We start from the raw sequence: 115,343 nt of genomic DNA on the forward strand, positions 1-115,343 counted from the left end.
AAAATGTAGCATAAAGAGTATATAAATTTTGTCTCAAAAATAGTTGCAAGTTCAGCTTTACTTGTCTACCTACAAATGAATAAATATTAAAACATTTGTTGAAAGATCTGAAGATCTATAAATAATTTTTGAATTAATTATCCTATCCTGCAAGCTCCACAGCTCTACTCAAATCATTTACTACAGGATATAGATAATACTAAATGACATTTAATTTATATTTCAATGTAAAAAATCGTTTATGCGGTAATTTCCGTGTAAACAAAAATATATAATAACATCTTTTAAATAGGTTGTTCGCAAATTTGGATAATGTTTTGGAGATTTAATAAACATTTAAACTATATTTTATCACGACGATATCTAAAAGAGAATGCTATGAACACGCAGTATTTTATCTTTACTTAGGTGATGGAAGACTAGATGGTTACTTGTAAGTACCTACTAATTACTGACGGGTCCATTTCTTTTCAATTCTCTCTCGATTTCGTTGACTTCCGGCAGCGGCAAGTTATAACTGGTATTCATCGAGTGGATGATCCGCTCATCATTGATATCATATACTTTGTTAACGAAGAGGCTGTTACTTTCCGTCAGGAATTTCAGAAATTGTTTACAATAATTGTCTTTGCCTATCAGCGGTGGATTAAAAGTCGCTCTTTTGTCATCGTTCACAATAATATCATTGAAATCGGTATTCATTAAAACCGTCTGGAAGAACGATTCCGCTGGAAGCAGGGTGTGGAGATAATAGTCTTCAAAGTCCATTACCTTCTCATTGTTGATCAAGAAGGAACAGGTATCACGGGTAAAGATAAACCATTTGCCACCTATATAAGGAATAACATTCCTCATAAAGTCTCTCTTGTATATCAGTGAGGATATCTTGTGAGTGAGTTCCGTAAAATGATTCTGGATCCTCCGCAATGTGTCAGGCCTGTAAAATTTCTGATCGTAATAGAAAATGTAGTTTCTTCCTACATTGGCCGTCAGGAACTGCCTGATGATATCCTGGGATCGTAAGGGAAGGTCCTCTCCGCTGAGGTTGATCAGGTAATCCCAATCCTGACTGGCATTAAGTAAAAATTCCATGGCGTTGAGTTCCGCCTGTATCATGCTGAAGCCTCCTGACACGATGTTTGTGCTCTCTAGGATGTAGACATTCGGATATTGGATGACATAATTTTGGATGGCTTCTGTTATTTCGGAACTCGCCTTACGGTCAATATGGACCAGGTAGAATTGATCTCGGGTATAAATTTTTTCAATCAAGGTTTTAAAAGCCTCAGATCGCTGATGTACCATTATGAAATAAGCGATACGAACCTGTGTTGATGAATGCTCTTCAATAGTTTGAGGCAAGGTCAGTGGTATGGTTGATGGGGTCTGCATGTTTACGGAATTTTTGATCATCCGCACTGTGCAAATAATTCTTCTGTGTGCGTAATGTACGAATAAAATAATGATAATCAATTATTTATGTTTTTTATTTTTGACGAATATTAATTTACATTTGCAAAGTATTCATAAAGAAAGGTTCCTGCCTTCGCTTCACCGGTCCAATGATACCGATCGGTCTTGCTTCTACAGTTCCCCCGTTTATAGATCCGATTTTTTAATGATATTGAGAATCACCATTCCTTTGATCCTAAAAAATGAACAATATTGCCGGTATAGATGTTTAAATATCTTACACTTAGTATCAAAAGCCACGCAAAGCATGATTAGTCGAAGCGAAAGTTTCCCCTCTTATCAACATTTATAACAAAAATGAAATCTGTAAAGTGTACAGATCCCATTATATTAATTTTTAATTTTATTACAATGCAAAAAGGCACCGTAAAATTTTTCAACGAAGCGAAAGGCTTCGGTTTCATCGCACCATCAGAAGGTGGCGCAGATATCTTTGTACATACTTCAGGACTTGAGTCAAGAGGCATCCGTGAGAACGACGAGGTTATTTTCAACGTACAGAAGGGAGATAGAGGTTTAAGCGCTATCAACGTTAAACTGGCATAATCTGATCGATATAGTAACTTATTATATTAATTATATTACCGGCCTCCCGCATATTGCGAGAGGCTTTTTATCTTTTTACGGAAATCATACTGCTGCCATTGAACTATTAAATCAGAAAATATATGCGTATCATCAATAATTACGAAGAATATAAGTCATTGGAAGGCGTCATGGTAGGCAGTTCGTCCTGGCATACGATTGACCAAAAGCAGATCGATCTGTTTGCAGATGCCACCCTGGATCACCAGTGGATCCATGTGGATAACGACAGGGCATCTATTGAAAGTCCTTACGGATCAACCATAGCTCACGGATATCTTACGCTTGCCTTGATTCCTTATTTGTGGAAGCAGATTGCGTTAGTACAGAATGTAAGCCTCGAGATCAATTACGGGATCGAAGACCTGAGATTCGGTATGCCTGTAAAGGTCAACTCCGAAGTCTCTTTGCAGGCAACTGTAAGATCGGTGAATGACCTCCGGGGAATGGTCAAGGTTATTGTCGGTGCAAGACTCGTAATTAAAGATGAATCGAAACCTGCCTACACCGGCAATGTGGTGTTTCTTTATCAATTCAGGTAGAAACTCTCAGGTCTTCGTATTAGAACTCTTTAGATAAAGGCTTTATCAGAGTATTGATCATTTATCTTATTAGTATGATAGCGAACTGTAGTACTATACACATAATTAAATTGCATTCTTCTTTATGAATCAACATAAATATTTACGGTATTGGACGATTGTCGTGCCGGTTTTATCTTGGCTCTTCTACTTTGGGAGCTTCATTTTTTCATCAGGCTATTATTCGATCCTGCTAACGGCATTGTTACTGGGAAGCGTACTCACGGCAGTCTATCACTCCGAAGTACTTGCACATCGGCTCGGTGAACCGTTTGGTACTCTTCTTCTTGCGTTTGCTATTACGGTCATTGAGGTGGGACTGATCATTTCCATTATGCTGGGAGCAGAAGGACTGGAAACCATTACCCTGGCACGGGACACTGTTTTTGCGGCAGTAATGCTGATTCTCAATGGAATTATCGGGATCTGTATTGTTATTGGATCAATAAGATACAGGGAGCAGACCTTTACTCTGAAAGGTGTAAGCACGGCTCTGATCACTCTTACAGCGGTGGTCGTGTTCGTTCTGATTTTGCCTAATTATACAGTAAGTCATGGAGGAGGCGAGTATACCTCTTTTCAGCTTTTATTTATAGTATTGCTATGTTTAGCATTGTATCTCGGATTTACGATGGTGCAGACAATCAGGCATCGGAGCTTTTTTATATCGCCCAGTGACAAAGCAAAGGAAAAAACTGTGGAATATAAGGCTAAAATCAAAGTTTCCGGAAAGACGATGTACATCAGCAGTTTTATGTTGATCGTCAGCTTGGGGGTGGTTGTTCTGATGGCTAAGCTTCTCTCGAAGGATGTTGAATATCTGGTGGTGGCCGTTGGTGCTCCAAAATCCGCAGTTGGGGTTATTATTGCGGGAGTGGTGTTGCTCCCGGAAGCTCTTGCAGCAATCAGGGCAGCCAGAAATGACCGGATACAGACCTCGCTGAACCTGGCATTCGGTTCTGCTTTGGCGAGTATCGGACTGAGCATTCCCGCCATTGCGGTCATATCGGTAATCAGCGGGATCCGGATGACATTGGGAATCGATATCAAATCAACCGTTTTGCTGGGATTATCGTTATTCATCATCACGATTTCGCTGGCCACCGGAAAGACCAATATCATGCAGGGATTTGTGCTACTTGGAATATTTTTGATCTACCTTTTTGTTACAATCGTCCCGTAATTCTATGGTAAAAGCCAGTCGCCAAAAAAGATTCTTATGCTGCAAATCATAAAATGAAGAGGGGATAATGTCTACATTTATCAACAGTAAATATAATATTATGATTGACGAGAACTGCCTGCGATCGCACGGCGCCGTGCTCAGAACATTTAACAGAAATACCTTTCTTTTTAATAAAGGAAGTGAGTTGAAGTATCATTTCCAGATTGTCAGTGGTCTGGCCAAGTTTGTCAGGGAGGACCAGAAAGGTCATAGAATCACCTTTCAGATCTTAGGTAATGGTGATGCCAATTACCTCATATTGGCTGGATTACCGCTTCCTTTTGATATGGTGGCCATTACAGACTGCACGGTCCTGATGATGCCGAAAGATGACTTCTGTCGATGATAATGTCTGAGGAAGGAATGCTAAGACATATCATGAAGTATATTTCCGAGCTGATGTATATTCAAATGGAAAGAAATCGCAGAGAGTTTAATAAAAGCCCCTCGGACAGAATCACAGAGCTCTTTCAGTTTCTTAAATATGAAGAGACAGATCAGGAAATTTTTTCCTTTGAAATCAATTTGAATGTTCATGAAATCGCTGAGATATCCGGAATCAGTTTGGAAATATGCATTGACACTCTGAAAAAGATGAAGGAACATGGATCTGTTAAAATACTGAATGCTCGAATATTCTTCTGAGTAGGATGTAAAATTAATCTAATCTGACGACTGATTGTATTTAAAGATTAAGCAGGTCCTATGAAACTATGAACCCAAGCCAAAAGATCATCCAGATCAAAAGGTTTGGAAATATATGCATCAGGTTGACATTTCTTCTCAATTTCGAACGTTTTTGCATGTGCACTCATCATAAGGACAGGAGCCTCAATAGGATTACTTTTTAGAGTATTACACACATCGATGCCGGAGCCGTCAGGAAGCCTGACATCCAAAATAAAAAGATCTACCCTATCGGTTGAATACAATCTGTTGAAATCACTTATAGTTGCAGCTTCTATGATCTTGTAACCCTCAATACTGAAAAAGACATTCAGTAGGTCGCGGATGCTATCCTCATCTTCTAATATAAATATTGTTTTCATAATTTTGGAACATTACGCAACGGACTATTTATATGAGCCAGATAAAAATGGCATGCTGCGGGATAAGTTATACAAATACTATGCGACAAATATTTATTTTAAATATAATTTTAGTAACGGTGAAAATGAAAGGAATTTTACGTAGCGTTTTTAACGTCTTTGTTTAAAGATAATATTATTTAAGAATGGTAATGCTTACGTTAAAGTTAACAGATCTGTTGTGATGGATTACTCTAATTAACATCTATTGCCATCAAAGCATGATTACTGTTCATTCTGGCTAATTTTCTAACCATGTTAATATACCTGAAGCTTGAAATATAATCTTTCAGCAGCAATTCAAGATCAGAAAGTACCTTAAGTTTTAGGTATTTTTTTTAACGACATCCACTAGGTGATCAATGTCAAAAGGTTTTTCAATATAGTCATCAGCTTTGCATTGTTCTGCTTTTTTAGATAATTCGGTCGAGGTGGAAGTTAGTATGGCTGATAAGTCTTCGGTGGCAGGATCGGACTTTAGGTCTTGAATTACCTCAGTTCCTCTTTTATCTCCTTTGATAAACTCATCAACAATAACAACATTAGGATTGATATCGTCAATCTCCTCAATGGGATCGGTATTTAATGATGGTGTTACATCATATCCTTCATTACTCAAGATGTGATCCATAATTTCCAATATATGTTCATCATCCTGGATAAGCACCACTTTTTTCTCCATAAGTCACTAATTTTTATGTAAATGTATGAAAAAAAATAATCGAAATCAGCGTCCTTAAATATGTCCGTCACACTATAGAAGTGAAATGCCAGTATTAATTTATTAGGTTTATTTAACTACTTAATTAATTCAGTAATTTAATATTTATGTTGTCTTCAGGTTAGTTACCATGTAATGTTAAAATAACTGTTCAATCTTGGAATTTATGCACTATACTTACTGATGTAACTTGGATGCGCAAATATTTGCGATAAAAATGAGCTATATTCGTTAAACTAATCTTAATCACATCGTTTATATGAAAGTTATATAAGTAAAACAGGAGTTGCTAACTTTAATATAATAAACTTCTTATCCTTTTTTACTTGTAAAATCAAAAAAAAATGAACTAAAAATATACAAATGGAGTATTTTTAAGTAGTAACTTTGATAGTATGAATTTGGGAATCAGAATTTAAAATTAATTAGAAAGAGAAAAATTGCACTACTTGTCTTAAATGGCGCCGTTTGGCTGTTTGTGACTTTGACGAGCATATCTTCAAACACTTTATAGATGATTTGGTTCTATTAAGTCACAATTAAACAAGAATTCCAAAGCTCATCTTTATCAAGTATTTTTTATAGTTGAAGTTTCTGTTAAAATAGATACCTCTAATTAATCAAAACAAAGTCTTGCCATCAAATAACTGATGGTGGATTCTGCGCCTTGGTTTAGGTTTACGTTTTTTTCTTCGAGTCCGTCGTAACAGCCACCTGTAACAGGATTGTAAATGATTTGACTCAAATGATTTTTTCCTAAAAACCAATTGAAGGAATTCTGCATCATTTGCAGATACTTTTCATCCTTAAAGGTTTTATAAAATGCGGATAAAGCCAGAACGGTATAGGCAACATCAATAGGTTGCTCTCCACCAATGGGTGGTGGTACATTTTCAGTATTTTCTTTTTGCAGCCAGCCTTTATTGGAAATCACTTTTATGCTGTCATCAATCATAATTTTAGATATTAAAAACTGGAAAGACTCCTCAGCTATTTGCTTGTAAAGTTCATCCTTAGTAGAAATCCACGCACATAGTAAAGCTTCCGGCAATAGACTATTTCCGTAAGTCAGATAACTCTCAAACCAATGCCAATCATTATTTGCTTCGTGTTGATACATTTTTACTAAACGATTGGCTAATACTTTTAATAATGGAAGGTTTTTTTCTGAATTTTGATAACACAATCCTTTAATAATAAAAGCCATTGCTCTGGTTGAATGAATTTTTTCTGCCCAGACGAGATTTTTTTGAATAATCTTTTCTGCAGTTTCAGAAAATTCCTGTGGCAAAATTTCTTTTAATGAAATTAAAAAGCCTAAAGCCCAGATTGCTCTTCCGTTTGAGTCATCTAAGTTTGTTTCGTAATTCTGCTGTGTAAAGTGTTTTTGTTCATCAACGTAATTCAATAAACTTCCATCTTTTTGCTGACAAAATTTAATATAATTTAAATAAATTGAAATTAATTGCAGGTCTGATTTGTCTTTACTGATTTCAAAATGTCTGCACATACCGATCATTGCCCTCGCATTATCATCAAGTGTATAACCTGAATTGATATCCGGTTTGCTGATCTTTGAAAACTGAATGATTCCGAAATCTGTTGTCATATTTTGAATATGCCCAAGATTGATCTCTGGTAGAGTATAGCTGAGTTCTGTTTTATTATTTCCAAATTCCTGAAATAACAAAGCGTGTAAAATAGATGAATTTTCCCAAGCTGTCGGAGCCATTTTTTCCAGTGATTTTAAACGTAACTTCTCCCGTTTGCTTTCATTTTCTAATAATGTGTTTACTGCAACAGCTAATTGTCCGGGAGCCTCAAAATCAATGATGATTCCGATATCTTCCTTCAAAACTTCTAATGCGTGTGGAATTGGAGTAGAAACAATGGCACATCCGCTGCTGATTGCATAGGAAAATGTACCGCTTACTGCCTGGTTTCTGTCTTTTGAAGTGAAAAGATAAACATCGGTAAGCTGAAGATACTCTAGTAATTCCTGAAGTGGAAGATAATCATTGATAAAGCGGATGTGGTTTTCTAAATGTAGTTTACAGGTAAGATCTTCCAAAAATTCACGATATATCTCTCCTTCGTTTCTTACTATTGCAGGATGTGTTTTACCAAGAATCAAAAAAATAATATCAGGATTTTTAGCGATGATTTCTGGTAAGGCTTTCAGCGTGGTTTCAATATTTTTTCCGGAACCTAATAAGCCAAATGTTGAAAGAACTTTTTTGTTTTTAAGATTATATTTTTCTTTCAGTGCTATTTTGTCAGTGAAAGGGAGAAGATGTGTTCCGTGAGGTATTATCCTAATTTTATCGGAACTAATTCCATATTCATTAGAAAGAATGTCAGCAGAAATACTAGTCATTACAACAAGAGATTTTGCAAAATCGGCGATTTTTTTCACCTTTTCCTTTAGCTCTTTATCCGGTTTTGGCAAAACAGTGTGAAAAGTGATGATAACATCTTTTTTTAAGTTCTCGAGAAAAAGAAACAACCCATTTCGGGGTTCATTAAAAAAACCGAATTCGTGCTCAAGCATCACCAAATCAACTTTATCGTTTTTATTGATCTTTGCAGCCAATTCCAAATAAGAAATAGCATCTGAGATATTTAATTTATACTCGGTATATTCTTGATATTCATAATTTTCCTCTTCTGTTTCCATCGGACAAATGATTGATTTGAAAGATTCTCCGAACTTTGCCTGAAGAGATTTTATGAGATCTTGGGTATAAGTGGCGATTCCGCACACCTTTGGAGGAAAAGTACTTACAAAGACAATCTCTTTTTTATCATAGGTTTTGTGTTTTATGCCATTATAAGATTGTCTAATTGCTTTATCCTCCACGTCTGAATTAATATTTTTATTCATTTTTAATTTCTTCTTTAACCATATTCTGCCTAATCATCTTTATACAGCGTACATCATTAACTCTTTCAATAGTTTTGAAATATTGAGTGATGCAACAGCTATTCTTTCGTCTGCAGCTCCATAATAGATATACAGTCTATCATTTTCTACAATGGTTCCTGTCGGGAAACATACATTGTTAACCTCACCCTTCAGTTCCCATTCTTCTTCGGGTTTGAAAAGCGGATAAGGAAGTCGGGAAATTTCTTTTTCTGGATTTTCAAGGTCCAATAAAGCTGCACAGGCGTTGTAAACATAACCATTAACGGTATCATAAACACCGTGATAAATCATTAACCAGCCGTATTCTGTTTCTATTGGCGGACATCCACCTCCGATATAACTTGATTCGTGATCATATTTCGGAGATAAAAGAATGTAGTCTTTAAAATGTGAAAAGTAATCCTGCCAGAAATCAGAATTCAGATCTTCTATATTTTTCATGCTGACAATCTGAATGTCAGGTCTTATTCTGTGAAGGAAATAAAATTTATCGTTTATTTTTCTTGGGAAGAAAATCAGATTTTTATCCCACAAAAAAACAGGGTCGCTGTCAGGATGATTGATTTGAAATTCGTTGTATCTTCTATATTTATCCGGGATTAAACCCTCTGATTCCGATAAAAGCTTAAACTCTTCATAAGAAATTTTAGGAACAATTATTCCTTCATTTTTCCAGGATTTGAGATCTTTTGAGATCTTTAAGGTTCCTAAAGCATTAATGCCGTCATAACTGGTGTAAGTAAGATAAAATAAATCATCTATTTTTACAATTCGAGGATCTTCTACACCGTGTTTTTCGTATTCAGATTCAGGAATAATGATGGGTGAATCTGACCGTTTTTCTACCGTAAGCGGATCTAATAATATACAATGACCGACAGTTGAAAAATTACCTTTAGCAACAGCGCGGTAAAATAAATGTATTTTGCCATTTTCCTTAATAACAGCAGGATTCAGAACTCCTTCGTTTTCAAAATTTAAGTCGGTTTTTCGGAGTATAATTCCTTCTTTTTTTATTTCTACCATTTAGGTTGTTGCGTTGCGACTTTCATTTTCTTTATCTTTCCTTTTGTTTTGTTTGTCTTCCCGCTTCTCTTTTAGTGATTTGGCAGCAGGTGTTTTATCTGTTTTTTTCTTTGTATCCTTTTCTTTTGCCATTTTAAAATATTTTTATTGTATGTAAAGGTCATCTATTAATAAAAGAAAGGTTTGTAATAGTCTTTCAATTTGTTACATAAATCATAGGTATTAAAATTTAAAGGACTAACTTTGAAAGGGTGGCTGTCAACATATGGATTGACAAACTCGAAATACGGTAAGGATTATGAAGTTATATATAAAATATATGGTAAGCCTGCGCTGCAAAATGGTGGTTCATCAGGAGCTTGAAAAACTGAATATCAGAAATGCCGTAGTAGATTTAGGACTTGTAGAAATATTGGATGATATTATGGATGAACATCGACAATTGTTAAAAGAAAATCTCCTCAAAACCGGACTTGAGTTATTGGATGATAAAAAAAGCATTCTGATCGAAAAAATAAAAAATGCAGTTACAGAAATGATCCATTATTCCGAATCTCTTCCTAAAGAAAATTTCTCAGATTACATCAGTGAAAAGCTTGGCTACGATTACACTTACCTTGCCAATACATTTTCTGAAGTGAAAGGAATGACTTTACAGCATTTTATCATTATCAATAAAGTGGAAAGGGTAAAAGAGCTCCTTTTGTATGATGAACTCAATCTTACTGAAATCTCTTATAAACTCAATTATAGCAGTGTTGCGCATCTTTCCAACCAGTTTAAAAAAATAACAGGACTTTCTCCTTCTTTCTACAAGCAACTGAAGCAAAAACGGTTGAAAAATTTAGAAGACTTATAAAAAAGTGTGATATATGTAAATTTATTATTGAAATGTGTAGCGAGATAAGATTAAAATAAATCACCTTTGGATTGTAATAATTCTGTTACACAAAAATTCGAATTATGAATACAAATCACAATAAAGCTCATGAGACATTTAAAATTACAGGAGATTGGAAAGAACAATCAAAACAGTTAAAAGAAAAGTTTTCACAACTTAAAGATTCAGATTTGGTGCTTGAAAAAGGAAAAGAAAATGAATTGTTAGGAAGATTACAAAATAAACTAAGCAAAAGCCGTGAAGAGGTTATTAAGATTCTTAGTAACATTCAACTTTCATAATGAGCTTATTATAATTCCGGTAAACAGCTTAATATGTTTAAAGGGGTTTTTAATACAAAGGGGACGGGTACTTTTAGTCCCTGTCCTTTTTTATTCTAATATTATTATGTTTCGTTTAAATAGAAAGATATGAAATCAACTGATAATTTGCAGAATCTTACCGGACAGATCTTCAATGTAACGGCTAAAATCCAGTCTTTATATCCCGAATTGTATTTTCTACTAAATGAGACTCCATTATTTATGTCACGAACGAGAAAAATATTACAATGAAAGACTTTAAGCAATATCTTTCCTCTATTAGAATGCAGCTCATTACTTTCGAAAAAGTAAAAAGTAAAAAGTAAAAAAATGAAAACAATTAGATTATATAAATTTAAAAACTCTGTCACGCAGAAAATGCCTCTTCTGAAAGAAAAAAGTCTGCTTAGTTCACTTAATGATTTGATGGCAATTGATCTTCTGGATACAGAAATATTAACGGAATATACAATTGATGTTCCAAACGATTTTAATTTTGAATATCATAGCAATGAAGAATTGTTGGAATTATGCAAGGCTTCTAAAAGTTTTATTGATTATCATTTTGTAACAACTTTGAACGACTATGATGTTATCTGACTTTACCAACCAAAGTTCAATTCCCATATTGGCTTGGGTAGCCTATTTGCTACATTATTCACTAATGGGGTATTTATATTCTTTAATCCTTACATTTTTGCTTATAGGAGCTGTTTTAGCGGCGATTTATCATTCGGAAACCATTGCTTATCGGGTAAGTGAAGTTTCTCTTGAAACAATCAGCCTTGCAAGAGATATGGTTTTCGCAGCTATAATGATTATTCTTACAGGGATTATAGGTGCTTGTAATGCCGTTGGATCAATCCGTTTTATAAACAACAGATTTTATTTAGCAGGATGTAAGTACCGCAATGATACACTGTTGTGATTGTTGCATTTATACTTATTCTTCCAATTTACACGACAAGTCACAGTGAAAGAGAATATACGTCTCCACCACTGAACTGCTCTGTAACACAAGTAGATTCCGCTAAGAATATCAGTTATTAACTTTTAGTTTCAGATTAATTTTTTTCTTGGCAACCCAATCTCATATTCCAAAGGATAAGGATCACGTGATGTTTGCTTACATCTTCACGAAGACCCTGTTCCGTCTCTTTAGATTTTCCTTGTCCATCGAATACCGGGGATCAGCAATAAGTGGCATTTTGGCCATTCTTGTAATGGTCACCGTTGGAAAATGATAATACACTTCAACGGTTCCTAATAAAAGATAAATACTACCTTCCTTAAAATGAAACTTTTTCAGACTGTCTGGAAAATGTGCGGTGTCAAAATACTGTCCCTCAGCATCAATCTATGTCCCAAAATACATATCGTCTCGATGTCCATATTTATTTTTAATAGGAACTTACTTTCTCGAGATCAGTAAGGCTAGCATTTCTTGCGGTGTTTCAAAAGCGTTAACTATAACATTTACTCTGTGTTTCGTTTTCAATAAATCAAAAATCGAATAAGACACAGGAAAGCCCAATATTTCAATTTCATCGAATGCATCTTCAAAAGGATTTCTCTCAATGACAGGTAACTCGTAATCTTTCTGAAGTTCGTCAAATAAAGAAATGATTTTCGTTTTGTATTGACAACAGGAATCTTGCTTCGATCAGTAATTCGTATTTCTGTTTGCCCGTAAACCTAAAAGCCCCGACAAAAATAAGTGTCTGTAAAGTTTAAATACCGATGTTGACTCTTTTGACAAAATCTTCTAATGACTTGTAATCACCGTGTTCTTTTCGTTCCTGAGAATAAACATTTTAACTGCGGCTTCCAGTTTCTCAATATGGATAAAGCCTAAATAAACATCTGTTCCATATACGGTTGTCTGGAATTCGCTGAGATTAACACAAGGATTATGAATTTTAGCACCAGCCATTTTGGCTTCATGGACATAGACCTCCGTTCTGTAAAAGCCACCGCCATTATTAATGGCCGAGACCATAAACCCAATAGGTAGTACGCTTTTAAATAAAGACTCTGATAGCTTTCCACTGCATAAGAAGGAGAATGGGCTTTACAAAAAAGAATAGCTGGCGAAAGATTCGATCTGTCGATAGACCTCCCGAGTGAGGTTCTATCCGTATGACATCATATGACTTCTGATGATATTAGATAGTGTTTTAAGTTTTTGATAATCAGAAATTTACATGTCATTGAAAAAATAATGGATTAATAATCAATTTAGTCTTTTATCATTCAAATATCATCGATGTGGGGAAATGGTGGGGAATTAAAAATTATGATATTTTTAAATTTCCATAAAAAAATTTGCTATGTAAAATATTTATTTTGTAACTTTGCAGAGCAAATCTAAAGCACAAATTGTGCTTTGGATTTTTTTGTTCTATAATTTAGAATCTATAGAGTTTTATTCTTTATGAATAAACGCCAACCTGTCAGACCATCTGATAAGGTGGCTCAATGATTCGGCTAACAAGCAAGGCTGTAAAAGGCTAAACAAAGGTGCAGATTTCATTTTCTGTAAAGTTTTCATAAGAAAATTTGAATTTACACCTGCTTTTTTATTGAACAAATAAAAAAAGAAGTATTAATTTAAATTTATTAAAAAAATGAAAACAAAGTTTTTTCTACAAAACCCTAAAGATGGGAGCAACACAATTTACTTAAGAGTAAGAATTGGTAGAGCTATTGATTTAACAATGGCTACAAAAGAAACTGTTAATCTTGAAGATTGGGACTCCATAAACGAATGTTTGTTGGAGCAGTATTATGAATACAAAAATGGTAAACAAATTACTAAAAGAGATGCGGAAACAAAACATCAAAGTAGTGAAAACAAGATTGTAAATTATCGGCTTTTAAATTTGAAGCGAGAAATAGAAGAATCTTATAAATCGACTCATCAGAAAATTGATAAAGAATGGTTAAAAAACATCATTTATCCACAAACAAAAGAAGATTCAAAAGATATTTCTTTCATTGATTATTGTAATAAGTTTTTGGAATCAAAAGGAACAACAATCAGTAATGATTATGTAACAAAGGTAAATTGCATAAAAAAAATTATTGAAAGATATATACATAATAGAAAACTTAAACATTTGCTATTGATTGACATTGATAATGATTTTAAAAATGACTTTGAGAGATTTTGTACTGATGTAGAAAAGTATTCAATAAACTATTTTGAAAGAAATTTCAAATTCATCAAGACCATCCTATATCATGCGCAAGGAAATGGTTATCCAATTTATTCAGGTTTAAACAGAATTAGATGCAAAACCGAAAAAACAATGTTTGTATTTCTAACTACTGAGGAATTGGATTTAATTGAAAAATCAAATTTTTCAGATGAACATTTGGAGACAGCAAAAGATTGGTTATTAATTTCTTGTTTTAGTGGACAAAGGATTTCTGATTTTATGAGATTTGACACCTCAATGATTACTGAAAAAGTCATAAGAGGTAGAAACAGATATTTTATTGAATTTACTCAAGAAAAAACGAACAAGCAAATTTCATTAGTCTTGGATGAAAGAATTATAAAAATTCTTAAAAAGAGAAATTGGAGTTTTCCTCGAAAAATGTCAGAACAAAGATACAATGAACATATAAAAAAGATATGCGAATATGTTGGCATTGATGAAATTGTAGAAGGGACATTAGCAGTTAAGGATGAATCAGATTCCATAAAGACAAGAAAGAAAAATAATCGTAGAAAGATTAAGGGTTACTATCCTAAGTGGCAGTTAGTCAGTTCTCACATTGGCAGAAGGTCATTTGCATCTAATAATTTTGGGAAAATACCAACTCCACTTTTAATGGTGGCAACTGGACATTCCACTCCAACTATGTTGATGAAATATATTGGTAAGATAGATGAACAGCAATCTTTAGCATTAGCTGAATATTTATAAATAACAACAAATAATTAAAATTTATTAAAATGAAAAAAATAATATCAGATGTATTATCTAACATAAAACAAGTTGTTAGAGAAGTGATTAGAGAAGAATCAACAAGATTTGCAAAATGGTTTAAGGACATGTTAGCAGATGAAGATAAATATCTTTCAAGAAATGAAACAGCAGAATATCTTGGAATGAGTTTAAGCACATTAGGTAGACATACTAAAAGCGGTTTAATTAAAGCTCATGGTATTGGAGACAGAGTTTTCTATAAATTATCTGACATTCATTCAGCTATGAAACCAATTAATTAAATATCAACCACAACTAAGAATCTTTAGAAGTGCCTATAATTTAGGTAACGGCAACCGACCTCATCGGAACGGTGCTACACGGAAGTAATTCCAGATTCGGGACATATTTGTTCAAATAATCACACTCAAAGTATTTGTACTTCTGAGGGTTCTTAGTTTTTAAAAATTATTAAAATGAATTTATTTAAAAATATAAAGAATCCAGAAGTCTTAAAAGAAATTGATGTTTATGATTTCCTTGATAGAGTTGCAAATCCTGATGAAGAAGTAAAGCAAAAAATATTAGAAGCGAGAAAAGTTTATTATAGAGATAAAAACAGATATGATATAATAAAAGGACAGCTCCCTTGCTTTACTTTGAACTTTAATTTTAATGAATCAAAAAGAAATTCAAATCTAAAATCATCAACAGGTTTTATATATATTGATATTGATGGAACAACCGAAATCAATTTAGAAAATAATTATATTTATGCTTCGTGGTTATCATTATCAGAAACAGGAAGAGGAGTTTTAATTAAAGTTCAAGGATTAACTTTAGAAAATTTTAAAGATACTTATACTAAAATTTCAGAACTATTAAATGTAAAATCAGATAGCGGAGCAAGTAAGGCTACGCAATATTGTATAAACAGTTATGATGAAAACATATATTTTAATGAAGACTCTGAAACTTTCGTTTGTGAAGAAATAATTTATAAAACTAAAAAATCCCCCAAAACAAAAATAACTTTAAAAAAAGAAGGAGATAATAATGAATTGGGGGAAAAATATTTAAGATTCAATAATATTGATGAATATGATTTTAATGGAGAAGAATATATTGTATTTTATGATGAAAAAGAATTTATTTCAGAAGTTGTTATACCTAGAGCCATATCACATGGTGCAAGAAATCATCATATTAATGCAATTGCTTACCAAATAAAGGCACTACAGCCAGATATTTCCTACAATAATCTCTTACATTTTATGCTTTTAATAAATAAGAGACGTTGTTACCCTCATTTGCAAGAGAACGAAATAATAAAAATTGTTAAAAGCATTGACAAATTAGAAAATGTATCTCCAATGTTAAATAAAGAAAGAAGAGTTTTATTTAACCCCATATTTAAATTAGACAGAAAACAAAAATCAAAAGTAACCAATGAAATCACGGGTAAGATTAGAAAAGAAAAAACAAAAATGAAAATGAAGAAATCAATAGATAGCTGGGAATTTCAAACATTAGGAAAAATAACACAAGTAAAATTAGCAAATCAAACAGGGTTAAATATTAAAACTATTGAGAAATACTATAAAGAGTTTAAACTTGAAATAAAGAAAAAAAATCAAGCAGAAATCCACCCATATCCCATCGAGGCTTGGACTAGTATATGATTGTAAACTTTGTCACTAACTGAAGAGAAATCTGTACGGTTATAAGATTCTGGTAAAAGGGAATCCAAAACCATTTCAATAGCACTTTTTACTTTGATTTGGCTTTGAGTATCTCTAAACCAATCCTGAATTAAAACTACAGGTTTTTCTTCTTTTAATCTCATCAAAAGATTTTTAGCAGCAAGTTTTACTTGTTGCTTTTCTTTTTTTGTTAGTGTGTCTTTTAATATTAAATCAAATATTTCTTGTTCAGCCTCTGTTAACCCTTCTCTTTTTGCTCTTAACCCTTCCTGATTTAATTCTCCAGCAATCTCCAAAAGCTCAGAATAATAATCTTCTGTTAATCTACCCCCTGAATTATATCTATCAACAATTGCCTGAAATTTTTCTAAAAATGAAATTCTTGTTGTATTTTCAGAAAGCATTTGCAAGAGTTTACTCTCCAAAAAAGCTTTAAGATCGCTTATTTCAATGTTTTTATACTTTTTTGTTGCAAACTCTTCTCTTAATTTATCAAAGTTTAAGGTTGCAAGATTTAATTCCTTTTTATATCCTTGAATAGATGACTTGTAATTAAAATTTTGAGATAAATTTTCTTTTGCTTCATCTGTAGCTAATACACTCTGGTCAAGTAGTTCTGTAATTCTATTTTCAGCATTAGCAATATTTGCTTCACCAATATGAGAATCACAAACCCCTCGTAAATAATGAATTACTTCAACAATTTTATATCTATCTTTGAATTGTAAAATATTAGGTCTGCAAGCTTCATATAAACCATATGCAGTATTGTCATATACATTAAATTCTTTTCTTAAATTATCATTTCCTAATAAAATATCTGCATAGGAATTGAACAATTCAAGTTTTGAGAAAGTCTCTTCACTCTGAACAATTTCATTTAGATTAATACCTAAATTATTACAAAAACTAATACAAGTTTCAATTGTTTCATTGAGCAAAACATATAGCTGTGCGAAATCTTGTACAGGGTCTTCATCTTCAGGATTTTGTTTAGTATCTGCTTCTTCTCCGTTTCCGTAATCGGCTAACGCTTTTTTGATGTTTCTAAAAACATTGTAGTAGTCAATTATTAGTCCGTTTTTCTTCTCAACTCCATTTATAGGTGAAGCAACCCTATTCGCTCTTGCTATAGTTTGCATTAGAGTATGATTTTGCATTGGTTTATCAAGATACAATGTTGAAACCGTTGGAGCATCAAATCCTGTTAACCACATCGCACAAACAAAAACCAATTGCAAAGGATGATTTTCATCTTTAAAATTATCTTCAATACTTTCTTGATTCTTATCCAAAGAATTAAGTTTTTTCCTGTGGTATTGGATATTTAAACCTCTAGCTTCAAATAATTCATTCTCATTAGCATCTTCACTAATTACAACAGCCATTTCCAGTTTATTGAGATAATGGATAATACTTTTTAGTTCTTCTTTTATTTTTGCAGAATCAACTTCTTTAAGTTCTTTTCTAAGTTGTTTTAATTGCTCTTTAACGTACTTGTTAACTTTGTCATACATGTTGACTGCTGTAAACTTATCAACACAAATAACCATTCCTTTTCCTAAATAACCTCTTCTTGGAAAATGATAAGCTATATCTTTAGCAATTGTTTCTAATCGGTCATCACGTTTAATAACCTCCAATTCTTTGGAAAATTTATTTTCAAGTTTTTGCTGTTGTTGCTCATCTAAATTTTCCTCTTCAAGAATAGTTGCTAATTCTTCATTTAAATCATCATTTGCAATCAGAACTTCTGGAAGGCGTTTGTCATAAAACAAAGGAACAGTTGCACCATCATCAATCGCTTGAGCAAAATTATATTCAGATATATAATCACCAAACCAAGCATTTGTTTTCTTTTCCTTACCTAAAAGAGGTGTACCAGTAAAGGCGATAAATTGTGCATTTGGCAAACCAACACGCATGTTTTCTGCTAAAGAAGCATATTGTGTTCGGTGAGCTTCATCTACAATTACAATGATGTCATCTCTTTCAGAAATAATAGGATATTGTTTTCCTTTGTCAAATCTGAATTTATGGATTACGGTGAAAATGTATTTTTTATTGGTTTTTAAGAGTTCTCGTAACTCTTCACTGTTATTCGGCAGTACAGTATCAGCTTCTTTACTCGCTCCCATATTTACAAAGTTTCTGTAAATTTGGGTATCTAAATCAGTTCGGTCTGTAATGACTAAGAAAGTGTAATCACCTTCAAATTTTCTAAAAACCTTTCTTGTAAAGAAAACCATAGAATATGATTTTCCACTACCTTGAGTGTGCCAGAAAACCCCTAATTTTCCGTGTTTTTCTTCTCGATGAGAGAATGACTCAATTGCTTTATTAACTCCAATAAACTGGTGGTTTTTAGCACATATTTTATAATCTGAATTATAAAACATAATGAAGTTTTCAATATAATCTAAAAGTTTATCCCTCTGAAATAAACCTTCAACAATATATTTTAAACTGATTCCCTTTTTAGCAATACTTTCTCTGTCAGGTCTTTCTTTCTCATCTTCTATTCTTAACCAACTTGCAAAGTGCTCCCAGGGAGCTGTGAACGAACCAATACGAGTTTCTTTAGCATTGGATAAAACTGCAATGGCGTTATACCAGAAAAGCTGAGGCAACTCGTTTTTATAATTAGTTAAATTGTCTAAATAAGCATTCTCAACTGATACATTGCTGTTTTTAAGTTCTATGAGAACTAGAGGCAATCCATTGATATAAAGTATAAGATCAGGTCTTCTAAATCCTAAATCTCCTTTTATCCAAAGCTGTGTAACTACCAAAAAGTCATTTTGGTCAGTATTGTTAAAGTCAATAACTTTTAGTTTTTCTCTAACTTCTTTTCCGTCACTATCATCATACCTTACTGATATTCCACTTTTAAGCATATTGTAAACCTCAATGTTGGCTTTTATCGAGCTCATTGCTCTTTTTCCAGTAGTAAGTTTATCAATAGCTTGGTGTATTGCTATTAAAGGGACATAAGAATTGAGTTGAATTAGCTTTTCCTTTAGAATATCTTTAAAAACTACTTCACTTTTATCTAAACGATTAGAGCCGTCTTGCAAATTAGTAGCATCAGCTGTATAACAGTTCAAAAATCTCCATTTATCACTTTGTTTTTGGAGTTCTCGAACAACTGCAATCTCTATGTCGTCTTCAGATAAAAAGTTTCTCATAGTTTAGTTGGTTAATAGTTTCTTATCCCAATTTTTGGAAAGTATGAACTGAATACATTCTTCAGTTTCCTCTTTCGTAAATTTATGCCATTTTGTTGGGAAATCAGCCTTCTCTGTTTTCCATTCTTTAAAAGCATTTCTGATAGCATCTAAGTCTAAACTTTGTATATCTGCAATAGCTTTGCAAGTCGTGTTTAGAAGTTCAATTTTTCTGCTTCTTTCTTTGGTTGGATAATGAGAGTAAATTTCCAAAAGCTCATCCATTGCCTTTTCTAAATTTTCAATATTAGGAGTATAGTATTTTTTATCTAAAATTTTTGCTTTATTTTCTCCCAATGCTAAAACTTCAAAACTGGTGTTTCCTATTTTTTCTTTTACAAAAAACTGGTCTTTACCTAAAAGCATTTTTCTGATAGCTCCATCATAAGTTCCGTAATGCCAATTTTGCCAATTAAATCCTGTGTTTACACCATATAATATTTCAGCTAAGTAGATGTTTTTAGCCAAAACCATTTCTCCAGAAGGCATTTTCTTTTCATGTTGCTTCTTAATGATATAAGCAATAATCTGCTTCTGTTTAAAAGGCGTAATACTTCCTTTAATTCGCTGTTCTTCTTTTGACTTTATTTGCAATTGACCACTTATTAAACGTGGCAATAATAGGTCTCTGGTTTTAGTTAAATTATTTATTTGGGTATACAAATTGTCAATTTCTGATATTAGAGGTGAAATTAATTTTTCAAATTCTTTTGCTAATTCAATATTTGGAAGTATTATGGTTTGATTCAAAACTACTGCTGGATTTAAATGTAATACATTTGCACCATTTGCAAATTGTTTAAAATAATGACCTATACCTGAATATCTAAACAAAGAATAAAAAAATAAGTAGGGATATTTTTTGGGTACAAGTCTAATCAAATCCATTGAGATAATGAATTTAGAGACATTTATGTTTGGAACTAATGCAACTCTTCCAACTAAATCACGACTTTGGGTCATATCAGTTACAGCCATTACTATATCACCTGAATAAGCTAAGTTTGTTTTTGAATATTTTCCTTCAAAAAATTTAAATCCATCTCTTCTAAATCCACCATCTCTACGAATGTTCTTTAAATTAATTAGTGGTAATTCACTCCAATCTTTGAGTTGACTACTGCTATATGATTTACCTCTATATACATCAATATACTTCTCCAATTTATTTGCTTCCCAACCCTCGGGAATTCCTTTTATAAACTTAGTATTTTGATAATTAGGAAAACGCATTCTTACAAACCATTCTTTATAGATTTGCTCAGCCATTTGCTCTAGTATGATAATACGTTTTTTGTTGTTTTCTATTAACTGGTCATAGTTAGAAAGTAAATTAGCAATTTCGTTTTGGATTCCTATTTCAGGTAAAGGAATATAATAATTTGAAATATCATTTTTTGTTAAAGCTTCCCTAGTAGCACCTGTTTCAGCAAGATTTAATAATCCTTGTTTATAAGATGAAGAATTTAAAATATACAGAACATATTCTGGATTAGCTTTTTTTTCATCTACTCTTATAATTGAAACGTGTTGATTAACTCTTGCAGGCAATACCTCTTTAGGAACAATACAACATCTTCCAACTGAAGCTCCTGTAATATTTAACAAAATGTCGTTTTTCTGAACAATAACGTTTTTAAGTTTTTGAGCTTGCTGTTCATCAATGAACGCAAGGTTTTCTTTTTTAAAATTAAAATCATGTACGTTGAGACTTCTTATCAACGAAATACCTGATTCTTTATAATTATCTTGTCCTCCTTTTGGGGTAGAACCGCTTCCAATTTTAGTTGAAATTTCTGCAAGCCTATAATATTTCACATTATTTTTCATGGTTTAAACAATGTTTCAATATTATTGTTAATTGAACTAGAAAGTAAGTTAGCTTCTTTCGACAATTCAACAAACACTTGGTTACTATTTTTTAGTGTAATTTCAAACTCATCTTCAGTCATTCCATCTTCTTCAATTACAACACCTACATAACGACCAGAATTAAGTGAAAAATCTTGTTCTTCAACTTCTGCATAGTTTGCTACTTTACACAAGCCAATTACATCTTCATATTTTCCTTCAGGAAAACGTTCTTGTAACCATTGTATCTGTTTTAGATAGTAAATTGAAGATTTACCCTCTGTTTCATCTGTATAAATAGCTTCTCTATTAATTTGAGGATTGGTAAATTCAATAAATGCATCTAAATGAGTTTTTACATTTTTGATATTTGGAAGGTCTTTCCAGAGTTTATCGGTTTTATCCTTAAGCTCTTTTTCAGCAAATTTGTAAGCTTTTTCTATGGTTCTAAAAGCTTTTTCAAATTCTTTTTTGGTATGTTTCTTTTCATCCTCAAAAGCTGTTAAATCTTCAGCAATATGCAATTGGCTTTCATTGGTTGCATCCGCTTGTTTCAAAAATGATTTGAGGCTAGTTTCAGCTTGTTTAAAACTTTCCTCATACTTAGCATTATCATCAAGTTCAGCATTCAGAAGTTCTTCAAAGTTTTCTGTTTTAATTTTCTCTTTTTGGACTTTAGTAAATTCAGATTTCTTAAACCAATTGGTAAATGCAATCTTAAATTCATTAAATGTTTTAAAAAAAGTCTGATAGCTTCTTAAACAATCAGGAAAACCATCAGAAATATTGTGCAAATATTTGTCAACAAGCTCTAAGTAGTCATTTTCTTTACCATTGTACAAATGGGTAATTATACCTAGATTCCATATTTGCTCCTGAGTGAATTCTCTATGGGCACGGTCTATTTGGTAATAGATATTTCTTGCATCAATGAAGAGGATTTTAATATTTTCTTTTTCGCTTTCAAATTCTTCTTCAGTAATTTCTTGGCTTTTATCAAAAAACCATAGTGAAGCAGGCAATGTTACTGTACTAAAAAGATTAGAGGTTAAAGTCACCATTTGAGAAATTAAACCTGCTTTTATCAATTTTTCTCTTATGTCCTTTTCTGAATTTCTAGCATCTGATGCTGAATTTGGCATTACTAATGCAGCTCTTCCATTTGGTTTTAGAGATGTTGCAAAAAGATTAATCCACATATAATTGGCATTAGGAACAAGCGTGACTTCTCCTTCTTTTTTAGATGTAGATTTTGTTTTATTTTGAGGGATTCCATAAGTCTTAAAACGGATATCTTCTTTCACCCTATCGTAGTTCACATCCTTAACATTAAAAGGAGGGTTCGCCATAACAAAATCAAATTTTCCAAATGAATTATGAGGGTCTTCATAGTAGGCATTTGCTTGTTTTATATCTCCTCTTAAGCCATTTACTACAATGTTCATTTTAGCTAAATTTACTGTAGCTAATGTTTTTTCTGAACCATAAACAAAAAGGTCTTTTTCATCATTGTTATTAAGCTCCTGTTTTCTTTGGTCTATGAAATTAGAACATTGTACAAACATACCACCAGAACCACATGCAGGGTCAAATACTGTTCCTTGAAATGGTTCAATTACCTCAACCATATATTTAACTACCGATGTGGGAGTATAGAATTCGCCACCTCCCTGTCCTTCAGATAAGGCAAATTTTCCAAGGAAAAATTCATATATCTTACCAAAAATATCTCCTGTAGCATTTTCAGGTATATCAGAGAAATTTTTCAGCAAGGTTTTTAAAAGAGAATTATCAATTCTTGCTAAAGCAAAATATTCATCTTTCGGAAGTACATCTTTAAGTTCAGGCTTATAGCTTTCAATTGCATCCATAGCATCTTTAATAGCTTTCGCAATATCTGCTTCTTCAGGAAGATTTAAAAGGTAGTTATATCTCGCTTTTTCAGGTAAATAAAACCCACATTTTTCAATAGCAATTTCATAAACATGTCTTTGTCTTCTACTATTTTTTTGAGCCTCTATTTCAAAGAGTATTTCACTTTCAACAACTTTATATTTATTATCTGCAAACTTTAGAAAAATTAACCCTAAAAGTGGCGTGTCTATTTCATTAAGCTTCAAATCTGAATCAGAACGCATTTTAGTTGCTGCACTCCAAAGGTCATTCTTTAGCTTATTTAATTCTTTATTAGTCATTTGTAAATTACTACCTACATTAAAAATTGAGAAGCAATTTATAGTTTTTTTGGGACATTTTTGATAATGTTAAAGTGGCAATATAAAAATATTTAAATAATTATATCTAAGGTAAGCCTATAAATAAATATGTGTTAAAATATAAATTGTATTAAATAATAAAAAATATATTTATTTAAAAACAATTTTTAAATTTGTGAAAATAAAATAGAGAAAATTATAGAAGTATAATTTTTTAAATAATAAAAAGCGTTAGCTTTTATTCTGTAAACAGAAATCTGACAGTTTCAATACAGCACAGAATAAACAGTTGATGCTCACGCTTGCGTGGGCTATTCTTGTTTGTGCTGTATGGTTTTGTCAGAACCTCTGTTTGCAAATTAAGTTTAGTCCCACGTTTTTTCTATTTAATAACCTTTCACTTTGGGGCTGAGTGATTAAAAAAATCAATAAATCATGAAAATTTTCAGGTTTTTAATCTTTGTTCCAGCCTTCTATCTAATTGTTATTCTTTCAAGAATACTTGAAAACTTTTTGCTTCGTATAGTTAATAATTTTTATTCTGTAGAAAACCCTATATGGCTACATTTTATGATTCTCTGTGTATTGTTGATGTTTGCTATTACTGTATCATTAACAATATTCCCAAATGAAGATAAAAAAATAGGTTTCATTATACTTTCAACAGTTGTTTTAGTATCAACAACCTACTTTTCATATCTTATTTTTAAAGAAAATTCTAATAAGAGTTTGAGAATATCTGCTTTAATAGATATTTCCGCGCATTTAATGGCTTTCGTTTCTTATTTTATTGCTTTTAGGAAAACAAGTTTTACAGATTAAACTGCTATTTCGAATACTTGAAGGAAGATTTAGAGAGGCGCTATCATTTTTCCCATTTTAACTCCATTATGGTACTTACCTGTCAAAATAAAAATATAATGCATAAAATCTTAACCCTGCATGGGTACGTGTACCAATATTTTTCAAGTATTCAACTATCATTATTTGAATCACATTAATAAATTCGTTAGAACTAAAAACCATACTTCTAACTTCGCATTTTATTTATCTATGAAATTGAAAATATTTTGATGACGGGATTTAATTTCGGATATTTAAGTTAGATAAAAAACCGAAAGTGTGGAGAATATATTAAAAGGAATTAACACCCTTATTTTTTGTGATGAAACAAAGTTTTATAAAAACAATGGGGATATAGAAGACGAGATTTATTATTTTGGTGTAGTTTGTAAAAAAGAACAAGTTCCTGAAATTAATAAACAATTAAATATACTGTACAAAAATCACAGATTACAAACTAAAGTTTTTCATGCCACGACAGTATTTCGGGAAAATAAACCACGAAAATTATTAATTCGGGATTTAACTGACTTAATCATAAATAATAAACTTTATTGCTTCTGTTATAAATATTTGCAGTCCAGTCTCTTTGAAGCAACAAAAATTCTTAGTAAATTCAATAATGATGTTTTGAACTTTGATAAGGTAGAGTTCCAAGCAGTTTTTTATTATATCACAACGTTAAACACATACTTAAGGGACTTTGCTCCAGAACTATTTGAAAAAGAAATAACTTTGTATTTTGACAGAAATGTTTACGGGAAAAATGACATTGAAACGTTAAGCTTTCCTAAATTAGATTATGTGCTCAAACAAATGACTTTTTGTGAGAAATCAAAAATAAGTTTATTAGCACTTCCTGATTTTTTTGGTTACATTTTTAGAAAATCAAAAATATCAAATAACAAAGTTCAAGGTGGAAATAAGCTATTAGAAAAGTCAACTTTAACAATTTCTTGTTATGAAAACCTAATTAAAATTTCAGAGGCTGGACTTTTTAAGTTTATTGATATAAAAGAAGAAACGATATTAGAAGCTTTAAATGTAATTGCAAGCAAAAACATCTTTAAAAACAATGTTTAAGTTTTATTCTATTCCAGATTTAAATGTACTTAATAGCGTTTTGGGGAAAACTCCTTCAATAAGATTTTCATCTGCATATAATTTAAATGACCCTTTTGAACTTAAATTCAATTTGATTATAAATCCTAATGAAAAAGGGCATAAAGACGAATTTTTTAAAACGCATCCAGACGGTACATTGCAAGAATTTAGTGAATGGTGTCAAAATGTCAAAACCAAAGAAGCTTTTGTTTGGTATATTGAACAAGAACAAAGAAATTCCTTAACTAAGGTCATAACTTTATCCTCTTTCACTGAAGATAATAAAAGTAATTTAATGTGGTCACATTATGCAAATAATCATAGTGGAATCTGCATTCAATATTCTAGTGTCCTTTTTTTCTACTTAGAAACTGTTAAAAAGTTCTTACTTGCATCAAAAGTTAAGTACTCGAAGTATCCTCCCAAAATTAATATGTTAGAGGACATCTATTCAAAGACATCTAAAATGTTATTCAATAAACAAATTGAGTGGAAATATGAAAAAGAATATCGTGTAGCGTTATTTAGTGATTATGAAACTGATTACATTGAAATAGGAAGTGAATTAATCAAGGCTGTTTATATAGGAGCTAGAGCTAGTAAAGAAGTTGTTGACAATGTTATAGAAATTACTAAGCATACTAATATTGAGGTTTATTTTGGAATTACAATGGGTAATAATTATGAAGTACAATTTAAAAAATATAAAGAAGGTACAATTTACATGAGAAGTTTTTGGTAATAAAATATTGTTTTACATCGTATTAAAGATGTGCAATTAAATCATAAATTAAAATCTATTAACTTTTTACTTTCAATTTTTTTTATTGTTTTTAAAATAATTATAAACTATCAAATAAGTAAACCATGTACGATCAATTTTAGCACTTTTCACTCTTTAGCCTATAAACCATTAAACAAAAAAGATATTGCCTAAAATCGTAATCCCGCATGGGTACGTCTATCGGTTTTTATTGGTTAATCTATCCTATTAATCTAACAATATCCAATAGAAGTAAAATAATTTACAAAAGGGTTGATTAATATTCACAAAATTTGAGAGAGAAGGGTCTATATAGAAATTACCCCTCCCTTACATGAAAAGAAAAACGTTTTTTTTGATGGCTGGGGTGGGTCTCATTAATTACAAAAATATTCTTTCTCTAATCGAGAGAAAATATTCCATATGTTATAACATTTCTAAAGTATAGCAAAATACTTATTATTTTACATTAACTTTACAATATAAACCTTATTGATAGGAGAAGAAGCCAGTTTAATTAAACTACATGCACTTGCATGGAATTTATCAAGAGGTTTATAACTGTTCAATAAAAATGCTAATCAAAACGAATGTGGGGAAACGGTGGGGAATTAAATTCTATAAAAAGAAAAAACCCACTGTAAATCAGTGAGTTTTGATTAGTGTTAGCGGAGAGTGAGGGATTCGAACCCCCGGACCTGTTACAGTCAACAGTTTTCAAGACTGCCGCAATCGACCACTCTGCCAACTCTCCATACTTGCTACGATTTCTCGTTTTCAGTGGTGCAAATATAAAAACCTTTTCTATTACGACCAAATTATATTTGCAAAAAAAATTTAATTCTCTAATTATCAAAGCCAAAAATTAACCTTTCATCATCTGAAAGCCTAGAAACACCATTATTAAACCTAAAATAAGACTTGATAAAGCATACAAAATCAACAATCCATAATTACCATTTTGCCAAAGCGAATAATTCTCGGCTGAAAAAGTGGAGAATGTGGTATAACCGCCACAAACGCCTGTTATCAAAAGATATTTCATTGCATTATCGACTTTCAGGAAATAAGCTGATAAAATCCCGATCAGGAAACATCCTGTCATATTAACAACAAATGTCCCCAAAGGAAACCCATCTATATTCCAAAGTTTCTGACTATAATTCGAGATCAGGAAACGTGCAACGCTACCCAAGCCTCCTCCCAAGAAGATATAAATCAAATTTCTCATCTTGCTAAATTATAAAAAACAAAGAAAAACAGACTTCAGCTAAGCCTTATTTTATTGATTATAAATTGTATTTTTGAAAAGATCAAAGATCTGGACGCAATTTGGGGCTAAATCAAATTCTCCGACAAAGTAATTTTATATTTTTGTAATTATTAGTTATGAAAAAAATCGTTCTGATAGAAGATGAATCCAGCGTTGTTTCTTTTATAAAAAAGGGATTACAGGAGTTGGGTTACGAGATTTCCGTAGCTCTGGATGGCTCTACAGGGATAAAACTTGTGGAAGAAAATAGCTTTGACATGATCATTCTCGACATCATGCTGCCCGACATCAATGGGCTGGAAGTCTGCAAAGAAATCAGAAAAAAGAACAAAACAGTCCCTATCCTATTCCTTACAGCTTTGGACTCCTCGGAAAATATAGTGCTGGGCCTGGAAAGCGGAGGCGACGATTACCTTGTAAAGCCCTTCAAGTTCATCGAGCTTGTTGCCCGCATCAAATCTCTATTGAGAAGAAGCGGACACCATAACGGGAAAGAAACACTCGAGATCGACAATGAGAACATCTATCAATTTTCTGATCTCATGGTCAACGATTACACAAAAAAAGTAACCCGTGCTGGGACAGAGGTCTCTTTGACCTCAACAGAGTACAAGCTCCTACTCTACTTTCTGAACAATCCCGAAAAAGTGATATCCAGATCTGAAATCCTGGAAGCTGTCTGGGGCGTGAACTACGAATTAGGGACAAACGTTGTTGACGTCTATGTCAATTACCTCAGAAAAAAACTGGACAATCAGGAAGATGACAAGATCATCCATACTGTTATAGGAATGGGTTATGTACTCAAAAAACCTTAAACAATGCTGAAGAAGATAGCTACCAATCAAACCAAGACCATGCTTCTGTTGATGTTGGTTTTTTCAGTCGTCATTCTGCTGTTCAGTGGTTTGGTATATTTTTCCATCGTCAATTTTTCCCATCAGCGTTTCTACGAACTGCTCAAGATCAGGGCAACCACTATCGTGCAGATCGAGAAAAGCAAAGAACACCTGGATATCCCGGAAAATCATATCCTCAACAGTATGAACGATGAGGAACTGCCAATGGAAAAAGACTATGTATTCGCAGTTCCCACAGATTCCAATTTCAGTCAAATATCAAAGGAGGTTCATATCCCGGATTCTTTTTTCAAGAATATCGTGAGAAAAGGCGAGGCCAATTATAACGACAAAGAGTTCTATTACATCGGGCAATCCTTCCGGTCAGAAAACAAAGAGTATATTGCCATAGCCTCTGCAAAGAACCATTATGTGGTCTATTACCTGGGTTACCTGAAAAGAACGCTGATCACGTGTATGATCCTATCCTTATTCTTTTCTATGATATTCTCGTTCTATCTTTCCAAAACGCTTTTCAGACCAATCTTGAAGATCACCGGTAAAGTCAAGGAAATAAGTTCAGAAAACCTGCATTTAAGATTGGAGCCGCATCCGGGGAACACGGAACTGAATGAACTTGTGGATACCTTCAACGATATGCTGAACAGGATCGAGACCTCCTTCGAGACTCAAAACCATTTGATAGGAAATGTTTCTCATGAGCTCAGGACACCCCTGACCTCGATCATGGGCGAGGCAGATGTAGCATTATCTATCAACCGATCAGAAGAGCATTATCGGGAAACCCTGCAAATCATCCTGAACGAGGCAGAAAAACTCGACAGGAAGATCAAAGCTCTATTGATGATCGCCCAGACCGGCTTCGACGGCAAGATCCAGAAAATGGACAAAGTAAGGATGGACCAGTTGCTCTGGGATGTGATCGATACGGCAAAAAGGATCAACTCCAAGAACAATGTCTATATGGACATCAGCATGCTACCGGACAACCCTAAAAAACTTAAGGTACAGGGAAATGAACAGCTCCTGCATCTTGCCATGGCAAATATCATCAACAATGGCTGCAAATATTCCAACTTTCAACAGGTGAAGGTGTCTCTCGGTGCAACAGACGACCATCTCTACATCATCATCAAAGACAGCGGGATCGGGATCCCGGATTCTGAGATGGACAAGATCTATGACCCTTTTTTCCGTGCATCGAACACCAAGAATTATGAAGGTTACGGTATCGGGCTGCCACTCGCCAGAAACATCATCAGGATGCACAACGGGGAACTACTTGTGAACTCCAAGATCAATGTAGGTACAACTGTCCAGATCCGTTTTCCAATCTTTGTTCCCATGGATATATAGAATTTCGAACATTGACCTGTTTGATAGAGGCCTTTATAAATTGGAAGGAAGTATGGTTTTTGATGAGTGCAGACACGGAAGCTGAGATATCAGCTCAATTCATAATTTGAAACCACCATGCTTAAAATGAAATGGACAAGGTTCTGCTCTGCTTTTTCCTGATTGATCAGTTTTTTTTTGTAATAAGGAGAAGAAAGAACATCCTTGAATTTTTGATATTCCGTAAAACCATCCCCTCTGATATAGGTATTCAGGTTGCCGTCCTTTTTCTTGAAAATCTTGTCATCCAGCGTTCTCACCTTGAACAAAACTTCACGTAGTTTCAGTCTTGCTGACCTGTCCTCAGAATATCTCTCAACGATATTAACTTTGAACGTGTTCAGCAGGATATTATTAAAAACCACATTAGACCCGGCATTACGGATATCCAGCTCAAGTGTATATTGCATAGATTTAACTTGTTGTAAATTTAAAAATGAAACAGAATTCTGTATGAGTACAATTTCCGTTATACGAATCCTCAAATTTAATACATTCTAATGTTAAAATCAAAAAAAGCAACCTGATCTAGATTGCTTTTTGATTTTACTGAGGATCACCTTGTCCATTATTAGGAGACAGATTATTCGAATTCTTCGCGGCTTTCACCAGCTCGTTGATATCTGCATAGAAAAGTTTCCAATCGGAGACATTTTTCATAGCGGTGATCAGGTTGAGGAACGATTTCAAAGACCTTTCCAGGTCTTTGCGGATTCCCGATGCACTCTTCTGATTTCGAAGGTCGGCATTAGCGGAAGCTTGTTCTGCAAAGAGTGTTTCAAAAGCTGCCTGCTTGTTTTTCATATCTGTGAAAGCGTCTTCCAGAGACAATGCTTTTAGCTTTTGGCTGTTCTCCGGTTTCTCCAGTTCCTCGATCAGTTTTTTCATTTGAGCGGTTTGGGAGGAATAGCTCATTCTGTCCAGATCCAATCCAAATTGTTTGAAAATACTATAGAGATCTTCTGCGGATTGGTAGTTTGGTAGGCTTACCATTTTCCGATAACTACTGAGAAAAGTTTTAAGATTTGTGAAAGCCAGATCTCTTTCCCGATCTGCATTGGCCACCTCATTTCCTTTTCCACTGAAAGCCATCTTAGTGTAGACAGCATCATAATCTGCATAGTTGGTTTTGAATTCTGCAAGAAGCGGATGGTTATTGATGACGGGATATTTACCAGATTCTGATGTGCTGATAACCCTCTGCGACAATGTGGCCAAGTCTTTCGTGCTTAGCTTCCTTAATGTGATTTTCATAAATCAAATGTGTTTTTATTAATAATATCTTTAACTAATTCTTTGTTTAAATATATTATTTTTTTGATTTACTGCAAAACAATTTGTTTAAACTAAAAATATTTTGTGTTTTGGTTTAAACAATCTGTTTAGAGAAAATCACAGTTGTATTTTAGTTCAAACGGACTCGCGGAACAAAAAAACATTTTGAGGTTTGTTCTAAACAAATTGTTTGGAGAAATATCAGTTGTGGTTTGGTTTAATCTGTTTGTTTGAAAGAATGTTTTTTTTACTTTTAAGTATAAATACTAATGAATTAGAAAGAAAAGAATTCTTAGATTTGATTGAACAAGAATATATGGATGAAATGGACCCTGAAGGTTGGTATGGATTTAAACGTGCAATGGAAAAAGATGACTGAAATTCACTTGAATATATTCAAATAAAAAAACCTGCTCAACAGCAGGTTTTCATATTTAAAGTAAAAACCTTAATGCCCGGATTTAGCGTCTGCATCTTGTTTTACGTGGCTCAAATATTTGGTACAATAAGTTCCAAAAATCAAAATCACAAGATAACAGAACACAGGAATCACAAAGGAATGCTGAACGCCAAACTGGTCTGCCAGATAACCTTGGAAAATCGGAACAATTGCGCCTCCCAAGATGGCCATTACGACCAAAGATGAACCTTGACTCGTGTATTTTCCTAAACCTGAAATTGCCAACGTATAAATATTAGAGAACATAATAGAGTTAAAAATCCCTATTCCTAAGATGCTGTACATTGCCAATGGACCTTGATTCAACATTGCGGAAATTAATAAAACGACATTCACTGCAGCAAAGATAGAGAGCGTTCTTGCAGGAGCAGATCTCCCGATAAAGAATGCCACGAAGTTCAAAGCAATAAATACCAGGAAGAAACTGATCTGTGCAAACGTCAAATCAACAATACTGAAGATCACCAGAAAAACAGCCGCAGCCGCTCCTAGCATATACAAAGCCTTCTTACTTTGGCTGATAGAATGGTTCAATGAAATTGCTCCAAGGAAACGTCCTATCATCGCACCACCCCAGTACAGAGAAAGGTAATTTTTACTTACAGATTCGGTAAGATTCATGACTTGTGGCTGCTCCAAAAAGCTGATGATGAAACTTCCTACAGCCACTTCCCCACCCACATAACAGAACATCGCCAAAACGCCGAACTTCAAATGATTGTGCTTCAAAGCACCAAAACCTTTTACCACTTCCTCACCTGCTACCTTGAAATCAGGAAGCTTAACTCTTGAGATAATCAAAGCCACTAATAAAAGAATCCCCGCAAAGATTAAATAAGGAATCTTGGTTGCTGCAGCAGAGAAAGAACCGTCTGCCTCAGAAAACAATTCGAAGATCAAATGCCCTCCCAAAACAGGCGCGATCGTTGTCCCGAATGCATTGAAAGCCTGAGTCATATTCAGTCGGCTGGACGCAGAATCTTCCGGTCCTAACAGAGAAACATAAGCATTTGCTGTAATCTGTAATGCCGTAAATCCAAGTCCCAAAATAAACAATGCACCTAAGAACAATGGATAAGAAGCCAGACTAGCTGCAGGAAAAAATAACACGCAACCCAATGCTGCCAGGAAAATCCCGAAAAGGATCCCTTTCTTGTAGCCGACTTTATCAATCGGGTCGCCTTTGGTTGTCGAAATAAGGAAATAAATTAATGAGCCGATAAAATAAGCTCCGAAAAAACAGAACTGTACCAGCATCGATTCGAAGAACGACAGTTTGAAAAGCTGTTTCAGGTAAGGAATGAGGATGTCATTCATACACGTGATGAATCCCCACATAAAGAATAAAAGTGTAATGGTAATCAAAGGAACAGTATAGCTCCTTTTGGCTCCAGCGTCATTACTTATCATATTTTTTCACATTTTAAAAGAGGCTAAAGATAGCCCCTTTTGTTGATAATTACTTATTTTGAGATATTATATTTATCATTAAAAGTCAAGTTTGACATTGATGATTTTATCGACTAAAAATGTCTCGCAGATTTTACAGATGATGCAGATATTTTTTAGATGAGAATCTGCAAAATTTGCTCAATCTGCGAGAATTATTTTTAAGGCTTCAAATCCTCAAACTTCTCATCTTCAGGCAAAATATGCTGTACTTTCTCTACAACCAATTCTTTCGGGACAGAGAATTCCGCTGTTTGTCTGATATCTAAAGAAGATGCTCCGACAGAAACTTTGTAATTTCCAGCTTCTGCAATCCACGCTGATTTTGCCGTTTCATAAGATGCCAAATCTTTTGGATTCAACGTCAAAGTGATGGTTTGAGATTCTCCAGGTTTCAAATCTTTGGTTTTGGCGTAGGCTTTCAACTCAGATTTTGGTTTGTCGATGGATTGATTCGGAGCAGAAAGGTATAATTCTACTACTTCTTTTCCGGCAACCTTACCTGTATTTTTTACATCAACTGTAACTTCTAATTTATTATTAAAAGTCTTGGAACTGGTTTCAATATCAGAATAAGCAAAATCCGTATAAGACTTTCCATAACCGAATTCATAAGAAGGTTTCACGCCAAACGTATTGAAATAACGGTAACCCACATAAACACCTTCCTGATACGTCACATCTTTCGGATTATCTGCAGGAATTCCCGGGAAATTCTTTGCCGAAGCGTGGTCTGTGTAATTCACTGGGAAAGTCATCGTCAGTTTTCCGGATGGATTTACCTTTCCTGAAACCACATCCGCAACGGAATGTCCGCCTTCCTGACCCGGTTGCCAAGCCAGTAAAATTGCATCTACTTTATCTTTCCACGAAGCCGTTTCGATAACTCCACCGATATTAAGAATCACAACCACTTTCTTTCCTTTTGCGTGGAACGCTTTCGAGATTTTATCCAGCATTTCGATTTCTTCTGTTGCCAGGTTGAAATCGTTATCGACTACTCTATCACCGCCTTCACCTGAATTCCTTCCTAAAGTCACGAAAGCAATTTCAGAAGTTTCTGCCTTTTTAGCATAGAATGCACCGTCTAATTTCATTTCGGCCAGTCTTTCCGGCAATGCTAAAATTCCTCTTTTCTTTCTGTTTTCTTTTTCGGCTGCTGCTTCTTTTTCAGCGTGAGGTTTGTATAAATCAACCAATTCTTTGTCGAGTTTGTAACCAGCTGCAGTTAAGCCTTCCAACAGAGAAACAGTATGTTTATTGTTCACACTTCCGCTTCCTGTTCCGCCTGTAATCCACGCGTAAGAAGTCACTCCGAATAACGAAACTTCTTTTTGTTTGTTAGCAAAAGGCAAAGCGTTTTGTTCGTTTTTAAGCAAAACCATTCCTTCTGTTGCTGCGTTTCTGGTTACTTCTGCGTGTTCTGCAAGATTAGGTTTGTCGGTGTATTTGTATTGTGCAAAAGTTGGCGTTTTGAAAATATATTCCAAGATTCTTTTCACATTCACATTGGCAACTTCCTGAGACAATTTTCCTGAGTTTAAAGCTTCCAATAAAACTTTTTTCTGAGCCGGAATTCCGGGCATCAAAAGGTCGTTTCCTGCGTTCATCTGTTTTACGACGTCAGAAATCCCACCGCTTCTTATCGATTCGAAACCTGGGAAACCTCCGAACCAATCGGTCATAACAATTCCTTTGAAACCCCATTCGTTTCTCAAAACCTGAGTCAGCAAATCTTTTGAATCTGAGGTGTAAACGCCATTCACTTTGTTGTAAGAAGACATTACCGTCCAAGGCTGAGAATCTTTAACAGCGATTTCAAAATTTCTCAAATACAATTCTCTCATCGCTCTTTCTGAAACGTGTGCATTGATGGTCAAACGATTCGTTTCTTCATTGTTCGCAGCAAAATGTTTGATGGAAGTTCCCACACCTTGAGACTGAATTCCGTTCACAATCGCAGCCGCAGTTTTCCCTGAAATCAAAGGGTCTTCAGAATAGTATTCGAAGTTTCTTCCATTCAGTGGATTTCTCTGAATATTTAAAGCTGGAGCTAAAAGGACGTCTACGCCATATTCTTTTACTTCATTTCCCATTGCTTTTCCAACCTGTTCCAAAAGCGTTTTGTTCCACGTTGAAGCCAATGCAGTTCCTACAGGAAATGCTGTTGCATAATAGGTTTTAGAATCATTATCTCTGGTTGGAGCGATTCTCAAACCTGCAGGACCATCAGCAACAACCGTCGCAGGAATTCCGAATCTGTCGAAACTCGCTGTTCCTCCAGCTGCACCGGGAACCAATCCTTGCTTTGAATCTCCAACAGGGCCAGTCAGAACTTCAATTCCGGGCATTCCTGTTCCGATGAGCAAATCCACTTTTTCAGCATTGGTCATTTGCTTGATAATCGCTTCTATTCTTTTGTCAACGGACAATCTCGTGTCTTCCCAAACAGCTAGCTTTCCGTTTTTGTTAAGGTCTTTGAAAGTCTTTCCGCCAACGGTTACGTTGGGTTGTGTTTGAGCTTTTGCCAAAGGTGATGCTACCAACAAAGCAATAAACATTCCGGCATATTTTGTTTTTTGAGAAAGCTTTATCAGCGTTGATATATTCTTTTTCATATGTAGATATTTTATTTTTTAGTATTGAATAATTTTAATTTTGTATAGAAATCTTCGAACATCAATCTGGTGTCGAGTTGTGTATACACTCTAATATTCCTTCCTTTCGGATTATATTCGTAAAGTCCGTTATCATTGATTTTCGGAGCGTTTTTGATAACATACGAACTGGATGAGGAATCTGCTTCAAAAGAGGATTGTAAAGCTGTTACCAAAACCAAAGGCGAATCTCCCATAATATACGTTTCCCCGATTAACAGATTGAATTTCTGAGTTCTTTCCATTAAATCCTCGATTTTTTTGGTCAGATAAGCTCCGGTTTTTCCTTCCGGTTTTACTTTGGTGACCAATTCACCATACGACATCAAAGTCTGCCGGTAAGCATTTCTCGGGATTTGCCAGATGTTTAAATTCGATTCATTGAAAACAACCTGCGCTGCTTTGATATCGATTCCGAGATTATATTCCAGAGGCGTGTAACCGGGAGGCGGCGTTGCCAAATCGGGATATTCAGGACCGCCAATCCAAACAACTACGATTTTGTCGGCGATTTTTGGCTCCATCAGAAAAGCACTTGCCACTTCCGTCAAACCTGCGCCACAAACCACGAACAAAGGATTTTTCTCATCGGCTTTCATCGCTTCTGCAACAATAGCTTTTGCACCTTCGGAAATGTTGGGTGTTTTAGTATTTTTCAATTGGTCATTCGAACCTTGAAAAACGTTGAATCTGTTTTTTAAATTCATTATTTCTAAAGTTTCATTGACTTTCTTCACAGCATTTTCAGCTGTAATTTTTGAAGAATCAAAAGGGTCACTCGGTTTTAAATGAGAACCGATAATTCCCTTGATTTCCGCAGAAGGCGAAAGAATCTGATGAACGAGTTGAAATAATCCATCAGGGTCGCCGCCGAAATCGTTATCGACAATAATTCTGTATCTCGGTTTTACAAATTTGTCCATTTCCAAAATCACGGCAGTGGACTGTGCGGAAACAGCCATTGCCGCAAAAAAAGAAACTATATTAAAAATTGATTTCATTGTTTTAGGTTTAGGCACAAAAGGATTTGTTGATTTTTGTTAAATATTTCTCGCAGATTTTTTAGATTAAGCAGATTTTGAATTGAATCATCTGCAAAATTTGCTCAAACTGCGAGAGATTTGAAAACACATTTAGTACAACCTAATTTTTGGTTGAGTCAAGGTTTACAAAAACTTATGAAACTTCAGCCAATCCAGGTAAACATTCGACCAGTTATCAACCGGATTGTCCTGTTTTGCCATTCCGAAACCGTGACCGCCTTTTTCATAGATATGAAGTTCAACAGGCTGGTTGGCATCGTGCCATTTGGTGTACAATAAAACAGATTTCGGAGCCAGTTTTAGTTGGTCATCGTCTGCTGCACAAATGAATAAAGGCAACTTTTGCTCAGGAATTTTGTAGCCCAAAACCGCATCGCTCGGACCACCGTAGATGGAAGCGGCGAAATTGGGGATTGTAGTAGCATCATCGCTGTGAAGTACGCTTTCCAAAATCACACTTGCTCCTGCAGAAAACCCGATAACGCCCAGTTTTTCCGGATTGACGTTCAATTTAGCGGCATTTTTTCTGATGTAAGAAATGGCAGTTTTGATATCATTTCCAGCCATCACTTTTATCGGTGCTGTTTTGGCATCAAAAGCGGGTCTGTCTTTGATGTTTTCCATCATTTCGCGAGCCGGGTCGCCGGTTTTGGTTTCTAATAAACGGTATTTTAAAACGACTGCCGTAATTCCTTTTTCCTGAAGAATTTTGGCTAAATCTCTCCCTTCTTTATTAATAGAAAGACTTTGAAATCCACCGCCTGGAGCGATGACGATAACCGTTTCATTTGCTTTTGCCTTCGGTGCTTCGTAGATTTCTATTGCTGGAGCGGCAACGTTGTATACCAAATGGGTTTTGAATAAATCTGAATCCATTTCTTTTTCAGAATACGTCCAGGTTTCTGAGCCTGGTGCTTTTCCCTGATATAATGGAATTGATTTCTGAGCATTGATGCTTGCAAGACCTGTAAGGAATAAACTTGCTATGATTAATTTTTTCATTTTGATTCTAATTTTTTAAAGTTTACGGGTAGTTTGTCATTCCGTAGGAATCTCGAGTTAGATTCCACGCTACACTTCGTTTCGCTCTGAATGACAAAAATGCCGCTGATTTTATTCTCAATATTGACAGCGAATCTCACGCAGCCCGACTTGAGCGGAAATCCTTTTTTGCTTGTACAAATGTTCTATTTAATATGAAAATTTCCTGCAAAAAAGATTGGGAGCCCTTCGACTTCGCTCAGGATAAACTACAGGCGGATAAAGCTGCCCTAATAATTAATATTCTACTTGAATAACTGCGGTACAAACTCGTTCAGATAAGTTCTCCAATTGCTCCACGTGTGACCACCTTCAGATTCTACGTATTGGTATTTGAAATTCATTTTGTCGAGTTTCTGACGGTATTCTGCTACATTTTTGTACAGGAAATCGGTCTTTCCGATGGCAATCCAATAGAGTTTGTAAGAATTGGTCTGCTGCGTTTTCAGTTTTTGGTCTAAATTCTGGTAAACCGGGCTTTTCTTTTCGTCCGGCGGAAGAATCGCTGGCGAAAAAAGACCGACATAATCAAATGTTTTCGGCTGATTGGCAGAGATGTACAGCGAGTGGAAACCGCCCATTGAAAGTCCGGCAATCGCACGGTTTTTGGCATCGGCTTTTATACGGTAATTTGATTCTGTGAAATCCATAATTTCCTTGAAATACGTTTCCATATCGCCCGAAAAAATATCCGGCGTTCTCATATCGATTTTGTAAAATCCTTTGGAAGATTCGCCCGGCGCCGCGGCATTGCTGGTGTGACCGTTCGGCATCACGACAATCATCGGCTTGGCTTTTCCCTGAGCAATTAAATTGTCCAAAATCTGCGACGCTCTTCCTAAAGTCATCCACGCTTCCTCGTCGCCACCCATTCCGTGCAACAGGTATAAAACAGGTAATTTTTCTTTGGAATTTTCGTAACCCGGCGGCGTGTAAACCGTTAATCTGCGGTCTTCTTTCAGTCCGTTTGATTTGTACCATCTTTTGGAAACCGTTCCGTGCGGGACATTCTGAACTTTATAATTTTCGGATTGTTTTCCGTCCACTAAAAACATACTCATTACCGATGAAACATCGCGAACCTGATAAGAATTGTTCGGGTCGTTGGCTTTTACGCCATCCACAACGAATGAATAGGTGTATAAATCGGGTGTGAAATCGTTTTTACTAAACGACCAAACACCGTCTTTGTCTTTCTGCAAATCGACAGAACCCGGTTCCATTCCTTTTGACGGAAACCAGTTTCCCTGCAATTTTACGCTGTTTGCATTTGGAGCAAGCAAACGAAACGTGATATTTTTTCCGTTGATTTCTGGAGAAATTAAATTTTTCTTTCCGCTGAAATCAAGGCTTTCCTGAGCAAACATTAATGAACTGAACATTAATGAATAGATGGTGTATCTTATTTTCATCTTAATTTTATTTAAATATTGTAATGATTAAAAAATGAGACCGAACAAAATGTCCGGCCTCAAGACATCAATTATTTTTACGCTTTATGATGAATCTTAATTGTGATATTTCTGAGTTCTGGCATCTTTAATCACCCCAGACCAGTTCATTCCATATCCAAAATCGTAGTTGTGACCTTCGGAATCTTTGTGCGTTTCCATATCGTAAGGCACGTCTTCTTTTTGCTTTTCAACGGTTGCCATATTTGCAGGCATCTGAAGCGGAAGCAATCCTGAAGGTTCGTATTTTCCGGTAATAATATCCACAACTGCCTGATTGGACACATTGAAATTCATTAAAATTGCATCAGCGTGATTCTCAAATTCGTTGAAAACCATTGGCTTTGAAGCGGTGATAGAAACAATAACAGGTTTTCCGTTCATTGCTTTGTACGCATTTTCTATCGCCAATAAATCTGTGAAATTGGTTGCTGTAGAAGTTTTATTTTTGAAAGTTCTGTCGTGAACATTTGGTGCCACAACAGGGTCGCCCGCTGCGATACTTTTTTCACGCGCTTCGGTTGCTGTGTACGTTTTGTATTGGAGGGAAATCGGAACATAGCCGTTTCCTCCTTCCTTAGCATCTATGTCGCTGTAACCGCCTTCTTCACTGTGAGGACTTTTCACAAATACCAAGGCAAAATCCGCTTTTGCAGGGTCTTCAGTTACGTCGAAATGTTTTTTGATTTTCTCTATATCCACAGGATATTCTAAAGACGGAGCCGTATAAATCCCCCACCAGTTGAAGGTTGCAGGAGAATATCTCTTCGGAATGTAAACCGTTTTTCTTTCTTTGATGGGAAGAATATTGGCTTTGTTTTTCAACATCACGATAGATTTTACCTGAGCTTCGTAACCGGCTTTCATAAATTCAGGATTACCAACTATTTTTTTGGTTTCTTCGACATTAACGTAAGGATTTTCGAACAATCCCGTTCTGAAGAAATTTCTCAGCAAACGAACGGCTGACTGCTCGAATTTTGCACGATAAGCTTTTTCGCCGTGTTCTTTTACGCCCATTTGGTAGGCTTCTAAAACCGGACCTTTGTCATTATTTCCTCCGAATTGGTCAACACCTGCTTCCAACACTTTGTAATGACGTTCTGCAATAGAAAGTTTTTCTGCACCCCAAGGTTTTCCGGCAAATCCACCCGGAGATTTTGGTTCGTCTGCCGTGATTAGCCAGTCGGTACAGACGACGCCGTCGTATTTATATTTTCCACGAAGTAAATCGGTGATAAGATATTTACTGTAGCCATTTCCAACGTTTTCACCGTTTTTGGTATCCTGATTGAAGCTAATCGTGTAATAAGGCATCACTGCAGAAGCTTCTTTCGTTCCGCCGTTCAACTTAAACGCTCCTTCCGTAAAAGGTTTTACGTGGTTCTGAAAATTATTCCCAGGATAAACTGCAAATTTCCCCATCGCCCAGTGACCGTCGCGACCACCTTCTTCAGGTCCACCTCCCGGCCAGTGTTTTACCATTGCATTCACACTTTTATTTCCCCAACCGTTTTTGCTGCCAATGGTTGTCTGAAAACCATCGATGTAACCTCTTCCTAAATCTGCCGTCAATTCCGGGCTTTCAGAAAAAACGTAAGCGATTCTGTACCAGCGAGGTTCTGTTCCTAAATCGATTTGTGGTGATAAGGCGGTGGAAATTCCTAAAGCTCTGTATTCTTGGGCAGCAATATTTCCGAATTTCTTCACCAATTCAGGGTCAAAAGTTGCGCCCATTGCCAAACCGTCTGGCCATAGTGAAATCTGTCCGCCTGCGCCTTCATTAAATTCTGCCGTTACCGTTGCAGAATGTCGCGGGTCTGTACTGTTGTTGGCAGGAATTCCCAATCCTAAACCTTCGATATACGCTTGAATATTGTTGCTCCATTGTGCGGCAATTTCAGGGGATTCAACGGTTGTTACGAGAACGTGACGAAGATTATCTTCTTTTAAAAATTTCTTCTGCTGGTCTGTTAAATCAGAAGCTTTTGCGCCGCTTTCCTTGTAAAATAATCCGTTGTATTTTCCAGCTCTGAAACCGTCTGTTGGAGCCGGAACCGATTGGTGACCGCTGTACAACATCAGTCCTGCAATCTGTTCGATAGACATTTTTGAGGCTAAATCTTTTGCTCTTTCGTTCACCGGAAGCCTCCAGTCTTCATATTTGTCGAGCTTTCCGTTTCGGTTTAAATCTTTGAATTTATTCCCACCGATGGTCAGAATTTTCACCCCCGAATCTGCAGAATATCCTAAAACCGGACCTTTGGAATTGGTTACGGTCTGAATATTTTGTGCAAATGCTGTTATACCTAAAAATAATGCAGCAATATTTAAAACTGATTTTTTCATTTTTAAATTTTAGAAATTAAAGCTTACTGAGAATTGACCTGTTAATGGCATAATGTACGTTCCTGTCAACAATTTTCCATAGTATGGACTTGCATCGGTAATTAATTCGGCACCGTTTATGGTTCCACTTGCTCCTCTTTGGTTTAGGAAATTGATAACCGTTGCACCGACATTGATATTTTTGTTCACCGTATAATTTACACCTCCAAAGGTTTCCCATCTTGGAGCGAAATATAAAGCGTTTGTAAGGTTAGCATATTGTTTTGAGAAATATCTGAAACTTGCCCAGAATCTGAATTTTCCGGTGGAGTAACTCGGGTCGATTTCCATTAAAGTTTTAGCAACGCCCAGTACGTTATTGTCACTATAATTGTATGAAGTTCCGAAAGCATCAAAATTAAATTTCTTATACACCGGATTTTGGAACGTCACCAAATAATGTAAATTGAATCCTTTGAAAGGTTTTAAAACAAAATCCGTCGTCCAACCTAAAGTCTGAATATCGTAATAAACCGTTGCAACCTGAGCCTGAGAGCTATTAGCAGGATTTACAAGGTTGTATCTGTTAAGGTTATTATTTTTTTTAAGATAAGTTGCCTGAGAAATCAACTGAATCCAATTGGTATTCCAGAAAACCCCAAATGCGCCCAACGGACTTTTGATTTTATTGGTATTCGGTTCAAAAGCCTGGGAATAACTTTCAAGCCTTCTGTTTTCTTCAGTGTACAAGAAGTTGGCAAGAACTCCGAAATTTTTAGTGATATTGTATGTTGCATTCAAACTTCCTGCAATCTGGAAGAAACTTTGATTGATCTGGTCAAACTGACTCGGGTCTGTAAAGCTGAAGCCAACGGTCCTCGGCGTCAAAGAATATTCTCCGTCCAGAATGTGATTTTTCAAATGCAAACCATAGCTCAAGTTGAAATTATCCGAAACTTTCCATTCATCCGTTCCGTACACTGAAAGTTTGTTTTCTGTTCCGCTGTGGTATTCTGCACCAGCGTTGTAGTTGTAGAATCCGTATGAATCGGTATTGGGGCCAATTAATCTTTGCGGCTGCGGTTCAACGCTCTGGAAAAAGAACGTACGGTCGGATGTGAATTTGTCAACGTGGTAAAACTGTTCCAACACACCGAAGGTTACATTATGATTTCCAAGCTGCTTATTTAATGAAAAACGTCCGGCAACACTGGTAATAGGAGTTTCCGGTGTGTACATCCCCAAGATAGTTCCCACCGGACCTGAGTAAGCTTGTCCATTGGAAGCCAAGGTATATCCTGCAGCAGAATCTGCATTGAATATACTTAGAGGAATCATATTGGACATTTTCACTTTAGAAAAATGCGCTCTTGTAGTGAATTTAAAATTCCAGCCGTTGTTCAGAAGATAATTACCGAAAATGTCGATGTTGTGTGATTTTGATCTGTTATCATTTCCGCTCATTGAGCGCCACGAATATTCTCCTGTCAGAATATCTTTGACTCTCATCTGTCCATCTCTCGCCACGTAAGAATCACGTCCGATTTTAAAATTGTCGAGTTCGGTCACCTTACCTTCCGGTCCGTACTGGAAAACAGCGTAGTTAGTGATGCTATAAGAATCTGCGTATTTATATAAAATTGAGATTTTACCTTTATCGTTATCAAAATATTTGGTTACACCTGCTCTGAAAATCTTGGTTTCATCAGCGTTTCTTGCAAAACCTAATTTGTATGTACTAGGGTCGAAGTTGGTAAAAGCACCAACAGTGTATGTCCAGCCGTTTTTGGAAATCGGTCCCGAAACATTCACATCACCCTGTAACCAGCCAAAAGTACTTGTAGTGAATTTTCCTTTGATTTTTAAATCTTTAGTTCCAATTTGAGAATAAGAATTCACTGCAAAACCAAGGTCACCCATTGTATTTGCCAATTGATCCATTTTCAATAAGCCGGTTTTTTCAAGGCCTACACTTTGTCTCCACGTTTTGTTGGGAAGTTCCGGCCAAAAAAAGTAAACTACAGGAAGGTCATTTTCAAGAATGGTAATTCCGCCAACTGTTGATGGCAAACCGATATTCACATCCCTTGGACTTGTATTGTTGGCCGCGTTCAACATTACATTTCTGTTGTTATCTTCTTTTGAGGTCACGGTTTTTACACCTTCTTGAGTTTTGACCGCTTCAAGTGTGTTTTTTACAGCTAATGTATCTGTCTTTTCCTGACCAAAAGCTGCGGCAAAGGAAAATATCAAGCCTAATGCTGAAATTTTCGAAGTTGATTTTCTCATTTTTCTATTATATATTTTAACTTTCTTAAAAAACAACAAGAAATAGCAACATCAAAACATGAAGTTGTAAATAACACAATGATATTTAGGGAGTTTACTTCTGAATTATGTCAGCTTGAAATTGAATTTTGATGCTAAAAAATTTCTTTATTATATTCTATTATTCTCTTTATTTTTTAATGCTTCACTAAGAAGCATTACAATTGTACATCAATTTTTTTTAATTGGCAAATAAATATTAATAAAATTTAACATTTGATTTAACCATTTGAAAATCAAATATTTAATTACCATAAAACATATAGCTATTCATTGATTCAATACGAATCAATAAAAAATTAAAATAAAATATTAACCATTTTTACAGGTTGGAAAGCATTATTCCTATATTAACTAAAATTAATGCTAAATTTGCCTGTCTAGACTTTAATGAAAAACATGGATTCTAAACAGCAGATCGTGCTTCGATCAAATGAAGCAAAAGAAATTTACTTATCACATATCTCCGCAGACCCTGTTATTTTTGGTTTTGATAATAATGGACTAAAAGTTCTGATGCTACAATTGAACTATCGCCAAAAGTGGTTGCTACCAGGTGGTTATGTAAAAAAAGATGAAGACCTGGACGACGCAGTTGTAAGGATTTTAAAAGAAAGAGCCGGCATTTCTGATGCTTACATGGAAGAATTCGGTGTCTTTGGAAAGAAAGACAGAAGTGAGTTCTTTTTTGAGGAATTTGATGAAACTCTGTTCCATAAGCAACGTTTTATTTCGATAGGTTATTTAGCATTATATAATCCTTCTAATACAGCTCTTGTGAAAGACGACATAAGTAATGCCTGTGATTGGATCTCTCTTGACCAACTGGACAATATCGATATTTCAATGGACCATCGTGAGATTATAGAGAAAGCTTTACTTACATTGAGAGAAAGAATCTCCATCAAACCTATCGGCTACAATCTGCTTCCTGAAAAGTTTACATTATCAGAATTGCAAAAGTTGTATGAGACGATATTAGGAAAGGAACTTAATCGTGGAAATTTTTATCGCAAGATCAAAAACCTTGGGATTCTTAAAAAATTAGATGAACAAAGACGCGGAGGTGCACACAAAGCTCCAGACCTCTATTCCTTTGATGAAGAAAACTACAACAAAGCTTTGGAAAATGGACTAAACAATTGGTAGAGATTTTTTTTAAAAACAATCTTTTAGCATTATATTCGTACAATAAATGATATTATGAAAAAAATTATTATTTCTGCCTGTGCTATTGCTATTTTACAGTCCTGCATCGTTTCTACTGCGGCAAAAGCAGTGAAAGGCGTAGCAACGGTCGGTTATAAAGCTGTAAAAGGAACCGTGAAAGGAGTGAGCTGGGCGGTAAGCAAAGCTAAGGGAAAAATAGACAAAGACCGAATAGATGGAACCTGGAAAGTAGTTGGCGTTTATAAAGGTTCTTTTGAAGATTTTAGCAATGATCAAGTCCCTGACAGTTCTTTCAATAGTGAATGTGTAGAAGGTTTTGACCAGATCATCTTCAATTCGAAAAAATCTAAATTCAAACCTGTGCATTGCAATACAGAGAAAGAAGACTGGCAGAAATATGATTTTGAATTTGGGAAAAACCCTTTGACCAAAGAAAAAGAAAACTACATCGAGTACAATTCCAGTAATTACATCTCAGTAATCGACATCAATAGCAAAACAATGGTATTAGAAGGAAATCTAATGCCGAAACTGGCTTTTTCCGGAGCTAAGTTGTATCTTCTGGAAAAGGTGAAATAAAAAAACGACTAAATAATTTTTAGTCGTTTTTAAAGTAATTTCTACTTGCAGAGAGGAAGGGATTCGAACCCTCGATACAGTTACCCGTATACTACCTTTCCAGGGTAGCTCCTTCAACCACTCGGACACCTCTCTAATTAAGGTTGCAAATATAATGAAATATCTGATTCCTCCAAGGATTTTTAAAAATCTTCTGTCACTTCCCCACAAATATTTTCACTGAATAATTCAGCGAACGATTTATCATATTTCGGATTATTGAGAATATGCATCACTTTGGTAATTGCTGCTTCTGCCGTCATATCTTTCCCACTGATGGCACCGATTTTTGTAAAAATATTGCTGTTGCTATATTTTCCAAAACTAATCCCTCCTGATACACACTGACTTATCACAACGATTTCGATTCCTCGGTTTCTCAATTCCTGTAGAACTTTCTGGGTTTTCTCATTATTAAAAATCGTTCCCGAACCAAAAACTTGCAAAACAATCGCTTCCGGCGTTTTGAATTCCAATAGAGATTCGAAGTTCATTCCGGGAAAAATCCTGTAAAAAATCACTTTTTCATTAAGATAAATATCGAGTTCAAATTCACCTTTTGGTTTCCAAAGCAAATCTTTTTCGATATTAAGATGAACTCCGGATTGTCCAAGAATCGAATAATTTGGACTTTGATACGCGTCAAAAAACTCGGCTGAATATTTCAAACTCCGGTTTCCTCGAAGAAGTTTATATTCGAAATAGACTGCAACTTCTTTGATAACCGCTTCATCGTTTTCGTATAGACTGGCGTAATATAAACTAGTCAGTAGATTTTCTTTGGCATCGGTTCTCAAATCTCCTATTGGTAACTGAGAACCAGTCAAAATCACTGGTTTCCCAAGATTCTTCAACATAAAACTAAGCGCCGAAGCGGTGTAAGACATTGTATCGGTTCCGTGGAGAATCAGAAAGCCGTCAAAAGCATCATAATTTTTATGAATCCACTCTGCTATCATTCGCCACTCTTGCGGTCCCATATCAGAGGAATCTACAGGATTTTCGAATGGATGAACAGAGACTTCACATTCGAGAAGATTCATTTCCGGGATTCTTTTGAAAATAGTGGAGAAATCGAATGGAACAAGACTTCCTGTAGTATAATCTTTTTCCATCCCGATGGTTCCGCCGGTGTAAATCAATAGGACTTTTCTTTTCATAGACTAATGTTGATTCGAGGGTTTAAACTGCAGCCTTCTTCGACTTCGCTCAGTATAAACTTTTTGAACGGAGCTCTTTTCTTTTCTACCAAAAAAGAAAAAAGCGGGAGCGAAAGACGGACTAAGCTGTCATAAAAACCTCAACAAAAGTAAAATTTTAATCTGAATCGAGGAAATAAAAAATGCCCGTTAAAAAACGAGCATTATATTGATGTTTTAGTTAAATTATTTAACCAAAAGAATACTTGCAATCTGATTAGCCAATTCAGTTCCGATTCTGTCCTGAGCTTCTTCTGTAGCCGCACCTGTGTGTGGAGTCAAAGAGATTTTTGGATGTGTCAATATTTTTTCAGAAGGTGTTGGCTCATTCTCGAAAACATCAAGACCCGCAAATGCCAATTTTCCACTGTCAAGTGCTTCTATCAAAGCCTCTTCGTCAATTACACCACCTCTTGCACAGTTTACGATAGCTGCGCCTGTTTTCATTTTTGCCAACTCTGCTTTTCCAATGATTGGACCATTCTGAGCAGGAACGTGAAGCGTGATAAAATCTGAGTGCTGAATCAATTGTTCCAACGGCTCTGTTTCTATCTCCACATTGATATATTGCTGATTGTAGAAATCTACACGCACACTTGCTTTTCCGATTCTAGTGTCAGAAGCAATCACTTTCATTCCTAATCCAAGCGCGATTCTTGCAACTTCCTGTCCGATTCTTCCGATTCCTACTATTCCAATAGTTTTGCCTCTCAGTTCAATTCCAGCTTCGTATTTTTTCTTCAATTTTGCAAACTCAGTATTACCTTTCACAGGCATTTGTCTGTTCGAGTCCTGTAAAAATCTGCTTCCTGAAAATAAGTGTGCGAAAACCAATTCCGCAACAGATTCCGAAGAAGCCGCAGGCGTATTGATTACGTGTTTTCCTTTTTCTCTTGCGTAAGCCACCTCAATATTGTCCATTCCAACTCCACCTCTACCGATGATTTCCAGACTCGGGCAATTGTCCACCATTTCCTTGGTCACTTTCGTCGCACTTCTTACAAGCAAAACTGTAACTTGATTTTCATTGATATAAGTAATCAGATTTTCCTGAGCTACTTTATCCGTAATTACTTCGAATCCATTTTCTTTTAGCGCATCTATTCCAGATTGTGTCAATCCGTCATTAGCAAGTACTTTCATTATATTTATATTTTTTTGAAGAACAAAATCTGTTCATTAGTTAATTGGTTAGGAGCATGATCCCGCTTTCCGCTATATCTTTTTCTTTTTTAGCAAAAAAAGAAAAAGGATGTCGCTGCAAAACGCAGTTTCGACAATTCCTTAATTTAATAAAATCATAGAGTCAATCGGGGCTATGGGTTTTGTCAACAAATCAAAAATTCCCGAAAGTTTGAGGCTCGGGAATTTTTGGTTTAAAATATTTTTAGTCACGGAAAACCTCTATGGTTACTTGTTTTTCAACCAAATCCGTGAATTTTCCTTTGTATCTTGTTGCTCTCACAAGGTGATTGTCTATCCAGTGGTAGTTTCCTCCTCTTGGTTTGCCTAGCAAAACACTGTGATATTTGAAACCGTGTTTATTCAGCCAAGTTTCTGTGATTTCTCTCAAATCTTCTGTTCTGGAAGTGAAAAAACAAATCTGATGACCTTCGTCATACCACTTATTAATGGTTGCCAAAGCATCCGGAAAAGGCTCGCAAGTTACCATTCTTTCTGGCTCTTCATTAGGAACATCATCTGTAATCGTTCCATCGATATCGATCAGATAATTCTTGATATCGCCTTTCAGCATTGGGCTCAGATGTTCTACGTATTCTAATTCCATATTTGTTAAAATTGAAGTGGCAAAATTACACTTTTATGGTGAACGTGGCAAATCATTATTAAAAATTTAATAAATTCTTCATTTTATAGAATATTTTCAAGAAAATTATTCATTTATATTTATTCAAAATATCTTTTGAAAGGATTATTTTCATAATATTGAATTAAAACGATTTTTGCGATATTAAAGCTGAAGGATTAAATTTTAGCTTAAAAAACAAAAGACCGCCAAAATTTGACAGTCTTTTTAGAATATCTTGTTATAACCTATAACTTTAAGATGATTAATTTTGTAGTGCCATTGGTTGAAACAGGAGCTGTATTTATACTATTTTGGTTATTAACATATATAGAGATAATATCGCCGGCTGTAAAATAATTTGTGTAAGTCAACACCGAGGAGCTACCTGTCGAAGTTGGCCAGTTAGCACTTGCAGAATTAATGACTCCATAAACAGCTGGTGTACTATTTACATATATGATTGGGCGTAAACTCACAGAAGTGCTCGCTGCTGTCGATAAGATATGTACATTAATTGTATAAATCCCCGCCGTTGCTACAGTATATTTACTACCATCGAATGTCCCAGAACCCGGCGTACCATAAGAATTAAATGAAAATGGAACGTCCGGTGTACTGCTACTGCCCGTAGCTATAGATACATTAGCAGTATTTGTAGCACTTAAAGCAATACTAGCGCCACTTCCTCCACTACCTGGCGTAGACCAGGTTCCATCACCTCTAAGATATGTGGAAGAACTTGCCGTTCCAGATGTCGTAGAAATTTTAGCTACAGTAACCGCACCATCTTTGATTTTATTCGTGGTAATTGCATTTGTACCAATAGTAGTTACAGCAGATGAATTTATGGTAATATCACCCGTTACCGTTTGAGGAGCTCCAGGAGAATATGGCGCTACAGAACTGGTCAGAACAATCTGAGAACCTGTAGTTCCATTGGAAATACCAACACCAGCCGTACCAGTTGGTCCTGTAGGACCAGTCGCTCCTGTATCCCCCTGAGCACCTACTGGACCTATTGCTCCAATCGGTCCCTGAGGGCCAGTTGCACCCGTCGCTCCTTGCACGCCGGCAGTACCCGTTGCGCCTGTAACTCCCTGAACACCTTGAGGGCCAGTTGCACCTATTGCACCTGTTACACCTTGTGCGCCTGCAGGACCAGTATTACCTGCAACACCCTGAATACCTTGGATTCCTTGAGGACCTGTTGCGCCAGTCGCTCCTACTGCACCTGTTACACCTTGTGCGCCTGCGGGGCCTGTATTACCTATAACACCCTGAATGCCTTGGATTCCCTGAGGGCCAGTTGCACCAGTAGAACCTGTTATACCTTGTGCTCCTGCAGGACCAGTATTACCTGTAACGCCCTGGATTCCCTGAGGGCCTGTTGCACCAGTCGTTCCTACAGCACCTGTTACACCTTGTGCGCCTGCGGGGCCAGTATTACCCGTAACGCCCTGAATGCCCTGAGGGCCAGTTGCACCTATTACGCCCGCAGGACCTGTTGCGCCTGTAGCTCCTGTAGGGCCAGGAAGCGAACTTCCAGAATTTTTTGCATACAATGCATAAGGCACGCTCAATAGTTGAGATGTTCCCGTTATAGTATAATTCGTTGAACCATTAGGATCTGTTTCTGTTTTAATGAAATAAGTATCAGCACCCCAGTCAATTGTTGAATACGAACCACTTACAATTGTTCCAGCACCTATCTTAGCCGTAATCAAACCATTAGTATTAGTTTGTTGGCTTTGTGTTTCAGAATACACGACCGCTCCTGTTGGAGACCCCTTCAATATAGAGAATTTCATCCCTACATTCTGATTCTTGACCAGTTCATTGCTTGAGTTTCTTATAATAGCCTGATAACTCATAGCATCCTGAGATTGGGAGAATGCTAAAACAGAAGCCAAAGAGGCTGCTAGAAAAGAAAGCTTTTTCATAGTTAAATTAATTATTTATTAGTTATTTTATTTATCAGTTTTCAGAACTTTAAAAATCTTCACAACTTTACCTTCCTTTGCTATTTTAAGATAATAAACAGCCGCAGGATAAGATGACATTGAAATAGAAGTTTGAGCCTCATTGACAGACCTACCGGTTAAAACCTTTCCACTTCCATCAAAAAGTTCATAGCGATATTTTCTACAATCATTAAATCCAACCTTTAGATATAATATATCCGGGGTTGGATTCGGGTAGATTTTAAGACTTAGGTTTATTTCCGCTATTTCAGAACCTAATGTCTCTGTTATTTCGTAAGATTGTTGAGCACCTGCAGAAACACTTCCTGACGAAGAAGCTGATGTCTCATAGAACGTTTGACCAATAGAAGATGTCACCTTGCCGTTAGAGCCTGATAAATTTACACCTGCGGCATTAATAGATTCTTGTGCCGAAATAGATATAGAAAAACCAAACAGCAAAAAACAACCCGTGGTTAATATAGTTTTCATATCGTATATATTATATATTTATTAGTTTTTCATTGATATACAAATATATACATATATATGATACAAATATTAATTTATTATAAATGATATAAAAAAAATCACAAATCACCTTTATGAAAAATAATACAGCAATATCTTTTCATGGAATATGAGCAACGAGATAACATTTATAATTTATAGGCTTTTCAAATTAGTGCCCTAACATTGTTTTCAGGTATTCTCTATTTTGTTTCACAGAAGAACAATCGGGTCTTGATAAAGAAGCTCTTTCATTATATTCATGAGCTTTTTGGTAATCCCCCAAAAAACATAGGCAAACACAAGCTTCAACATTCGGTATATAGCCCGTATAATCATCGTGAATAAACCCTACGGAAGTGGGTTTGGCTAGCCTTGTTGCTAAATCAAACCATCGAAATGCCAGATCATAATTGCCTTCGTCCTTATTGTAATAGCCCAATTCGCAACAAATCGATGCTCTTGGAATGTCATATTCAAAACTTTTTAGCAAAGTCGGAAGAATTTTATTTCTCTGACCAATATTTTTATAACAAACAGCCAGATCATACGAAGCACTAATTATATCCTCAAACCAACCTAATTCCGTTGCCAAAAATTTCTCATAATAGACAATAGCTTCCTGTAATCTTCCATGATCCCTCAGTTCTCTAGCATAATAATATAGTTGTCTTGGGGAAAACTCTTTCCCAATATTTTCCAAATTTCTGTAAATGTCAATATTTCTGGTAGAAAGCGCTTCGATTTTGGTTTTTTTATGCCAAATCTCAATATCAGTATATTGCAGTTGCCCTATTAATGGAATACATTCGTGAACCGGATCGATCCATTCATAATCCTTACTTCTTTTAAACAACCTTTCCCGGGTAGAATAGAACGCAGGTTTGTTATTTTGGTCAAATGACAAGACATATTTCATCGTGACTATCTCAACATCATCATTTAAAGTTTTCTTCAACTCATTGATTTGCTTAACCGATTTTTCAGGAACTACATCGTCAGCATCCAGCCACATCTGATAATCCATAGTTGCTTTGGAAAATGCAAAATTCCGAGCGGCAGAAAAATCATCGATCCATTCAAAATCATAAACTTTATCCGTGAATTGTTTTGCAATCTCTTTAGTGTTATCGGTAGAACCTGTATCGACGACAATGATTTCATCCGCAAAATCCCTGGTGCTTTCCAGACATCTTGCTAAAACCTCCTCTTCATTTTTAACAATGAGACACAAACTGATTTTCATAGACCAAAAGTTTTTCCATGGTTTAAATATACAGGTTTTAATGTCCTGATTATTATTATATTTGATTATTAATAAAAACTATGGAGAAAAAACTCAAACTTTGGGACGCTGTGATGATCGTAATGGGCTCAATGATAGGAAGCGGGATTTTTATCGTGAGCGCAGACATCATGCGGAATCTCGGTTCAGGATACTGGATGATTGTGGTTTGGCTGATTACAGCGGTGATGACCATTGCTGCAGCAATAAGCTATGGCGAACTTTCTGCGATGTTCCCGAAAGCAGGCGGACAATACACATACATCACAGAGATTTTTGGAAAACTGATGGGTTTTCTCTACGGTTGGGGAATGTTCACCGTTATCCAGACCGGAACAATCGCTGCGGTTGCTGTGGCGTTTGGAAAATTCACGGCTTATTTGATTCCTAGCCTTAATGATGCAGCTCCGATTTTTCAAAATGGTGACTTTAAAATCACATGGATTCAGATTTTAGCGATTGTTGTGATTCTGTTTTTGACTTTTGTGAATACGAAAGGCGTTCAGTTTGGTAAAATATTGCAGAATGTTTTTACTTCTTCCAAAATTATTGCGCTTCTCGGTTTGATTATTTTAGGTTTTATCTTAATTAATCAATCCAACTGGAGTTCCAATATGAGGTTTGGCTGGGACGCTTTCCAGAACATGAAACAAACCGAATGGAAAAGTATTTCCGGAGCAACTATTCTGGGCGGAATTGCAGCTGCAATGGTTGGTTCTGTTTTCAGTTCTGTGGCTTGGGAAAATGTGACTTTCATCTCCGGCGAAATCGAGAATCCAAAAAAGAACGTTGTAAAAGCAATGATTCTCGGAACTTCTGCTGTGATGATTCTTTATCTTTTGGTGAATTTTGTTTATATCAACGCACTTGACAGAGATTCTATCGCATTTGCTGCGAATGACAGAGTTGCTATTGCTGCCGCCGAAAAAATGTTCGGAAATGCAGGAACTATAATCATTGCAGTTCTTGTGATGATTTCGACTTTTGGCTGTGTCAACGGCATTGTTCTCGCAGGCGCAAGAGTTTTCCAGACAATGGCAAAAGATGGTTTGTTCCTAAAATCTGCAGTTGAAAACAATAAAAACGGCGTTCCTGCAAAATCACTTTGGATGCAGGGAATCTGGGCAAGTCTGCTTTGTCTTAGCGGACAATACGGCGATTTGCTGGATATGATTTCGTTTGTGATTGTTTTATTTTATATGATTACAGTTTTTGGTGTCATCTATCTTAGAATCAAAAAACCGGAACTGGAAAGAGGTTACAAAACATTACTATATCCTTTCACACCTGTTCTCTATCTTTTGATCGGAACCGGATTCTGTATTCTGTTATTCATCTATAAACCACAATATACCTGGCCGGGATTGGGATTAATTTTGTTGGGGTTGCCGGTTTATTTTTTTATTAATAAGAAAAGTGTAAATACTAGTGAAGATTAATTTTTTACTATTTTCAATTTTTGTTTTTTCACAAAATTCACAAACTGAAATAACTGTGAAAAATATAGATAGTGTTGCTAACTCTATTGATAAAAATAAAGAATTAATAGAAGGAATTTCGGAGGGAGAAATGTTAAACAAAAAGAGAGACATAAAAGGTGGCTTCTCAACTTATGATTTGAAAAACAAATCACAAACCGAACTTTTTAGAATTAGAGACAATTCTTCAACCGATTTTTATTATAAAAAGACTTATTATTTTCACAATAAAAAAGTCATTAAAGCAATAATAGAAATTGAAGATTGGAATTCAAAATCTGAAATGCAACAAATTTACAAAGCCATTTACTATTACGACAATGACAAAATTTTGAAAGTTGAAAACGAAAATATAAAATTCTCCAACGCGAAATCAGTATTAAACTTAGGAAATCATTACAATAAAGAATTTTATGCAAATCGCGCTAAGTAATTTATCCCTCCAACAAAAACTCCTTATAATTCCCCAAAAACTTAACATCCGCACCAATTGCTCTAAGCTCATCAATCGAATTAATATAAAGAACATCGTTCCAATCGCCGACCACAGTCACGAAAAAGAAATAATTTCCCAATTTGGTTTTCAAAGTTCGGGATTCGATTTTGCTAAGGTTCATATTGCGCCACGCAAAAACCGATAAAACCTGATGTAAACCTCCGGCGTGGTCTTGCGGTAAAGTGATGAGCATCGCTGTTTTTTTTCCGATACTCTGCATTTCATTTTCATACGAATTCTCGGTCTTGGAAATTACAATAAACCGGGTATGATTCTCCTCCACATCGTGGATATTGTCGTCAATGACTTTCAAACCGTATAGATTCGCAGCAAATTTGTTTGCAACCGCTGCAATCTTTCTTTCAGGATTCTCCGAAACACGTTTTGCTGCCGCTGCAGTCGAAGCAAAATCTTGCTTAGGGACGTAAGGATACTTTTGATTCAGGAAATGAAAACTTTGTGCAAGCGCCTGCGGATGAGAATAGATTTTCTCAATTTGAGCATCATTTTCCTGACTCGGATGAATCATCAGATGATGCGCAATTGGCATAACCGCTTCCGCTTCAATCTTGATTTCCGGTGTCTGATAAAGATAATCCAAAGTCATAGAAACCGTTCCTTCTATCGAGTTTTCCAACGGAACAACCGCTTTATCAACTTCATTATTTTGAACCGCTAAAAAGCAATCCAAAATATTAGCTTTCGGAATCAACTCTTCGTTTGGGAATAATTGAGTTGCGGTCAACTGTGTAAAAGACGCTTCGGGTCCTAGGAATGCTATTTTCATTTTGCGAAATTAAATAATTTTTGAACCGCAAAGGCACAAAAGATAAATGAACATCAAACTAAATCCTTCGACTTAGCTTATATTGAGCGAAGTCGAGATACTCAGGATAACAATTCTAATAGCAACTTTAATTATTACAATGTCAGGCTGAGCGGAGTCGAAGCCCTTTTTAGCAATTAAACTTTTGTGCCTTTTGTGGTTATAACTAATCAACCTTTTTCTTAGAAAAATCGAAATTAAAATTAGCACTCACGATAAAACCATTATTATATTGAAAAACATTTTCACCTTCCACTTCCCTTCCTAACTGCACAATCTGATTCAGATAACCGCCTTCTACTCTAACCAAATCATTGAATTTGTAACCTAACAAAACTCCGATTCGGTTTTGGTCAAAAATATTTTCGCCAACATTTTTCCCAAATCCAATCATTACCTCATCGTAAACCGCTGCGTAAGGCGTTTTCGCTACAATCGAATTTCCTATTAAAGGCATTTGTAAACGAATCATATAACGCGCCCGGTTCATAAACGGATATTGGTCTTCGGAAGTCAGATTGGCATTGGAATATCGCCCGACCCAGCGTTGTTCCAGCATAAAACGATGCGACAAATCGATTTTTGCAATCTTGTTTGTCACAGTTGCCATTTCGTAAATCCTGTGTTCTGTGAAATCTTTTCCCATTCCGTTCAATGGGATTTCGCCGTAAGGAAAAGTCTCTGCCCAAGCGTAACCAAGACGCAATTGTAAGTTCGGGTTTGCCTGATAATTGATTCCCAAACGCAAAAGACTCTGTTGCCAGGTCGTGATATAATCATTTCTTCTCCAATGATATTCGGTGTGGATGGAGAATTTGGAATCTAATCTGAATGTTCCGTTATAAGCGTACCAGCCGATATTGTTGCGATTGCTGATTCTGTTTTGTCCGGAAAAAGAATTTGAAATTAAAACTAAGAATAATGCGCTAAAGAATAATTTTGCTTTAGTGAAAACCATATTGAATTGTTATCGATTTCAACAAAAATAGTGATTCAGAAAGGCAAAAGCAAAAGTATATTTAGTTTTAACGCAAAGGCACAAAATAATTTAAAATGAAACTTATATTTGAGGCACAAAGATTTTAACTTCATTAAAATTCAATAAGTTTCTATGCTGATTGCAGGAACTTTATAATTATTGAATTTCTTATCAGGCTGTAGAATTCTGGCTCTTTTCAAAAGGTCTTCCGCAATTAGAATCGATTCATTGTGAACTTCGATATCATTCAGAAAAAATCTGGATTCTGTTGTGAGATTCAATCTTTTCTTGGCTTCGAAAATAGTTACTTTTTCGAGATTCAAGGGCTTTTTCATATTGATATTAATCAAACCATTTTTCACGAGGTCGTCATATTGTTCAATTTGCGAAGACGGCGATTTGTAAACCTGAATACTTTCGATGTCTTCCGGGTTGAAACTGTGAAGCAAAACATTAGAAACAATCACATTATCAACAATATAAATTGGATTTGCTTCTGATTTTTGAGCAAAAGAAAATTGAACACAAAAGAAAACTGCGAAAGCAAGAATCAGTTTTTTCATAAAATTTGATTTAATATTAAAGTTAAGAAAAATCTTTAAAAAATTATATCTTGCGGATTTAGCAAATTTAGCTGATTCATTTATTGAAAAAAAATCAGCAAATTTGCTAAATCTGCGTGACTAATATTTTGAATCAATTTAATTAGCGTCACCTTTTTCGATGCCTTCTTCTATTTTTTCAAAAACTTCTTCTTGTTCTTCGTTTGAAATTTCGAATTGGTCTTCCTTATCTTCATTTCTCACAACAAGCGAAATCCAAATCGGAAAATGGTCAGAATCAACAGATTTCATCACTTTCATATCGACCAATCGGAAATGTGGACTCACGAAAAAATGGTCAAGTGGCCAACGCAGAAACCAATATTTTGCATGAAACGTATTAAACATTCCCCGTCCACGTCGTGGGTCGAGCATTCCGCTGGATTTTAGAAATAACTTGGTCGTTCTGGACCAGGCGACATCATTCAAATCTCCAAAGACGATTGCTGGTTTCCCAAATTCCTCTGCTTTTTCACCAACCAGAAGAATCTCGGCATCACGTTCCGTACTTTCAGGGTTTTCCTGCGGAACCGGCGGAGTCGGATGAATTCCGAATAATCTAACCGTTTGATTGTTATATTCCAAATCCGCCACAATCGACGGAATATCATCATCAATCAAATAATTGATTTCATAATTTTTAACAGGAAAATGACTGTAAAACAAAAGTCCGTAAGTATTGGCCAAAGGAACTTCGATTTTATATTTGTAGTCCTGTGTGACAGTTTTCAATGCATCTTGCCATTCTTCATCGGTTTCCAAAAAGAATAATACGGACGGATTTTCTTCCTTAACCAAATCAATTAATTTCTGATAATTCCGGTTATGCTGATAAACATTACAAACGAGAATATCTAAAACTTTTTCGTCAGAATTTGGTTGCGCTTTATCAATCATCGTTTTCCCATAATCTGTGTAAGGAAGAATGATGTAAAACAAATAACCTGCGCAAATCACCTCAACAGCAAGAATTATATATTCGGAAATATTCGGATTTTCAAAAGTGAAAAACCAAGCAAAAATAAGAACTAGAAGAATGATAAATTTCTGAAAGCGAGGATAATCGAAAATTCTGAAAGTCCAGTAAGTATTTCTGATAGCCGGAATCAGCACAGACAGAATCGCTAAAACGGAAATAACCCAATACAAACAGTGTGTGATACTTTCCATTTAAGTTAATTCTTAATATTTTTTCCGAGAATAATCAAACTTCTTTTTTCGCCGTCAAGTTCAGCGATATTTTTGAGATTCGCCCACAATTCAAAACCAAATTTCTCAAACAAAGTCAAACTCGGAAGATTATGAGCAAAGATAAATGCGAGAAGATTTTCGATTCCGAGATTTGGCGCTTCTTCGATGCAAGATTCCAGAATCTGCTTTCCGTAGCCTTTTCCACGGGATTTATCAGAGAGATAAATACTGATTTCAGCGGTTTTCTGATAAGCCGGTCTCCCGTAAAAATCCTGAAAGCTAACCCAGCCAATTGTATTTCTATGAAAATCTTCAATTATCCAAAGCGGACGAAATTCTGAATTATGCTGATGAAACCAATCGATTTTACTTTCCACAGAAACAGGTTCCAAATCAGCAGTAACCAAGCGTGATGCGACGGTAGAATTGTAAATTTCCACAATCTTCGGAAGGTCATCTAAAGTCGCATCACGAAAAGTCATATTTTTTTATTATAATTGATGAATGATGATTGATAAATGATTCAAAATATTCAATCAATAATCATTTATCGTTAATCATTTATTGAATTAAACGCTTGTTCCAAATCAGCAATCAAATCTTCTGCATCTTCGATTCCGACGCTTAGTCTAACCAAATCGTCTGTGATTCCAAGAACTGCTCTTTTATTTTCTGGAATCGATGCGTGCGTCATCATCGCAGGAAGATTCGCCAACGATTCTACTCCACCCAAAGATTCTGCCAAAGTGAAAACTTTTACATTTTCTAAGAATTTAATTGCGTCTTCTTTCTTCCCAGATTTGAACGTGAAAGAAACCATTCCGCCAAATTCCGTCATTTGTCTTGTCGCCAAATCGTATTGTGGATGAGATGATAATCCCGGATAATAAATCTTTTCTACCAAAGGATGATTCTCAAGATATTTAGCAATCTCGAAACCATTATCGGAATGTCTTTGCATTCTGAGCGCCAAAGTTTTGATTCCTCTCAAGACTAAATAAGAATCGTGAGGTCCCAAAATTCCACCACTTGCAAACTGGATGAAATGTAATTTCTCTCCTAATTCCGCATCTTTTGCAATCAAAGCACCGGCAATCACATCAGAATGTCCGCCCAAATATTTCGTTGCAGAATGCATTACAATATCAGCACCCAAATCCAATGGTTTCTGAATATAAGGTGTTGCAAATGTATTATCAACAGCAACCAAAATATCTTTACCTTTTACAGCATCAGCAACCATTTTGATATCCACCAATTTCATCAACGGATTGGTCGGAGTTTCAAGCCAAATCAATTTGGTTTTATCTGTAATCACGTTCTCCAATTCTTCAACATTATCAAAACCGATAAAAGTGAATTTCAGCTGATACTTCTCAAATAATCTTGTGAACATTCTGTAAGAACCGCCGTAAAGGTCGTCCACAGCAATCACTTCGTCACCAGGACTCAGCAATTTCAAAACACAATCAATCGCGGCCAAACCGGAACCGAAAGCCAAACCTCTCACTCCGTTTTCGATGCTCGCTAAAGAATCTTCCAAAGCTTGTCTTGTTGGGTTTGCTCCTCTGGAATATTCGTAACCGGAAAGCAATTGTCCCGGACTTTTTTGTGCGAATGTTGATGTTAAAAATACAGGAACATTGACTGCTCCAGTAGCAGGCTCGTGGTGTTGCCCACCGTGTATTACTTTTGTATTGAATTTCATAATATTTAATTTACCAATCTAAAAATCTAACAATGTAACAATTGAATTTATTGGTAAACTGTTACATTGGTATATGATTACATTAATTTTACATTTTAATAGCCGACTTCACAGCGAATTCTTCAGCAATTTCACTAAGCCATTGTGCTACATCTTCTTCACTAGTTGCTCTTTCGTAAGTATGTCCGATAGAAACTAAAATCTGGTGAAAAAACCGCTTCATTTCGTCAACAGGCATATCTTTTGTCCAAAGGTCGATTCTAAGCGCTTCCATAGCTTTGCTGTCCCAAACGGAAATCATCGCAGCTTTGGTTTCCTGTCTTTTGATGCCGCCATCTTCGGCTTTCCAGAACATTTTTTCCGGCACGTGGTTATCGTCCAGCTCTACATCTATAATTATTTTTGTCTTTTTCATTGATTTTATTTTAATATGCTTTTGAACACAAAGTCCAAAGATTTTTTTTTAAATTAATAATTGTTTCTAAGTTCACAAAGTTACTTCGACAAGCTCAGCATAAACTACAAACTTAACTAAGATTTATAATTCTCAAACTCACAAACTCTCTCATTCTCCAACTCTATTTCGGTCTATAATCTGATGCGTTGAAAATCTCAGTTGCATTCTTTTTCAAAAATACTTGTAGCTTTTCTTCCGGATGTGCTTTCAGATAATGTTTACAAATTTGCCAACCTGTCCAGATAGCAATTTGCGGAGAACTTTCTCTATCCACTTCTGTATAGAATTTTGAAAATGGTCCAGGCGTAATGAATCGCTCAGAAAGATTGGCATCTGCACTGAAGAGTAAATCATTCTCGACAAAATAATTCCAAATATTGGCCTCATTAGCAACTGCCCAATCGTATTGCGCTTTTGTATAATTCATTTTCAGATTATCCAGTACATTCGGTAAAAATGCATCTTGAAGAATCTGAACTTTTCCTTGGTAAACCATCTGATCCAAAAATTTTTGCTGATCAATTGGCGCCGGAACTAATCTTGCTGCAAAAAAAGCAGAGATTTTCGGAACCAGATTTTCCGGATTCATAGATTTTTGAAAATATAGATCGAGACCATTATAGTTTTTGTTTCCATCTCCCATAAAACCAGTAATATCAACAAATAACATATTCTCATCTTCTCTCAGAAAAATCGGGTCTGTAACATTTTGAGGGTCAATCACCGATGAATATAAATAAATATGAGGCGGAACGAATTTCGGAAAATAGTTTTTGATATGAGAAAACAAATCGACAAGTTCTTTATTTAGCTTAGTCTTATCAATCTTAGAAATCGCTTCTTTATAAATGCGAACTTCCATCGTATCTTTTCGGCGATCTCCATAATCGGCGTCCGGAACAGAACCTTGAAACCAAGGATATTTCTTTTTGAAATCTTCTAAACTTACCGAAGAATTATAGAATTCACCAGACAAATCTGTGACCTGTACTTTTTTAACAGGATTTTTGATTTCGATATTCCATTGGTTTTCATTTTCTTTTTTGCAGGAACTCAATCCAAAAACTAAAACCGCAGAAATCGTGATATATCGGAAAAACTTCATTATTTTTACATTAAGATTTTCGAAAAGCAAAAATACAATTTTAATAGATGAAGCTCCCAATATTTACAGAAAGATTGATGTTAAGAAAATTAACGGATGAAGATGTTGATAACATTTTCTTACTTGACAGTAATCCTGAAGTTATGAAATACGTTGGTGTTCCCCCTTTAACTCACAAAGAAGAATCCGTAAAAATGCTTGAGAATATCATCAATCAATATCAAAATAACGGAACCGGAAGATTGGCTGTTATTGAAAAGGAAAGTAATCAATTTATCGGGTGGTGTGGAATCAAATTTTTGACGGATGAAGTCAATGGATTCAAAAATATTTATGAGTTGGGCTATCGTTTTCTCCCTGAATTTTGGGGAAAAGGTTATGCTACGGAATCTGCTTTGGCTTCATTAGACCTTGGTTTCAATCAACTAAATGCTGATAAAATCTATGCTTATGCTGATGTAGGTAATGAATCTTCTAATCATATTCTTACAAAATTAGGTTTTGAAAACAAAGGAACTTTTCTTGATAAAGGCGATATTTGCAATTGGTTCGAATTAGAAAAAAATAATAGAAAATAAAAATAATGCAGACACAAAAAGTAATCGATCATATTGTCAACTGGTTAAAGGATTATGCAACCAAAGCAAACTCAAAAGGTTTTGTAGTAGGAGTTTCCGGAGGGATAGATTCCGCAGTTGTTTCAACCTTAGCAGCAAAAACAGGACTGCAGACTTTGGTTTTGGAAATGCCGATTCGTCAAAAAGCTGACCAAGTAGATAGAGCTCAAGACCATATTGATTTTCTTAAATCTAATTTTTCCAATGTTGAAGGTTTCCGTGTTGATCTCACGCCAACTTTCGAAAGTTTTGAAAAAACAACAGAAGGTTACAAAGACGATTCGCCCAATAAAAACCTTGCAGAAGCTAATACAAGATCCAGATTGAGGATGGTAACACTTTATTATTATGGGCAAATCAATGGACTTTTGGTAACCGGAACTGGAAACAAAGTAGAAGATTTCGGAGTTGGATTTTTTACAAAATATGGTGACGGAGGCGTAGACATCTCTCCTATCGCTGACCTTTACAAAACTCAGGTTTATGAGATCGCCAAAGAATTAGGAATCCTTGAAAGTATCCAAGTTGCTAAACCAACGGACGGACTTTGGGAAGTGGAAAGAACGGACGAAGACCAGATCGGTGCTACTTATCCCGAATTGGAATGGGCAATGGAACAGCAGGAAGCCGGAAAAACTGAAGCAGATTTCGAAGGCAGACAAAAAGAAGTGATGACTATCTATTTGAGATTTAACCGAGCAACTCAGCATAAGATGAATCCAATCCCGGTATGTGAGATTCCTTTGGAATTAAAATAAATGAAAAAACAAGACTTAAGATTCAACACATCAAATAAAACTTATTTATGAAAAATAAAATTCTACTTTCTGTTTTAAGCTTTTTTGTTTTCACATCCAGTTTTCATTCTCAGGAAACAAAAACCGAAGAAACAACGATTGGTACTCCAGTAACGGTTATTGATCGACTGAATATTCCTGGTCCGATAAACTTCATGGGTAATGAATTTTTACTGGCATTGAGCAAACAAAACTCTGCAACTTGGGCTCAGCAGCAGTACATTATGCGGGATGATGAACTCAGCAATTATAAGGAATTGATCAACATTTCTTACTTTGACAAAGAGATTGATATGGAAACAGCCATCAAACAAAAAGTAGATTTTGTGGAGAAGCGCAGAGATAAAACTCAGGACAAATATTCTTTTGTGAGTGTAACAGAGAGTCCAGACGGCAAAGAAATCATCGTAGATTATCTCACCACAACCACACCAAACGAAGGCGAACCTTTTGCGGAATACAACCTTGACAGATTCAAGAGTTTTGATACGGGTGAAAAAAAATCATTCGTTATTTTTTCTTATTCCAAAAGAATTGCTGGTGATCTAAAATACGCAGCAAGGTCCTTATCAAAAGAAAGAGGGAGAATAATGGAAGCTGCCATCAAAACCGCAATTCCACCCGTGACATACAAACCGACAGAAGTAGACAAGAAGAAATAATTATTTCCGATTTTAGATGTTAGAAGTTAGAAGTTAAATAATGAAGAACGACGAATTCTACATAAAACGCTGTATCGAATTAGCCGAAAAAGCTTTGGGACAAACTTATCCCAATCCTTTGGTTGGCTCGGTTATCGTCCATAATGACAAGATCATTGGTGAAGGTTTTCACAAAAAAGCGGGCGAACCACATGCGGAAATTAACGCAATCAATTCTGTAAAAGATAAGGACAAACATCTAATTCCAGAATCCACGATTTATGTTTCTTTAGAACCTTGTGCACATTTTGGAAGAACACCACCTTGTTCTTTGAAAATTGTAGAATTAGGCTTTAAAAAAGTGGTGATTGGCGCAATGGATAGCCACGATAAAGTGAACGGAAAAGGCAAAAAAATCATTACCGACGCAGGAATAGAAGTCGTTTCCGAAGTTTTTGAAGACGAATGCAGAGAACTCAACAAACGTTTTTTCACTTATCACGAGAAAAAGCGACCTTATATTGTCCTGAAATGGGCACAATCTGCAGATGGTTTCATGGACAAAAATTTCAAACCCATTCAAATCAGCAATTCTTTATCGAAGCAGTTCGTCCATCAAATGAGAAGTGAAGAGCATGCTATTTTGATTGGAAAAAACACAGCCTTTCATGACAATCCGAGCTTAACCGTGAGAGAAATCGAAGGTAAAAATCCAATAAGGATTTTAATTGATTTTAATCTGGAAGTTCCTATTGATTTTAAAATATACAATAATGAAGCTAAAACTATTATATTCAATTCAATCAAAGATTCAAAGGAAAACCATCTGAAATTTATTAAAATAGAAAAGGAAAATTCCATTGATCAAATCTTAGAAAAGTTGTATGAATTACAGATCCAGTCTGTGATTATAGAAGGCGGTAGATTTACATTACAGCAATTCATTGATGAAAACATTTGGGACGAAACTATTATTTTCAAAAACCCCAATCTCTATCTTGAAAACGGAACAGAAGCACCAAATTTTGATCTAATTCCTCAAAAAACAGAAAAATTGAGAGATACCGAGGTTTTGTTTTTCAAGAATCAAAGCCTTGATTAATATCAGAATCATAAAAATTAGTGACTGAGAAAAAATGCGTAAATTCGCACCTTTAATATGATTTTGATTACATGAAAAACCTGAGTCCGTCTATAAAAGGTTTATTATTCTCTCTGCTGGCAATGGGATTTGCTTTTGCTATTTACTTTTTGTTTTTGGCAAAACCAAACTACTATTTGGTGGATAACCCGACGCCTGAAACTTATTATTTCAAAATCAACAATGGAAATGAAAATATACTTTCTGCCGGACAATATCTGAAAGTTGACCTTAACAAAGGGAAGAACAGTATCCAAGTATTTGATCAGAACAAAAAAATGATCTATGATTCAGCTTTCACTGTAGAAAAGGTTAGAGGACTGATCAACATTACCCATAAGGACTATTACATCAACAACCAATATTATGGTTACGGACTCAACAAAGATTCTTTGATCGCATCGCAACCAGGCATCGAGATCGATAAAAAGCAATACTTGGGTGATGTAAAAAAAATGAACAAACTTTATTCTGAAGATTTCTATTATAATTTGGACGAAGAATATGATCGCATCATCAAAAATGTAGCGAAAACCGAAAGTCGATCCAAGATCTTCAGAAAACAAGATTTTATCAATTATTACAAAAATTATTATAAACTATAATTAATCAATTATCGTTTATCCTTTATCAACTATAAAATGGAACATAACAACGTAACACCATATAACTCAGAGTACAGCAAGAAAAGTCAGGTAGAAGACATGTTTGACAACATTGCACCAAAATATGACCTTCTGAACCATGTCCTGTCTATGAAAATAGATGTTCTTTGGAGAAACAAATTGGTGGATATGCTGAAAAAAGACAAACCAGAGCTGGTTTTAGATGTTGCTACAGGAACCGGTGATTTGGCGATAACGGTACAGAAAGGAACCAATGCAGATGTTGTGGGACTAGACCTTTCCCAGCAGATGTTGAACGTAGGCATTGAAAAAATAAGAAAGCAAAAGCTGGATGGAAAAATATCTATGCAAAAAGGAGATGCAGAACAACTTCCGTTCGAGGACAATAAATTTGATGGAGTAACCGTTGCATTTGGAGTAAGAAATTTTGAAAATCTGGAAAAAGGTTTATCAGAATTGAGAAGAGTTGTAAAAGAGAACAAAAGTATTTATATCTTAGAATTCTCAAAAGTAGAAGGATTTTTAGGCCCATTCTACATGTTCTATTTCAAGAACATTTTGCCTGCTATTGGGCGTTTGGTGTCCAAGGACAATAGAGCTTACACCTATCTTCCAGATTCTGTGAATGCTTTTCCTTTTGGCGAAAAAATGAAAACGATACTTCTGGATACAGGTTTCAGAAAAGTAGAATATACAAAATTAAGTCTGGGAATAGCTACCATTTATAAAGCTACCAAATAAGAATGAAGCAACGTTTATTGAATATCTTATCTTTTATCATCCTTTCTGGAAGCACTATCCATGCTCAGAATTACAACAATCTTTTCAGGACCAGAGACAGAACTCACAACAGAGAGGCCATGGATCTGGAAAAATTCAGTTATGGGTTTTATTTGGCAGGAAATAATTTTGATTATAAAATGAATCTGAATCCTGTATTGGGAATGGATGGCAATAAAAACCTTGTTGAATCCAAATCTACTTACAGCTTTGGGGCGGGATTGATCGGAAAGATGAGATTAAATGAATTTTTTGATCTAAGAATAGAGCCGGGGTTACATTTCGTACAAAGAGATCTGACTTTCAATACATTTGATAACAGCAATCAATATACAGGAGGAAGCAATTACAATCCACCTTTCACGCCTTTGGCAGAATTTACAGACACTGATTCTAAAAAGATCGTAAAATCCACATACTTGGATGTTCCTATCTTGTTGGAAATCCATGGAGACCGTTGGTATAATTCTCGCCCTTATGCAGCAGCGGGGATCAATTACCTAATGAACTTGCAGTCCAATGAGACATCAGAAAGTGATAATCAGCAAAATGTCTTCCGTACAACAACACATAATTTTGGATGGTCGGCAGAGATCGGGATTCAATTCTATTTTGAAAGGTTCAAACTGACACCAGCAATCCGAGGAACCTTCTTCACCAATAACGAGTTGGTAGCAGATAAAGCAACTACTCCACCTTACTGGTCACCTGCCATCTCCACATTACAATCGCGGGCGTTCATGTTCGTTTTGAAATTTGAATAAAATAAACAAAGCTTTCTTATGAAAGCTTTTTTTGCTTAAATATGATGATAAACAGAAGCAAAAACAATCAATTATAATCATTCCGAATCGCGCATCAAAAACTAACTCATTATAAATCAAATACAAAAAACATCAATTTCACAAAAGAAAAATATCGTGTTAATTCATCATTAATTTTTCCTATTTTTGTAAAAGTTAGAATTTGATTCTGGTGATGTTAAGCGAATTAGAAAACAACTTTTCTGTTTTAGAGAAAAAGATTCTCAATCTTTATAAAAAGTATAAGAATCTTTCGGAAAAATATGCAGAAATGTCTGACGAGCTACAAAAAGTGAAGGAAGAATATGCCGAGGAAAAACGCAGAAACCAGAAATTAGTAGAAGAAAACAAAGAATTAAAGCTCTATTCAGCAATATCGGGAAACGCAGAGCATAACAAGCTGATGAAAAATCACATCAATCGGTTGGTAAAAGAAATAGATATGTGCGTTTCTGAATTACAAAACAGTGGTTTATAAAAAATGGATTTCAGAAGAATAACAATCAATATTGCGGGAAGAAATTATCCATTGAATGTACCAGCTGCAGAAGAAGAGACCTTGCGTAAAGTAGGGAAACAGATAGAAAGTATGATCAAGGATTTCGAGGCAAGTTTCGATGTAAGGGACAAACAGGATGCTCTTGCAATGTGCGCTTTGAAACTGGGTACCAATGCGGAGGTGTATTCTTTAAACAATGAAAAAAATATTATAAATACAAATGAACGTGTTGCAAAAATCAACACGCTCTTGGAGCAATTGGAAAAATAATTCTATTACAAGCTGCCTACAATAGTTCTAACACAAAGAAGTAAACTCAACAATTAAAAATTACCGGACGAAAGTTCATTCGATGGCGTGCTGCCTTGCGCAGATTACAGAGAGTGAAAATCAGTTCAAATCGTGTTTTTATGGAGTTTACTCTATAACTGAACTGTTGTAGGTTTTTTTATTTTTCGTCAGAAGCTGGATGACGGAAGTTTATTAAAATTTGGAAAAGAAAGTCTTTGTAAGAAATGAAATCATCTTACCTCAGAGACATCTGACTTTCAGCAATTAAAGAGATAATTAAACTCAATATATATTAAATTTATGGACACAATCACTATTATCATCGGTGTCGTGGCAATTCTCATAGGAGCGGTCGGTGGGCTTTTATTCGGTAAAAGTTCCCTCAATTCAAAAGCTCAATTCATTATAGAAGATGCCAAAAAAAGTGCCGAGAACATTATAGAAAAAGCGACAGTTCAGGCGGAGGCTATAAAAAAGGAAAAACATCTGCAGGCCAAGGAAAAATTTCTGGAATTGAAATCGGAACACGATTCCAATATCAATCAGAGAGAAAAAAAAATGCAGGAAGCCGAAAAAAGGATAAAAGATAAAGAAAACAAGCTGAATGATGAGCTTAGTAAAGCAGGAAAGCTTGAAAAGGACCTTGAAAGACAGGTAAACGACTACAATAAAAAGTTGGAGGTCATTCAGAAAAAACAACATGACCTAGATGTTGCAACAGCTCAAAAAGTAGAGATGTTGGAAAAAATCTCCAATTATTCTGCTGAAGAAGCTAAGAACGAACTGGTAGAATCTTTGAAAGCTGAAGCTAAAACCAAAGCATCTGCACACGTTCAAAGCATCATGGAAGAGGCACAACTGAATGCTAAAAGTGAGGCAAGAAAAATCGTAATCCAAACCATCCAAAGAATTGGAACGGAGCAGGCGGTTGAGAATTCGGTTTCAGTATTTAATATTGAATCTGATGAGATCAAAGGTAGGATCATCGGTAGAGAAGGTAGAAACATTCGTGCTTTGGAGGCAGCAACCGGCGTAGAGATCATTGTGGATGATACTCCGGAAGCCATTCTTCTTTCTTGTTTCGATCCAGTGAGAAGAGAGATTGCAAGATTGTCTCTACACAGATTGGTGACGGATGGTAGAATTCACCCGGCGAGAATCGAGGAAGTGGTTGAAAAAACCAGAAAACATATCGAGGAAGAGATCATCGAGGTTGGTAAAAGAACCATTATCGATCTTGGAATCCACGGTCTTCACCCTGAGTTGGTAAAGGTTGTTGGTAGAATGAAATTCCGTTCTTCTTATGGACAAAATTTACTTCAGCACTCAAGAGAAGTTGCGAATATTGCAGCGACAATGGCAGCTGAGTTAGGATTGAATGTAAAGCTTGCAAAAAGAGCTGGTCTATTACACGATATCGGGAAAGTCCCTGAGCAGGAATCAGAATTGCCGCACGCACTTCTAGGTATGCAATGGGCTGAGAAATATGGTGAAAATGCAGAAGTAATCAATGCAATTGGAGCCCACCATGATGAAATAGAAATGACATCTCTTCTATCTCCGATCATCCAGGTTGCAGATGCTATCTCTGGTGCTAGACCAGGTGCAAGAAGACAAGTCTTAGAATCTTACATACAAAGATTGAAAGACCTGGAAGCTGCTGCTTTGAGTTTCGAAGGTGTTTCCAGCGCTTATGCGATTCAGGCAGGTAGAGAATTGAGAGTTATGGTAGAAAGCGGAAAAGTGAATGACGAAAATGCTTACCAATTGTCTTACGATATATCAGAAAAGATCCAGAATGAATTGACTTATCCTGGACAAGTAAGAGTAACTGTAATTAGAGAAACAAGAGCTGTTAATATTGCTAGATAACAGACTTTGAAATAAAAAAAGAAAGGCTTTCAGATTTGGAAGCCTTTCTTTTTTGAATTACCATTTTTCTTCTTCTATCTCCTCTTTTATTCTTTCATTAATATCAATTTTAGCATCAACAAAAGAAAAAATTGTCGTTCCATATTCCCTGGCAAATCTATTGGTAATAGAATCCGACATTTGTGATTTTTGGAAATAAAGAGCCGTTTCTTTCAATTCCTTATTTCTCTCAGAAGCATTCTTCACTCTGATCACGTGGTCATATTTGATATTCAAATCAAACCAGTTGATGTAATCAGCATTAAAAGAAACTGCCCTAATCCCTTGTTTTGAATAATAATTAATAGCTCCAGCCTGTCCATAATTATCACATAAGACCAAAGTATTTTTTTGACTTGGCATTTTTATATAAATACTATCTACTTTTTTTGCCAACTCTTTCCAGCCCAGCATATCAGCAAAATCCTGTGGTAATTGATGTTGTTTTCCATCTTCCCAGGTCAGCATTCCAAGCTTTCTGTATTTGTCAAAATGATTTTCAATATACTGAGGACTTTTGTTTGGAAAAGTAATATTGTACACAGGAATAAATGCGACAATGGTCCAAACAACCAATATAGGTTTAATAAACCCACCAACCTTGTTATCCAATAATTTTGAAATATAAACTGCTCCAAAAGCAAAATATATAGGATAAATGCCAATCGCATAATAATCTTTCGCTTTAAAAAACAAGAAAATCCCTATTGTAAAAAAGAAAGACCAAAACAATAATCGATACTTTTTAAATTCTTGATATCTTAATAAAGAAAACAATCCTAGAATTAAAAAAGGAAACGTTGCCGGGAAAAATAAAAATTGTGACCTTATAAAATCCCAACGATTGACATTCACCAATTGAGTGTCCGACAATTCTTCAAGATGATGAAAAACAGGAAAATCATTATTGTATTGCCAAATTAAGTTGGGAGTAATTAATATCAATGCTAATGCAAATCCAATATACAAATGATTATTGAGAAGCACTTTTCTCTCAGATGTCAAAAAAATTGCAGGAATCATTCCTAAAATCAGGAAAACAACATTGTACTTGTTCAAGAATCCAATTGCGAAAGTAATTGCAATGCAATAAATCCATTTAGACTTTTCGGTATTCAGATATTTTACAATAAAATAATACAGCGTTGTCCAACAAAGAACATCCAAAGAATTAGGTTGATATAAAATATTCAGTCTGAATAAAATTGAGAACGTAACACAACTTGCCCCAATTATCAGTGCAAAAAGATTTCCTCCAAGCTCTTCGATAGTTTTCCAAACGACATAAATTGTTAATGCCCCAAAAAGTGCCGGAAAAAACTTGATCCAAAAAACCGAATTCCCTAGTAGTTTTATAACGTACGAGATCCAGGAAGTAACCGGAGGGATAGACAAATATCCCCAAGCTAAATGATCTCCCTGATCCAGATGTAGGAATTCATCCCTTTGTAATTCATATTCTGGTCCAATTAAAAAATAATGCATGACGAATTTAACAATTATAAAACATAGTAAGATATAAGTTCTTTTCATTTAGTTTTCTTTCTTAAAAAGACAATACTGATGAACAATTTGTTACATTATCTGCATAGATTTTAAAATTTAAACTACTCTACAGCCACAGAATCATCTCCTCTCCCATCCGCAACAGCGTGGATATTTTGATTTTCATCAACAAGAATAATTTCCGTTTTTCCAATCTGTTTGATCTTTTCGAATTTATAATTCTTTTTCTCAAGAACTTTGATAGTCGTTTTCGGGAAGTCATATTCTACTTTCACAACTTCCGGTAACCATTGGTGATGAAACTTCGGTGTATTGATTGAGAAATTGGCGTTTTGCTTAAAATCGATCACGCCAACAATCGCCTGAAAAACCGAAGTAGGAATCGTTGTTCCTCCAGGAGTTCCAACCACAATTTTTACTTTCCCATCTTTTAGAACTATTGTCGGCGTCATAGACGATAGCATTCTCTTTCCGGGTTCTATTTTGTTAGCTTCTCCTCCAACAGCTCCAAACATATTCGGAACGCCTGGTTTTATTGAGAAATCGTCCATTTCGTTGTTCAGGAAAAATCCTGCTCCTGAGACAACGGTTTTGCTTCCGTAATAACCATTAAGTGTTGTCGTAATAGAAACTGCATTCCCAAACTTATCCAATATCGAGATATGTGTAGTTTCTGCACTTTCTTTCGGCTGATTGACTATTTTACCAACATCTTTACTTGGTGTCGCTAAATTTGAATTGTAAGATTTCCAACGGTTTTTTAAGTAATCATCAGAAATCAACATCTGGGTTTTATCTTCGGTAAAATCCGGGTCGCCCATATATTCTGCTCTGTCTGCATAAGCCCTTCTCTCAGCTTCTACCATGATCTGAACCGCTTCAACAGAATTTTGCTGATACTTTGACAGATCTTGATAAGAGGCCATTTTCAGCATCTGCGCAAGTAAAGTTCCACCACTGGAAGGCATTGGCATTGACACAATCTCGTTTCCTTTGTAATCAAAAGACAAGGCTTTTCTTTCTTTCGTTTTATAATTTTTAAGGTCTTTTGCCTGGATGATTCCATTTCCGAGTTTCATTTCGGCAAGAATTAATTCAGCCGTTTTTCCTTCATAAAATTCTTTTTCTCCAGACTTTTGGATTCGTTTTAATGTTTCCGCCAACTCCGGCTGGATCAACAAATCACCTGCTTTCCAGCCTTTTTCATTAATAAAAACAATTTTGTTCTTGTTATGTTTCCTAAAATCATCTTGATGACGATTCAGCAAATCAGCTTCTTGTTCTGTGATTGCAAAACCTTTTTGAGCTAAATCTATCGCAGGTTCTATCAATTTTGAAAAGGGCAATTTCGCATATTTCATTGTTTCAAACATTCCGGAGATACTTCCCGGAACGCCGACTGACAATCTCCCATATTGTGACAGATCTGTATTGGCATTTCCTTTTTCATCCCAATACATATCGAAACTTGCTTTAGACGGCGCCGTTTCACGATAGTCTAATGCTATTTTTTTTCCGTCAGAAGTTACCGCAACCAGAAATCCACCTCCTCCGATATTACCTGCCTGAGGATAAACAACCGCTAAAGCCAATTGTGTCGCAATAGACGCATCAAAGGCATTTCCGCCTTCTTTCATAATCCTGGCACCCGCTTCACTTGCCAAAGGATGTGCAGAAACCACAACACCTTTGTTCTTAACTTTGACTTCTTTGATAAGATCAAAGTCTGTATATTGTGCAGAAACCGTGATTGATAAAAGGAAACTTGCGTATAGTATTTTTTTCATATTCTTGATTTATTTTATTCTATAATTATATTAAGTCCGTCTAACAATCCGCTGAGATTGTCTTTGGAGAATTTGGTTTTTTTAAGTTGATTTTGATTGGGATCAATGGAAAAATTAATTGCATTCCGAAGATCCGAATAATCTAAGACCGTTCTGTCAAAAACAGCATTGCTCAAATTGGAATACGTAAAAACCGAATTCGAAAGATTAGTTTCCGTAAAATCGGCTTCATTCAAACTACAATTTTTAAAAATCGTTTTTCGAATGTCCAATTGGTAAAATGATGAATGATTCATCAGACAATCCTCAAATCTGAACGAAATATTGAATTGATGTGCATCATCAAAATTAATCCCAATCAGTTTGCAATTCTTGAAAACTACATCCCGGAAAGCGGTTTGGTTGATTTTGACATTACTGAGATCACAGTCTTTGAAATCACAATCGGAAAATCTGTAATCCGACAGATCTTGACCGGCAAAGTTACAATCTGTAAAAACACAATTTTCGTAATCTGCTTTGGGGACTCTAGCTGTATCGAGTTTTGTAAATTTTTGTTCAGAAAAATAGTCCATTAGTCAATAAAATAATTGTTTGAGGTTTCAAATCCTGGTTGCCGGATCTCTGCCTGTTCAAAAATAGAAAACTGAATCGTTTTGCAAAGGCTGTTTAGCGCAAGATCATTCTCTTCCTCATCAAACGGGTCCTGAATCTCCTGAATAACCGCATCCAAAGCAATAAATGTATAGCTGATAAACAAAACAATAATTGGCGTCATCCAGCCAATCGCATCAATCAAACCAAATGGTAACCAAAAACAATACAGATAAACCGTCCTGTGAAGCAAAACGCTGTAAGCAAAAGGCAATGGTGTATTTGCAATTCTTTCGCAACCGCCGACAATTTGCGACATTATATTCAGTTGGTTATCGATTGCTGATAGAACGATTGTGTCAATTTTCTGATTTTGATTCTGAGTGTTAATCCACTCTCCCATTATATTCAGTAAAATAACAGGTTTGAATTTTTTGTCTTTTATTTTCTTAAAATTCTCTTCAGAAAGTAGTTCTCTCAATTTTTCATCATCTTCTTTATCTCTCAATTGGAAATTAAGCGCCCAGCAAAATGCCGAAATCATTTTCACGAATTCCTGCTTTCTCGATTTTGAATCTGGCGAATTGTCATTGATCAAAGTCAGAACCTGACGTGTGAGCGACCTTGTTTCGATAACCAAAGCTCCCCAAAGTTTTCGCCCTTCCCAAAATCTATCATAGCTTGCCGAATTACAAAATCCCATAAAAATTGCCAAAGACAAACCCAGCAATGTGAAAATCGCAGGATTGAGATGTACTTTGAAATCGTAAATAAACCCTTTGAAATAAAGTACAATTACCGAAAACAAAGTAATAACTAACAATTGCGGAATAATCTTTCGCAGAACAGAACCTTTCCAAATGAAAAGCATCAAAAACCAATTGGTTCTTTGTCTAACAATCATAATAAAATCAAGTTGTGAAATGTTTTTTTGAACTTTCAAAAAACAGATAAATTTACTGAATGTTATGATCAAGCGAAAATCCTGAAGTTAAAAATTTAAAAAATGATTTCAGTACAATAAAAAAGCCCCGGTTTTTGACCGGGGCTTTTATTAATTTCAATTATCTGTGTCCTTTATGACCCATGTTATGAGGTTTATCGTGACCTATTTTACCGAATTTTTGATGTCTCGAATGATGGTATTCCTTCGAAACCACCTTCCTGTTAACATGACGTGGTTTCGCATCAAAATGATGAACCTTCACAATAGCTCGTCGTGGTTTGTAGTTGTGCTTGTTTACAACCAAATGATTTCCGTGGACACCTCTATATTTCGCATATTGCTTATAGTGGATATGGTGTCTTTTAAAAGGATATCTGTCAACCAGTACAACCTTGCGGGTTTGGTACAAATTGATATTACGATATCCAACAGGTAATACAGTTGAATACAACCATCTATTTCCAGAGTAATAGTAATATCTGCGATTTGGGACATTATAATAAATATCGTATTCTGGCAAATAATAAGATTCTACGTAATTATAACCTCTAGGACCCCAATCTGGCTGACTGTTGATGTTAATATTCACATTGACCTGAGATTTCACAAAACCAACACTAAAACCTGTAAAGATCAGTATCAGTAACATTAATCTTTTCATATTCAAATATTTTTAAATAGTATTTATTTACAAACACAATACCATAGATATTAAGCAATTATAAATCAATTATCATAGCAACTATATATTTTAAAAAATCGTTTTGAAATCGCTTTAAAAACAAATAAATTTACCGAACAGTTCTGAGTATTCAGAAAGTTTGAAAATGGAGAAATCGAAAAAAGTTCTAATTGTTACCTATTATTGGCCGCCAGCTGGTGGGCCTGGTGTTCAGCGTTGGTTGAAATTTGCAAAATACCTCCCCCAATTTGGCTGGGAACCAATTATTTATACACCGGAAAACCCCAGTTATCCATTGGTGGATGAAACTTTGACAAAAGAAGTTCCCAAGAATTTGAAAATTGTTAAAACTGATATTTGGGAACCTTATCAGATTGCTGAAAAATTCAGTAAGAGCAATAAAAAATTCAAAGGCGGACAGTTTGATGTTGGGAAAAACCAGTCTTTTGTTTCTAAGCTTTCAATTTTTATTAGAGGAAATTTCTTCATTCCAGACGCAAGAAAATTTTGGGTAAAACCATCTATTAGATTTCTGAAAAAATATCTGCAGGAAAATCATATTGAAACAATTGTTACAACTGGTCCACCTCATAGTTTACATTTGATTGGACTTGGGTTAAAAAAAGAATTACCTGACCTGAAATGGATTGCTGATTTCCGTGATCCCTGGACTGAAATTTCTTATTATAAACATTTGAAACTCACTTCAGGTTCTGATAAAAAACATAGACAATTAGAAAAATCGGTTTTTGAAAACGCTGATTTGACTTTAGCAACAAGTTATACGGATGCTGAGAATTTTAGAAAAAATGGAGCTAATGCTTTTTGTATTACAAACGGTTTTGATAAAGAAAACACTTCGACTCCGCTCAGCGTGACAGATAGAAAAATAAAATTCACTTTGAGTTATGTAGGCATTTTGGAACAACTTAGAAATCCTGAAAACCTTTGGAAGGCATTGGAAAATCTATGCAAAACCAATTCTGATTTTGTCAATGATCTTGAATTGAAATTTGTTGGAATGATTGATGATAAAATTCTGAATGAGATCGAGAATTCTGTTCTGAAAAACAACATTAAAAACCTGGGTTATCTATCTCATACTGATTCTGTCGAAGAAATGGAAAATTCGGAAATACTCTTGATCACCAATTTCCCGAATGAAACTTCCAAAGGTATTATTCCTGGAAAATTGTTTGAGTACTTGGCAACAGGCAAACAAATCATTTCGTTTGGACCAAAAGATGCGGACGTTGAAACTATTCTTAACAAAACGAAAGCAGGGAAGCATTTTGATTATTCTGAAAATTTGGAGATTCAGAAGTTTATATTTTCGCTTTATCAGGATTGGAAAGCCGGAAAATCGATTAACAATTCTGCTGATATTAATGAATTTAGCAGAAAAGAATTGACAAAAAAACTCGCAAAACTGCTGGATGAAATTTGAATTGTTTAATGTAAAAAAATTATGTTTTCTTAAAATGAACTTAAAAATCATAGTTTAATTTGTTGTTGGCATAAAATTTTCTAATAATTTTAAGAATTAATTATTAATCATAAAAAAATATATCATGGGAAATAAAACAAATGGTCTATTGGCATTGTTAGGATTAGGAGCTCTTGCTTGGTGGAAATACAAAAAAGCGTCTCCAGAAGATCAGCAAAAAGTAAAAGATACCATCAATACAGCAAAGGATAATCTGACGAAATTTGGAAACGACTTGAAAGATAAAGCTACCCAAACAGTAGATCAGGTAAAAGCAAAAGCTGAAGAGCTAAAAAATGATGCCCAACAAGCGGCAGAATAAATAAAAACGTCTCAATTAATTGAGACGTTTTTTTTATGCTATTTTTTTAATGATAAGCTTTAACTTCTGATGTATCATTCTTGGAAGGCAAATTCATCAGAACAATAGCGAATAATATCAACGCAATTCCCAGCCATTGGATAAGAATCACTTCTTCTCTTAGCAGCATAAACGCCATTGTCACTGAAACTGGAAGTTCCAAAGATGAAATAATACTTCCCAATCCCAAACCTGCCTTCGGAAATCCTATATTAAATAAGATCGGAGGAATAATGGTTCCAAATAATGCCAGAACAAATCCATAAGTCCAAAATATCGAAAAATCGAATGGACGAATATGTTCTGTATTATCTGTAAAGTTGAGATAAAAAGTTTTCAATCCGTCAAAATACATTGGCCCTATCTGTGCAAAAAATAAGAATAAAAGGACTACGACAGTTCCACCAGTAAGCATTGTCATACTTTTTCTAAGAACCGGCAAGTGTGTTGCAAGCGTATTGGATGTAAACATTGTCATCGTAAAAGATGCAGCTGCTAAAACTCCCCAAAAGATTCCGTGCCAGTCGATTTCAACTTCCATATTGATCAAATTGGTTGCTAAAACAGTTCCCGTCAAAACGATTATTACAGCAATGATTTTCCTAGCATTTGGAAATTTTTTCGCAATAAAACTTTCTACAACAACACTAAACCAAACTGATTGCATCAACAAAACAATTGCGATAGAAACATTGATATACTGAACAGCGATATAATAAAACAAACTCGTGAATCCCATAGAAGTTCCTGCCAACATCAGCATTTTGATTTCTTTGGAAGTTGGTTTTGATAATTGTTTTTTCGAGGTTTTTGTTTGGATCAAGTTTAATATCAATAATCCTACAAATCCTAAAACAAATTGAGCAGTTGTAACTTCTGATGTTGTAAAGCCATCATTATAAGACATTTTCACAAATGTAGCCAACATCCCATAAATACTAGCTCCAATCCCAACGAATAAAACGCCTTTTAAAATATTTTTCTTTTCCATAATTTTTTAGAGCCGGCGAATTTACAACTTAAAAAATTATTGAAGAATTCAAGAATAAATAAAGTATTAACCAAAAGAATAACTAAACCAAAAGAAAACCGCCTCGATATTACGAAACGGTTCCCAATATTACTGTTTTATTACTTTACTACTATTTCTACCACCGTCTTTATAATCGATGGTAAGAATGTAATTTCCTTTATCAAGTTCAGAAAGTTTGATTTCTCTTGAAGTTATTTTCATTGTTTTAAGTCTTCTACCAGAAACATCAGAGATTGAAACCGATCTTATCAGCTCCGGATTATCCAGATAAATTACATCTTTAAATGGATTTGGATAGATCTTTGATTCTTTTCTACTAAAATCTACAGTCGCAAGGACAGCATCCTGAGAAATCTTGAAATCATCAATTAATAACCAATAATCTCCAGACACCCATTGACCTGAAACACGGAATTTAAAATCTGCGTTTATTGGAATATCGCCTTGTGGAATAGAACCTGACCAAGTTGTACAAGATTGGACAGCATTCAGATTAATTGTTTGTAAAGCCTGATAGTTTTGTCCTCCATCTACAGAATATTCTATCTTCATAGTTCCATTCACAGAACCTCCGGAATAGATATGTGTTTTGTATTGAAAAGAGATATTTAGCTTTCCTCCATTAGAGGCACTGGAACCGAAAGTTGTAGACCCTGTTGTCCCTCCACTCCAGAATTCTCTATTAATAGTATAAGAACCCACACATGCAGAGATCACACTACTGCGAAAGAATGACATATTGGTGAATCCAGGATATGTAGTATTTTCAAATCCTTCATTAACATTGATTTGAGCCGAGGTAAAAAATGAAGCAATTAAGCTTGCAAATAGTAATTTTTTTTTCATTTTGATAAACTTGTTAAAAATAAAAGCCACCCGAAAATATTCGGGTGGCTAATTTATTAAAAAAGAATCAAGGATTATTTACCTTCTTCCATTTTTCTTTTCAATTCTGCTAATGCATCGATATCACCAAGGGTTGATCTTTCTTCGTTGTTAGAAGAAGATGATACATTATTAGATCTGTTGTTAGAAGCTTCTCTAGCATTCTTTTTCTCCTCATCTCTGAAGATACCTGTGTGAGAAACAACAACTCTCTTGAATTCTTTGTTGAACTCGATAACTTTGAATTCAGCAGTTTCCCCTTTCTTGATCTTAGATCCATCTTCTTTCTCTAATAATCTTGAAGGGCAGAAAGCTTCAACCTCAGCATCTTCGAATTGTACAGAAGCTCCTTTATCGTGAACCTCTACTGCAGTTCCTGTGTGTACAGTTCCTTCAGCATATTTAGTTTCGAATTTATCCCAAGGATTCTCAGTCAATTGTTTGTGACCTAGAGATAATCTTCTTGCTTGAGTATCCAATTCCAATACTACAACATCTAATTTATCTCCAACTGCACAGAACTCAGATGGGTGCTTGATCTTCTTGGTCCAAGAAAGGTCTGAGATATAGATCAATCCATCGATTCCTTCTTCCAATTCTACGAATACTCCGAAGTTTGTGAAGTTTCTTACAGTTCCAACATGTTGAGAACCTACTGGATACTTAGCTTCGATGTTTTCCCATGGATCTTTGTTCAATTGCTTGATACCTAGAGAGATTTTTCTGTCTTCTCTATCAAGAGTAAGAACTTCTGCTTCTACCTCATCACCTACTTTTACGAAATCTCCTGCAGATCTCAAGTGAGTTGACCAAGACATTTCAGAAACGTGGATCAATCCTTCTACACCTGGAGCGATTTCTACGAATGCACCATAGTCAGCAAGAACTACTACTTTTCCTTTTACTTTATCTCCAACTTTCAAGTCAGCAGAAAGAGCATCCCAAGGATGAGCTTCTAATTGCTTCATACCCAATTGGATTCTTGTTTTCTCATCATCGAAATCAAGGATAACCACTTTTACAGTTTGTCCGTCCTCTAGGATCTCAGATGGGTGGTTCACTCTAGACCAAGAAAGGTCTGTGATGTGGATCAATCCATCAACACCTCCAAGATCTACGAATACACCGTAAGAAGTAATATTCTTAACAGTACCTTCAAGAACTTGTCCTTTCTCCAATTGAGCGATGATCTCTTTTTTCTGACCTTCGATATCCGCTTCGATAAGCGCTTTGTGAGATACAACCACGTTTTTGAACTCTGGATTGATCTTCACAACTTTGAACTCCATAGTTTTACCTACGAACTGATCGTAATCTTTGATTGGCTTCACGTCGATCTGAGAACCTGGCAAGAATGCTTCGATTCCGTGTACGTCAACGATCATACCACCCTTAGTTCTAGATTTTACAAAACCGTTTACGATTTCCCCAGTTTCGTGAAGCTCGTTTACTCTATCCCAAGCTTTAAGCGTTCTCGCTTTTCTGTGAGATAATTGTAATTGTCCGGTTTTGTCTTCTCTTCTGTCAACCATTACTTCAACTTCATCGCCTACTTTAAGACCTTGGTTGTAACGGAATTCGTTAAGAGAAATAACACCTTCAGATTTGAAGTTGATATCTACGATAGCTTCTTTATCCGTCAATCTTACAACTTTACCAACAATGACGTCGTTATCTGTAAGATCGTTAAGAGAACCATTATAGATTTCTTCCAATTCTTTCTTCTCGCTTCTATCTTCTGCGTTAAGACCTGATTCGAAAGAATCCCAATCAAATTGTTCTGGTGCTACGTTTTGGTTCAAAAGAACCTCTGCTGAATTTGTCTCTTTTGACATTTTCCAATAAAATTTGTATTCCTATTTACTCAGACTTTGGCTTTGCTGTGAATCCTGAAAAATACGGAAGATGTTAATTCTTAATGTTTTACTTCGCCCAAAGTGCGTTCACAAAAGTGGTGCAAAAGTAAGCAAATTATTTGAAATGAACAATAATTTTTATTAAAATCAACACCAGAATAACTTCCTGAAAATCAACCCAAAATCACACTATTACTTAGGAGCTTGATCCCGCTGTCCACTATATCTTTTTTGTCTCAGGCGTTCTGCTATCCAAACAAAATTTCATCAAAGACAAAAAAGGATGCCGTTTCCATCGGGGCTATGGGATTGGTTTTCAAATCTAAGTTTTCCAATAATTCCCACGTTGTCAAATCGAAGATTCGGCATAGCCAAAGTTTAAAACAACATTCGAAACCACCCTTTTCACAAACATTCCGCTCCTACGGAGCTAGAAGCAGGTGAACAAAAATTCAAGCTACAAACATTTCGCTCCTACGGAGCTCTAGGAATTGAAAGAAGTTGAATCTCAAATTTAAGCCCTTGAACCTCGAACCAAAAAGAATTATCTTTGCAAAATGGAATTACAACCAATCTTCGAAAAACTGCAGATTCAGGATATGAATCAGATGCAGAAATCTACATACACAGCTTCTGAAAACGAAACCGACGTTGTTTTGCTTTCGCCAACAGGTTCTGGGAAAACATTGGCGTTCTTATTTCCCGTTCTTAGAAATTTGAAATCCGAAGTCAAAGGAATTCAAACCTTGATTCTTGTTCCTGCAAGAGAATTGGCTTTGCAAATCGAACAGGTTTTCAAATCAATGGGAACAGAATTCAAAGTTTCTATTGCTTACGGTGGGCACGATAAAAAGATAGAAATCAATAATCTGATAGAAGCTCCGGCAGTTTTGATCGGAACACCTGGAAGAATTGCTTATCATCTTAAAAATGAAAATTTCAGTCCGGAAACCATTAAGACTTTGGTTTTAGATGAGTTTGACAAAGCTCTGGAACTTGGTTTTCAGGAAGATATGGAATATATTATTGGTTCGCTTTACGGACTTTCGCAACGTATTTTGACTTCTGCAACGGTGATGGACAACATTCCGAAGTTTGTAGAACTTAATAACGAAAAGAAAATCAATTTCCTCAAAGAAAACGAGTCAAAACCGGACATTCAGCTGAAAAAGGTAATGACAACTCCAGAGGAAAAACTGAACACACTTTTCCAGCTCATCTGTAAAATAGGAAACAAACGAACTTTGATTTTTTGCAATCACAGAGATGCTGTGGATAGAATTTCTGAACTTCTGAGAGAAAAAGGAATTCAACGCGAAACTTTCCACGGCGGAATGGAACAGGATGAAAGAGAACGCGCACTTCTGAAATTCAGAAATGATTCTGCGAGAATTTTGATTACTACAGATTTGGCTTCGCGAGGCTTGGATATTCCTGAGGTTGAATCGATTGTGCACTATCAATTGCCTCCGAAAGAAGACGCTTTCATTCACAGAAACGGACGAACGGCGAGAATGAACGCGAAAGGTTTTGCTTATCTTATAATGACCGAAGACGAAAATTTCCCTTTCATCAAAAACAATACGCCGGAGGAAAACGTTTCAGAAAGCAACCGCGTTCCGGAAAGAACACCGAACCAGACGATTTACATCAGCGCCGGAAAAAAAGACAAGGTCAACAAAGTAGATATTGTCGGTTACTTAATTAAAAAAGGTGGTCTAGGGAAAGACGATATTGGATTAATTGAAGTGAAAGACACAACTTCTTACGTCGCCGTCAACCGAAAAAAAACCATCGAATTACTCAAACAATTAGCCAACGAAAAGTTGAAAGGCAAAAAGATAAAAATAGAAATCGCTTATTAGTAAGCGATTTTTTTTATTTGATTCCGGAAACATTCATCGGCAAAACATACACCGAATGCGACGCTGTGATAAACAAAGTCGAATTATTTTTCCCACCAAAAGTCACGTTGGAAGTCCAGTCTTCATCAATCGGAATATTGGTTAATTTTTCGCCTTTATCGTTGAAAATCGTTACGCCTTTTCCTGTGAGATATAGATTACCTTGGCTGTCCAGAGTCATTCCGTCCGAACCCGTTTCGCAAAACAATTTCTTTTCAGATAATTTTCCTTCGCCCAAAATTTGGTAAACATAAGTTTTTCCCGCATCGATATCGGAAACATAAAGCTTCTTCAATTTTTCGGAACCGATAATTCCGTTTGGTTGAACAAAGGTTTCCAGCTTTGTAATTGTGCTTTTCTGATTTCGATAATACAGATTTTTCTCAGGAATCTCTTGTCTGAAATTTTTCCAGTAATCTCTCTTATAAAGAGGGTCTGTGAAATACATTCCACCAAATTTATCAATCCAAATATCATTAGGACCATTCAATCTTTTACCTTCGAAACCTTTGGATAAAACTTCTATATTTTTGTCTTTTGAGATTTTCCAGATTTCGCCGTTATCATCGGAGCAGGTAATCAGATTATCATTTTTATCGAAATAAGTTCCGTTGGCTCGTCCGGTTTTGTCCAGAAATAATTCGATTTTATTTGTTTTCCAGTTCCAGAAATAGATTTTGTCATTCGGCTGGTCTGTGAAATAGACATTTCCTTCTTTATCAGAAGCTGGACCTTCCGTAAAAGAAAATTGACTGGAAAGTAATGTTGGTGGTACTTCAAACAAGATCCCATTTTTTTTCTGAACTTTACAATTCATCAGAATCAGCAAAAATGCCAGATAACCAAACTTCCAAAAACTTTTCATAAGTATATATATTGTTTTTTATTTGCCTTATGCAATCGCTGTATCTTTATTGGTATTTCTGTTTCTCAATAATGGCGATTTCATAAGTAGATATTTCTAAAGTCGCAATTTACAATTTGTATAAACGAATTAAAAATAATTATCTTTGAGAATTCGATTTTTATCAATGAAACTCAATCTTCCGGACAAACTTTATTATTCCATTGGCGAAGTTGCTAAGGCTTTTGATGTCAACACTTCCCTGATTCGCTATTGGGAACAGGAATTTCCTATCATCAAACCTAAGAAAAACAAGAAAGGGAACCGCTATTTTACGCCTTCTGATATTGAAAATTTGAAGATTATTTATCATTTGGTCAAGGAAAAAGGTTACACATTGGACGGTGCGAGAGTTGCACTGACAACCAACACAAAAATTTCTGAAACCATCACGATAATCGACAGATTAGAATTCATCAAAGCTGAACTTTTGAAGCTTAAAAATTCTTTGAACGATTAATTAAAATTATTTTTACCAAAATTTGATTTTCGATTTATTTTTTATTTAACTTTGGTTAAAACACAAAAGATGAATCCAAAATTACCTTTCCAAATCCGGAAAAGGCAACTTCTCAGTCTTGCTATTTTCGGAATTCTCATTATTTTTTCGCAGATATCTTTTTCGTTTTACAAGAAAAATCAACATTATGAAAAACCTCAAATCACTTTCATTATACCGAAAGTTGAAGAGATCATTTTGACTGAATTTAATCCAAATGAACTTGATGAAAAACAATGGAAAAATCTTGGTTTCAGTGAAAAACAAATCAAAACGATTCTGAAATACAAAGAAATTGTTGGCGGAAATTTCAAATCCAAGGAGCAATTCAAAAAATGTTATGCGCTGACACCAGAGAAATATGAACAGCTGAAAAATTATATCCTGCTTCCTGAAAACAATTCCAATGTTAAAAGAAATTACTCTTCTTACAAACCTTACGAAAAGAAAAAACCAAATATCAAAGGGAGATTTAATCCGGATTTATATTCTCAAAAAGATTGGGAAAATCTTGGTTTTTCTGAGAAACAATCGGCTGCAATTCTGAAATATAAAAATTATCTCGGCGGAAGTTTCATAAGCAAAGAAAAGCTGAAAGAATGCTTTATGATTAATGATGAGCAGTTTGCACAGATGTCGCCCTATCTGATTTTACAAGATAAGACCCCAGAAAACTTAGCTCAAAAATTTGAGAAAAAGAAAGAAAAAGAAGTCGTGAAAATCAATCATTATTTTGATCCGAATGAGCTGAATCAGGAACAATGGCAACAGTTGGGATTCTCTGAAAAACAAGCTATTTCCATTTTGAAATATCGGGACAAGATCCTGAAAGGTTCTTTCAAATCGTTGGAAGATCTTCAAAAATGTTTTATGATTTCGGCAGAAAAATTTGAGGAAATGAAGCCATGGATTCGATTATCAATTCCGGAAAAGATCAAACAAACTGGGGAAAAACCAATCATTACAGAGAAAACCGATCTTTCCAAAATCAACCTTAATGAAATTACTTTCAAACAATTAAAAGAATTTGGATTTACTGAAAAAGATGCCGCAGGAATTTTAGCTTTCAGAAAAAAACTCGGTGGCTTTATCAATAAAGATCAGTTGCTGAAAACTTATGAAATTGATAGAGTTTTAGGTGAAAGGCTAATTTATATTACCAAACTGGACAATTCCAATGTTGCAAAGTACAACCTAAAAGATGCTCCTGAAGACTGGCTGAAAATACATCCGTATTTCCGATATTCCGCAGATAGAATCATTTATTACAGGAATACATATCCTGACGACAAAAAGATCTGGAAATGGTTGAAATTAAAACCTGAATATGAGGAAAAAATGAGACTTTATATAAAATAAGATTAATTAATCGTTTTCTTGGACTCCGAAAGAAGACCGTTCAACTGCTTCAATTCAGTCTCGGTCAGATTACGCCATTTCCCAACAGGAAGATCCAGTTTGATATTCATTATACGGATCCTCTTGAGCTTTTTCACTTCATAACCAAGATATTCACACATTCTGCGAATCTGGCGATTAAGGCCTTGTGTGAGTACAATGCGAAAATTCATTGTATCGATCTTTTCGACTTCACATTTCTTTGTGGTCGTGTCGAGAATAGGAACACCGTTTCTCATTTTTTCGAGAAACTTTTCAGTGATCGGTTTATCGACCCTTACATAATATTCTTTTTCGTGATTATTTCTCGCCCTTAGGATCTTGTTGACAATATCGCCATCGGAGGTCAGAAGAATCAATCCTTCACTCGGTTTATCGAGTCTTCCTATTGGAAAAATACGTTTTGGGTAGTTGATATAATCCACGATATTATTTTTTTCCCGTTTCGTATCTGTTGTACAGACGATTCCCACGGGCTTGTTGAAAGCGATGTAAACAAACTCTTCTTCTACTTTCTTTATTGATTTTCCATCTACAAGAATCTCGTCCTCATCAGAAACTTTAGTTCCCAATTCCGGAGTTTTTCCATTGATGGTAATTCTACCCTCTTCCAAAAGCTTATCTGCTGCTCTTCTGGAACAGAAGCCTACTTCCGAAAGATACTTGTTAATCCTTATTTTTTCCATTAATCCTTTCCGTAAATGGTGTAATTTTTATTGCTGAATATAGTTGCACTTATATAGAATCCAACAAAGGTAGCATTAGAAAAAGTAAAATCATTAGCCTGGAGAAACAATCCAAATTCCTGATTAAGTCTTTTCGAGAATGAGTCCTGAAAGCCGATTTTCAAGCCATAATATTTAGAGTTGTCTACATTAGCTTTGTTGATCTGAGCCCCATATTCAAGCTCGATAATCCCTTTCCATTCATTGTCTTTTCCCACGAAGAATTTTGGCTGGACGGTCCAATTCAAAAGATGTAGACTATCAGCAATGTAATTATATTTGATTCCTGTCCCTAAAGCGAAAAATGACAAAAACTGATAACCTACGACAACTCCAACTCCATAAGTAAAATCGTTGGGAAGATTTGGTCTTACATATTGCTGATAATATGGAGAATCTTGATTTTGGTTATCTTTAATTGAGTTTCCCAGATTGTATCCGACCTGGATATTTGGACTTACATAAAATCCCATCGTCTTACTTTCCGATTCTGATTGTGCAAAGCTCCATACGGACAGTATAAAAGTGCAAAAAAATAATATTCTTCTCATTATGTTTTATTCTGAAAAACGAAAGTCATTTTCAAGGTAATCGGACGTTGCATCATTCAGAGAATAATCTCCGATTTTAGTTCTTCTAAGTTGTGTCAGATATGCACCGACTTCCAATTCCTGTCCAATATCGTGAGCCAGACTTCTGATATAAGTTCCTTTGCTACAACCAACTGTAAATGAAACAAATGGTAAATCTATTTTAATATCATTGATGTAATGAATAGTAGTCTTTCTTAATTTCATTTCAACTTCTTCGCCTTTTCTAGCTAAATCGTAAGCTCTGTTCCCATCGATTTTGATGGCTGAAAAAACTGGTGGTTTCTGATCGATTTCTCCTATGAATTTTTCTAAAGCCTTAAGAATCTGTTCTTCGGTAATATGGTAAAAATCAGTTTGTAGAATCTCCGGCTTCTCGGTATCATAAGACTCGGTTTGGACACCAATTTTAATTTCCGTCCAATATTCTTTCGGCGCATCCTGAATCTCCGGAATCTTCTTTGTGAATTTTCCCGTGCAAACAATCAATAATCCTGTCGCTCGCGGATCCAAAGTTCCGGCATGACCGATCTTGAATTTTTTAGGCAATTCTTTGAACTCTCTCTTGAGTTTATACTTGAGCTTATTGACAGCCTGGAAACTGGTCCAATCCAAAGGTTTGTCCAATAGAAATATTTTTCCGGATTGTAATTCTTCTGCTGTCATTTATTTGAAGAAATAAAAATAGATCAACAAAGCAATTCCGACAAAAATACGATACCAACCCCAAGGTTTGAAACCGTATTTATTTAATAATGCTATAAATGATTTAATGGCAATCCAAGCTACCACAAATGCAACAATATTTCCAATAACAAAAATCAAAATATGGTCTTGTGAAGCTAAGATCATCTCATAACCTTTCTGTGGATTTCCGGTTTCTTTTCCCCAGGTTTTCACAAAAACCGAATATACCGTAACCGCCAACATCGTAGGAACTGCAAGGAAAAATGAAAATTCGGCAGCAGCTTTTCTGGATAATCCCTGAGACATTCCTCCAATGATAGAAGCAGCACTTCTACTAGTTCCGGGCATCATTGCAAGACATTGCCAAAAGCCAATGGTTATTGCTTTTTTAATAGTAATTTCTTTCTCATCATGAACAATCGGATTTTTAAACCAATTGTCTGCGAATAACAGAATAACACCACCTAAAACCAAAACAGATGAAATTGCGATTTGATTTCCAAGAACCGATTCTATCAGATCATCTAGAAAAAAACCAATACCCAAAGCCGGCAAAACCGCAAAAGCCAATTTGTAATAAAACTGAAGATTACTGAAATCGAAGAACTTTCGCCAATAAGCAACAACTACAGAAAGTATAGCACCAAACTGGATTGAGACCTGAAACATCTTGAGAAATTCAGTTTCTTCTAATCCCATCAAGCTTGCCGCAAATCCCATATGAGCCGTTGAAGAAATCGGGAGATATTCTGTAAGCCCTTCTATAATTGCAATAATTATCGCTTTGATCAAATCCATAGTTTGTATATTTTTATTAATAAAAAACTTTGCCCTGAGTTATCAAGACAAAGTTGTTATTTTATTTAAAATTAAAATTAATCTTTGTTTCTTTTCAGAATTGCAACCACTTGAACTACAAAACCTGCAATTACCAAAATTGGAGCAAGCCTGATTCTTCTGAACGAGAAAATATCCTCATTCCAATAATTCGGGTCAAATTTCCCTTCCGGAGTAGTGTTTGCATCTGCTCCCATCATCAGCAGGAAACCTAACAGAATCAATCCTAATCCAATTAACATCAATTTGAAATTCTTATTTCCAAAATAGAATGTTTTATTCTCAACAGTTTCAGTTGTTCCAAACTGCTCTGCAGAATATTTATTTTTTGCTTTTTTTGCCATTTTTAAGAGTAATATAAATCATCTACGTTGCTACGTAAGAATCTCCAGGTTGCAAAGATAGTACTTGCAATGGTAATAAAAATACCCACGAAAAGAATTATCAAAACAAGATAAATATATTGGGTCGTATCCTGCACAAATGGAGTTCCGATCTGATTGGTAAAGTAATACCAGATTCCTCCTAATGCCAAAATCCCAATAAATGCACCAATCAATCCAAGAACCAAAGCTTCTCTTATAAAAGGCATCAATATAAATCTCCTTTTTGCACCTACCAACTGCATGGTTTTGATAATGAATCTTTTAGAGAAAATCTTCAGTCTGATAGAATTATTGATCAATACAATCGCCACGATCAGGAATAAAATCGAGAATGCTAATATCCAAGTCAAAATCCTGTTCAGGTTATTATAAACATCAATTGTAAGTTTATTATCATTCGCCACATCTTTTACACCTTCAATAGATTTCAGTTGGGCAACAACTCCATCTATTTTGGCAGGGTCCACAAACTCGGGCTTAAGCGTAACCTCGACAGAAGCTGGAAAAATATCTTCCTCGAAAAGTGCATCGGAATCGATTCCCAGTTGTCTTTTTGCAATTACAGAAGCCTCCTGTTTAGAGATATATTTTGCTTGTTTCACATAATTCTGCTGCTTGATCTTTGTAAAAGTTTCTTCCTGGAACTTGAGTGTTTTCGCAGAATCTCTTGGATCAAGATACTCATCAAAGTAAGCTTCAACCACAAGTTGCTCTTTGATATAATCCGAATATTTTTGAGCATTGATCAATATCAATCCAAATAATCCCACAAGGAATAAAACCAGTGAAATACTGATGACCACAGTAATATTACTGGATCTGAGTCTGCTTTTATTAAAATCGTCTACGGTCTTTGGCATCAAAAAAATTTTTGCTAAAATAGAAATTTTCGTTTAATAATCGGCTTTGGTCTCTGTTAATAAAATCATAAAACAAGCCAAAAGAGTCCAATCTACTGAGTATTCTTAAAATATCAGAATCGGCATTTTTCTTGTTTAGGAGAAACATATCAAATCAAGAATTATGAAACTCTTACGTCAAACTTCGGGAAAGAATTTTTTCTACATTAACCAGAACAATGAAAAATTGAAAGACAAAGAAAAAATAGAATATATAAAATCCCTTGTGATTCCACCAGCCTGGACAGATGTAGAAATCACAACCAATAAAAGAGCGAAGATATTAGCGGTCGGTCGTGACCAGAAAGGCAGAAAACAATATATCTACAACCCAAAATTCCGAGCTAAAAAAGATGCCGACAAATTTGACAGGATTCTACATTTTGCTGAAAATCTGGAACATATGAGACGGGTTACGGGGCAACATCTGAGAAAGAAAAAGATGACTAGGGAAAAGGTTTTGGCGGTAATGGTAAGGTTGTTAGATTCCGCTTATTTCAGACCAGGAAGTCCGAAATACACGCAACAAAATAAAAGTTACGGCTTAACAACCATTCGAAAAAAACATCTGAATATCGAAGGTGATGAAATGGTATTTTCTTATAAAGGAAAATCAGGAAAGTTCCAGGAAAAGCATATTATTAATTCGAAATTAGCAAAAACCATTTCTGAATTGGAAGATTTGCCTGGTTACAGGCTTTTCAAATACTATGATAAAGACAATAATCTTATAACGGTAGAAAGTCAAGACCTCAATCAATATATTAAGGAAATAATGGGGGAAGAATTCTCGGCGAAAGATTTCCGAACATGGGCAGGAACTATGATTGCTGCTGGAATTTTGGACGAATTAGGAATTTGCGAGAAGCAACAACAAAAAGAACTAAAGAAAAGAATTAGAAATGCAATTGTAGGTGTTTCGGAAAAATTAGGAAATACACCATCAGTTGCGAGAGATTCTTACATTGACCCAAGAATTTTCGAGCATTACAAAAATGGACACACAGTTCATTATTTTCAAAAAGAAATCAAAAAACTCCTGAAAAAGAATGAAAATCTTTCAGAAACAGAAGTTGGAGTTTTGTATATGTTGAAATCGAAAATGAAATAAACATCGAGAATCTCGGTCTGACAAAATATTACCTTGACAAATATTTGAAAATTTGTCCGATTTCATCGATAAGATCCGTTGGCAACATTGATTCTTTCGAAAATTTTTCAGCAGCAAAATCGCCTGCTTTTCCGTGAAGCCAAACACCGAAAACGCAAGCTTTTTCAATGTCATCTTTTTGAGAGATCAATGATGTTAAAATCCCTGTCAAAACATCACCGCTTCCACCTTTTGCCATTCCGGAATTGCCTGTGATGTTGTAAAACACTTTTCTATTCGGCATAACGACTGCCGTATGATGATCTTTTAGAATAATGAAAATCTGTAACTCTTCTGCTTTTTGTTTTGCTAATTCTAATCTTTCAAAAGAATTTTCGGTTTTTCCAAAAAGCCTTTCAAACTCCAAAGGATGCGGTGTAATGACCGAGTTTTTTGGAATTAGATTTAATTCCCGATTTTCAGCTAAAATATTAAGAGCGTCCGCATCCAAAACAACAGGATTGGTATGATTTTCAAGAAATTCCAATAAAGCTTTTTGCGTCTCTTTTTCTTTTCCCAAACCTGGTCCAATCCCATAAACCGCTTTTTCCTGAATTTCGATATTATTGATATGATTTTCGCCAGAATTGATGAACATAGCCTCGGGAACCTGAGATTGTAAAATGACATTCCCAATTTCCGGTGCAATTATAAATGTCAATCCGCTTCCCGTCCTCAAAGCGGATAAAGTAGACATTAGAATCGCTCCAATTTTACCGTAACTTCCGCCAACCAAAATACTTTTACCATAAGTTCCTTTATGACTGAATTCTTCCCGAGGTTTATAAATTTCTTTGATTAATTTTTCATCAATTACAAAATAGTCCGTTTCGACTTCATCAATAAAATCCTTATCCAAATCAATATTTAAAACTATAATTTTTCCACAGAATTTTCCAGTTTCGGAATGAAGAAAACTTCTTTTGTAAAACTGAAAAGTCAATGTAAAATCTGCTTTGAAAACCATAGAATTTACATCAATTATTTTGTCTGCAAAAAGTCCGGTTGGAATATCGATAGAGATTTTCGGAGCTTGAATTTGATTTAATTTTTCAATTAAGTTTTTAAAATCATCAGATAGATCTCGATTCAATCCATAACCGAATAGCGCATCAATTATTACTGATCCTCTATTATCCTCAAATTCAGAAAAATATTTGATACCGATTCCATTGATCTGCTTTGCTCTATCAAAATTGATTTTGGAATCATCAGAAAACTTAGAATTGTTTTCATCAATAAAAATTTCCACATCAAATCCTTTCTCATAAAGCATTCTTGCTATTGCAAATCCATCACCTCCATTATTCCCGTTTCCGCAGAAAATAGAGAACTCTTTATTTGTTTTAAAATTGGTTTCTATCCAATCTGTACAAGCTTTTGCTGCTCTCTCCATGAGATCAATGGAAGAAGTTCCTTTTTCAATGGTTACAAAATCACATTGTTTGATTTGGGCTGATGAGAGAATTTTCATTTGGATGGATTACATTATCATCAAATTTAGTCAATAAATTTATCTTGAAATATGAATGAATAAACTATTATAAATAAAAAAAAAGCTATTTTTGTTTATAACAATTATAAAAAATACAACTATGGGATTTGTAAAAGAATTTAAAGAATTTGCTTTCAAAGGCAATGTAGTAGACCTTGCAGTCGGTGTTATCATTGGTGGAGCGTTTGGTGCAATTGTAAAATCGTTGGTAGATGATGTGATCACACCGCTTTTATTAACTCCTGCTTTGAAAGCTGCAGGTGCAGAAAACATCAAGGAATTGTCTTGGAACGGCGTTACTTATGGAAATTTCCTTTCCTCTGTCATCAGTTTCCTTGTAATTGCATTTGTTTTATTTTGGCTGATAAAACTTGCCAACAAGGTCAACAAGAAAGAAGAGGCAGCTCCGGCTGGACCTTCATCCACTGATCAATTGTTGATGGAAATCCGTGATGAGTTGAAGAAGAAGTGATAATTTCAATAAAACAAAATGCCACTTAAAAGTGGCATTTTTTATTTCAATAGATCAAGTTCCAGAATGTTATTATTCTTTTTCATCCGCTCCATCATCATCTTTTCCTGAGACTTCAGATAATCTGCATTATTCAGTTTGTTTCCTGCATCGTCTGTTACATAAAACTGACCGTCCTGAGCTTTCTTTTTCAAATTTGCCATCGGGTCTTTTCTGTATTTTTTATAAACCGCCTGATATTTTTTGTAATCCAGCGCAATAGGTTTTTCAAATTCAAAAGCAAGAATATCTCTTTCCAAAACATTTTTACTGATTCCCTTTAACTCCATTTTATGAAGGCCAGATTTATCCTCGATTTTTACAATAAGACCTGGTAAACCATAGAATTTATAAGGTCCATCCTGAATCGGAATATCGGTTGAGAACCAGGCAATCCATTTTCTGCCAGCAAAATCCGCTTCTGCTTTTTGAACATTCCAATTGCCTATCTTTTCTTTATCATGTAGAATCTTCCAATCGATTTTAACTTGCTGACTGGCATTATAAAGCGTCATATCCAAAGTCACAATATGATTCAATTTAAAATCCGGATAAGATTTTAAAATTTTATAGCCTACAACGCCTTGCTTTCCAGACATAGGTACAGGACTATCATCATGTGCTGCCATATTTTTTTTGAAATGTGAATCCATGATAGAATCATTTTGAAAAACAAATTCACTGTAATATTTAGAGCCTTTTTTATCAATATCCAAAACCATTAACTCTGACATTTTGGTTTCCAAATCCGTTGAATCTGTCTGGAATTGATAATTGTAATAAAACCGCTGACTTTGAGAAAAAATCGAAATCGAAATTAAAAAAGAAAGGATTAAGAAAAATGGTTTCATAGTTTAGTTTTTAGTTTTATTTAATTCACAATATCAAGTTCAATCTTATTATTATCTTTTTTGATTTGATTTTTCAATCTTTCTTCCTGTTCCTTTGCAACTTTAGAAGAATTACCGTCTTTTCCCGTCATCACAATTGTTGCGCCGCCCATTTGCATTTGTTTGATTCCTTTAGTTGGGTCATTTTCATATTCTTTGATGACTTTTTGGAATTGTTTAGAATTGATTGCGATTTCTTTAGCCTCAAAAACATTGATATTCAAATCTCCTTTGATATTCTTAATTCCTTTCAATTCTAATCTGTGAGAACCCGTTTTATCTTCAATTTTCACAATCAATCCTGGCAAACCTTGGAATTTGTAAGGTCCATCCTGAATGGGAATTTCTGTAGAGAACCAAGCAATCCAATGTCTTCCTGCGAAATCCGCTTCTGCTTTTTGAGCGTTCCACTCGCCTATTTTTTCTTTGTCTGATAAGATCTTCCAATTGATTTTTCTGTCGTCCGAAATATTATACGCATCCATAGAAAGTCTTCTGTGAAGGTTAACTTTATAATCCGGGTAAGTTTTTGTAACGGAATATCGCACGTTACCCTTCTGCATATCAGAGCGAATGTTGATGGAACCGGTTGCTGCCAACTGTTTTTCCAAATCAATTTTCATCAGCGAATCTGAGTTGAAAACCGTGTAACTATAATATTTGGAGCCATCTTTTGATGTGTCAAGAAACATCATTTCTGTTTTGACATCTTCTACATTGGTCGAATCTGAAATGAATTTGTATTCATAAATAAAACGTTTGTTTTGAGCCATTGTCAAAATTCCAAAAAATGTAAAAAGTAAAAGTAATTTTTTCATATTTCAAGTAATAAAAAAGCCGGCGAACCGGCTAAAGTGTTATGAATGTACATGTTTATTTTGTAGTAACTTCAATTTTTCCAACCCCATTCGTCTTTAAAACGTTTACCGATGAAATAGTGCTTGGTTCAATTTTCTTAAGCTCAGCCATATCAACTTCCTTTCCATTGATATAAACCATTGCATTATCATTTGATTTATCAAGAACAACTACTTGACTTAATTTATTGATTCTCATTGGTGAAGCAATATTTTTATTATAAACCAATGCTTTCGGAGAATCTAAATTGGAATTAAAACTGATTGTCCAAGGATTATTCTGGCGCATCTCTTTGTTCAATTCGCGTTGTTTTTCCTGTAGTTTCTTCTGTTCTTCCATCAATTCTTTCTGCTTTTCCTGAAGTTGCTTTCTCTTCTTCTCCATTTTTTTTAATTCTTTTGGAGACAATTTGGATTTAGCCTCATTAAAGAAGTTATCATCAGAAAACTTAAAATTAAAATTAGTTGTCAGGTCTTTGAACTCCGGAAAATCACTTCCATCAAATCCATAAGCCACGGTCCCGTCAGTAAAAGCATCTTTTCCGTATTGGTCTTTGATCATTTTCTGGAACTCAGCTTCTGAATATATTTTCCCATATTGCTCAGACGCTTCCTGAGCTTTTTTCTGTGCATCCTGAATCATTTTCTGGAATTCGGGAGAATTGATTTTGATCTGCATTTTTTCAGCTTGTTCCTGCGCATTCTTCAAATTTTTCTGGAACTGAGGAGAATTCATCATTCGCTCGGCAATTTTCGCCTGTTTGTCTGCAGCAGCAATTCTCTTTTTGAATTCCGGAGAATTGACCATAGCCTCGGCTTTCCTCGCTATTTCATCAGCATTAGCGATTTTTTTCTTGAACTCAGGTGAATCATACATTTTCGCCATTGCTTCGGAATGTTCTTCCAAGCCTTTGATGTTTCTCTTATAATTATCCGAGTTGACGACGTCATCCATTTTAGCCGCAAGCGATTCCATTTCATCTTCCAAGGCTTTATATTCCGGAGAATTTTCTTTTTTAGCTTTTTTCAAAGCTGATAATTCCTTGCTTTTCTCAGCCATTTTTTTGCTGATTGCCGACATTTTCAAATGGTCTTCCTGCAACGCATCAGAATAAGCTTTTGTTTGTCTCTGATGATTGTCTGCCAAGCTATCAAATTCTGATTTTTTCGGCTGGATTGTATCCATTTTGATTTGCTCAACAGCGATTTCTATCGCCTTGTTCGTTTCTTTGATTTCTTTGTTTTTAGCATTGACCATATAAGCAAACACCATAAAAAATAAGATTGGTAGCGCAAATAACTTGCGTGCATAGCTGTACTTGGTTTGATTTTTTGTAATCATTGTAAGTCTTTTTTTGAGGTTAGATGATAAAAAAGGACTTGTTACAGGCAAAATCGAACCCGAGAAATGACTCTCCAGAAGCATCTGCGCAAATGCTTTTGTGTCCGATTTTTTAACTGCTTTCTTGTCCGCCAAGTATTCGTGAATAAGATTGATTTCTTTGTTGATAAAGTAAAACACAGGATTGAACCAGAAAATGGATTTCGCCAATTGCATCAGGAGTTTATCCCAGCTGTGTTTTTGTTCTATATGAACCATTTCGTGCTTCAGAATCTGCTGTCCAACGGGAGAATTAATCTCTATTGATTTTTTCCAGAACAGGTTTCTGAAGAATGAAAACGGTGCATTGTTAAGATTAGTCTGATAAAATTTGATTCCTTCAATAGTTTCATTCGGAAACTGATTTTTTATCGAATTGATCTTTAAAATTCCTAGTATTAATCGAATCAGAAGAGCGACTGAAACCACTCCAATAATTGTATAAAGAACTGAATAAATAGTGATGTCATAGTTTGAATTTTGAGATTGATTTTGATTGAATCCACTAAGAAGCAGATACAAATTTTTATTTGTTTCTATCGTAAAATAAGAAACTTTTATCAGAGGTAGAACCAGACTGATGATTACCAAAAATAAAAGATAGAATCTGTTATAATGATGAAAAGTCTTGTCCTTTAAAAACAATAGATAATATGCAAACATCACTGCTGAGCAGAGAATCATCTTGCCAAAATAAAGTAATATTGGTTCCATTATTCCTTGTTTTTAAGTTCGTTTAATAAAAGCTCCAAATCTTTCACACTGATTTCGTTTTCTTCTACCAAAAACGAAACAGCATTGGTGTATGAACCTTCAAAATAATTCTTAACCAAGCTCCTGATAGACCTTCCACTATAATTTTCTTTACTTATTAAGGGAAAATATTCGTGTTGTCTTCCAAAAGTTTTGTAGTTCACAAATCCTTTTTCCATTAAGATTTTCAAAATCGTGGAAATCGTATTGGTATGCGGTTTTGGTTCAGGAAACAATTCTAAAACGTCTTTTAAGAATCCTTTCTCTATCTGCCAAAGGTACTGCATTACCTGTTCTTCTGCTTTGGTTAACTTATTCATATTCATTCACTTTAAAAACAATCAATCTTATATCACTAAAAACTTAGTAATACAAATGTAGGATTAATTTCAATTCATACAACTATTTTTATAGTTAAAAGAAGTTAAAAACCATAACTATTTGATTTTCAATATATAAATTTAATAAAAGTGCTAAATATGAGAATTATTAAAATAACACTTGACACAAATGGAAATAGTCGTATATTTGCAGTCCAATATCGCGAGGTAGAGCAGTAGGTAGCTCGTCGGGCTCATAACCCGGAGGTCGCACGTTCGAGTCGTGTCCTCGCAACCAATCCAAGAGAATCACAATTGTGGTTCTCTTTTTATTGTTTAATATTCTCGCGGAGTAACAGATTTTGCAGATATTTTCATCTTAATGATTTGCTAAATCTCCTGAATCAGCGAAAATTAAAGCAGTCAAAAATTTCATCTAAATTTTTGGCAAAATCAAATTTAGAAATTAAAAATCACAAAAAACTTGACTTGTATCAAAAAAGCCGTATATTTGCAGAACAATATCGCGAGGTAGAGCAGTAGGTAGCTCGTCGGGCTCATAACCCGGAGGTCGCACGTTCGAGTCGTGTCCTCGCAACCAATTTAAGAGAATCAATTTTTTGATTCTCTTTTTTTTATTTAAATCAATTCATACCTTTGACTATGGCAAAAATCTTAAAAATATACCCGCAAAATCCGCAAGAAAATTTGATAGACGAAGCCGTAAAAGTCCTTCAAAACGGTGGCGTAATTATTTATCCATCGGATACGATTTACACGATTGGTTGTGATATTTACAATCACAAAGCAATGGAAAGACTCGCTCAGATAAAAGGAATCAAGATCGACAAACAAAAATTTTCAATCATCTGTAATGACCTGAGTCATCTTTCAGAATTCACAAAGCCGATAGAAACTTCAACGTTCCGTTTTCTAAAAACGCATCTTCCGGGCGCATTTACATTTATTTTAGAAGCCAACAGAAATCTTCCGACTGCTTATAAAGGACACAAAACAGTTGGTATCAGAGTTCCTGACCATATTGTCCCACAAATGATTGTTGATAAATTGGGACATCCGATTGTTTCTACTTCTATTCATGATGATGATGAGATTTTGGAATACTCAACAGACCCAGAACTGATTGCTGAAAAATATGATAAATTGGTTGACTTGGTCATTGATTCTGGATATGGAGACAATGTAGCTTCCACAATTGTTGACTTGACTTCCGGCGAACCTGAAATTATTCGACAAGGGAAAGGCATTTTATAAAAAATTAACAAAAGGAAAAAGAATCAAGTTTTTAATTAAGTTTTCGAGAAACTCAGACTTAAATCCAACAACGACCAACTAACAATAAAATGAAATTCATAACATCGCCTGCTAAATTGATGAACATAGAAAATTCTACAGAATTTTTAAAAAGCACAACACCTAAATTCATTAAGGATTCAGAATTCATCCAATCTTTTTTAAAAGAGAAGTCTCCCAAATTCTTGGCCGAATTAATGGAAATCTCTCCGAAGCTAGCAGACGAGAATTGGGAACGGAACCAAAAATGGTCTTCAAAACCGACAGCTAAAAACTCGGCGCCGGCAATGTTTGCTTTCACAGGTGAAGTTTATCGTGGTCTGGACGCTAAAACTTTGGATGAAAAAGCTGTAAAGTATCTTGAAAAGAATTACAGAATATTATCCGGGCTCTACGGGCTTTTGAAACCTTCTGACAAAGTGATGTTGTATCGTTTGGAAATGGGAAGACCGTTCCAATTCGATTCTTATAAAAATCTGTATGAATTCTGGACTGAAAAAATAACAGAGCAAATCAATTCTGAATTAAAAAAAGGTGAACTTTTGATTAACCTTGCGAGTACAGAATATTTTAAAGTGATTGACAGAAAACGATTAAAGTCCAAAGTCATTGATTTCGAATTCAAACAAATACAGCCTGATGGGAATTTGAAAACGATCGTGGTTTACACCAAACACGCTCGTGGTTTGATGCTTCGTTTTTGCGCTGAAAATAATGTTCAGACCTTGGATGAGTTGAAAGCTTTCAATTACGAAAATTATCTTTTGGACGAGAAATTATCAACCGAAATTAATTTGGTTTTCACAAGATAATGATGAAACTTTCTGAAACTAAAACCGTTTTTCAAAACGAACTTTCCAATCTCTATTCCAAATCTGAAATTGAGGAATTGTTCTCTATTTTTTGTGAAAATTTTCTTGAACTGAGTAAAATTGAACTGAGACAAAATCTTAATCAAAGCTTATCTGAAATTGATTCCGAAAAATTTTCAGAAGCTATTTCAGAATTGAAAATGGGAAAACCTTTTCAACAGATTCTTGGCGAAACTGAGTTCTATGGAATGAAATTTTTCATCAATGAGCACGTTTTGATTCCAAGACCGGAAACAGAAGAATTGTTGGAATTGGCAATTCAGAAGGTTCAAGATTTAAGGTTGAAGGTTAAAGGTTTAAAAATACTGGATATCGGAACCGGCAGCGGAATTATTCCGATTGTTTTGAAGAAACATTTTCCAGAAGCAGAAGTTTCTGCTATTGATATTTCTGAAAGTGCTTTGGAAATTGCTAAAAGAAACGCCAACTTTCATAAAACAGAAATTAATTTTATTCAAAAAGATTATCTGAATGAAAAGCTTGATGATATTTATGACATTATCATTAGCAATCCTCCATACATTGGAATTGAAGAAAATATCGAGATTGAAGACTCTGTAAAAGGTTTTGAGCCCAATATTGCACTCTTCTCTCCTACTTCTGATGCTTTGATTTTTTATAGAAAAATTGCCCGTGATTCTACGAATCATCTTTCTGGAAATGGAACGATTTTCCTTGAAATTAATCAAAAATTAGGAAAAGAAACTTTGGAATTGTTTCAACATTTTCCCAAAGCTGAACTTTTGAAAGATATTTCAGGAAATGACAGAATGATTTTTGCAAGGAAGTTTTAGCAATATAAAATATTTTAAAGTAATCCCGTATTCTACAATTATTTGAAAAAAACATTTCTCAACCAAGAATAAAAAATATAAACAACGTCAAACTTTCAATAAAAGAATGATCTGCTTCATCGAAAGTTTGACATTGTTTGATTTCCTGAATTCGACTTTGGAAATATAAAATTTATTACAGATCTAAAGTAGGATCAAGCAATTGCTCCATTCTATCTTTCACTTGATTGACAGAACCTGAAAACTTGTTGATCAATAGGGAAAATGCCAATGTTTTATTATTTCTTGTTTTGATATAACCTGCTAAACATTTCACACCATTTAGAGTTCCTGTTTTAGCAAAAATCTGCCCGTTGGAATTCACCATAAACATATGCTTGAGTGTTCCTGATTGTCCTGCAATTGGCAAAGAATCGAAGTATTCTTTATAATAAGGCGATTTCATCATTTTTGCTAAAAATTTAGCTTGAGAAATCGGAGTTACAGTGTGTGCTTTTGACAATCCGCTTCCGTCCATATAATTCAGTCCTTCCAAATCAAAACCGATAGATTGCAAATGCTCAGTGACAGCTAATCTTCCAGATTCTACTGTTTGATCGCCCAGCTTTTGGAAACCATTAGACTTCAATAATGCTTCTGCATAACCGTTATCACTCCTTTGGTTGGTGTAATTGACGATTTCAGCTAAAGTCGGAGATTTATAAATCGTCAAAATTTCTCTTGGTTCCGGTTCTCTGTCAACAATTTTAGGAGTTACTTTTCCTGAAACGGTGATTTTATTTTTAACCAGACTTTCTCTCAATTTGTTAGCCAAAAAAGCAGGTGGTTCAGCCACTTTTGTTGTTACCCAAGCACCTTCAAATTTATCAGCATAGACAGCCTTGTTGGTGTAAGGTGAAACATAGAAATATTTTTTTGCTTGATTAAATGGATTATTAGATTGACTAATAAGTAACTTTTCATTTTTGGGGTCGATATCTTTGGTTGTTCCAACTGGTAGAAAATAATTAGCTTGTTCCAACCAAACGATATTTTGCGGAAGTTCCTGCTTTTTATTCTCCTTGAAAATCGCAGTCTGGATGATAATATCTCCTGTAATTTTTCTAATTCCTTTTTCTCTAATAGCATCGAGATATTGATTAACAATCTGCGTATAACTCGCTGCGCCGCCTCTATTTCCACCTAAAGAAGGGTCACCACTTCCGATGATATAGAGATTTCCTGTCAGAACGCCTTCAACATCAATACTGCCAGAATATTCCAACTGAGTGTTCCATCTGTACTGCGTTCCTAATAAAGAAAACGCCGTTTCTGTTGTTAATAATTTGGTTGTAGAAGCCGGAATTAGCGGTGCTGTTTCGTTGTATGCCGTTACAATTTTTTCCGTTTTTGGGTCATAAACTACAAATCCCCAATTGGCATTTCTCAGAACTGGGTCTGTAAACATCTTATTGATATTGAACTCAATCTGCTCTTTCGGAGACAACAGCGCCTTTTCTGCGGTAATATCCTTTACAAGACTTTGCTGGTCAGCAACTTGTGGAAATGTAGAAACTGCGACGCTCCCTTGCGAAAATACAAACGAGGAAAAACCAATTGCGATGATTGAAAAATAATTTTTGATTTTATTCATTCTCAAAACAATTACAATTTTTATTGAATTTTTATTAATTAAGATTTAAGATTGTCTAATCTTATTATCATAACTAAGTAAAGTTAGAGAATATTGCCGTCGATTTTACGGTTACCCGTAATAAAAAATCTGAAAAGCCGTTAAAAATTGTTAAAAATCAACAAATAAATCTTTTTTCACAGATTTGTAAGCTGTGATCTCGTCAAATTCATCAAAAGATTTCAAAAGCAATTCTTTATAGATTCTATAGTTTTTATTTTTGGGAAATTTGAGAAGAATCTGATATTGATAGAGATTATTAAGCCTTGCTATAGGGGATTTCTCCGGACCAAGAATGCATTCTTCCGGAATATATTTTCTAAGAATCGACCCCAAGAACTGAGAGGCTCTGTTGATTTTATCTTCTTTCCTGTGTTTCAGTTCAATCATTATTAATTTGACAAATGGTGGATAGAGAAACTTTTTCCTTTCATCAAGAAAATAATTATAAATCTCTTTAACATTCTGATTTTTAATCAATTCAAAAACAGAATGCGACGGATTATAAGTCTGAATCAAAATCCTACCATTTCCAGAAACTCGTCCTGCGCGTCCTGCAACTTGTGTAATCAACTGGTAAGCTCTTTCTTCCGCACGAAAATCCTGAACATGAATCAGAGAATCTGCTTTAGGAATCGCGACCAATTCTATATTATCAAAATCCAAACCTTTGGAAATCATCTGTGTTCCAACTAAAATATCGGTTTCTCCATTCTCCAATTTTTCATAGAGTTTCTCATAAGCAAATTTCTTTCGCATCGAGTCCACATCCATTCTATCCACTTCCGAATCAGAGAATATTTTCTGCGTTTCTTCCTCAATTTGTTCAACACCAACGCCTTTTGTATTCAGATTATCACTGTTGCAACTTGGACAGACAATCGGTTTGGAAGCACGATGTCCACAATAATGACATTTGAGCTCGTTGGAAGCTTTGTGATAAGTCATTACCACATCACAATTACTGCAATAAGTCACGTGACCACAAGTTTCACATTCGATGACATTCGCATAACCACGGCGGTTGTGAAGAATGATTGTTTGTTTTTGTCCTTCAAGTTGACTATTGATTTCGTCAACCATTTTTTGACTGAAATTCCCAACGATTTTTTTCTGATTTTGTGCTTCTTTGATATCGATGATTTCAAACTTCGGCAGATCCACTTTTCCAAATCTTTCATTAAGAATCACATAACGCAGTTTATCTCTCATTGCCAAATCGTAACTCTCCAAAGAAGGCGTTGCTGAACCTAAAATCAATCGCGCTTGATAAAATTCTGCCAACATCATCGCAGAATCTTTCGCATTGAAAAAGAAGTGCTGGTCTCTTTGTCTGTACGCTGAATCGTGTTCTTCGTCAACAATGATTAATCCCAGATTTTCATAAGGTAAAAACAACGAATTACGAGTTCCAATCAGTATATTAAGTTCATTTTTTTTGATTTTTCTCCAGACTTCTACCCTTTCAAAATCTGTCAATTTATTATGATAAAAACCGAGTTTCTTGCCGTATTTTTTTTCGAGTCTGATTGTGATTTGTTTGGTCAAAGCAATCTCAGGCAAAAGCAAAAGCACATTTTGTCCGGAATTAACACAATCTTCAATCTTCTCAAGATAAATATGTGTTTTTCCCGATGAAGTCACACCGTGAAGCAACACATTCTTATCCTCTTCAAAAGCTTGATTGATTTCTGAAATCGATTTTTTCTGATTTTCCGTCAGTTCTTCAATCTCCTCGATTTCGCCTTCGTAAGAATCGATTCTGTCTTTTTCCAGATAATATTCTGTAACCCAGCCTTTTTCTATCAAAGATTTAAGTTGTTGATTGACAAAGTTGCCTTCATCAAAAACCAAAGATTTTCGGATTGGATTTTCAGGATTATCAATTTGTTTGGAAAGAATATTTAGAAATAAATCTTTTTGTTTTTTAGCTTTATCGAGTTTCAAAAGAATCATCGCCAAATTCTCTGAAACCAAAGCTTCATCATTGACTTTCAGATAAGCAATTTCTTTCGCCTTATATTTTTCAGTGATTTTTTCATCAACAGAAATATATCGTTCATCAATCAGCGCATTGATGGTTTTGATGATTTCTTTTTTGGGGATGAAGGCTTCAATCTCCTGCAAATTCAGCATTTGTCGAACTTCCAACGCTTGGAGAAGATAAGTTTCATTCGCATCCAGATTTTGCCAGTCAATAGTTCTTTCGGATAATAATCTGACATAAGTTTCACTCTCTAATTTAAGAGAAGAAGGAAATGCCAAACGGTAAATTTCGCCCAGATTACAGAGATAATAAGAACTTAACCAATTCCAAAAATCCAATTGCTGTTTTGGAACAATCGGTTGATTGTCTAATAGATTAATGATTTCTTTAGGAACAAAAGTTTCTTCGAAATCATTAAACAATTCTGCAACAATTCCCGTATAAATTTTCTTCCCACGAAACGGAACCAAAACCCGCATTCCGACCTCAATTTTACCCAAAAAATCTGCTGGAACTTTGTATGTGAAAGTTCCTTTGAGATTAAGTGGAAGGATGATTTGAGCGAAGTTCAAGTTGTTATATTTTTAGCGCAAAGAGCGCAAGATTTTTTTGAATTTATTGAAAATATTTTTAAGTCAGCAAAGACGCTTCGCTAAAACTCTCTTTTGTCATTCCGTAGGAATCTCGACATAGAAGAACAGTGCAACGGAATGACAAATATTGTGTTTAATTTCAAACTGAGATTAATTTATTTATCAAGCTAAGAATCACTTATAATTAATCATTTATAATTAAATTGTATAACTTTGGAAAGCTTCTTCCAGACTTGCAAATTTTCCTTTGAATTCTGAAATTGGAGAATCTTGGATGATATTGCCTTGATGAATCAGAATCACGCGCGAGCAAAGCGCTTCCACTTCCTGCATAATATGCGTGGACAAAATCACGGTTTTTTCTTTTCCGATTTCTTTGATGACGTTTCGGATTTCAACAATCTGATTGGGGTCAAGTCCGTTCGTTGGTTCGTCAAGAATCAATAGATCAGGTTCGTGGAGAATGGCTTGCGCCAAACCGACACGCTGTTTGTAACCTTTGGAAAGCTGACCGATTTTCTTTGATTTTTCCGGTGTAATGCCAACCAGATCGATGACCTGCTCTACCCTTTCTTTTTTAATATTATGAAGATTCGCAACGAATTGAAGATATTCTCTGACAAACATCTCGTTATAAAGCGGATTATTTTCCGGAAGAAAACCTATTTTTTTCTTGGATTCGATTTCGTTTTCTGAGATATTTTTTTCGTCCAAAAGAATTTCGCCTTCGTCGATTTTCAGAACACCTGTGATGGATTTCATCAACGTGGATTTTCCTGCACCATTTGGCCCGAGTAATCCGATAATCTCGTTGTTGGCAATCGTTATGTTGATATCGTTGAGCGCAATCTGCTCTCCGAATTTTTTGGTAAGTCCTGAAATTTTTAAAGACATCGATTATAGTTATGAGTGATGAATTATGAGTGATTCTTAATCTTCACAAAAATATGAAAATTACTGCATCTTTTTGAACGCAAAGTCCGCAAAGATTATTTGAATTGATTGAAACTATTTTAAGTTTCGCAAAGACGCTTCGCTCAAATAAGAATTGAACGCAAACTTTGTCATTCCGTAGGAATCTCAACACTTTACATATAATGGTTTAGAATCCTACGGAATGACAAAATTCTATTTTATAGTAATGTTATTTTATATTGAATCCGCAGCCCGACTTGAGCGGAAATCCTTTTACGCAAGGTAGTGGAGTGAAAAGATTGGGAGCGGAAGGCGGATTAAGCTGCCCAAATAAAAATCATAAATTATTTTTTGTAACAAATTTTTGATATCATTACTAATCGAATAGAGTTAAAAACAATAATGCAGTCATCTGAGAAAGAATTTTTAGAGAAAATCGATAAACATAAAGGAATCATCTTCAAGATCTCCAAGATGTATATGGATAATCGTGATGACCAGAATGACCTTTTTCAGGAGATTGTTTACCAGGTTTGGAAATCGTTCTCAAGTTTTGAAGGAAAGTCGGAATTCTCAACTTGGCTTTACAGAATTGCTCTGAATACTGCGATTATTTTCCTTAAATCTGAGAAAAGACGGAGTTTTATTCAGAACGATGATGTTTCGGTCTACAAAATAAAAGAGGAAGATTACAACTATGAAGATGAACAAAACCTGAAAATGATGTATGAATCCATACAAAAACTCAACCCGATTGACAAAGCTTTGATTTTCTATTATCTGGAAGATTTTTCCGGAAAAGAAATAGCAAAACAAATGGGAATTTCGGAAGGTAATGCTCGTGTGAAACTGAATCGTGCGAAGGATAAGTTAAAGGAATTAATCAGTAAAAAGACTGCGAGAGCCTGACAGCCAACAACTATCAACTATCAACTATCAACTATCAACTATCAACTATCAACTATCAAAGATATGGACTTAGATAATCTTAAATCACTTTGGAATAAAGAAGATGTTTCCGAAACGCCGGAAATCTCTACTGAAAGGCAAAAAGAAATACATCTGCCTCTGGAAAAAATCAGGAAAAATATGCGCCATGAATTTTGGTCAACTGTTGTTTTGATGCCATTTATTTTGATTGCTATCTGGTTTTTCCAGCTGCCTTTTAGATTCACTTTATACATCGAAATTTTGGTTGTTTCTATGGTTTTGGTAACTGCATTTTTCTTTAGCAAATTCTTTAAGCTTTATAAGGAAATAAGTAATCCGACTTTGGGAACTTACGATTCGTTAAAAGATTTATTGCATCAATTTGAACTGAATAAACAATATTATTTGTCTTTTTACTTAAGCTTTGTCCCATTTTTCGTCTGTGAAATGATCATCGTGATAGAGTCTATTCCACACACACATCATTACACCAACGGTTATTTAACATTGGTTTTCATCGGGTCAGTTCTTTTCGGATTATCTTTATTATACTTTATAGGAAACTGGTGGTTCAGATATTTTTATGGAAAATACATCGATAAAATTAAATTGTTGGTTGAGGAAATGAAACAAAATTAACTCAAATCCATCTAGCAAAAAGCCCTGTAAAGCCTATCAACTTTGCAGGGCTTTTTTAATTTCCATAAGCTGAAAATTTTGTAAATTTGCAGACTTATGGGACAAATCCTAGCAATAGACTACGGAAAAGCAAGAACAGGAATTGCTGCAACAGACGACTTGCAAATCATTGCAAGCGGACTGACGACAGTGGAAACCTCTAAACTTGTAGATTTTCTGAAAACCTATTTTTCTGAAAACAATGTAGACGAAGTTGTCATCGGACTTCCCACAGATTTAAAAGGAAATATGTCCGAAATCGAAACTGAGATTCAGAAATTTATTTTAGTTTTTGAAAAGGATTTCCCTGATAAAAAAATCAATCGTCTGGATGAACGTTTTACTTCTAAAATGGCTTCTTTTTTTATTAGCCAAAGCGGAAAAAACAAAAAACAAAGACAAGAAAAGGGATTGATTGACAAAGTGAGCGCAACCATATTGTTGCAAAATTTTTTAGACCAGAAAAGATGATTCTACCAATTAGAGCCTTTGGCGACAATGTTTTGAGAAAAAAGGCACACGATATCGATAAAGATTATCCTGAGTTGCAAGACCTAATCGATAATATGTTCGAAACGATGAACGGAGCGAACGGAATTGGTTTGGCCGCACCTCAGATTGGTCTGGACATCAGACTTTTCATTGTGGATGTTTCGCCACTTTCTGATGATGAGGATTATGAAGATATTGCTGATGAACTAAAGGATTTCAAAAAAGTGTTCATCAATGCTAAAATCCTGGAAGAATCCGGAGAAGAATGGAAATTCAATGAAGGATGCCTTAGTATTCCCGAAGTTCGTGAAGATGTGAAGCGAAAATCAACTATCAAAATAGAATATTACGACGAAAAATTCGTTAAACATACCGATACATTCTCGGACATCAGAGCAAGAGTTATCCAACACGAATATGACCACATCGAAGGAATTCTTTTTACAGACCACCTGAGTGCGTTGAAGAAAAAAATAGTGAAAGGAAAGCTTCAAAAAATTGCTAACGGAGAAGTTGCAGTAAGCTATAAAATGAGATTTCCAAAATAGAAAATTGTAAAAAGTAAAATGTATTTTTACAACCGACTTTTTACATTAGACAACCGACATAAACATAAAATTTACTAAAGAAAAATATTAAAATGCAGTTAGAAAAAATTATTTCAATCTCCGGAAAACCGGGACTTTTCAAATTGGTTTCTCAACTCAAAAACGGATTTATCGTTGAGGATATCACCACAAAGAAAAAAGCGAGCATCTCAAACTCAAGCCAAGTAAGTCTTCTTGACAACATCGCAATGTTCACATTTGATAAAGAAGTTCCTTTGTTCGAAGTTTTTGAAAATATTGCAAAAAAATACGACTATAAGCCAACTATCAACCACAAATCTTCCAGCGAAGAATTAAGAACTTTTATGGCCGAATCTCTTCCTAACTATGATGTGGAAAGAGTTTATGAGTCTGATATCAAAAAATTGGCACAATGGTACAACTTGCTTCAAAAAGCAGGTTACATCACGCCTGAAAGTTTTGTAAAACCTGAAGCTCCCGCTGTAGAAGTTGCAGAAGAACCAAAAGCTGAAGAGAAAGCTGAAAAAGCTGAGAAAAAACCTGCTGCTAAAAAAGCTCCGGCAAAAAAAACTGCTGAAAAAACTGAAGAAGCTAAAGTAGAAAAACCTGCTACTAAAAAGCCTGCTGCTAAAAAAGCGACTAAAAAAGAATAATTTGATATGATAATTAGTTGATTTGATGATTTGAAAATCCTCAATTCATTTATCATTATTAATTTTACAATATTAAACTCTCTCAGAAATTCTTATTTTTGAGAGAGTTTTTTTTTATATTTAAATCTTCGAGAGACTCAGACTGAATTATCTACAATTTCAAATTCAAGATTGAATTTGTCCTGCTGAGGCTCTCGAAGCATTATTTTAAAATAAATTCCCTTTTATGAGAATTATTTCATTAGTTCCTTCGATTACGGAAGCTTTGTTTGATTTGGGTTTAACGACAGACGAATTGGTTGGTCGGACAAAATTCTGCATTCATCCGAAAGAAATTGTTGATAAAGTTGAAACTGTTGGTGGAACGAAAAATCTCAATATTGAGAAAATAAAATCTCTTAAACCTGATTTAATTATTGCCAACAAAGAGGAAAACGTAAAAGAACAAATTGAGGAATTGATAAAGGATTTCAGAGTTTTGGTAACGAATATCGAAACGCTGGAAGACAATTATTATTTACTGAAACAACTCGGACATCTATTCTGGAAAGAAGAAAAAGCGCAGTTTTTCAATCTGAAAATTTATGAAGCTTTTGATATTCCTAAATCTGAAAAACGTTTGAAAGTCGCTTATATGATTTGGAAAAATCCTTATATGACAGTTGGCGGCGATACTTTTATTTCGAGGATTTTGGAAGAATTGGGATTTGAGAATTTGTTTAAAAATCAGAAACGATATCCGGAAATTCAGTTGGAAGATTTGAAAGAAGCGGATTTGATTTTTCTTTCGTCAGAGCCTTTTCCTTTCAAGGAAAAACATATTGATGAAATCCAAGAAGTTTGTCAAAATCAGAAAATTATGATTGTTGACGGCGAAGCTTTTTCTTGGTATGGGACGCATCTTTCGAAGTGTGGGGAATATTATCGAGAACTTTTGACAGAAATCAATCAATAAAAAAAGTCGCAGTAGATGCGACTTTAATATTTTACAAAAAATTTAATTACAAAATCTTCGCAACCTCCTCACAAAGCCAATTTAGCAACTCTTCATCTTCTTTGGTGAACGGGTCAATTTTATGGCTATCAATATCGATTTGCCCAATATTTTCTCCGTTTTTGAAGATTGGAACTACAATTTCTGCTTTTGTATCGACAGAACAAGACAGATAATTGTCCTGAGCATTCACATCCGGAACAACAAAAGTTTCTCCAGAAACCGCAACCTGACCGCAAATCCCTTTTCCAAATGGAATAATCGTATGGTCTGTCTCTGCTCCCACGTATGGACCGAGAATCAATTCGTCTTTATCTCCATTTTTAAAATAAAATCCCGTCCAGTTGTAATAAGTGATTTCATTATCCAAAACCTGACAGATTTTCAGAAGCTTTGCATTTGTATCGTGTTCAGGACTTTCTAAAATGAACGAAAGTCTTTTTTTAAGTTCTACCATTTTTGAAATATTAATTTAGTCCGTCAAAACTCAATTCCTTGTAACCGAACATACCGCGTTCTTTTATCATTTCGGCAACGCTTTTTGGCAATTCTTCTTCCCAACCCAATTCGTGTGTCACGATTTTCTTAAGGATCTCTCTGGAATAGATTTCCAAAAATTTCGGATTATAGTTATGAATATCAACAATTCTCTTATTGAGTTTGAAATACTTGTACAATTCTTTCAGATTATCCTGAACTTTCAAATTCTCAGACGTCAGCAATTCACCATCTTCAAGGTTCTTGTAAGGATAAAGATAAACACGCATATCTTTTTTGAAAAACTTACCAAATGCCTCCAAAATTCCTCCCGGAAGATTTTTGTAATACTCCTCATCAAACACGTCCAAAAGGTTATTAACGCCCATTGCAACGCCAATATGCTGATTGGTGAATGTAGAGAAATAATCTACCATTCGGTAATATTCGGAAAAATTGGAAATCATTACCGTGTAACCCAAAGTTCCCAAAATATCAACTCTATCCAGGAAATCTCTTTCATCGATATCGCCTGCAGCTCTTAGATTTGAAATCGTAATTTCGAAAAGAATCTGTGTATTCTCGTGGTCACAGGAATTATCCTGATTGAACATTTCCAAACCGTGCTCAAACATATCAATATTCACTCGTGTTACAGGTCGGAAACTACCTCTTACCGCAAAAATATTTTTCTTGTAAAGAATATCCGCCGGTAACATATTGTTTCCCTGAGAATTGAAAATCACAGCATCTGTCATTCCCAATTTCACCAACTGAAGACTCATCAAACGATTGTCTACATATTTGAAAGCTGGTCCGCTGAAGTCTATCATATCAATCTCCAGTCTGTCCAAAGACAGATCGTCGTATAAAGATTCTACAAGAATTCTCGGATTATCTGTATAAAAATACGCACCATAGATCAGATTAACACCCAAACTTCCCAAAGTTTCCTGTTGCAAGGTCGGGTTCGTTTCTTTGAATTTTACATGAATGATTATTTCGTTATACTCCTCATTTTCAGAATTTTGAAACCTTACACCTACCCAACCATGACCTTTGGTCGTTTTATCAAAATTGATAGTGGTTACTGTATTGGCATAGGAAAAGAATTTTTTACCTGGATTGTTCTCTCTTGGGATTCTTTCCTCGATAAGAGCCACCTCATAACGCAACATTTTTCGCAGTCTGTTCTGAGTTACGTATCGGTTTTTGGCTTCCTTACCATAGATGGCATCAGAAAAGTCCTTATCGTAAGCAGACATCGCCTTTGCAATAGTTTGAGAAGCGCCGCCAGCTCTGAAAAAATGACGAACAGTTTCCTGTCCTGCGCCTATCTCCGCAAAAGTTCCGTAAATTGAAGAATCGAGATTAATAGCTAAAGCTTTCTGTTTTGGGGTAAGTTTTGGCTTTATCACAAAGAATTAGATTTATTTTGTAAATTTACCAAAATAACAGCAAAAACAAAAATGCTTTTAAAATTTTTAGGAACTGGTACTTCACAAGGCATTCCTGTTATTGGTAGCCATCATCCTGTCTGTCTTTCCAAAGACCAAAAAGATAAGCGTTTACGCACTTCTGCCCTTATAACATCCGACTCTGGAAAGAAAATATTAATTGATTGCGGACCCGATTTTCGTCAGCAAATGTTGACCAATCGGGAAGAACAAATCGATGCCGTTCTGATTACGCACGAACATAATGACCATATTATTGGCTTGGATGACTTGCGACCTTTGATTTTCAAAAATAAAGCCTCGATGCCAATTTATTGCAATTCTCGTGTTGCGACAGAAATCAAAGACCGTTTTCCTTATGCTTTCAAAGATCATAAATATCCGGGTGCGCCAAGTTTCGATTTATTTGAAATTGACAATCAGTTTACACTTTTTGATGAAGTGGAAGTTCAGCCAGTTGATATTATTCATTCCGAAATTAATATTCTTGGATTTAAATTCAAAAAGTTGGCTTACATCACCGATGCAAGCAAAATTGATGATAAAGAAAAAGAGAAATTGAAAGGCTTAGATTATTTTGTTATTAATTGTCTAAGAAAGACAGAACCTCATCATTCACATTTTATTTTGCCTCAGGTTTTGGAATTGGTAGAGGAACTTCAACCAAAAAAAACTTACTTAATTCACATCAGTCATCATCTTGGTTTCCACGAAGAAGTAGAAAATGAACTCCCTGATAATATTCATTTAGCTTACGACGGTTTGGAAATAGAATTTTGATAAAAATATTTTTTTGATTTACAGATTGTTAAGAGCTAAATTAAAAAATAATTCAAAATCGTTTTCAAGAGCTGAAAAATAATCCTATATTTGCACACCAATTTAAAAGAAACATCAGCCCAGTTGGCGGAATTGGTAGACGCGCTAGACTCAAACTCTAGTATCGAAAGATGTGCCGGTTCGATTCCGGCACTGGGTACAGAAACAAAATGGCATCAACTAAAGATAGTTGGTGCCATTTTTTATTTTTAGTATAATAAGATTAATTACAAAGTTTTTTAACACTAAAAGTAATGCCATCACACTATCATCATAAACTTGTTTGTCTTTTTCTCCACTTCGAGTCAAAACCTTGATTCCATAATTATTGGTAATAATATACTACCAGATATAATTTTTATCTGAAACAGATTAGATATAAAACAACCTAGATCAAATTTAGGCATCTAGAATTTTATTTTTTGATTTGGTACACTAAAATAAATACATCTTTAAAATGAATTTAATTTCAGTTTCGGATTTTCATCAAAAAGTTTATACGATGTTGATTTGTTTATATTTTTACTGTAAGTTGGACTTCAAATTGTAGTATGTCATCATATATTACAAAATGAAAAAATCAGACAACCTTTCAAAATTATCAAATGATGCTTTATTAAAAACACTTAAAAGTGCAAAAGCTCAGTTTATCGGCTTTATGATATTTTTCGTCCTATTAGTAATTGGGTGCAATTACTTTACGTTTACAATAGGACCAGGTTATTATACATTAGTTCCTATCGCATTTATTCCGATCATCATTGCCAATATTTTCAGTTATGGAAAGATCAGGCAGGAAGCTAAAATAAGGAGATTGCTATAACGATCGAATGGAACCATTTAAACTATTGCGCTTGATAATAGTAACCTCAGCTAGTAATCATTGAAATCATCCCAGCTTGGAATTTAAGCAATTTGCCAAACAAATATAAGCCTGTATTATGCAAGCATATTGAACGTTTGCGAAAGCATGCTATATTTCTATTGAAAATATATAACCAGCTAGCTGTTCAATAAAAAATTTTTCTGTCAATGATCTTTAGAATGCCTTGTTTCTCCATTTTCTTAATGCTCCTGATCACCGTTTCCACACGCAGTCCGGTCAAGTTTGAAATCTCTTTTCTCGTCAAGGCTATCTTATAGGAGTATTTGAATTGGTTAGGCTGCTGACGTTTGAGGTAGTCCAGGAGCATTATTATTTTATTTTCAGCATTTTGCACAAAATAGATATCTCCCATCAAATATTTATAATAAATACTGTTTGACATACTCTTTAGCAGCTCTAATCTAATTTCAGGATATTTGTTCAATAGTGAAAGAAAAGAAGCCTTTGGTAGTTTTATTAAAATACAATCTCTAACCGCAACTGCAGTAACCGGATAAAACTCATTGATAAACAGTCCAAATTCTGCAATTCCCTTACCTTCATAGAGCACATCTTGAGTTAATTCCCTGGATGCACCGTCTTTATTCTGAAGCTTCACCTCTCCCTTAATAATATGATAGTAAAACACTGGCTTATCTCCACCAGAGAATATTATATCTCCTTCTGAATAATTTTGTGTAATGGCGTCTTCCGATTCCTTGATAAGTCTATCCAGCATTTTATTTTGATTAAAGTTAAACAATGTGCTGACCGTAAGTCCTATAATGAACTATAATCATTCCAACTTCCGGTATCTGAACGTCATTCTATTTGATACTATAAAATTAAAAAGTTAGAAAGGCTTACAAAGAGCACGGATGAAATGAAAGCATTATCTTAATATACGAGAATAGGCATTATCTTGGATTAATTTGATGTAATTTGACAATATGTATAGAAAAAAAACACCTTTTTAAGCTGCTAAAAACGACTTAAGGAATCATTATCATATTCTAGAAATAAAAGTTATTAATGATGATAAACATCTTCATACATTACGCCCGCTTCGATTCTTACAGGCAATTTATTTTCCTCGGGCACAATCGGGCAGTTATAATCAAAAGCATTGTAAGCACAAAAAGGCTGATATGATCGGTTGAAATCCAGAACAATTTCGTTCCCTGATGGAATTTTCAAATCCATATATTTTCCACCGCCGTAAGTTTCTTTCTCATTTGTCAAATCTCGAAAAGGCAGAAAAAGATAATCTTTATATTTCTCCATTTTCATCAAATCCAGACTTTGATACAAAGTCAATGTCAAAGATTGACCATCCAAATCAAAAGTCGCCTTCCCATATTCCTGATATTGTTTGAATTTCCCGGAAGAAGTCGGCAACTCAAATGGAACAGGATTTTCAGTCTTTACAAATTTAGCAGTCACTCTATACTTCAAATCAATTGGAAAGAACGGATGTTTTTTGAAATTCTTCAGATTATCTCCTCGCAAAGGTGTTTCTTTCGGGTTCAGATATTCCGCATTCAGTTCTTTTTGGAACTTTTTGATAGCCTCAATATTTTCTTTTTCTGTCTGTGCATTTAGAAATAAAGACAATATTAGGAATAGGAAACTTAATTTTTTCATAGATTGTTTCATTTGTTAGGGCAGCTTTATCAGTCTTCCACTCCCGCTTTTTTCTTTTTTCTCAAAAAAAGAAAAAGAGCTCCGTTCAAGCCGGGCTGCTGTTATTCGCCGTTAATATTCTGAAACTATTATTCTTGAGTTTTGTTATCAGAATCCGCAATTATTTTATCAACTTTAGCTTTCTTAGTATAAAAATATTTATCAAAAGTCGATTTAAAAACCGGAACTTCGTCATCTTCTCCCATCAGGAAGCCCCAAGACTGGAGACCTTCTACTCTATCAAAAATGATTTTCAGAATCGCCAAAACAGGTATCGTCAAAAACATTCCTGCGATTCCCCAAAGCATTTCGCCAATTACAAGTCCAATAATAACAATCAAAGAATTGATTTTCACTTTGGAACCAACCACTCTTGGCATTATGATGTTTCCGTCAATGGCGTGAATCACCACAATAGCAATCACGATAAATAAAACGTGACTGATTCCCGAAGTTGCAAACGTAATCAAAGCGCCAATCAATAATGCGATGAAAATCCCTATATAAGGCAGAATATTTAGGATTCCGGTCAGAATTGCGAGCATAAAATTATATTTGACTCCGATAATTGTATAAGCAATCAAAGATAGAATCGTTACAATGATCATTTGAAGAAATAATCCGACCAGATACTTTTTCACCATAAACTGAATACTGTGAACCACTTCGAAAACCGTTTTGTGATGAGATTCCGTAAAACTTGCCACCAAAAATTTGAGAAGA

112 protein-coding genes, 5 tRNA genes and 1 riboswitch (1 of these 118 running past the window's edge) are annotated in these 115,343 nt (G+C 35.0%); of the genes, 53 read left to right on the plus strand and 64 right to left on the minus strand.

Translation table 11 applies throughout. The features are described from left to right. Positions 1 to 444: 444 nt before the first annotated feature. Positions 445 to 1,413 (minus strand): beta-1,6-N-acetylglucosaminyltransferase, encoded by a 969-nt coding sequence (locus RTX21_RS00005; RefSeq protein WP_312764454.1) that lies wholly within the window; start codon positions 1,411 to 1,413, stop codon positions 445 to 447. Positions 1,414 to 1,824: 411 nt separating this feature from the next. On the opposite strand from RTX21_RS00005, the gene RTX21_RS00010 reads away from it, so the two are divergent. From RTX21_RS00010 to RTX21_RS00025, 4 genes are all read left to right on the plus strand, one after another. After that, positions 1,825 to 2,019 carry a cold-shock protein gene (locus tag RTX21_RS00010; RefSeq protein ID WP_312764455.1) on the plus strand — a complete coding sequence of 65 codons (195 nt, stop codon included), beginning with the start codon at positions 1,825 to 1,827 and terminating at the stop codon, positions 2,017 to 2,019. A 170-nt stretch (positions 2,020 to 2,189) separates the two neighbouring features. After that, a complete protein-coding gene (locus RTX21_RS00015; protein ID WP_312765434.1) occupies positions 2,190 to 2,600 on the plus strand; it encodes a MaoC family dehydratase in 411 nt (136 codons plus the stop codon). A gap of 124 nt (positions 2,601 to 2,724) precedes the next feature. Further along, the gene (locus RTX21_RS00020) at positions 2,725 to 3,822 is read left to right on the plus strand and encodes an ionic transporter y4hA (protein ID WP_312764457.1); all 1,098 of its coding nucleotides are present in this window, start codon (positions 2,725 to 2,727) and stop codon (positions 3,820 to 3,822) included. A gap of 136 nt (positions 3,823 to 3,958) precedes the next feature. Next, the gene (locus RTX21_RS00025) at positions 3,959 to 4,210 is read left to right on the plus strand and encodes a cyclic nucleotide-binding domain-containing protein (protein ID WP_312764459.1); all 252 of its coding nucleotides are present in this window, start codon (positions 3,959 to 3,961) and stop codon (positions 4,208 to 4,210) included. A gap of 346 nt (positions 4,211 to 4,556) precedes the next feature. Here RTX21_RS00025 and RTX21_RS00030 read toward each other — a convergent pair whose 3' ends face one another. From RTX21_RS00030 to RTX21_RS00050, 5 genes are all read right to left on the minus strand, one after another. Further along, positions 4,557 to 4,913 carry a response regulator gene (locus tag RTX21_RS00030; RefSeq protein ID WP_312764461.1) on the minus strand — a complete coding sequence of 119 codons (357 nt, stop codon included), beginning with the start codon at positions 4,911 to 4,913 and terminating at the stop codon, positions 4,557 to 4,559. Between the two features lie 364 nt (positions 4,914 to 5,277). Continuing rightward, positions 5,278 to 5,634, minus strand: coding sequence for a response regulator (locus RTX21_RS00035; protein WP_312764463.1), 357 nt, complete (start codon positions 5,632 to 5,634; stop codon positions 5,278 to 5,280). Positions 5,635 to 6,289: 655 nt separating this feature from the next. Further along, positions 6,290 to 8,557, minus strand: coding sequence for a glycosyltransferase (locus RTX21_RS00040; RefSeq protein ID WP_312764465.1), 2,268 nt, complete (start codon positions 8,555 to 8,557; stop codon positions 6,290 to 6,292). Between the two features lie 39 nt (positions 8,558 to 8,596). Further along, positions 8,597 to 9,625: a pesticidal protein Cry7Aa gene (locus tag RTX21_RS00045; RefSeq protein WP_312764467.1), complete on the minus strand. Its 1,029-nt coding sequence runs from the start codon at positions 9,623 to 9,625 to the stop codon at positions 8,597 to 8,599. Then, a complete protein-coding gene (locus RTX21_RS00050; RefSeq protein ID WP_262494428.1) occupies positions 9,626 to 9,757 on the minus strand; it encodes a hypothetical protein in 132 nt (43 codons plus the stop codon). A gap of 166 nt (positions 9,758 to 9,923) precedes the next feature. Here RTX21_RS00050 and RTX21_RS00055 point away from each other — a divergent pair, with 166 nt between their 5' ends. The 5 genes from RTX21_RS00055 to RTX21_RS00075 all read left to right on the plus strand — a co-directional run bounded on the left by RTX21_RS00055 (position 9,924) and on the right by RTX21_RS00075 (position 11,756). Then, on the plus strand, positions 9,924 to 10,484 hold the full coding sequence (locus RTX21_RS00055) for an AraC family transcriptional regulator (protein ID WP_221408296.1): 561 nt from the start codon (positions 9,924 to 9,926) through the stop codon (positions 10,482 to 10,484). 104 nt (positions 10,485 to 10,588) lie between these two features. Beyond that, complete coding sequence (locus tag RTX21_RS00060; RefSeq protein ID WP_312764470.1) at positions 10,589 to 10,807, plus strand: hypothetical protein; 219 nt, start codon at positions 10,589 to 10,591, stop codon at positions 10,805 to 10,807. Between the two features lie 129 nt (positions 10,808 to 10,936). Beyond that, positions 10,937 to 11,080 (plus strand): hypothetical protein, encoded by a 144-nt coding sequence (locus RTX21_RS00065; protein WP_312764471.1) that lies wholly within the window; start codon positions 10,937 to 10,939, stop codon positions 11,078 to 11,080. 78 nt (positions 11,081 to 11,158) lie between these two features. After that, positions 11,159 to 11,428 (plus strand): heme oxygenase, encoded by a 270-nt coding sequence (locus RTX21_RS00070; protein ID WP_312764473.1) that lies wholly within the window; start codon positions 11,159 to 11,161, stop codon positions 11,426 to 11,428. After that, positions 11,415 to 11,756: a hypothetical protein gene (locus RTX21_RS00075; protein WP_312764474.1), complete on the plus strand. Its 342-nt coding sequence runs from the start codon at positions 11,415 to 11,417 to the stop codon at positions 11,754 to 11,756. The genes RTX21_RS00070 and RTX21_RS00075 overlap by 14 nt, the downstream gene beginning before the upstream one ends. 837 nt (positions 11,757 to 12,593) lie before the next feature. On the opposite strand, the gene RTX21_RS00080 is transcribed toward RTX21_RS00075, so the two are convergent. Continuing rightward, positions 12,594 to 12,827 (minus strand): hypothetical protein, encoded by a 234-nt coding sequence (locus tag RTX21_RS00080; protein ID WP_312764475.1) that lies wholly within the window; start codon positions 12,825 to 12,827, stop codon positions 12,594 to 12,596. 407 nt (positions 12,828 to 13,234) lie between these two features. Further along, a riboswitch (SAM-I-IV-variant riboswitch) is annotated at positions 13,235 to 13,342 on the plus strand. Between the two features lie 113 nt (positions 13,343 to 13,455). Between RTX21_RS00080 and RTX21_RS00085 the strand changes: the two genes are divergently transcribed. The 3 genes from RTX21_RS00085 to RTX21_RS00095 all read left to right on the plus strand — a co-directional run bounded on the left by RTX21_RS00085 (position 13,456) and on the right by RTX21_RS00095 (position 16,448). Continuing rightward, entirely contained in the window at positions 13,456 to 14,763 is a 1,308-nt protein-coding gene (locus tag RTX21_RS00085; protein WP_312764477.1) for a phage integrase SAM-like domain-containing protein, read from the plus strand. 29 nt (positions 14,764 to 14,792) lie between these two features. Next, positions 14,793 to 15,068 carry a helix-turn-helix domain-containing protein gene (locus tag RTX21_RS00090; protein WP_312764479.1) on the plus strand — a complete coding sequence of 92 codons (276 nt, stop codon included), beginning with the start codon at positions 14,793 to 14,795 and terminating at the stop codon, positions 15,066 to 15,068. Between the two features lie 174 nt (positions 15,069 to 15,242). Continuing rightward, the gene (locus RTX21_RS00095; protein WP_312764480.1) at positions 15,243 to 16,448 is read left to right on the plus strand and encodes a BT4734/BF3469 family protein; all 1,206 of its coding nucleotides are present in this window, start codon (positions 15,243 to 15,245) and stop codon (positions 16,446 to 16,448) included. On the opposite strand, the gene RTX21_RS00100 is transcribed toward RTX21_RS00095, so the two are convergent. From RTX21_RS00100 to RTX21_RS00110, 3 genes are read right to left on the minus strand one after another with little or no spacing between them, the layout of a single operon-like run. Further along, positions 16,400 to 19,657 carry a type I restriction endonuclease subunit R gene (locus RTX21_RS00100; RefSeq protein ID WP_312764481.1) on the minus strand — a complete coding sequence of 1,086 codons (3,258 nt, stop codon included), beginning with the start codon at positions 19,655 to 19,657 and terminating at the stop codon, positions 16,400 to 16,402. The two genes, RTX21_RS00095 and RTX21_RS00100, sit on opposite strands and share 49 nt — an antisense overlap. A gap of 3 nt (positions 19,658 to 19,660) precedes the next feature. After that, entirely contained in the window at positions 19,661 to 21,526 is a 1,866-nt protein-coding gene (locus RTX21_RS00105) for a restriction endonuclease subunit S (protein ID WP_312764482.1), read from the minus strand. Next, complete coding sequence (locus RTX21_RS00110; RefSeq protein WP_312764484.1) at positions 21,523 to 23,742, minus strand: N-6 DNA methylase; 2,220 nt, start codon at positions 23,740 to 23,742, stop codon at positions 21,523 to 21,525. Before RTX21_RS00110 ends, RTX21_RS00105 begins: the two co-directional genes overlap by 4 nt. A gap of 456 nt (positions 23,743 to 24,198) precedes the next feature. On the opposite strand from RTX21_RS00110, the gene RTX21_RS00115 reads away from it, so the two are divergent. From RTX21_RS00115 to RTX21_RS00125, 3 genes are all read left to right on the plus strand, one after another. Next, entirely contained in the window at positions 24,199 to 24,585 is a 387-nt protein-coding gene (locus RTX21_RS00115; protein ID WP_312764486.1) for a hypothetical protein, read from the plus strand. Between the two features lie 300 nt (positions 24,586 to 24,885). Continuing rightward, positions 24,886 to 25,689 (plus strand): hypothetical protein, encoded by an 804-nt coding sequence (locus RTX21_RS00120; protein ID WP_312764487.1) that lies wholly within the window; start codon positions 24,886 to 24,888, stop codon positions 25,687 to 25,689. Further along, positions 25,682 to 26,452: a DUF2971 domain-containing protein gene (locus RTX21_RS00125; protein WP_312764489.1), complete on the plus strand. Its 771-nt coding sequence runs from the start codon at positions 25,682 to 25,684 to the stop codon at positions 26,450 to 26,452. The genes RTX21_RS00120 and RTX21_RS00125 overlap by 8 nt, the downstream gene beginning before the upstream one ends. A gap of 690 nt (positions 26,453 to 27,142) precedes the next feature. Here RTX21_RS00125 and RTX21_RS00130 read toward each other — a convergent pair. Both RTX21_RS00130 and crcB read right to left on the minus strand, forming a co-directional pair. After that, positions 27,143 to 27,227, minus strand: a tRNA-Ser gene (locus RTX21_RS00130). 111 nt (positions 27,228 to 27,338) lie between these two features. Then, on the minus strand, positions 27,339 to 27,704 hold the full coding sequence (gene crcB / locus RTX21_RS00135) for a fluoride efflux transporter CrcB (RefSeq protein WP_312764490.1): 366 nt from the start codon (positions 27,702 to 27,704) through the stop codon (positions 27,339 to 27,341). 158 nt (positions 27,705 to 27,862) lie between these two features. Here crcB and RTX21_RS00140 point away from each other — a divergent pair, with 158 nt between their 5' ends. Both RTX21_RS00140 and RTX21_RS00145 read left to right on the plus strand, forming a co-directional pair. After that, positions 27,863 to 28,564 carry a response regulator transcription factor gene (locus RTX21_RS00140; protein ID WP_312764491.1) on the plus strand — a complete coding sequence of 234 codons (702 nt, stop codon included), beginning with the start codon at positions 27,863 to 27,865 and terminating at the stop codon, positions 28,562 to 28,564. 3 nt (positions 28,565 to 28,567) lie between these two features. After that, on the plus strand, positions 28,568 to 29,962 hold the full coding sequence (locus RTX21_RS00145) for a HAMP domain-containing sensor histidine kinase (RefSeq protein WP_312764492.1): 1,395 nt from the start codon (positions 28,568 to 28,570) through the stop codon (positions 29,960 to 29,962). Positions 29,963 to 30,051: 89 nt separating this feature from the next. Here the strand turns inward: RTX21_RS00145 and RTX21_RS00150 are convergent, their stop codons facing one another. After that, complete coding sequence (locus RTX21_RS00150; protein WP_312764493.1) at positions 30,052 to 30,411, minus strand: prevent-host-death protein; 360 nt, start codon at positions 30,409 to 30,411, stop codon at positions 30,052 to 30,054. A 136-nt stretch (positions 30,412 to 30,547) separates the two neighbouring features. Next, positions 30,548 to 31,255 (minus strand): DUF6261 family protein, encoded by a 708-nt coding sequence (locus RTX21_RS00155; protein WP_312764494.1) that lies wholly within the window; start codon positions 31,253 to 31,255, stop codon positions 30,548 to 30,550. A 211-nt stretch (positions 31,256 to 31,466) separates the two neighbouring features. Between RTX21_RS00155 and RTX21_RS00160 the strand changes: the two genes are divergently transcribed. Beyond that, the gene (locus RTX21_RS00160) at positions 31,467 to 31,655 is read left to right on the plus strand and encodes a hypothetical protein (RefSeq protein ID WP_312764496.1); all 189 of its coding nucleotides are present in this window, start codon (positions 31,467 to 31,469) and stop codon (positions 31,653 to 31,655) included. A gap of 69 nt (positions 31,656 to 31,724) precedes the next feature. Here the strand turns inward: RTX21_RS00160 and RTX21_RS00165 are convergent, their stop codons facing one another. From RTX21_RS00165 to RTX21_RS00195, 7 genes are all read right to left on the minus strand, one after another. Further along, the gene (locus RTX21_RS00165) at positions 31,725 to 33,146 is read right to left on the minus strand and encodes a sugar MFS transporter (RefSeq protein ID WP_312764498.1); all 1,422 of its coding nucleotides are present in this window, start codon (positions 33,144 to 33,146) and stop codon (positions 31,725 to 31,727) included. A gap of 200 nt (positions 33,147 to 33,346) precedes the next feature. Further along, the gene (locus tag RTX21_RS00170; RefSeq protein WP_312764500.1) at positions 33,347 to 35,803 is read right to left on the minus strand and encodes a glycoside hydrolase family 3 N-terminal domain-containing protein; all 2,457 of its coding nucleotides are present in this window, start codon (positions 35,801 to 35,803) and stop codon (positions 33,347 to 33,349) included. An 11-nt stretch (positions 35,804 to 35,814) separates the two neighbouring features. Then, entirely contained in the window at positions 35,815 to 36,843 is a 1,029-nt protein-coding gene (locus tag RTX21_RS00175; RefSeq protein ID WP_312764501.1) for a nucleoside hydrolase, read from the minus strand. 165 nt (positions 36,844 to 37,008) lie between these two features. After that, positions 37,009 to 37,887: an alpha/beta hydrolase gene (locus RTX21_RS00180; protein WP_312764502.1), complete on the minus strand. Its 879-nt coding sequence runs from the start codon at positions 37,885 to 37,887 to the stop codon at positions 37,009 to 37,011. Between the two features lie 284 nt (positions 37,888 to 38,171). Further along, a complete protein-coding gene (locus RTX21_RS00185) occupies positions 38,172 to 39,338 on the minus strand; it encodes an alpha/beta hydrolase-fold protein (RefSeq protein ID WP_312764504.1) in 1,167 nt (388 codons plus the stop codon). A 96-nt stretch (positions 39,339 to 39,434) separates the two neighbouring features. Continuing rightward, positions 39,435 to 41,726 (minus strand): glycoside hydrolase family 3 N-terminal domain-containing protein, encoded by a 2,292-nt coding sequence (locus RTX21_RS00190; protein WP_312764505.1) that lies wholly within the window; start codon positions 41,724 to 41,726, stop codon positions 39,435 to 39,437. A gap of 9 nt (positions 41,727 to 41,735) precedes the next feature. Beyond that, entirely contained in the window at positions 41,736 to 43,994 is a 2,259-nt protein-coding gene (locus RTX21_RS00195; protein ID WP_312764506.1) for a TonB-dependent receptor, read from the minus strand. Positions 43,995 to 44,432: 438 nt separating this feature from the next. Between RTX21_RS00195 and RTX21_RS00200 the strand changes: the two genes are divergently transcribed. Next, entirely contained in the window at positions 44,433 to 45,182 is a 750-nt protein-coding gene (locus RTX21_RS00200; protein WP_312764508.1) for an NrtR DNA-binding winged helix domain-containing protein, read from the plus strand. A 54-nt stretch (positions 45,183 to 45,236) separates the two neighbouring features. Continuing rightward, the gene (locus tag RTX21_RS00205) at positions 45,237 to 45,782 is read left to right on the plus strand and encodes a hypothetical protein (RefSeq protein WP_312764510.1); all 546 of its coding nucleotides are present in this window, start codon (positions 45,237 to 45,239) and stop codon (positions 45,780 to 45,782) included. A gap of 48 nt (positions 45,783 to 45,830) precedes the next feature. On the opposite strand, the gene RTX21_RS00210 is transcribed toward RTX21_RS00205, so the two are convergent. The 7 genes from RTX21_RS00210 to RTX21_RS00240 form a co-directional block, all read right to left on the minus strand. Further along, a tRNA-Ser gene (locus RTX21_RS00210) sits at positions 45,831 to 45,917 on the minus strand. 47 nt (positions 45,918 to 45,964) lie between these two features. Then, on the minus strand, positions 45,965 to 46,981 hold the full coding sequence (locus RTX21_RS00215) for an asparaginase (RefSeq protein WP_312764511.1): 1,017 nt from the start codon (positions 46,979 to 46,981) through the stop codon (positions 45,965 to 45,967). A 225-nt stretch (positions 46,982 to 47,206) separates the two neighbouring features. Then, positions 47,207 to 48,163, minus strand: coding sequence for a D-2-hydroxyacid dehydrogenase (locus tag RTX21_RS00220; RefSeq protein WP_312764512.1), 957 nt, complete (start codon positions 48,161 to 48,163; stop codon positions 47,207 to 47,209). Between the two features lie 244 nt (positions 48,164 to 48,407). Then, entirely contained in the window at positions 48,408 to 48,809 is a 402-nt protein-coding gene (locus tag RTX21_RS00225) for a phosphoheptose isomerase (protein ID WP_074233706.1), read from the minus strand. A gap of 266 nt (positions 48,810 to 49,075) precedes the next feature. After that, positions 49,076 to 50,770 carry a hypothetical protein gene (locus tag RTX21_RS00230; protein ID WP_312764515.1) on the minus strand — a complete coding sequence of 565 codons (1,695 nt, stop codon included), beginning with the start codon at positions 50,768 to 50,770 and terminating at the stop codon, positions 49,076 to 49,078. Positions 50,771 to 50,797: 27 nt separating this feature from the next. Further along, positions 50,798 to 51,283: a T9SS type A sorting domain-containing protein gene (locus RTX21_RS00235; RefSeq protein WP_312764517.1), complete on the minus strand. Its 486-nt coding sequence runs from the start codon at positions 51,281 to 51,283 to the stop codon at positions 50,798 to 50,800. 190 nt (positions 51,284 to 51,473) lie between these two features. Next, entirely contained in the window at positions 51,474 to 52,547 is a 1,074-nt protein-coding gene (locus RTX21_RS00240) for a glycosyltransferase family 2 protein (RefSeq protein ID WP_312764519.1), read from the minus strand. Positions 52,548 to 52,627: 80 nt separating this feature from the next. Between RTX21_RS00240 and RTX21_RS00245 the strand changes: the two genes are divergently transcribed. Together RTX21_RS00245 and RTX21_RS00250 are read left to right on the plus strand one after the other, a co-directional pair. Then, positions 52,628 to 54,025 (plus strand): amino acid permease, encoded by a 1,398-nt coding sequence (locus tag RTX21_RS00245; protein WP_312764521.1) that lies wholly within the window; start codon positions 52,628 to 52,630, stop codon positions 54,023 to 54,025. Positions 54,026 to 54,080: 55 nt separating this feature from the next. Beyond that, complete coding sequence (locus tag RTX21_RS00250; protein WP_312764523.1) at positions 54,081 to 54,497, plus strand: hypothetical protein; 417 nt, start codon at positions 54,081 to 54,083, stop codon at positions 54,495 to 54,497. 1 nt (position 54,498) lies between these two features. Here the strand turns inward: RTX21_RS00250 and pheA are convergent, their stop codons facing one another. The 8 genes from pheA to RTX21_RS00290 all read right to left on the minus strand — a co-directional run bounded on the left by pheA (position 54,499) and on the right by RTX21_RS00290 (position 61,428). Next, positions 54,499 to 55,347, minus strand: a complete 849-nt coding sequence (pheA, locus tag RTX21_RS00255; protein ID WP_312764524.1) for a prephenate dehydratase — start codon at positions 55,345 to 55,347, stop codon at positions 54,499 to 54,501. 205 nt (positions 55,348 to 55,552) lie between these two features. After that, positions 55,553 to 56,344 (minus strand): DUF2490 domain-containing protein, encoded by a 792-nt coding sequence (locus RTX21_RS00260; RefSeq protein ID WP_312764526.1) that lies wholly within the window; start codon positions 56,342 to 56,344, stop codon positions 55,553 to 55,555. Positions 56,345 to 56,484: 140 nt separating this feature from the next. Then, entirely contained in the window at positions 56,485 to 56,928 is a 444-nt protein-coding gene (locus tag RTX21_RS00265) for a hypothetical protein (RefSeq protein WP_312764528.1), read from the minus strand. A gap of 138 nt (positions 56,929 to 57,066) precedes the next feature. Next, on the minus strand, positions 57,067 to 58,137 hold the full coding sequence (locus RTX21_RS00270) for an endonuclease/exonuclease/phosphatase family protein (RefSeq protein WP_312764530.1): 1,071 nt from the start codon (positions 58,135 to 58,137) through the stop codon (positions 57,067 to 57,069). Between the two features lie 5 nt (positions 58,138 to 58,142). Further along, positions 58,143 to 58,640 carry an N-acetyltransferase family protein gene (locus RTX21_RS00275; RefSeq protein ID WP_312764531.1) on the minus strand — a complete coding sequence of 166 codons (498 nt, stop codon included), beginning with the start codon at positions 58,638 to 58,640 and terminating at the stop codon, positions 58,143 to 58,145. Between the two features lie 71 nt (positions 58,641 to 58,711). Beyond that, positions 58,712 to 59,866 carry a cystathionine gamma-synthase gene (locus RTX21_RS00280; protein ID WP_312764533.1) on the minus strand — a complete coding sequence of 385 codons (1,155 nt, stop codon included), beginning with the start codon at positions 59,864 to 59,866 and terminating at the stop codon, positions 58,712 to 58,714. A gap of 88 nt (positions 59,867 to 59,954) precedes the next feature. Then, positions 59,955 to 60,281, minus strand: a complete 327-nt coding sequence (gene gldC / locus RTX21_RS00285) for a gliding motility protein GldC (RefSeq protein ID WP_312764535.1) — start codon at positions 60,279 to 60,281, stop codon at positions 59,955 to 59,957. A 163-nt stretch (positions 60,282 to 60,444) separates the two neighbouring features. Next, positions 60,445 to 61,428, minus strand: a complete 984-nt coding sequence (locus RTX21_RS00290; protein ID WP_312764537.1) for a gliding motility protein GldB — start codon at positions 61,426 to 61,428, stop codon at positions 60,445 to 60,447. A gap of 47 nt (positions 61,429 to 61,475) precedes the next feature. Here RTX21_RS00290 and RTX21_RS00295 point away from each other — a divergent pair, with 47 nt between their 5' ends. From RTX21_RS00295 to rny, 10 genes are all read left to right on the plus strand, one after another. Next, the gene (locus RTX21_RS00295) at positions 61,476 to 62,006 is read left to right on the plus strand and encodes a GNAT family N-acetyltransferase (protein WP_312764539.1); all 531 of its coding nucleotides are present in this window, start codon (positions 61,476 to 61,478) and stop codon (positions 62,004 to 62,006) included. Between the two features lie 5 nt (positions 62,007 to 62,011). Next, positions 62,012 to 62,803, plus strand: coding sequence for an NAD(+) synthase (nadE, locus tag RTX21_RS00300; protein ID WP_312764540.1), 792 nt, complete (start codon positions 62,012 to 62,014; stop codon positions 62,801 to 62,803). A gap of 47 nt (positions 62,804 to 62,850) precedes the next feature. Further along, positions 62,851 to 63,504, plus strand: a complete 654-nt coding sequence (locus RTX21_RS00305) for a hypothetical protein (protein ID WP_312764541.1) — start codon at positions 62,851 to 62,853, stop codon at positions 63,502 to 63,504. Positions 63,505 to 63,544: 40 nt separating this feature from the next. After that, complete coding sequence (gene ribD, locus RTX21_RS00310; protein WP_312764542.1) at positions 63,545 to 64,585, plus strand: bifunctional diaminohydroxyphosphoribosylaminopyrimidine deaminase/5-amino-6-(5-phosphoribosylamino)uracil reductase RibD; 1,041 nt, start codon at positions 63,545 to 63,547, stop codon at positions 64,583 to 64,585. 71 nt (positions 64,586 to 64,656) lie between these two features. Continuing rightward, positions 64,657 to 65,229, plus strand: coding sequence for a hypothetical protein (locus RTX21_RS00315; RefSeq protein ID WP_312764544.1), 573 nt, complete (start codon positions 64,657 to 64,659; stop codon positions 65,227 to 65,229). A gap of 36 nt (positions 65,230 to 65,265) precedes the next feature. Further along, positions 65,266 to 65,991, plus strand: coding sequence for a bifunctional demethylmenaquinone methyltransferase/2-methoxy-6-polyprenyl-1,4-benzoquinol methylase UbiE (gene ubiE / locus RTX21_RS00320; RefSeq protein WP_312764546.1), 726 nt, complete (start codon positions 65,266 to 65,268; stop codon positions 65,989 to 65,991). 119 nt (positions 65,992 to 66,110) lie between these two features. Then, the gene (locus RTX21_RS00325) at positions 66,111 to 66,794 is read left to right on the plus strand and encodes an outer membrane beta-barrel protein (protein WP_312765435.1); all 684 of its coding nucleotides are present in this window, start codon (positions 66,111 to 66,113) and stop codon (positions 66,792 to 66,794) included. 214 nt (positions 66,795 to 67,008) lie between these two features. Then, positions 67,009 to 67,311 carry a hypothetical protein gene (locus RTX21_RS00330; protein ID WP_312764547.1) on the plus strand — a complete coding sequence of 101 codons (303 nt, stop codon included), beginning with the start codon at positions 67,009 to 67,011 and terminating at the stop codon, positions 67,309 to 67,311. A gap of 3 nt (positions 67,312 to 67,314) precedes the next feature. Continuing rightward, entirely contained in the window at positions 67,315 to 67,602 is a 288-nt protein-coding gene (locus RTX21_RS00335) for a cell division protein ZapA (protein ID WP_312764548.1), read from the plus strand. 321 nt (positions 67,603 to 67,923) lie between these two features. Continuing rightward, complete coding sequence (gene rny / locus RTX21_RS00340; protein ID WP_312764549.1) at positions 67,924 to 69,495, plus strand: ribonuclease Y; 1,572 nt, start codon at positions 67,924 to 67,926, stop codon at positions 69,493 to 69,495. A gap of 57 nt (positions 69,496 to 69,552) precedes the next feature. Here rny and RTX21_RS00345 read toward each other — a convergent pair whose 3' ends face one another. The 5 genes from RTX21_RS00345 to RTX21_RS00365 all read right to left on the minus strand — a co-directional run bounded on the left by RTX21_RS00345 (position 69,553) and on the right by RTX21_RS00365 (position 75,028). Further along, complete coding sequence (locus RTX21_RS00345) at positions 69,553 to 71,067, minus strand: glycosyltransferase family 39 protein (protein WP_312764551.1); 1,515 nt, start codon at positions 71,065 to 71,067, stop codon at positions 69,553 to 69,555. Between the two features lie 74 nt (positions 71,068 to 71,141). Next, complete coding sequence (gene ggt, locus RTX21_RS00350) at positions 71,142 to 72,827, minus strand: gamma-glutamyltransferase (protein WP_312764552.1); 1,686 nt, start codon at positions 72,825 to 72,827, stop codon at positions 71,142 to 71,144. 14 nt (positions 72,828 to 72,841) lie between these two features. Then, on the minus strand, positions 72,842 to 73,402 hold the full coding sequence (locus tag RTX21_RS00355) for a pentapeptide repeat-containing protein (protein WP_312764554.1): 561 nt from the start codon (positions 73,400 to 73,402) through the stop codon (positions 72,842 to 72,844). Then, positions 73,402 to 74,325 (minus strand): bestrophin family ion channel, encoded by a 924-nt coding sequence (locus tag RTX21_RS00360; RefSeq protein WP_312764556.1) that lies wholly within the window; start codon positions 74,323 to 74,325, stop codon positions 73,402 to 73,404. The genes RTX21_RS00355 and RTX21_RS00360 overlap by 1 nt, the downstream gene beginning before the upstream one ends. A gap of 160 nt (positions 74,326 to 74,485) precedes the next feature. Beyond that, entirely contained in the window at positions 74,486 to 75,028 is a 543-nt protein-coding gene (locus RTX21_RS00365) for a hypothetical protein (protein WP_312764558.1), read from the minus strand. A gap of 166 nt (positions 75,029 to 75,194) precedes the next feature. Here RTX21_RS00365 and RTX21_RS00370 point away from each other — a divergent pair, with 166 nt between their 5' ends. Continuing rightward, on the plus strand, positions 75,195 to 76,496 hold the full coding sequence (locus RTX21_RS00370) for a glycosyl transferase family 1 (protein WP_312764560.1): 1,302 nt from the start codon (positions 75,195 to 75,197) through the stop codon (positions 76,494 to 76,496). Positions 76,497 to 76,620: 124 nt separating this feature from the next. Continuing rightward, positions 76,621 to 76,857 carry a YtxH domain-containing protein gene (locus tag RTX21_RS00375; protein ID WP_312764562.1) on the plus strand — a complete coding sequence of 79 codons (237 nt, stop codon included), beginning with the start codon at positions 76,621 to 76,623 and terminating at the stop codon, positions 76,855 to 76,857. Positions 76,858 to 76,903: 46 nt separating this feature from the next. On the opposite strand, the gene RTX21_RS00380 is transcribed toward RTX21_RS00375, so the two are convergent. The 3 genes from RTX21_RS00380 to rpsA all read right to left on the minus strand — a co-directional run bounded on the left by RTX21_RS00380 (position 76,904) and on the right by rpsA (position 80,649). After that, on the minus strand, positions 76,904 to 77,887 hold the full coding sequence (locus RTX21_RS00380; RefSeq protein WP_312764564.1) for a DMT family transporter: 984 nt from the start codon (positions 77,885 to 77,887) through the stop codon (positions 76,904 to 76,906). A gap of 129 nt (positions 77,888 to 78,016) precedes the next feature. Then, positions 78,017 to 78,775, minus strand: coding sequence for a T9SS type A sorting domain-containing protein (locus tag RTX21_RS00385; RefSeq protein WP_312764565.1), 759 nt, complete (start codon positions 78,773 to 78,775; stop codon positions 78,017 to 78,019). A gap of 74 nt (positions 78,776 to 78,849) precedes the next feature. Next, positions 78,850 to 80,649 (minus strand): 30S ribosomal protein S1, encoded by a 1,800-nt coding sequence (gene rpsA / locus RTX21_RS00390; RefSeq protein ID WP_312764566.1) that lies wholly within the window; start codon positions 80,647 to 80,649, stop codon positions 78,850 to 78,852. 578 nt (positions 80,650 to 81,227) lie between these two features. On the opposite strand from rpsA, the gene RTX21_RS00395 reads away from it, so the two are divergent. After that, positions 81,228 to 82,535, plus strand: a complete 1,308-nt coding sequence (locus tag RTX21_RS00395) for a DEAD/DEAH box helicase (RefSeq protein ID WP_312764567.1) — start codon at positions 81,228 to 81,230, stop codon at positions 82,533 to 82,535. A 13-nt stretch (positions 82,536 to 82,548) separates the two neighbouring features. Here the strand turns inward: RTX21_RS00395 and RTX21_RS00400 are convergent, their stop codons facing one another. Further along, positions 82,549 to 83,439 carry an SMP-30/gluconolactonase/LRE family protein gene (locus RTX21_RS00400; RefSeq protein WP_312764568.1) on the minus strand — a complete coding sequence of 297 codons (891 nt, stop codon included), beginning with the start codon at positions 83,437 to 83,439 and terminating at the stop codon, positions 82,549 to 82,551. 166 nt (positions 83,440 to 83,605) lie between these two features. On the opposite strand from RTX21_RS00400, the gene RTX21_RS00405 reads away from it, so the two are divergent. Next, positions 83,606 to 83,938, plus strand: a complete 333-nt coding sequence (locus RTX21_RS00405) for a MerR family transcriptional regulator (protein WP_034965019.1) — start codon at positions 83,606 to 83,608, stop codon at positions 83,936 to 83,938. Positions 83,939 to 84,007: 69 nt separating this feature from the next. Next, positions 84,008 to 85,336, plus strand: a complete 1,329-nt coding sequence (locus RTX21_RS00410; RefSeq protein WP_312764570.1) for a helix-hairpin-helix domain-containing protein — start codon at positions 84,008 to 84,010, stop codon at positions 85,334 to 85,336. 2 nt (positions 85,337 to 85,338) lie between these two features. Here the strand turns inward: RTX21_RS00410 and rluF are convergent, their stop codons facing one another. From rluF to RTX21_RS00440, 6 genes are all read right to left on the minus strand, one after another. After that, complete coding sequence (gene rluF, locus RTX21_RS00415) at positions 85,339 to 86,061, minus strand: 23S rRNA pseudouridine(2604) synthase RluF (RefSeq protein ID WP_312764572.1); 723 nt, start codon at positions 86,059 to 86,061, stop codon at positions 85,339 to 85,341. Beyond that, the gene (locus RTX21_RS00420) at positions 86,061 to 86,651 is read right to left on the minus strand and encodes a hypothetical protein (RefSeq protein ID WP_312764575.1); all 591 of its coding nucleotides are present in this window, start codon (positions 86,649 to 86,651) and stop codon (positions 86,061 to 86,063) included. The genes rluF and RTX21_RS00420 overlap by 1 nt, the downstream gene beginning before the upstream one ends. 6 nt (positions 86,652 to 86,657) lie before the next feature. After that, positions 86,658 to 87,356, minus strand: coding sequence for a tRNA pseudouridine(55) synthase TruB (gene truB / locus RTX21_RS00425; RefSeq protein ID WP_312764576.1), 699 nt, complete (start codon positions 87,354 to 87,356; stop codon positions 86,658 to 86,660). After that, positions 87,357 to 88,175, minus strand: a complete 819-nt coding sequence (locus RTX21_RS00430) for an undecaprenyl-diphosphate phosphatase (RefSeq protein WP_312764577.1) — start codon at positions 88,173 to 88,175, stop codon at positions 87,357 to 87,359. Positions 88,176 to 88,252: 77 nt separating this feature from the next. Next, positions 88,253 to 88,558 carry a DUF3098 domain-containing protein gene (locus RTX21_RS00435; RefSeq protein WP_312764578.1) on the minus strand — a complete coding sequence of 102 codons (306 nt, stop codon included), beginning with the start codon at positions 88,556 to 88,558 and terminating at the stop codon, positions 88,253 to 88,255. A gap of 2 nt (positions 88,559 to 88,560) precedes the next feature. Beyond that, positions 88,561 to 89,460 carry an ABC transporter permease gene (locus tag RTX21_RS00440; RefSeq protein ID WP_312764580.1) on the minus strand — a complete coding sequence of 300 codons (900 nt, stop codon included), beginning with the start codon at positions 89,458 to 89,460 and terminating at the stop codon, positions 88,561 to 88,563. Between the two features lie 163 nt (positions 89,461 to 89,623). On the opposite strand from RTX21_RS00440, the gene RTX21_RS00445 reads away from it, so the two are divergent. Then, a complete protein-coding gene (locus RTX21_RS00445) occupies positions 89,624 to 90,610 on the plus strand; it encodes a DNA topoisomerase IB (RefSeq protein WP_312764582.1) in 987 nt (328 codons plus the stop codon). Positions 90,611 to 90,638: 28 nt separating this feature from the next. Here the strand turns inward: RTX21_RS00445 and RTX21_RS00450 are convergent, their stop codons facing one another. Continuing rightward, a complete protein-coding gene (locus tag RTX21_RS00450) occupies positions 90,639 to 92,123 on the minus strand; it encodes an NAD(P)H-hydrate dehydratase (protein WP_312764584.1) in 1,485 nt (494 codons plus the stop codon). Positions 92,124 to 92,244: 121 nt separating this feature from the next. Between RTX21_RS00450 and mscL the strand changes: the two genes are divergently transcribed. After that, complete coding sequence (mscL, locus tag RTX21_RS00455; protein ID WP_312764586.1) at positions 92,245 to 92,616, plus strand: large conductance mechanosensitive channel protein MscL; 372 nt, start codon at positions 92,245 to 92,247, stop codon at positions 92,614 to 92,616. Between the two features lie 41 nt (positions 92,617 to 92,657). On the opposite strand, the gene RTX21_RS00460 is transcribed toward mscL, so the two are convergent. Genes RTX21_RS00460 through RTX21_RS00475 form a run of 4 tightly spaced genes read right to left on the minus strand, consistent with a single transcriptional unit; the run spans position 92,658 to position 96,862 of the window. Further along, positions 92,658 to 93,506, minus strand: a complete 849-nt coding sequence (locus RTX21_RS00460) for a GLPGLI family protein (protein WP_312764588.1) — start codon at positions 93,504 to 93,506, stop codon at positions 92,658 to 92,660. A gap of 20 nt (positions 93,507 to 93,526) precedes the next feature. Next, positions 93,527 to 94,363, minus strand: a complete 837-nt coding sequence (locus RTX21_RS00465) for a GLPGLI family protein (protein WP_312764590.1) — start codon at positions 94,361 to 94,363, stop codon at positions 93,527 to 93,529. Between the two features lie 55 nt (positions 94,364 to 94,418). Beyond that, positions 94,419 to 96,497: a M56 family metallopeptidase gene (locus tag RTX21_RS00470; RefSeq protein ID WP_312764592.1), complete on the minus strand. Its 2,079-nt coding sequence runs from the start codon at positions 96,495 to 96,497 to the stop codon at positions 94,419 to 94,421. Next, positions 96,497 to 96,862, minus strand: coding sequence for a BlaI/MecI/CopY family transcriptional regulator (locus RTX21_RS00475; RefSeq protein WP_312764594.1), 366 nt, complete (start codon positions 96,860 to 96,862; stop codon positions 96,497 to 96,499). The genes RTX21_RS00470 and RTX21_RS00475 overlap by 1 nt, the downstream gene beginning before the upstream one ends. Positions 96,863 to 97,078: 216 nt before the next feature. On the opposite strand from RTX21_RS00475, the gene RTX21_RS00480 reads away from it, so the two are divergent. From RTX21_RS00480 to prmC, 5 genes are all read left to right on the plus strand, one after another. Continuing rightward, positions 97,079 to 97,154 (plus strand) — tRNA-Met (locus RTX21_RS00480). A 227-nt stretch (positions 97,155 to 97,381) separates the two neighbouring features. After that, positions 97,382 to 97,457 (plus strand) — tRNA-Met (locus RTX21_RS00485). A 62-nt stretch (positions 97,458 to 97,519) separates the two neighbouring features. Next, entirely contained in the window at positions 97,520 to 98,131 is a 612-nt protein-coding gene (locus RTX21_RS00490) for an L-threonylcarbamoyladenylate synthase (RefSeq protein ID WP_312764596.1), read from the plus strand. An 89-nt stretch (positions 98,132 to 98,220) separates the two neighbouring features. Next, positions 98,221 to 98,982, plus strand: a complete 762-nt coding sequence (gene yaaA / locus RTX21_RS00495) for a peroxide stress protein YaaA (RefSeq protein ID WP_312764598.1) — start codon at positions 98,221 to 98,223, stop codon at positions 98,980 to 98,982. 2 nt (positions 98,983 to 98,984) lie between these two features. After that, positions 98,985 to 99,836 (plus strand): peptide chain release factor N(5)-glutamine methyltransferase, encoded by an 852-nt coding sequence (prmC, locus tag RTX21_RS00500; protein WP_312765436.1) that lies wholly within the window; start codon positions 98,985 to 98,987, stop codon positions 99,834 to 99,836. A gap of 175 nt (positions 99,837 to 100,011) precedes the next feature. Here the strand turns inward: prmC and dacB are convergent, their stop codons facing one another. The 3 genes from dacB to RTX21_RS00515 all read right to left on the minus strand — a co-directional run bounded on the left by dacB (position 100,012) and on the right by RTX21_RS00515 (position 104,982). Further along, positions 100,012 to 101,469, minus strand: coding sequence for a D-alanyl-D-alanine carboxypeptidase/D-alanyl-D-alanine-endopeptidase (dacB, locus tag RTX21_RS00505; protein WP_312764599.1), 1,458 nt, complete (start codon positions 101,467 to 101,469; stop codon positions 100,012 to 100,014). A gap of 150 nt (positions 101,470 to 101,619) precedes the next feature. Beyond that, positions 101,620 to 104,067, minus strand: a complete 2,448-nt coding sequence (gene priA / locus RTX21_RS00510) for a primosomal protein N' (RefSeq protein ID WP_312764601.1) — start codon at positions 104,065 to 104,067, stop codon at positions 101,620 to 101,622. Between the two features lie 219 nt (positions 104,068 to 104,286). Then, positions 104,287 to 104,982 carry an ATP-binding cassette domain-containing protein gene (locus RTX21_RS00515; RefSeq protein ID WP_312764603.1) on the minus strand — a complete coding sequence of 232 codons (696 nt, stop codon included), beginning with the start codon at positions 104,980 to 104,982 and terminating at the stop codon, positions 104,287 to 104,289. Between the two features lie 423 nt (positions 104,983 to 105,405). Between RTX21_RS00515 and RTX21_RS00520 the strand changes: the two genes are divergently transcribed. The 6 genes from RTX21_RS00520 to RTX21_RS00545 all read left to right on the plus strand — a co-directional run bounded on the left by RTX21_RS00520 (position 105,406) and on the right by RTX21_RS00545 (position 109,280). Continuing rightward, entirely contained in the window at positions 105,406 to 105,912 is a 507-nt protein-coding gene (locus RTX21_RS00520) for an RNA polymerase sigma factor (protein WP_312764605.1), read from the plus strand. Positions 105,913 to 105,975: 63 nt separating this feature from the next. Next, entirely contained in the window at positions 105,976 to 106,572 is a 597-nt protein-coding gene (locus tag RTX21_RS00525; RefSeq protein ID WP_312764607.1) for a hypothetical protein, read from the plus strand. 96 nt (positions 106,573 to 106,668) lie between these two features. Beyond that, on the plus strand, positions 106,669 to 107,082 hold the full coding sequence (ruvX, locus tag RTX21_RS00530; protein ID WP_312764609.1) for a Holliday junction resolvase RuvX: 414 nt from the start codon (positions 106,669 to 106,671) through the stop codon (positions 107,080 to 107,082). Further along, positions 107,079 to 107,651 carry a peptide deformylase gene (def, locus tag RTX21_RS00535; RefSeq protein WP_312764611.1) on the plus strand — a complete coding sequence of 191 codons (573 nt, stop codon included), beginning with the start codon at positions 107,079 to 107,081 and terminating at the stop codon, positions 107,649 to 107,651. The genes ruvX and def overlap by 4 nt, the downstream gene beginning before the upstream one ends. A 92-nt stretch (positions 107,652 to 107,743) precedes the next feature. Continuing rightward, complete coding sequence (locus RTX21_RS00540) at positions 107,744 to 108,325, plus strand: DUF5606 domain-containing protein (RefSeq protein WP_312764613.1); 582 nt, start codon at positions 107,744 to 107,746, stop codon at positions 108,323 to 108,325. Positions 108,326 to 108,551: 226 nt separating this feature from the next. After that, entirely contained in the window at positions 108,552 to 109,280 is a 729-nt protein-coding gene (locus RTX21_RS00545; RefSeq protein WP_312764614.1) for a helical backbone metal receptor, read from the plus strand. 46 nt (positions 109,281 to 109,326) lie between these two features. Here the strand turns inward: RTX21_RS00545 and RTX21_RS00550 are convergent, their stop codons facing one another. Further along, positions 109,327 to 109,776, minus strand: a complete 450-nt coding sequence (locus tag RTX21_RS00550) for a GAF domain-containing protein (protein WP_312764615.1) — start codon at positions 109,774 to 109,776, stop codon at positions 109,327 to 109,329. A 10-nt stretch (positions 109,777 to 109,786) separates the two neighbouring features. Continuing rightward, positions 109,787 to 111,211, minus strand: a complete 1,425-nt coding sequence (locus RTX21_RS00555; RefSeq protein ID WP_312765437.1) for a TonB-dependent receptor — start codon at positions 111,209 to 111,211, stop codon at positions 109,787 to 109,789. 54 nt (positions 111,212 to 111,265) lie between these two features. Here RTX21_RS00555 and RTX21_RS00560 point away from each other — a divergent pair, with 54 nt between their 5' ends. The 3 genes from RTX21_RS00560 to RTX21_RS00570 all read left to right on the plus strand — a co-directional run bounded on the left by RTX21_RS00560 (position 111,266) and on the right by RTX21_RS00570 (position 112,895). Further along, entirely contained in the window at positions 111,266 to 112,033 is a 768-nt protein-coding gene (locus RTX21_RS00560; RefSeq protein WP_312764616.1) for an MBL fold metallo-hydrolase, read from the plus strand. A 117-nt stretch (positions 112,034 to 112,150) separates the two neighbouring features. Then, positions 112,151 to 112,232: transfer RNA gene (locus RTX21_RS00565), tRNA-Leu, on the plus strand. A gap of 411 nt (positions 112,233 to 112,643) precedes the next feature. Beyond that, on the plus strand, positions 112,644 to 112,895 hold the full coding sequence (locus RTX21_RS00570; protein WP_312764617.1) for a hypothetical protein: 252 nt from the start codon (positions 112,644 to 112,646) through the stop codon (positions 112,893 to 112,895). Between the two features lie 187 nt (positions 112,896 to 113,082). On the opposite strand, the gene RTX21_RS00575 is transcribed toward RTX21_RS00570, so the two are convergent. The 3 genes from RTX21_RS00575 to RTX21_RS00585 all read right to left on the minus strand — a co-directional run. Then, on the minus strand, positions 113,083 to 113,676 hold the full coding sequence (locus RTX21_RS00575; RefSeq protein WP_312764619.1) for a Crp/Fnr family transcriptional regulator: 594 nt from the start codon (positions 113,674 to 113,676) through the stop codon (positions 113,083 to 113,085). A gap of 290 nt (positions 113,677 to 113,966) precedes the next feature. After that, positions 113,967 to 114,581, minus strand: coding sequence for a DUF1684 domain-containing protein (locus tag RTX21_RS00580; protein WP_312764621.1), 615 nt, complete (start codon positions 114,579 to 114,581; stop codon positions 113,967 to 113,969). A 128-nt stretch (positions 114,582 to 114,709) separates the two neighbouring features. After that, positions 114,710 to 115,343, minus strand: the 3' portion of a protein-coding gene (locus RTX21_RS00585; RefSeq protein WP_312764623.1) for an AI-2E family transporter. Its footprint extends 512 nt past the window's final position; only the last 634 of its 1,146 coding nucleotides appear in the window; the start codon falls outside the window, past its right edge; its stop codon occupies positions 114,710 to 114,712.

It is taken from the genome of Epilithonimonas sp. (assembly GCF_032054305.1).
Classification (GTDB): Bacteria; Bacteroidota; Bacteroidia; order Flavobacteriales; family Weeksellaceae; genus Epilithonimonas.

Coding starts and splice junctions, on each gene's coding strand:
- RTX21_RS00005 (WP_312764454.1), bottom strand. CDS start 1,413: ATGATCAAAAATTCCGTAAACATGCAGACCCCATCAACCATACCACTG.
- RTX21_RS00010 (WP_312764455.1), top strand. CDS start 1,825: ATGCAAAAAGGCACCGTAAAATTTTTCAACGAAGCGAAAGGCTTCGGT.
- RTX21_RS00015 (WP_312765434.1), top strand. CDS start 2,190: ATGGTAGGCAGTTCGTCCTGGCATACGATTGACCAAAAGCAGATCGAT.
- RTX21_RS00020 (WP_312764457.1), top strand. CDS start 2,725: ATGAATCAACATAAATATTTACGGTATTGGACGATTGTCGTGCCGGTT.
- RTX21_RS00030 (WP_312764461.1), bottom strand. CDS start 4,913: ATGAAAACAATATTTATATTAGAAGATGAGGATAGCATCCGCGACCTA.
- RTX21_RS00035 (WP_312764463.1), bottom strand. CDS start 5,634: ATGGAGAAAAAAGTGGTGCTTATCCAGGATGATGAACATATATTGGAA.
- RTX21_RS00040 (WP_312764465.1), bottom strand. CDS start 8,557: ATGAATAAAAATATTAATTCAGACGTGGAGGATAAAGCAATTAGACAA.
- RTX21_RS00045 (WP_312764467.1), bottom strand. CDS start 9,625: ATGGTAGAAATAAAAAAAGAAGGAATTATACTCCGAAAAACCGACTTA.
- RTX21_RS00050 (WP_262494428.1), bottom strand. CDS start 9,757: ATGGCAAAAGAAAAGGATACAAAGAAAAAAACAGATAAAACACCTGCT.
- RTX21_RS00055 (WP_221408296.1), top strand. CDS start 9,924: ATGAAGTTATATATAAAATATATGGTAAGCCTGCGCTGCAAAATGGTG.
- RTX21_RS00060 (WP_312764470.1), top strand. CDS start 10,589: ATGAATACAAATCACAATAAAGCTCATGAGACATTTAAAATTACAGGA.
- RTX21_RS00065 (WP_312764471.1), top strand. CDS start 10,937: ATGAAATCAACTGATAATTTGCAGAATCTTACCGGACAGATCTTCAAT.
- RTX21_RS00070 (WP_312764473.1), top strand. CDS start 11,159: ATGAAAACAATTAGATTATATAAATTTAAAAACTCTGTCACGCAGAAA.
- RTX21_RS00075 (WP_312764474.1), top strand. CDS start 11,415: ATGATGTTATCTGACTTTACCAACCAAAGTTCAATTCCCATATTGGCT.
- RTX21_RS00080 (WP_312764475.1), bottom strand. CDS start 12,827: ATGGTCTCGGCCATTAATAATGGCGGTGGCTTTTACAGAACGGAGGTC.
- RTX21_RS00085 (WP_312764477.1), top strand. CDS start 13,456: ATGAAAACAAAGTTTTTTCTACAAAACCCTAAAGATGGGAGCAACACA.
- RTX21_RS00090 (WP_312764479.1), top strand. CDS start 14,793: ATGAAAAAAATAATATCAGATGTATTATCTAACATAAAACAAGTTGTT.
- RTX21_RS00095 (WP_312764480.1), top strand. CDS start 15,243: ATGAATTTATTTAAAAATATAAAGAATCCAGAAGTCTTAAAAGAAATT.
- RTX21_RS00100 (WP_312764481.1), bottom strand. CDS start 19,657: ATGAGAAACTTTTTATCTGAAGACGACATAGAGATTGCAGTTGTTCGA.
- RTX21_RS00105 (WP_312764482.1), bottom strand. CDS start 21,526: ATGAAAAATAATGTGAAATATTATAGGCTTGCAGAAATTTCAACTAAA.
- RTX21_RS00110 (WP_312764484.1), bottom strand. CDS start 23,742: ATGACTAATAAAGAATTAAATAAGCTAAAGAATGACCTTTGGAGTGCA.
- RTX21_RS00115 (WP_312764486.1), top strand. CDS start 24,199: ATGAAAATTTTCAGGTTTTTAATCTTTGTTCCAGCCTTCTATCTAATT.
- RTX21_RS00125 (WP_312764489.1), top strand. CDS start 25,682: ATGTTTAAGTTTTATTCTATTCCAGATTTAAATGTACTTAATAGCGTT.
- crcB (WP_312764490.1), bottom strand. CDS start 27,704: ATGAGAAATTTGATTTATATCTTCTTGGGAGGAGGCTTGGGTAGCGTT.
- RTX21_RS00140 (WP_312764491.1), top strand. CDS start 27,863: ATGAAAAAAATCGTTCTGATAGAAGATGAATCCAGCGTTGTTTCTTTT.
- RTX21_RS00145 (WP_312764492.1), top strand. CDS start 28,568: ATGCTGAAGAAGATAGCTACCAATCAAACCAAGACCATGCTTCTGTTG.
- RTX21_RS00150 (WP_312764493.1), bottom strand. CDS start 30,411: ATGCAATATACACTTGAGCTGGATATCCGTAATGCCGGGTCTAATGTG.
- RTX21_RS00155 (WP_312764494.1), bottom strand. CDS start 31,255: ATGAAAATCACATTAAGGAAGCTAAGCACGAAAGACTTGGCCACATTG.
- RTX21_RS00165 (WP_312764498.1), bottom strand. CDS start 33,146: ATGATAAGTAATGACGCTGGAGCCAAAAGGAGCTATACTGTTCCTTTG.
- RTX21_RS00170 (WP_312764500.1), bottom strand. CDS start 35,803: ATGAAAAAGAATATATCAACGCTGATAAAGCTTTCTCAAAAAACAAAA.
- RTX21_RS00175 (WP_312764501.1), bottom strand. CDS start 36,843: ATGAAATCAATTTTTAATATAGTTTCTTTTTTTGCGGCAATGGCTGTT.
- RTX21_RS00180 (WP_312764502.1), bottom strand. CDS start 37,887: ATGAAAAAATTAATCATAGCAAGTTTATTCCTTACAGGTCTTGCAAGC.
- RTX21_RS00185 (WP_312764504.1), bottom strand. CDS start 39,338: ATGAAAATAAGATACACCATCTATTCATTAATGTTCAGTTCATTAATG.
- RTX21_RS00190 (WP_312764505.1), bottom strand. CDS start 41,726: ATGAAAAAATCAGTTTTAAATATTGCTGCATTATTTTTAGGTATAACA.
- RTX21_RS00195 (WP_312764506.1), bottom strand. CDS start 43,994: ATGAGAAAATCAACTTCGAAAATTTCAGCATTAGGCTTGATATTTTCC.
- RTX21_RS00200 (WP_312764508.1), top strand. CDS start 44,433: ATGGATTCTAAACAGCAGATCGTGCTTCGATCAAATGAAGCAAAAGAA.
- RTX21_RS00205 (WP_312764510.1), top strand. CDS start 45,237: ATGAAAAAAATTATTATTTCTGCCTGTGCTATTGCTATTTTACAGTCC.
- RTX21_RS00215 (WP_312764511.1), bottom strand. CDS start 46,981: ATGAAAAGAAAAGTCCTATTGATTTACACCGGCGGAACCATCGGGATG.
- RTX21_RS00220 (WP_312764512.1), bottom strand. CDS start 48,163: ATGAAAGTACTTGCTAATGACGGATTGACACAATCTGGAATAGATGCG.
- RTX21_RS00225 (WP_074233706.1), bottom strand. CDS start 48,809: ATGGAATTAGAATACGTAGAACATCTGAGCCCAATGCTGAAAGGCGAT.
- RTX21_RS00230 (WP_312764515.1), bottom strand. CDS start 50,770: ATGAAAAAGCTTTCTTTTCTAGCAGCCTCTTTGGCTTCTGTTTTAGCA.
- RTX21_RS00235 (WP_312764517.1), bottom strand. CDS start 51,283: ATGAAAACTATATTAACCACGGGTTGTTTTTTGCTGTTTGGTTTTTCT.
- RTX21_RS00240 (WP_312764519.1), bottom strand. CDS start 52,547: ATGAAAATCAGTTTGTGTCTCATTGTTAAAAATGAAGAGGAGGTTTTA.
- RTX21_RS00245 (WP_312764521.1), top strand. CDS start 52,628: ATGGAGAAAAAACTCAAACTTTGGGACGCTGTGATGATCGTAATGGGC.
- pheA (WP_312764524.1), bottom strand. CDS start 55,347: ATGAAAATAGCATTCCTAGGACCCGAAGCGTCTTTTACACAGTTGACC.
- RTX21_RS00260 (WP_312764526.1), bottom strand. CDS start 56,344: ATGGTTTTCACTAAAGCAAAATTATTCTTTAGCGCATTATTCTTAGTT.
- RTX21_RS00265 (WP_312764528.1), bottom strand. CDS start 56,928: ATGAAAAAACTGATTCTTGCTTTCGCAGTTTTCTTTTGTGTTCAATTT.
- RTX21_RS00270 (WP_312764530.1), bottom strand. CDS start 58,137: ATGGAAAGTATCACACACTGTTTGTATTGGGTTATTTCCGTTTTAGCG.
- RTX21_RS00275 (WP_312764531.1), bottom strand. CDS start 58,640: ATGACTTTTCGTGATGCGACTTTAGATGACCTTCCGAAGATTGTGGAA.
- RTX21_RS00280 (WP_312764533.1), bottom strand. CDS start 59,866: ATGAAATTCAATACAAAAGTAATACACGGTGGGCAACACCACGAGCCT.
- gldC (WP_312764535.1), bottom strand. CDS start 60,281: ATGAAAAAGACAAAAATAATTATAGATGTAGAGCTGGACGATAACCAC.
- RTX21_RS00290 (WP_312764537.1), bottom strand. CDS start 61,428: ATGAAGTTTTTCCGATATATCACGATTTCTGCGGTTTTAGTTTTTGGA.
- RTX21_RS00295 (WP_312764539.1), top strand. CDS start 61,476: ATGAAGCTCCCAATATTTACAGAAAGATTGATGTTAAGAAAATTAACG.
- nadE (WP_312764540.1), top strand. CDS start 62,012: ATGCAGACACAAAAAGTAATCGATCATATTGTCAACTGGTTAAAGGAT.
- RTX21_RS00305 (WP_312764541.1), top strand. CDS start 62,851: ATGAAAAATAAAATTCTACTTTCTGTTTTAAGCTTTTTTGTTTTCACA.
- ribD (WP_312764542.1), top strand. CDS start 63,545: ATGAAGAACGACGAATTCTACATAAAACGCTGTATCGAATTAGCCGAA.
- RTX21_RS00315 (WP_312764544.1), top strand. CDS start 64,657: ATGAAAAACCTGAGTCCGTCTATAAAAGGTTTATTATTCTCTCTGCTG.
- ubiE (WP_312764546.1), top strand. CDS start 65,266: ATGGAACATAACAACGTAACACCATATAACTCAGAGTACAGCAAGAAA.
- RTX21_RS00325 (WP_312765435.1), top strand. CDS start 66,111: ATGGATCTGGAAAAATTCAGTTATGGGTTTTATTTGGCAGGAAATAAT.
- RTX21_RS00330 (WP_312764547.1), top strand. CDS start 67,009: ATGTTAAGCGAATTAGAAAACAACTTTTCTGTTTTAGAGAAAAAGATT.
- RTX21_RS00335 (WP_312764548.1), top strand. CDS start 67,315: ATGGATTTCAGAAGAATAACAATCAATATTGCGGGAAGAAATTATCCA.
- rny (WP_312764549.1), top strand. CDS start 67,924: ATGGACACAATCACTATTATCATCGGTGTCGTGGCAATTCTCATAGGA.
- RTX21_RS00345 (WP_312764551.1), bottom strand. CDS start 71,067: ATGAAAAGAACTTATATCTTACTATGTTTTATAATTGTTAAATTCGTC.
- ggt (WP_312764552.1), bottom strand. CDS start 72,827: ATGAAAAAAATACTATACGCAAGTTTCCTTTTATCAATCACGGTTTCT.
- RTX21_RS00355 (WP_312764554.1), bottom strand. CDS start 73,402: ATGGACTATTTTTCTGAACAAAAATTTACAAAACTCGATACAGCTAGA.
- RTX21_RS00360 (WP_312764556.1), bottom strand. CDS start 74,325: ATGATTGTTAGACAAAGAACCAATTGGTTTTTGATGCTTTTCATTTGG.
- RTX21_RS00365 (WP_312764558.1), bottom strand. CDS start 75,028: ATGAAAAGATTAATGTTACTGATACTGATCTTTACAGGTTTTAGTGTT.
- RTX21_RS00370 (WP_312764560.1), top strand. CDS start 75,195: ATGGAGAAATCGAAAAAAGTTCTAATTGTTACCTATTATTGGCCGCCA.
- RTX21_RS00375 (WP_312764562.1), top strand. CDS start 76,621: ATGGGAAATAAAACAAATGGTCTATTGGCATTGTTAGGATTAGGAGCT.
- RTX21_RS00380 (WP_312764564.1), bottom strand. CDS start 77,887: ATGGAAAAGAAAAATATTTTAAAAGGCGTTTTATTCGTTGGGATTGGA.
- RTX21_RS00385 (WP_312764565.1), bottom strand. CDS start 78,775: ATGAAAAAAAAATTACTATTTGCAAGCTTAATTGCTTCATTTTTTACC.
- rpsA (WP_312764566.1), bottom strand. CDS start 80,649: ATGTCAAAAGAGACAAATTCAGCAGAGGTTCTTTTGAACCAAAACGTA.
- RTX21_RS00395 (WP_312764567.1), top strand. CDS start 81,228: ATGGAATTACAACCAATCTTCGAAAAACTGCAGATTCAGGATATGAAT.
- RTX21_RS00400 (WP_312764568.1), bottom strand. CDS start 83,439: ATGAAAAGTTTTTGGAAGTTTGGTTATCTGGCATTTTTGCTGATTCTG.
- RTX21_RS00405 (WP_034965019.1), top strand. CDS start 83,606: ATGAAACTCAATCTTCCGGACAAACTTTATTATTCCATTGGCGAAGTT.
- RTX21_RS00410 (WP_312764570.1), top strand. CDS start 84,008: ATGAATCCAAAATTACCTTTCCAAATCCGGAAAAGGCAACTTCTCAGT.
- rluF (WP_312764572.1), bottom strand. CDS start 86,061: ATGGAAAAAATAAGGATTAACAAGTATCTTTCGGAAGTAGGCTTCTGT.
- RTX21_RS00420 (WP_312764575.1), bottom strand. CDS start 86,651: ATGAGAAGAATATTATTTTTTTGCACTTTTATACTGTCCGTATGGAGC.
- truB (WP_312764576.1), bottom strand. CDS start 87,356: ATGACAGCAGAAGAATTACAATCCGGAAAAATATTTCTATTGGACAAA.
- RTX21_RS00430 (WP_312764577.1), bottom strand. CDS start 88,175: ATGGATTTGATCAAAGCGATAATTATTGCAATTATAGAAGGGCTTACA.
- RTX21_RS00435 (WP_312764578.1), bottom strand. CDS start 88,558: ATGGCAAAAAAAGCAAAAAATAAATATTCTGCAGAGCAGTTTGGAACA.
- RTX21_RS00440 (WP_312764580.1), bottom strand. CDS start 89,460: ATGCCAAAGACCGTAGACGATTTTAATAAAAGCAGACTCAGATCCAGT.
- RTX21_RS00445 (WP_312764582.1), top strand. CDS start 89,624: ATGAAACTCTTACGTCAAACTTCGGGAAAGAATTTTTTCTACATTAAC.
- RTX21_RS00450 (WP_312764584.1), bottom strand. CDS start 92,123: ATGAAAATTCTCTCATCAGCCCAAATCAAACAATGTGATTTTGTAACC.
- mscL (WP_312764586.1), top strand. CDS start 92,245: ATGGGATTTGTAAAAGAATTTAAAGAATTTGCTTTCAAAGGCAATGTA.
- RTX21_RS00460 (WP_312764588.1), bottom strand. CDS start 93,506: ATGAAACCATTTTTCTTAATCCTTTCTTTTTTAATTTCGATTTCGATT.
- RTX21_RS00465 (WP_312764590.1), bottom strand. CDS start 94,363: ATGAAAAAATTACTTTTACTTTTTACATTTTTTGGAATTTTGACAATG.
- RTX21_RS00470 (WP_312764592.1), bottom strand. CDS start 96,497: ATGGAACCAATATTACTTTATTTTGGCAAGATGATTCTCTGCTCAGCA.
- RTX21_RS00475 (WP_312764594.1), bottom strand. CDS start 96,862: ATGAATATGAATAAGTTAACCAAAGCAGAAGAACAGGTAATGCAGTAC.
- RTX21_RS00490 (WP_312764596.1), top strand. CDS start 97,520: ATGGCAAAAATCTTAAAAATATACCCGCAAAATCCGCAAGAAAATTTG.
- yaaA (WP_312764598.1), top strand. CDS start 98,221: ATGAAATTCATAACATCGCCTGCTAAATTGATGAACATAGAAAATTCT.
- prmC (WP_312765436.1), top strand. CDS start 98,985: ATGAAACTTTCTGAAACTAAAACCGTTTTTCAAAACGAACTTTCCAAT.
- dacB (WP_312764599.1), bottom strand. CDS start 101,469: ATGAATAAAATCAAAAATTATTTTTCAATCATCGCAATTGGTTTTTCC.
- RTX21_RS00515 (WP_312764603.1), bottom strand. CDS start 104,982: ATGTCTTTAAAAATTTCAGGACTTACCAAAAAATTCGGAGAGCAGATT.
- RTX21_RS00520 (WP_312764605.1), top strand. CDS start 105,406: ATGCAGTCATCTGAGAAAGAATTTTTAGAGAAAATCGATAAACATAAA.
- RTX21_RS00525 (WP_312764607.1), top strand. CDS start 105,976: ATGGACTTAGATAATCTTAAATCACTTTGGAATAAAGAAGATGTTTCC.
- ruvX (WP_312764609.1), top strand. CDS start 106,669: ATGGGACAAATCCTAGCAATAGACTACGGAAAAGCAAGAACAGGAATT.
- def (WP_312764611.1), top strand. CDS start 107,079: ATGATTCTACCAATTAGAGCCTTTGGCGACAATGTTTTGAGAAAAAAG.
- RTX21_RS00540 (WP_312764613.1), top strand. CDS start 107,744: ATGCAGTTAGAAAAAATTATTTCAATCTCCGGAAAACCGGGACTTTTC.
- RTX21_RS00545 (WP_312764614.1), top strand. CDS start 108,552: ATGAGAATTATTTCATTAGTTCCTTCGATTACGGAAGCTTTGTTTGAT.
- RTX21_RS00550 (WP_312764615.1), bottom strand. CDS start 109,776: ATGGTAGAACTTAAAAAAAGACTTTCGTTCATTTTAGAAAGTCCTGAA.
- RTX21_RS00560 (WP_312764616.1), top strand. CDS start 111,266: ATGCTTTTAAAATTTTTAGGAACTGGTACTTCACAAGGCATTCCTGTT.
- RTX21_RS00570 (WP_312764617.1), top strand. CDS start 112,644: ATGAAAAAATCAGACAACCTTTCAAAATTATCAAATGATGCTTTATTA.
- RTX21_RS00575 (WP_312764619.1), bottom strand. CDS start 113,676: ATGCTGGATAGACTTATCAAGGAATCGGAAGACGCCATTACACAAAAT.
- RTX21_RS00580 (WP_312764621.1), bottom strand. CDS start 114,581: ATGAAAAAATTAAGTTTCCTATTCCTAATATTGTCTTTATTTCTAAAT.